Consider the following 92,797-nt stretch of genomic DNA (forward strand, 5'->3'; position numbering starts at 1 on the left):
GTCTCCGTGTTGATGGTCTTCTTCGTCGATGAACCATCTACCGGAGACCTCGCCATCTATCGATGACCGACACGCCAGCGGCCGCAACCTACGCCGGCCGATCAACGGCCTATGAAACACGGCCTAGGGCGGCCTGGTTTACCAGTGGCTGCCACTGGTAAACCAGGCCGTCACTGCGTCGAGGTGTGAGCTCAACCGCCGTGGCCGGGCACGACGTCTCCCGGTACCGGTGTGCATGGTGCAACAGGTCCGTTGGCCAGCCTGATCGCGAAGCGCTGGCTGCGACCGTGCGAGTTCGTCGACACCTGGACGGTGTAGACGAAGGTCTGGCCGGGGGCGATGTGCTGGGGGTGGACCTTGAAGTAGCGGTCCTTGCTGCCGAGCGGGGCCCAGTCGACCATCTCACGCGGCATCCGATCCGGGGGGACGTAGTCGGCGCGGGGCTCCCGGCAGGTCATCCCGGCGGGTAGGTAGTCCACGGCCGCCTTGACGCCGAATGCCTCGATTCGCTGCTGCAGGCCCTTCGGGTCGCGGTAGTCGTAGACGGAGACGCGGATCGAGCCGTCTGGGTCGCGCTCCACCGCGTAAGCCGCGGACGTGTGCAGCCCGAGCCCCGCTGGGCCGGCGACGGCGGCGCCCGCCGCCACGGCGAGCACGGCGCCTCCGGCGAGCACCAGCCGGCGACGCGACCTCCGGACGGCCCGGCCGGTGACAGGCGCCGCGCCGTCAACCGCACGAGCAGCGACGACGTTCTTGAGCTGGGCGAGCAGCTGCTCCTCGAAGGCAGCGAGCTGCTGTTGGTCAGGCGTACCCATGAGCGTTTCCTCCGGTCGATTGAAGCGGGATCGGGTCGGCGAGCAGGTCGCGCAGCTGCTTGCGGGCGCGGTGGAGCCGGACTCGGGCGGCGATCGGCGAAATGTCGAGCGCGGCGGCCGCCTCGGCGACAGGGAGGCCGTCAACGGCGACGAGCTCCAACAGCCGGCGCGTTGCCTCCGGAACGTCGGCCAGCGCGTGGTAGACCCGGCGGGCCGAACTCTCAGCGTCGATGCGCTCCTCGAGTCGGGCGATGTCGGCCGCGTCCAGCAGCCGGCGCCCGGCGATGCGGCGGGTGGCGGCGGTCTCCCGACGGGCGCGACGACGTTCGGCGGCGACCACGTTGTGGGCGACCCCGAACACCCAGCCGACGACACCGCCTCGGTCTGCCCGGTAGGTGTGCGCCGAGTCGATGATCGCCAGGAACACGTCGGCGGTGAGATCGGCTGCCGTGTACGGATCGTCGACTCGTCGCGCGATGAAGCGGCTCACGTCCGCGACGTGACGTCGGTAGAACGCCTCGAATGCGTCCGGGTCGCCCGCGATGTCGGCGAGATGATGGTCTGTCCGGTCGGCGTCCCCCACAGGCCCCTCCAGGTGCGGTGCTCGGTCGGCTTCCTTCATCCCGTACTTGGACCGGCGACGCCACGGTGTTACATCGAGCCTTTCACCGTGGTCGGCGGTCGGTGTCGATGTGGTGTAGGACGAGGATGGCCTGCACGATCATGGTGGCGCGGCGAGGGCAGCAGCGCAGCTTGGCCAGGATCTTCCAGCCTTCGAGGGTGGCCACGGCGCGCTCGCCGAGGGCGCGCAGCCTGGCGTGGGAACGGTTGACCGCCTTCTGCCGGCGGGACAGCCGCGGCCGTAAATGGTGGCGTTTGAACGGAGTACGGACCGTGCCGCCGGCGCCCTGGTATCCCTTGTCCGCCAACGTCATAACCCCGCCGTTGGCCAGGGCGTCGATCAGGCCATGGGCGCGGGCGGCGGTCAGGTCGTGGACGGCGCCGGGCAGCGCCGACGAGGCCCAGACCAGTCGGCCGGCGGGGTCGGATAAGACCTGGACGTTGACGCCGTGGCGCCGGTGCTTACCGGAGTAGTAGGGCCGCTGGTTGGCGACCCGGTCGATCGGGATCAGCGTGCCGTCGAGGATCGCGTACGCCAGCCGAGCCGCGTGGGTGGCCGCGGCGTGCAGGTCCGGGGCGCAGGTGGCGAGCAGGTGGACGACCTCGCGAACGTAGCGCCAGGCGGTGGCGGTGCCGATGGCAAACCCGGCGGCCAGCCGGGTATAGGTGTCGCCGTTACGCAGGTGCGCGAGGGCGAGCAGTGCTTGCCTGCCGGGTGGGAGGCGCCGCCACCGGGACCGATGCTGGCGACGGTGGCTACGGATGAGGTCGGCCACCTGGGCCAGGGTGCGGCTGGACAGCGGAATCGCAGCGGGATAGGACAGCAACGAGGCTCCAGGTTGGGGCATCGGGTCTTGGTCGACTGCTGTCTTACCGGGAGCCTCACCTCACGTCGATCCCTTGCTCACACCACTGCGCCGTGACCAGCATCGCCACGATGGAAAAGGCTCATTCCTTTATTTCACTGCATTTATATGGATAGCCGCTTTCCGCGATCACGAGTGGGTGGTGGGCTCAGCGACCGGGTGCCCCGACGGTGACCGCCTCCGGCGTTGCCGCCGCCGGGGCGTCCGGCCGTGCCGTACGGCCGCGCGTCGCGACGATGGCGAGCAGCGCCACCACCGCTCCCCCGGCGCCGGCGAGGACGAACCCCCAGGTCGCCCCGTACCGGTCCAGGACGAACCCGACCGCCGGCGCCCCCAGGGAGGTACCGGTGGTCAGCGCCGACCCGTGCCAGCCCATCGCCTCACCCCGTACCACGGCCGGCACCAGCCGGCTGACCGCCTCCGAGCTGGACGCGATCACCGGGGCGCACAGGAAACCGGCCGGTACCAGCAGCAGGCACAGTGACTGCCACCCGCCGGCGAGCCCCACCGGCATCGTGCACAGCCCGAGCAGAACCATGATCACGAACGGTGACCAGGGGCGTGGCAGGGCGCCGTAGACGAAACCGCCGGCCAGCGAGTACGCGCCCCAGGCTGCGAACACCAGCCCGCTCCAGCCCACCTGGTCGGCCTCCCGCAGCACGGCGATGACGCCGACGTCGGTACCGGCGAGCACGAACGTGGCCCCGGCGACCGCCACCAGCACGGCCACCAGCCGTGGGGTGAGTACCCGGTGCCGCTCGCCCGAGCTGCCGGCCGCCCGCTCCTCGTCGCTCCTCGTCGGCGGGTCGAACGCGTACAGTCCGACGCCGGCGAGGGTGAGCGCGGCGCCGACGCCCCACATGGTGGCCGTCGCCGAGGTGCTGGTCAGGATCACCACGGCCAGCGCGGGGCCGACCATGAACGACAGCTCCACCGACATCGAATCGATCGAGTACGCGGCGCGCCGGTGCTCCTCCGGGACCAGCGCGGCCAGCGACTGCCGGACCACCGAGAAGATCGGCAGGGTCAGCGCCCCGCCGGGGAACGCCACCGCCAGCAGCACCGGGTAGGGCAGCATGGGCGCGACCGCCCAGAAGACCGCCGAGCCCACGGTGGTCAGCAGCAGCATCGGTCGCAGGCCGCGCCGGTCGACCAGGCGTCCCAGCACCGGGCCGCCGAGCGCCATCCCGACCGTCGACACGGCGCCGACCAGGCCGGCCGCCCCGTACCCGCGCTTCAGGTCGTCCACCACGTGCAGGGTGAGCGTGATGCCGACCGCCGTCGCCGGCACCCGGGCCAGCAGCGCGACCAGCATCAGCGGTAGCACTCCGGGACGGGCGAGGACATGGCGGTACGGCTCGAGACGCATGGCCCCCATCCTGGGGTACCGGTCCGCCGGTTCCGACCGGATTACGCCCTGGTTTGCTCCGGATCACAGGCCGAGGAGGGCGCCGCGCGGAACGGAGGGCCCCGCACGGAGCGGAGGGCGCCGCGCCGCCCCTTCCAGCGGGGTGGCGGGGCGCCCTCCTGACAACCCGGCCCTGGAACCTGAGCAGCTCAGCTCAGCCCTGGAAACCGGCGAAGATCCTGCTGAACTCGAACGGCTGCTGCGGCACGTTGGTGCACTGGAACAGCGCGCCGTTACAGGCGTTCCGGTCGCGGTTGAGCTCCCAGAACGACAGGTACCCGACCTGGTTGGCGCGGGCGAACGCGACCACGTCACGCGCGTCGCTGGTGTTGAACACGCCCTGGTCGTCGTTGCGGCCGAGCATCGGCGTCACGCCGACCATCCGGAACGCCTGCGCCTCGGAGATCCCGAGCAGGCCCTTGAGCTGGGCCGCGGTCGACTTCGTCGCCTGGATGGCGAGGTCACCGTAATCCTGCCCGGCCCGCTGGTAGTCCATCGCCATGATGTTGACCAGGTCGAGGCTGACGCCGGCGTCCCGCGCGGACTTCACCACGTTGAGACCGTCGGCGGTGAGCCCCTCGGGCAGGACCGGGAGCGTCAGCGAGACCTTCAGGCCCGGGTTGCGCTTCTGCAGCGCGGCGAGAGCGGCGGATCGGCGGTTCACCGAGGTGGGGTCGGCGACGGCCGCGCCTTCCACGTCGAGGTCGATGAACCTCAGCTGGTACGCGTCCACGACCGCCTGGTACTCCGCGGTCAGCGCCGCCACGTCGGTGCAGGCCTGGGCCAGTTCGATCCCGGTCGCGCCGCCGAAGGAGATCTTCACGTCGCCACCGGCCCGGCGCAGCGCGTCGATCTGGTCGCCGAACGCCCGCGCCCGCGGGTCGAACGCGTTGAACCAGCTCGCCTTGCAGCCGGCACTGTTGACGAACGCCATGGTGAACGCCTTGACTCCGCTGCTGGCCGCGAGCTGGGCGAGGGTCGGGCTGCCCGGGTTCGACAGCAGGCCCATGTCCACGTACGGGGCGACGGTGATGCCGCTCGCCGCGGGCGGCGGTGCGGTCGGGGCCGGGGTGCTCTTGGACGGGGTCGGCTGCGGCGCCGGTGGCGGCGTGGTCCGCGCCGGACCGGAAGCGGTCGGCACCGGAGCGCTCGGGGCGGGCACGCCACCACCGGCGCAGGGTGCGCCGTTGATCGTGCAGGACGTCGGCGCGCCGGTACCGGTGACGACGAACCCGAAGGCGGTCGCCGCCCCGGGCGACACGGCGGCGTTGTAGCCGCGGTCGGTCGCGACGACGGTGTTACCGCTGCGGGTGACGTTGGCGTCCCAGAAGCTGCTCAGCGTGGTGTCGGTGGGAAGCGTGAACTCCAGCCGCCAGCCGGTACGGGCCGCGCCGCCGGGATTGGCGATGGTGAACCGGCCCTGGTACCCGCTTCCCCAGTCGGAGTCCTTGCTGAAGGTCGCCGTGAGACCCGCCGCCGCGGCCGGCTCCGGACCGGTGGCCGCTACCGCGACGCCGACTCCGCCGCCGGCCGCGAGCAGCGCCGAGACGGTGTAGATCGTGAGTCTGAGACGGTCACGCCGCACGGTGTTCTCCGTTCGCAGTGGGTTCGGTCGATCGAGTCTCGGTCACGTCGACTTAGGCCCTACCGCAAACTCTCTTAAATGTTGCTGAAACCTGCTCCGTGCGGGATGCGGGATGCGGGATGCGGGACAGACCTCCACCGAGGCGGGACAGGCTCTCGGCGGGCTCAGCGACTTCCGAGGGGTCGGATCGACTGCCCGCGGAACGGGCAGGCAGCAACCGGGCAGGCGGCAACCGGCAGACGGCCACCGGCAGACGGCCACCGGGCAGGCGGCCAGGGACAGGCGGTATCCGCGCGGCGGGGACGGGCGAGCCCGCCACGCTCATGCGTCGAACCCGGTCACAGCGGCTCGCGGAACCGCGGCGTCAGGTCGTCGGGGCCGACATCGGGGACCGGCAGACCGGGTACGGTCGTGTCATCCACTGCCGCCTCGAGAACGTCGGGGCGCTCTTCGATCGGGTGTACATCGGTTCGCTGCTCGTACTCGGGCAGCGGCTCAGGCTGCGTCACACCATCCGGATACCCCGCCTGGCCAGCACATACGCCGGCGAGAGCCGACGTACCCGAAACCACGTCCGGGCAGCACCATGATCGGACGCGCCGGTGGAGCGGAGCGGTACCACCACCGGTGGAGCGAAGCCACGACGGCGCCGCCGGCGGCGTGAAAGCCGCAACGACGACGCCGGCACCGTAGCAACGTTCAGACCGCGCCCGGTACCGCCTCCCGCAACCGCTCGTCGCCATGGGGGTCGGCGCAGGCCGGACAGAGGTGCCGACTCGGCGAGCCCGGCTCTCCCGCCTTCCACCCACGGGCCATCGCCGCCTCCCAGACGGCAGTCAGTACCTGCGGCGTGTTCACCCCGGGGGAAAACAGCACATCACAGGAGTCACACCACAGGTCGACACTGACACCCGCGTCACAGCTCGTCGTTTTGATCAGCACGACGCCTCCTCGGTCGTCGGGACCTCTCCAACCTCGCATGTGTAGTGTTTCCCGCGAAAGCAACAACACGCCGTTCTTTTTGCGCCAGTTGACGGGCAGTTAACAAAGACGTTTCGCAAGCGACCTCGAACTCGGACAAATCAGACTAGCGATCGTTAAGTCCGGCCCGCCGCGGGGACAGTGATGGCGGCGGGGAGCGGCGATGGGCCCGACATCCGGTGGCAGGGTGCGAGCGGCGATGGGGCCGGCGGCGCCGGACGGCCGGTCAGCTCGCCATCGCCAGCGGCTGCGACGGGTACTGCACGGCCGGCTTGGCCGGCGTCGGGTACACGGTACGGATCATCTCGAGAGCCCACGTCATACGGGGAACGGCGATCTCCGGGTGCTCGCCGAACTCGGCCGCGACCCGGGCGGCGCACCCGCGCATACCGAACCTGCGCAGGGTGGCGGCCACGGCCCGCAGGACCTCGTCCGCGGCCGGCTGGTCGGACGACTGAAGGGGCGAGGTGAACAGCGCCTCCGCCCGGACCGCCTCTACGTTGCTGATCATCTGATCCCCCTCCGGCCCATGTCTTTGTTGTGATCCAGCTAATGGCAGCGACGGTGCGGCGGGGTACTCGCCCGGGTGCCAAACGGTAGCCGGGAGGCGCGTTCACCCGCGGGAGACCGCGTTCACCGGTGCGGGATCGGCAGACACCCGGACCCAGTGCGTACAGTCGGCGGCGTGTCCCCGCTAGCCGACCAGACCGAGAGCGCCTTCGTGCGCGCACACACCCGCCTGGCCCCCGCGCCGTACGTGCCCGAGGTCCTCCTCCACCTCGCCGACGACGCGATCACCCTGTGGGAGCTGACCGAGGCGGAGTTGCGCCGTGGCGAGCAGCCGCCGCCGTTCTGGGCGTTCGCGTGGGCCGGCGGCCAGGCCCTCGCCCGGTACATCCTCGACCACCCCGACCTCGTCGGCGGCCGTACGGTCTTCGACCTGGCGGCCGGCTCGGGCCTGGTGGCGATCGCCGCCGTGAAGGCCGGCGCGGCGGTCGTGACCGCGAACGAGATCGACCCGCTCGCCGTCGCGGCCGTCGCCGCCAACGCCCAGGCCAACGGTGTCGAGGTCACCACCGTCCTGGGCGACGTGCTGTCCGGCGACGCCGGCGGGGCCGAGGTGGTGCTCGCCGGCGACGTCTTCTACAGCAGGTCCATGGCCAACCGGGTGCTGCCGTTCCTGCGGCGGGCGGCGGCGCGCGGCGCCCACGTCCTGGTCGGCGACCCCGGTCGCGCCTACCTGCCCCGTGACCGGTTCACCGCGGTGACCGTCCACGACGTGCCGGTCATCCGGTCGCTGGAGAACTCCGACGTCAAGACCACCACCGTGTGGCAGGTTCCGGCCGCACCGGACTGAGCCGCACCTCCGGCAGTGCCCGGTTGATCCGCTCCCCGATTGATCCGCTCCCCGGCCGGTCAGGGCCATCCCGGCCGGCCGGGATGGCCCGGATCGATCCCGGCCGGTCAGGGCCGGACCGCCTTGCCGTTGATCTTCACATTGGCGAAGACGACGCCGTCGACGTTGGTGAGTGTGTTCGACGTGTCGCTCACCCCGTTGAAGCTGCAGTTGCGGACGACGAAGCCCGTGATGTGATCGTCGGCAAGGCCGCTGACGTCGAAGACCCGGGGCGCCTTCATCGACGACGAGTTGGTGATCGTGAACGGCCCGAACGCCGGCGGGTAGGTGCCGGTCTGCCCGTTGTACGTCATGGTCACGTACACGTACGCCCGGTCGACCTGGCCGGAGAAGCTGTCCAGGTTGATGTTCTGGCTGAAGCCGCCGCGCTGGGTGTTCGACTTCACGTAGAGCGCGAACTTGGTGACGCCGACGAGCGTGTTCCTGAACGCGTACACGTTGCGGATCCCGCCGGTCTGCTCGCTGCCGCAGGTGATCGCGCCCCAGTTGCCGTTCATCCGGCAACCGAAGACGACGATGTTCTGGCACGGTACGTTGACCCGCCGGCCGTCGGCGTCGCGGCCGGACTTGATGGCGATGTTGTCGTCGTGCGCGCCGAGATCGCAGTTGGAGATGACCACGTGGTCGCACGACTCCGGGTCGCAACCGTCGGTGTTGGAGTGCGCGGTGCTCGGATCGGTGCTGACCCGGTCGACGGTCACGTTGCGGCACAGCGTCGGGTGGATCTGCCAGAACATCGAGTTCCGCAGCGTGACGCCCTGGATCAGCACGTTCTGGCAGTTGTACGGCTCGACGAAGGCCGAGCGCATGGTGTGTCCCGAGCCCGGTACGACACGCTCCTGCGGCGGCTTGGACAGCTGGGTCTCCAGCCACGCCCGGTCCGAACCCTTGTTCCACGACGAGGTCGCGGCGGCGTCGAGAACGCCGTTACCGGTCAGCGCGATGTTGCGCTGGCCGTACGCGTAGATCATCGGTGACCGGTTCATGCACTCGATCCCCTCGTACCGGGTGAGCACGACCGGGTACGCGCTCGCATCACCCGAGAACGCCAGCGTCGCCCCGTCGAGCCTGAGGTTGACGTTGCTCTTGAGATGGATCGCCCCGGTCAGGTACGTGCCCCCCGGCACGCGCACCGTTCCCCCACCGGCGGCGTTGCACGCGTCGATCGCGCGCTTGAATGCCGCGGTGTTGTCGGTCGACCCGTCGCCCTTGGCGCCGTACGCCGTCACGTCGAATGTCACGGCGGGAAAGGTCGGGACGGTCGTCTCCGCGACGATCGCGCGCGCCTGCGGCCAGGGCAGGTCGGCCGGCGACACGGCCGTGACGGACGGCCCGCCGGCACCCTCCGCACCGGCACTCACCGCACCGGCACCCACCGCACCGGCACCCTCCGCACCGGCCGCGAACGCCGGAACGGCCAGCGCCGGTGCCGCCACCGCGGCACCGGCCATGCCGAGACCGCCGATGAGTACGCCCCGGCGGGTCACTCGATTCGCCATCTTCCTCACTCCTCGGACCTGGGACGATCGTCGTCCGCCAGCAGAAGTCGTCGGTTTGCCGGCCCCGTCGTCCGTCGGTACTCGTCGGTCGGTACTCGTCGGTCGGCAGCCGTCGGTCGGCAGCCGTCGGTCGGCAGCCGTCCGTCGGCAGCCGTCCGTCGGTAGCCGTCCGTCGGTAGCCGTCGTCCGTCGGCGGGCGGTGGATCCGGCAGTAAATCGATTGAGATCTATCCGAATCGGCGGGCCGGGGTCAAGGATCGTGAGCTGCGCTTGCCGCGTCACGGAAACGTTTGCAACGGCCTTGCACAGGCGGCCCCGCCCGGCCACGGCGGTGTAAGCGGGCACCGAGCCGGGTAGCGGCCCCCGGTGCGTGCCCTGTACCGCGGCCTGATCGCCGGCGCCGTCGGCACGATGGCGCTCGACATCACCAGCTACCTCGACATGGCGCTGCGCGGCCGGCCGTCCAGCACGACGCCGGAGCGGACGGTGCGCCGGATGGCCACGTCGACCGGGGTCGACCTCGGCGACGGCGCACGGGCAGACAACCGGGCTGCCGGCATCGGCGCGCTGCTCGGGTACGCGACCGGGCTGACGGTCACCGTGGCCTACACCGGGGCGGTGCGCGAGCCGTTGCCGTTGCCGCGGGCAGCGGCCGTACTCACGGTGGCGGCGATGCTCGCGTCGAACGCGCCGATGACCATCCTGCGGATCACCGACCCGCGCACCTGGAGCGCCACGGACTGGGTCTCCGACGTGGTGCCACACGCGGCGTACGGGGTGGTCGCGGCGGCCGTGGACGGCGCACTGAGGCAGCCGCGATGACCGGGGCCCCGCCCACCCGCATCCTGATCGTCGGCGGTGGCCACCTCGGCCTGTACGCGGCGCGACGGCTCCAGCGGCGCCTGCACCCGGGCGAGGCCGAGCTGATGCTGGCCGACCCGCGGTCCCACATGACCTACCAGCCACTGCTGCCCGAGGTCGCCTCCGGCGACATCGAACCGCGGCAGATCGCCATCCCGCTGCACCGCGTCCTGCCCCGGGTACGCATCTTCCAGGGCGACGTCATCGCGCTGCGGCACGGCGACCGCACCGCCCGGGTACGGCTGACCGACGGCGGGGAGCACGACATCCGGTACGACCACGTGGTGGTCGCCCCCGGCTCGGTCGTCCGGACGCTGCCGGTACCCGGACTGCCCGAGCTGGCCGTCGGCTTCAAGACCCTCGGAGAGGCCGTCTACCTCCGCAACCAGGTTCTCACCCAGCTCGCGCTGGCGGCTTGCACTCCCGATCCGGGCGCCCGCCGCCGGGCCCTGACCTTCGTGTTCGCCGGCGGCGGCTACGCCGGGGTCGAGGCACTGGGCGAGCTGTCGGACATGTCGGTTACGGTCGCCGAGGCGTTCGGCCTACGCCGGGACGACCTTCGCTGGATCCTGATCGAGGCGACCGGCCGAATCATGCCCGAGGTCAACCCGGAGCTGAGCGAGTACGCCGCCGACGTGCTGCGCCAGCGCGGCGTGGAGGTCAGGCTCAACACGACCATCTCGTCGTGCGTGGGTGGCCGGCTGCGGTTCGGTGCCGGCCTCTACGCCGACGACATCGTCGAGACCAACACACTGGTGTGGACGGCCGGCGTACGCCCGAACCCGATGCTCGACTCCACCGACCTCCCCCGCGACGACCGGGGCCGGGTGATCGCCGACGCGTACCTGCGGGTACGTAGCGCGCCGGGGGCCTGGACCGGCGGGGACTGCGCGGCCGTGCCGGACCTGACCAGCCGCACGCCGGGTGCGCTGTGCACCCCGACGGCCCAGCACGCGGTCCGCCAGGCCCGCCGACTGGCCGACAACCTCCTGTCCGAGATCCGGTTCGGCCGGGGACAGGCGCCCGAACCGTACCGGCACCGCCCCGTCGGCACGGTCGCGGGTCTCGGCCGGTTCGAGGGCGTGGCGCAGATCTACGACGTCCGGCTGCGCGGCCTGCCGGCCTGGTTGCTGCACCGCGGGTACCACTGGGCACTGTTGCCCAGCGGCCCCCGGAAGGCACGGGTGCTCAGCGGCTGGCTGCTGGGGGCGCTGTTCCCGCGCGACATCAGCGCCCTCGGCGAGCTGGAGCAGCCCCGCCGGCCGTTGCAGGCAGCGGCCCGGGCGGAGCGGCAGCCACTGCCGGCCGGCCGGGCATAGACGGCCACGGCCGGCCGGCCGGGCATAGACGGCGCCGCGCCTCGGTCGGGCGGGCATAGACGGTGCCGCGCCTCGGTCGGGCGTCGCGCCGGTCGTCACCCGGCGCGGCCGGGAGCGGGCGGCTCGGCGTCGCCCGGCTCCAGCAGGGGGAACAGGCGGGCGACGACCGCCACCGGGCCCGCGCCGGCCGGGCGGGTCGCGGGCCGGTGCTCACGCTGTCGGTACCGGTCGACGAGTTCCCGGATCGTGTCGCCCAACTCGGTCAGCTCATCCGGCGTGAGGTAGAGGACCTGACTGAACGCCTCGTCACGGCGCCACAGACCGGGTGCCCGGTCACGCTGGGCGAGCCAGCGCCGATAGCTCTCGTCCTCCAGCCCCCGGGCGAGGCCGTCGAGGTCGGCCGTCGAGTCCGGAGACGGCGCCGGGTCGGTTACGTCCCGCGCCGGCTCCGGGCTGGCCAACCGCCAGGGGCGAACCCGCCCCCGCGTGGCCGGCGCCTCCTCGATCAGGCCATGGCGGGCCAGTTGGCGCAGGTGGAACGAGTACAGCCCGGAACTGCCGCCGAGTTCCCGCGCCGCGTCGGTGGAGGTGACGGTGCCGCGAGCAGTGATCAACTCCATCAGCGCCGCGCGTACGGGGTGCCGCAGCGCCGCCTGGGTCACCGTCTCCCGCTGTTCTCCCGTCACTTTGCAAAGTATCGTCCTTTGCAAAGGCACCGTCAATCAGCGGCACCGTCGATCAGCGGCACCGTCGATCGGAATCACCGTCAATCGGAATCACCGTCAATCACGCGGCCCCGCCGAGGAGCCGCAGACCGTCGAGGAGAGCCATGGCCGTCCTGCCCGTACGACTGTTCGGAGACCCGGTCCTCACCACCCCGGCCGACGAGGTCACGACGTTCGATCACGAGCTGCGAACCCTGGTCAGGGACCTGAACGACACGCTGCGCGACGAGCGGGGCGCCGGCCTCGCCGCCCCGCAACTGGGCGTCGGCCTGCGGGTCTTCGTGTTCCATGTGGACGGCGTGGACGGCCATCTGGTCAACCCGGTCCTGCGCTTCCCGGACGACGAGGAGCAGGACGGCCCAGAGGGCTGCCTGTCCATGCCGGGGCTGTACTTCGACACCAGGCGACGGATGAACGTCGTGGCCAAGGGCTACTCCATGCACGGCGACCCGGTGCAGATCGTCGGCTCCGGAGGAATGGCGCGCTGCCTCCAGCACGAGACCGACCACCTCGACGGCGTCCTCTTCATCGACCGCATGGACGCGCAACGTCGCAAGGCCGCCATGAAGGCGATCCGTAAAGCGCCATGGAACGGTGGGCCGGCACCGCGGGTGAAGGTCAGCCCACACCCGATCTTCGGTGCGATCCGGTGACCGCACCCCGTAAGCGCAACCCGGTGACCGCACTCCGGTAACCGCGGCCTCCCCCGCAGGCACCGGTACCGGCTGCTGTGCCATCGGCGCGGGGACCGGCTACGCGGTCGCGGCCACCTCGGCGACCGCCCGGACGGCGGCATCGAGCTGGTCGGGGTGTACGAAGTAGTGCGGCGACGCCCGGACCACCGCCTCCAGACCGCGGGCGTCCATGTCGACCAGCGTGGATCCGCGACGGCTGACGGTCACCGTGACGTCCCGGGCGCGCAGCCGGTCGCGTACGGTCTCCGGCGCCACGCGAGCGACCGTGAACGTGACGATCCCGCACCGGCGCCGGCCGAGGTCGCGGACGCGGACTCCGGGGATCTCGGCGAGCGCGTCACGCAGCCGCTCGGCGCCCTCGGCCACCGCCTTCTCGACCGCGTCGACGCCGAGTTCCAGCAGGTAGTCCACGGCCGCGCCGAGGCCGAGGCGGCCGGCCACGTCCGACTCCCACAGCTCGAACCGGGTCGCGTCGCCCGCCAGGTCGAAACGGTCCGGCGCCCGCCAGGTGGCGCTGTGCAGGTCGATGACGGGCGGGTCGAGGTCGCCGATCAGGCCGGGCCGCACGTACAGGAACCCGGTCCCGCGTGGGCCGCGCAGCCACTTGCGGCCGGTACCGGACAGCGCGTCCACCCCGAGCTCGTCGACGTCCACCCGGAGCTGGCCGATCGACTGACAGGCGTCGAGCAGGACGAACGCGCCGTGCGCGTGGGCCGCGTCCACCACCTCACGTACCGGGTTGACCAGGCCGCCGTTGGTGGGCACCTGAACCAGCGACACCAGCCGGACCCGCTCGTCGAGCATGCCGGCGAGGGCCTCCAGGTCGATCTGCCCGGTCGGGTCACTGGGGACGAACTCCACGACCGCGCCGGTCGCCGCCGCCCGGTGCAGCGCCGCCACCGCGTTGCTGGCGTACTCCACTCCGGACAGCAGGATGCGGTCGCCGGGGCGCAGCGCGACCGCGTAGAACGCCTGGGTCCAGGCACGGGTGGCGGAGTCCACCAGCGCCACGGCCGCGGCCGGCGCGCCCAGCAGGCGGCCGATGGACTCCTTCACCCCGGCGAGGTCGGCCGCACGCTCCTCGGCGGCGCGGTACCCGCCGATCTCGGCCTCCCGGCGCAGGTGCCCGACGACGGTCTCCAGTACGGGCGTCGGCGGCAGCGACGACCCGGCGCTGTCGAGGAACACGGCATCCGCCGCGCCTGGGGTGTCGGCCGCGATCCGGGCGAGGTCGAGAGTCATAGCCGGCTACCTCCGAACGTGAAGGGCTTTGGAGGATCTGACACCGCCCACGGTGCCAGATCCTCCACATTCCCAGACTGCGGGCGTCAGCAGCCGATCCGGCTCGACCCGACCGCGACGTCGTCGAACCACAGCGTGTCGGCACCCTCCCCGTACGCCTCCCAGCCGAGCTTGAAACTGGTCAGCGAGGGGCGCCAGGCCCGGTTGAGCCACTGGCTGTCGACGTCGTGGGTCGGGGTGCCGTCGGCGGTCAGGCCGACCACCTCCGCCCCGCCCAGCCAGGTACGCATCGTGCCGTCGCCGTTGACGTTGAACTCGACGCAGTTCCAGGTACCGGTCGGCAGCGGGGCGCTGAGCGCCACCCCGGCCGGGCTCTGCTCGGGCAGCGTCGCGTCGTCGATCTCCCGGTTCCACTGCAACGCGCTGTTCTGGCCGCCGAAGCGGAGGTTCTTTCCGCTCTGGCCGGAGTCGTTCATGGCCAGGAACGCGACGTGCGCGGCCGGCAGGGCGGTGGTGTGGCGGACATAGAACCGCACGAACCAGTTCGCGCCCACCCGGCTCAGGTCGGACGTCGACGCGACGAAGACGTGGTTGCAGTACCCGGCCGCCCCGTTGATCCGCAGCGACCGGCCGCCGCTGCGGGCGACGGCGGTGTCGACGGTCGCGGTACCGGCCCCGGAGCAGTCCGGGTACGTCACGGACCAGGCGCCGGCGGGTGCCGTGCCGGTCTGACCTTCGAAGCCGTCGCAGACGACGGCCGTACCGCACCCGCCAGGCCCTGGCGGCGGCGTGGTCGGGGAGGGCGACGGCGTCCGGGTCGGCGTGGGGCTCGCGGTCGGGCGGGGACTCGTGGTCGGCGTGGGGCTCGCGGTCGGGCGGGGACTCGTGGTCGGCGTGGGGCTCGCCGTCGGGGTGGGACCCCCGCCGTTACCGTCGCACGCCACCCCGTTGAGCGCGAAGTCCGTCGGCGCCGGGTTGGACGAGGTCCAGGTTCCCTGGAAGCCGAACTCGGTCGATCCGCCCGCCGGTACCTCCCCGTTCCACGAGACGTTGGTGGCGCGGACGGCCGTACCGCTCTGCGTGACCGTGGCATTCCAGGCGCTCGTGACCTGCTGACCGGCTGGGTAGGTCCAGGTGAGCGCCCAGCCGTGCAGTGCGTCTCCGGACGTGATGCGTACGTTCGCCGTGAAGCCGCCGGTCCACTGGTTGGGTGTGTAGGTGACACGACAGGTGCCGGCGGCGCTCGCATTGGTGGCGGCGACCGCGAACCCGGCGGTCGCCAGCAGGGTCGCGGCGGCGGCCAGCGCAGCGAAACGGCGGCGGCGACGCGATGGTGGCAGGGGCATGCTTCCTCCGATCGGTGGGGTGTGACGAGCACCGCCCGCTCATCGATGTACCCGCATCCGCCTGCCCGCTCTGGCATCGTACGCATCGACAGGAGTTTTTGGAAGCGCTCCCAACACCGCAGGAACACATGATCGCGGAAACTGTTCCGTACCCCGACCCGGAAACGTTTCCGCGATCATGGCGGGGATGACGGAGGGAGCGAAGGCGGTGAGGGAGCAGCGGGATGGCGGGAGCAGCGGGATGGACAGCATGATGGCGGCCGACAGGGTCATCCGGCGGATGCGGATGCCTGCTCTTGACGATGGACGACCTTCACTGTCCACGCGTACTCTCATGCCGCGGGAGCCAACCGCGAGGCACCGCCGTGCGTAACCACGACGGTTACCTATGTAACCAGCCTGCCGCGCTGTCCACCCTTCCGAGTCATCGACCGCCACCACCGGGAGACCGGACACCGGCACCGGGTCGGGGCCACCGTCGACCGGGCCACCGTCGACCGGACCACCGTCGACCGGACCACCGTCGACCGGGCACCGAACGTCATCGAATCGACAACGCTGCACGGGTGTAGTACGACACGGACGGGGTAGGCAGGCGCGACCCCACCCTGCGCACCGGAGGAGGACGCGACGGTGGACGTCATCCACACGCCACCCCCCGAGTCGGCAGCCGACCACTTCAACTGGCTTCTCACCCGGTTCACCGCCGAGGCCGCCGGGGTTCTGGAGGCGATCGCCGTCTCCTCGGACGGCCTACTGATCGGGATGTCGGCGCTCCGCCCGCGCGCGGAGGCGGACCGGCTCGCCGCCATCACGTCGGCGATCATCAGTCTCGCGGACGGGGCGTCCCAGGTCTTCGACCTCGGCGGAGCCAACAAAATAATCATTGATCTCGATGATGGGTACGTTCTGGTCCGCGCGATCAACCCCGGCTCGGCGATGGGCGTGCTCGCGCGCAAGGACGTCGACCTGGGTGGAACCGCGTACGAGATGACGCTGTTCGCCCGCCGTACCGGTGAGTTCCTCACCCCGCAACTGATCGAGGAGCTCAAGCGGACCATCGGCCCCTGAGCGGGTGCACCGGCCGGAGCGACAGCGTCCCGCCAGCGCACGGCGGCCGACAGCGGGACAACGACCGACAGCGGGACAGCGACTACAACGGGACAGCGACTACAACGGGACAGCGACTACAACGGGACAGCGACCGGCAGCGAAGGGGCGGCGTGGTGACGCCGCCCCTCCCCCGCCGGCAGCGGTCAGTACCGGAAGCGCCCCACGAGCTGCTGCAGCTCGGCGCTCAGCTCGGCCAGCTCGGTGGCGGCCCGGTCGGTCTCGATCACCCCGGCGCTCGTGGTGTCGGCGGCCTGCGCCACCCCACCGATCGCCGTGGCGATCTCGCTGCTGCCGCTGGCTGCCGTGCCGACGCTGCGGCTGATCTCGGCAGCAGTCGCCGCCTGCTCCTCGACCGCCGAGGCGATCGTGGTCTGGTAGTCGTTGATCCGGTCGATGATCTGACCGATCCGCCCGATGGCCTCCACCGCGCCACGGGTGTCGCCCTGGATCGTCTCGATCCGCCGGGCGATGTCCTCGGTCGCCTTCGCCGTCTCCTGGGCCAGGTCCTTGACCTCGCTCGCGACGACCGCGAAGCCCTTACCGGCCTCGCCGGCCCGCGCCGCCTCGATGGTGGCGTTGAGCGCCAGCAGGTTGGTCTGCTCGGCGATCGAAGTGATCACCTTGACCACATTGCCGATCTCCGTGGAGGACACCCCGAGCTTCTCGATCGTGCTGTTGGTCTCCTGGGCGGCCGCGACCGCCTCGGCGCCGACCTGGGACGCGTCGCTCGCGCTCTGCGCCACCTCGCGGATGGACGCACCCATCTGCTCGGCGCCCGTGGCGACGGTGTGGACGCTGTGCGACACCTGCTCGGCGGTCTCGGCGACCTCGGCGGCCCGGTTGGACGCCTCCCTCGCCGATCCGGCGATCTGCTGGCTGGTCCGGGTCAGTCCCTGCGACGCGCCCGACAGCCTGCCGGCCGACTCGGCCACCCGCGACACCACGCCGCGGATCTCGGCCAACGCGGCGCGCAACGCGTCCGCCATCCGGCCGACCTCGTCGTCACCCCGCACGGCGATGTCGCCGCTGAAGTCGCCGGTGGCTACCTTGTCCAGCGCCTCGACCATCGCGTTGATGGGGCGCCGGACGCTGCGCACGATCCAGACGCCGACGGCGACCGCCACGACGATGCCGGCGATCAGGACGACCAGGGTGACCGTGGTCGACATGCTCCGCAGGCTCGACATCTGCTTGCGCTGCGCGGCACTGTCGGCGATCAGCTTCTCGGCGTACGCCTGGATCTTCTTGCCGTTCTCGGCGCTGAGCGCGGAGGTCTCCTTGTCGAGCGCGGCCGCGCTCGGGTCGTTGGCGGCAGTGGCCGCCTGGCGCGCCGAGTGCTTGGCCACGTACGCGTCCCAGGCGGCGATCAGCCCGTCCACGTCCCCGCGGAACTCGGGCGGCGAGTCGGCCTTGAGCTTCTCCAGCGCCGGGCCGATCTGGCCCTTGGCGGTCTGCGCCCGTTCCAGCGCGGCCTTGATGCCGGCGGGTTCCTTGAGCGCCTCGGACAGCAGGTTGCCCTTGGCGTAGTTGGTCTGGAAGGTCTCCACCTGCCGCAGGTCGGCCAGCGGGGTCAGGTCGCGCACCGCCATCGCGTCCGCCCGGTCGCTCATCCGCGCCTGCTGGGCCAAGTTCACCCCGGCCAGTACCACCATCAGGGCGCCGACGGCGAGGAAGCCGGCGCCGAGCCGGATCCCCAACCCGCGCCGCCCGGCGCGACGCCCACCGACCCGATCAGACATCTCCGCTCCCTCCGGTTCCCCGGCGGATGGCCGGTGGCCGACTGGACCACTCTGGACACCACCCGGGAGATGTGTCGGCAGTCATATCGACCTGTTGAGGGTTTCGTCACCGGAGTTCCACCGGCCGGGGCGGCCACCCGTCGTGGTGGGCTGTCGCCCGGCCTCCCCGGTGCCGGCGCCCACGCCGGCGGGCTCAGCCCTCCCGGTAGTAGCGCTGGGCACCGGGGTGCAGCGGAACCGGCTGGGTGTACTGGCCGTTGGCCCGGTCGAAGTTGCCGCCCTCGGGGTGCACCTTGGCCAGTTCTGCCTGGTGTTCGAAGAGCACCTTGGTCAGCTGGTACGCCAGGTCATCGGGCATGTCGTCGGTGACCAGCAGCATGGTCGGCACCACGATCGTGGTGACGTCGGTCGGGGTCTTGTAGACGTCCTTGGGGATGGTCGCGCTCGAGTACACCGACCCGTACTTGATCGACAGCGGCTCGACCAGCTCCCCGGTCGACATCAGCACGAACCTGTCCGGCGCGCTGTCGAGCAGGTCGGTGATGCCCGGGGTGGGCAGGCCACCGGTGAAGAACAGCGCGTCGACCGTACCGGCCTTCATCCCGGCGACCGTGTCGGGCAGCGACAGCCGCAGCCGCTGCACGTCGGCGTCGGGGTTGAGGCCGGCCGCCTCCAGCATCCGGCCGGCCAGCACGTCGGTACCGGAGTTGAGGCTACTGGTGGAGACCCGCTTGCCGCGCAGGTCGGCCATCGTCTGGATCTTCTCGTCGGCGCGCACGACCACGTTCATCGTGTTGCGGTACAACCGGGCGAGCGCGCGGATCGTGTGCTGCTGGCCGCCGGCCGGCGCGCTGGTGGGGCTGGTGCCACGCGCGTTGACGATGTCGGCCGCGGTGTCGCCGTTGCACAGTGCGATCTCCATGTCGCCGCTGGTCAGCCGGGCCACGTTCTCACCGGACGCGCCGGTCGGCTCGGCGCGTACCTCGTAGCCGGGCAGGTACTTGCTGATCAGGTCGGCGTAGCCGCCACCGAGCTGGTAGAACGTGCCGGTCGTGTTACCGGTGGCGAGGAAGAGCTGACCGTCGTGCCAGGTGCGCGCACCGGTATCCGACTGCCCGCAGCCGGCCAGCCCGGACACCGCCCCGAGCAGCACGACGAGCCCGACGGCGAGCCGGCGCGGTCTCATGCCAGCCCCTCCACCCGCACCCCGGGTTCGAGCGCGTCCGCGACCCGGTGGACCAGCATCGCCGTCTCGTACCCGACCTGCCCGAGGTCGCAGCCGGGCGCGGCGAGCACGCCGATCAGCGCCCGGTCCCCGACCGTCATCACCAGCATCACGCCACCGTCCATGTCGACGATGGTCTGGCGTACGCTTCCCGCCGACATCAGGCGGGCGGTCCCGGTGCACAGGCTCGCCAGTCCACTGATCACCGCCGAGAGCTGGTCGGCCATGTCGATCGGAAGGTCGGCCGAGGTGGCCAGGCGCAGTCCGTCGTCGGAGACGGCCACGGCGTGGGCCACGTCCGGCACCTGGCGGGCGAAGCTTGCCAGTAACCAGTCGAGGTTGGCGGTCTGCTGCTGTTGTTGCATGTGGATCATCGGTCCTTAGCCAGGGGGGTGGGTTGTTTACTGTGCCGCATCGCCGCCGACACGCCCTCCGCCAGCGCGGACAGTCGGTGCCGGACGGCCTCGGGGTCGACGGACGGCGCGGCAGCCGGTGCCGCCGGAGCGGCCGGTGCACCGCCGGTGTACTGGGCACCGGGACGGCGCCGCGGTAGCCCGCCGGGAGTCTCCGGCGACGGGGTGCTGTCCACTGTGCCCTCCTGCCCGGGTGCGGGTCCGTACGGTCCAGGGTGGTGCGCGGGTTCGGCGCGGAGGTGACCGGCGGGTACCACGGCGGCGGTGCGCCCGGCCGGCCGCACGGTCCCGCCCGGCGTCGGGGTCACCGCCGGCAGCGGGGCCACGCCCGGCGTCGGGGGCACCCCCGGCAGCGGGGCCGCGCCCGGCGTCGGGGTCACCGCCGGCAGCGCCGAGAACCCCTGCGCCAGGGTCGCGGACACCGCGTCGGACAGGCGCAGGCCGACGGCGTCGCCGCCACGAACCGCACCACCGGCGCGCGGTGCTCCGCCCACCGCGGCCGGAACACCGTTGGCGCCGGCCTGGGCGGCGCCGTCCAATTCGGGACGGAACCAGACCGCCGACTGGGCCGTCGCGCCCCTACCGGGTCGGGCACCCACACCCTCGAGTACCGGCTGGGCCCGGGCGGGGTCGGACACGGGGGTGCGCACGTCCTTGACCGGAGCGAGGACCGACGGCGGCAGCAGTACGTACGCGACCGTGCCGCTGGCCGTGGTGTGCAACTGGACCCTGATGCCGTGGCGGGCAGCCAGGTGGGCCACCACGTACAGGCCCATGGTGCCGGCCGCGGCGCTGGACAGCCGCGCCGATTGCTGCGCCAACCGGGCGTTCACCTCGGCCAGCCGGGCCTCGGTGAGGCCGATCCCGCTGTCGTGCACCCGGACCACCATGCCGTCGACGGTGTGCCGGGCGTCGACCCGTACGGGCGCGTTCGGCGGCGAGAACTGCGCGGCGTTCTCCAGCAGCTCGGCGAGCAGGTGGACCAGGTCGCCGACGACCGGGCCGGCGACCGCCGCATCCATCGCCTGTGTCTCGACCCGTCCGAAGTCCTCGATCTCGGACGCCGCGGCGGCGACGACGGCCGCGAGCGGGAACGCCCCGCTGGCCGGGCGGCCGGGCTCGCCACCGGCGAGCACCAGCAGGTTCTCGCCGTTACGGCGCAGGCGCGCGGCGAGGTGGTCGAGGGCGAAGAAGCGCGACAGCGCCTCGGGGTCGGTCTCCTCCCGCTCGAACTCGTCGAGCAGCCGTAGCTGGCGGGTGATGAGGGTACGGATACGGCGGGCGAACACCTCTGCCATCCGTGCCACGTCGAGGTGCAGCTCGGCCTGGTCGCTGGCCAGCCGCAGCGCCGTGTGGTGCACCGACGAGAACGCGTCGGCGACCTCACCGACCTCGTCTTCGCTGGCCGCGATCCGCCGGGTGATGTCGGCGGCCTCCGAGTCGCGGCCGATGGTCTGCTCCACCGAGGCGCCGGCACTCACCTTGGCGATGGTGTCGGGCAGTTCGTGCCGGGCGACCGTGAGCGCCGCGACGCGCAGCCGGCGCAGCCGGCGGCTGGTGCGCACGGCCAGGAAGAGCGCCGCGGCCAGCGCGGCGAGGCCGAGACTGATGGTGCCGACGGCGGTGAGCCAGGCGCGCCGGGTCGCCGACGTGGACAGCTCCGAGGCGTGCCGGTCGAGCTGGTCGACGAGAGCCAGGCCGACCAGGTTCACCTTGCGGATCGTGCCGCTCTGCGCGACGTACCAGCTGTCGGCCTCGCCCTTGACCGGTTGGCCGGTGAGCACCGCGTTCCGCCGCTGCGCCGCGTTGTCGACGTCGGGGCCGGTCATCAGGCGCTCGTAGCGGTCCCGCGCGCCCGTGTCGGCGACGCGGACGAACTCCGCCTCACGCTGCTGCCGCGACGCGTCGATCCGGGCCAGGTCGATCAGCTCGGTGCCCTGGATCGAGGCGCGACTGTAGACGCCGCGCAGCAGGTCGCGCTCGAGCGCGTGGTAGTGCTCGACGGCGGCGAGCGCGGCGACCGCCCGCGCGGCCGACGCCAGGTTCGGGTCGCGCAACTGGGCGGGCAGCGCGTCGGCGACCGCCAGCAGGGACGTCGTGATGTCGTGGAACATCGCGTCGGTCTGTGCCTCGAAGCCGTTGCGCGACCGCGCCACGCCCAGCTTGTCCAGCTCGACGTCGGCGGCGTTCAGCTGGGCCTGGAGCGCGGGCGCCGTCCGCGCGGCGGCCGCCCGGGCGACCCGGTACCGGCTGAGCGCCAGGTCGGTGCGGCTGCGCTGGGCGGTGACCAGCCGCTCGCCGGCCTTTCCGCCGCGCTGGCGCAGCGCGGCGGTCTCGGCGAGTTCCCGTTCGAGTTCGTGGGTCAGCCGGACGGTGGCCGTCGCCGTGGACGCCACGACCTTCCCTCGCGCGGCGTCGCGGGCGCTGGCCACCGCGTCGCCGGTCTGCACCGTGCCCAGCACGCCGAGACCGAACGTGGCGACGAGGATGGGGGCGAGCAGCTGGGTACGCACCGACCACAGCCGGGGACGTCCGCCCGGTCGGCTACCGCCGGTCCGTCCGCCCGTACGTGTGCCCCTGCGGTGCCCGGCGACGGCCGGGTCGGCGGCCAGGGAGCGGCGCTGGCCGGCCGCGTTCCGCGACGTGGGGGTGGTTGCGATCGCCATTGCTCTCCTGCGCATGAGCGTCCGGGCCCGCTCGGGGCGGGCCCGGCAGCCGGGTCAACTGCTACTTGGCGCCAAGCTTGTCGAGGGCTTCCTTGGCACCCCGGTGTAGCGATACCGGGTCGGTCTTCCGGGCGGTGTCCAGGCTGATGCCCTTCGCGGCGGCGTTGGCCTTGACCAGGTCGTCACGCTTGTCGAAAAGGGTCTTCGTCAGCACGCACGCGAGGTTCGCGTCCAGGTCCTCCTTCACCAGCAGCACGTTCGGGACCACGATGGTCGGTATGTCGGCTGCGGTCTTGTAGGTCGCTGCCGGGATCTTCCCCGCCTGGTACGCCTGATTGGTCTCCTGCATCTTGGGCAACAGCGCGGTGATCTCGAGAAACTTAACCTTGTCCCCCAAGGTCGTAAAGAGATCGGTGATACCAGGGGTCGGAAGGCCGCCAGACCAAACCAAACCGTCGATACTGCCATCCTTCATACCGTCGATGCTCTTGGTGAGATCGAGACGTTGCGGCGTGATGTCCTTTTCGGGATCGACCCCGGCCGCCTTCAGAAGGCGCTGAGCGATGACCTCGGTGCCCGATTTGGGGGAGCCCGTCGAGATTCGCTTGCCTTTCATATCTGCCACGGAATTAATGCCTGAATCGGCCCGCACAACCACATGGGTGTAGTTGTCGTAAATGCGAGCAAGTGCCTGGACCGGCTGCTTCTTACCGTCGAAGGCGGCCTTTCCCTGTACCGCGTCCGTGGCGGTGTCGAACAGCGAGAAGGCGACCTGGTACTCCCCCGCCACGAGCTGCTGGATGTTCTGCACCGACGCCCCGGTCTCGGCGGCCGTCGCCTGCACCTTGCTGCCACTGTTCGCCTTGACCTGCAGCGCGTACGCGTTACCCAGCGCGTAGTACACGCCGGTGGCGTTGCCGGTCGCGATGGCCAGCCGGGTGTCCTTGTCGACGGCGCAGGTCACCTGGTTGCCGGTGTCCGCCGCGGCACCGGTCCGGCGACCGCCGCACCCGGCGGTGCCGGCGACCGCGACGGTGAGCACGGTCGTACCGACGACGAGTCGTCCTATCGTGGACCTCACTACATCTCCTCCCTCGATGCGCCCGCGGCGCCGAGCACCGCGGGGGCCGCCATCCGGCGGCGGACCAGGCATGCCACCACGGCCAGGGCCGCGAGTACGGCACCGATGGCGGTGGCGATCGGCTCCAGCCACAGCAGGGTCAGCCCGGCCGCCGCCGCGAGTACCCGCGCGGGCGTTCCGGCCGGCCCGATGCCGGGCAGCCAACCGCCGGCCGCGATGGCCAGCGTGGCGACCCCGAGCGCCGAGGCGGCCAACGCGAACGCGATCTGCCCGGTCCCGCCCCGGCCGAGCAGCCCCTCCCCGGCCGGGGTCAGCACGAACGCCAGCGGCACCAGGTACGCGGGCAGCGAGTACCGCAGGGTCTGCCACATGGTCGGGATGATCCGGCCGCCGGTGACCGCCGCCGCGGCGACCGCGGCGAGCGCCGTGGGCGGGGTCACCTCGGACAGGACCGCGAAGTAGAACACGAACATCGCCGCCGCCGGCTTGCTGACGTCGAGGTTGATCAGCGCCGGGCCGACCACGACCCAGCCGATGATGAACGACGCGGTGACCGGTATGGCGAGGCCGAGCAGGGTCAGGGCGATCCCGGCGAACACGGCGGTCAGCAACGCCACCACGGTGGCGTTGTCGGAGACCGCGCGGGCGCCGTCCACCAGCAGCGCCGCTGTCTGCGGTCCCAGGCCGGTCTTGGTGGTGATGGCGGTGATGATGCCCGCGGCGGCGCACACCGCGGCGACCGGCAGGACCCCCCGGATGCCGGCGGCGAACGCCTCGAACAGCCGGCGCGGGGTCAGCCAGAACCGCCGGTCCAGGTAGGACAGCACGGCGGCCAGCAGCGTCGCGTACACCACCGCACGGGTCGCCGACAAGCCGAACGCCAGGAAGACGACGATGACGAAGAGCGAGCTGAAGTGGTATCCGAACCGGGCCAGCAGTCGCCAGGGCGAGCGCGCCTCGATGGTGACCGGGCGTACCCCGAAGCGCCGGGCGTCGATCTCGACCGCGAGCAGGATCCCCAGGTAGTACAGCACGGTGGGCACGGTCGCCCAGGCCAGCACCCGCAGGTACGACACGTCGAGGTACTCGGCGATGATGAAAGCCGCGGCACCGAGCGTCGGCGGCGACAGGATGGCACCCACGCCGGACGCGGCGAGCATCCCGCCGGCGCGCTCCGCCGGGTACCCGGCCCGCCGCAGAATCGGCCAGGTCACCGCGCCGACGCTGACGGTGGTGGCGGCACCCGACCCGGAGACCGTGCCGAGCAGGAAGCCCGCGGCGACCGCGGTCCGCCCGGCCGCGCCGCGCGAGCGGCGGAACGCGGCCACCGACAGGTCGACGAAGAACGCCCCGGCGCCGGACAGGTCGAGCACCGCGCCGTAGATGGTGAACAGCACGATGTAGGAGGCGGCCACGTCCAGCGGCGTGCCGTAGAACCCGCTGCCGGAGTTGTAGAGCGCGTCGACGATCTGGTCGAAGTTGAGCCCGGCGTGCGCGATCGACCAACCCTGCGGCAGGTACCCGCCGTAGTAGGCGTAGCCGATGAACGCCACGCAGACCGCCGGCAGGACCCAGCCGGTGGTACGCCGGCACGCCTCCAGGATGAGCAGCAGCAGGACCGTACCCATCGCGGTGTCCACCGGGTCGAGCAGGCCCTGCCGGTTGAGGAAGTCGTCGTAGCCGCCGCCGGCGCCGCCGACCACCACCGGTAGTACCGGGTAGAGGCAGACCACCAGCGCCACGACGGCCAGCACCCAATCGGCGACGGTCGGGCGGTCGGTCCGCGGCGCCGGCCGCCGCAGTGCCGCCGAATGGCGCAGCGCCTTTGGAATACGCAGTGCCTTCGGCGCCCGCAACCCGGACGAGTAGGACAGGAACACCAGAGGCAGCACTCCGGCGAGGAAGAGGATCAGATAGTACTGGCTGCCCTGCGCCAGCGGCGCGAACAGCTGCCACAGCACGAGCAGTCCGATCACCACGGCGGCGCCGCTCACCAGCAGCGCGATGCGGCCGGTCAGTACCCGCCCCGGCTTCTCCTCCTCGAACTGCGCGGCCAGCTCCGCGGCCGCTTCCGGGCTGAGCGCCCGGTCCTGCGTGCCCACCGGCACGGACGCTTCATTGTCCTTTAAGGACAATGATAAATGTCCAGTCCCCGGCTCTGATTCGGCGAGACTGGAATCCGAAGCATCCATCGATCCACTCCGCTCCACGGCAGCGGACGATACGCGAAAAGTGAAACCCCTGGTATCCCTCGTACTGTATGTAACCGGCCGGCTGTTCTCTTTGGGGCAGACCCTGACGGGTGGGCCACCGGCCACGAAACCCACCGTCGCACAGGTGAGCTGGAAATATCCGGTACGCACCCGGTTCCGCACGGTAGACGATAAATGATCTTTAAGTTTGCCTTAATCACAGACCGCAGCGATGTCACCGGGGCGCCCAGGCTTGTCCAGTCCGGGGCCGCGATCGGGCCGATTCACACCCGCACGGTTCACTGTCCGCACGGCTCCCCTGTCCGCACGGCTCGCCTGTCGGCACGGTTCCCCTGTCCGCACGGCTCGCCTGTCGGCACGGTTCCCCTGTCGGCACGGTTCCCCTGTCCGCACGGCTCCCCTGCCGGCACGGTTGCCTGTCCTCGCCGGCACGGGGCCGCGCCGGATCAGGTGGTGATCCGCTCCCGGGCCGGCCCGGTGGCCGAACGGCCGGCGGGACCCACCGGGGCAGCGGGGGCAGCCGCGATGGCCGCCCGGGTCGGCGCGGGCCGGCGGCCCGGGCGGCGCGCCGCGCCGCTGACCATCACCGCGATCAGGCCGAGGAGCGCGGGTACGAACAGGAAGATGCCGCACGAGGCGAGGACCGCCCCGGCGAACGCGGTCGCCGCCATCGCGACCAGGCGACCGGCGCTGCGCCGGGGCAGTAGCCGGGTGGCGGCAGCGGTACCGATGACGGTGACCGCGGCCAGGCACGCCGACGTGGCGCGCATGAGGGTGTCGAGGTCGACCCGGTAGACGACGGTCGTCATGGTGACCAGGCCGGCCAGCACGGCGAGCACGGTCAGGCTGCGCCGGGGCACCTCGCCGGCGCCTCCGCCGCGGGCGAGCACCCGCGGCAGTGCGCCGTGCTGGGCCAGGGAGGCACCCAGCCGGGCCCCGCCCGCGACGTACGTGTTGATCGCCCCGAAGGACAGGAAGACCGCCGCGACGGCCGTGATCGTCCGGGCGGCGTCCCCGATACCGTGTGCGAGCAGCAGGGTGAGCGGCACCGCCGAGAAGGCTGCCCGGCCACCGAGCACCCCGATGGTGGTCACGGCCAGCCCCAGATAGAGCACCCCGACGACGATCACGGTCAGCGTGGTCGCCCAGGGCAGGTGGCGGCGCGGCTGGGCGAACTCCCCGGACAGGTGGCTCGCGGCCTCCCAGCCGGCGAAGGCGAAGAACAGCACGCCAGCCGCGTCGACGACCCCGTGCCAGCCGTGCGGGGCGAACGGCGTGAAGTTGGCGGCCTCGACGGACGGCGCGGCCGCCGCGACGGCGGCGACCAGCAGTACGACCAGGAGGATCACCAGCAACAGCTGTACCCGGCCGGACAGGCGCAGGCCGACGTAGTTGGCCGCGAACGCCGCGACCACCAGGCCGCAGGAGATGGGGGCGATCGCGGACTCACCGAGTCCGAGGGAGACGGCGACGTACTCGCCGCCGATCAACGCGCCGGCCGGGACCCCGATCGGGACGGCGAGGTAGAACCACCAGCCGACCGCCGCCGCGGTGTGCCCGCCGAAGGCGGAGCCGGCGAACCTCGCGACGCCGCCGTTGTCCGGGTACCGGGCGCCGAGGGCGGCGAACGTCAGCGAGACCGGCACGCTCAGCGCGAGCAGCGCCCCCCAGGTGATCAGTGACGCCGGACCGGCGGCGGCCGCTGCCAGCCGGGGCAACGCGAGGACGCCGGGGCCGAGCACCGCACCGACGAAGAGCGCCGTGCCCTGCAGGAGACCGAGCCGGTGGACCCGCCGGTGGCGGGCGACCTCGGCCCACCGGGGCACCATGGCCAGTTCAGCCATGACTCGACATCCGGTCCGACCTCCGCGGGACAGCGCTTACCACGGGACGACCAGGCCGACCACCCGACGACACCCTCAACGACTCCACCCGCCCATCGAGGCCCCCCACCATGCTCGCCCGGCGCGGCGGTCCGCGCACCGCGGTCCGCACGTCGCAGTCCATGGACCGCGGTCCGCACCACCGCGGTCCGGGCGACGACCACCGGTACATCGCCCCCCAGCGACCGTCCGGCAGGCGTCGCCACGCCGGTCGGGAGTACATCGGTGATCTTCGCGCTCAGCTTACCGCCTCCGGACCATCTGCACGTGCAGAAGCGTCGATGCTCTTCGCGCCCGCCCGGCGGCTGCCCGGCGGCGAGCCGGCCGTCGTCATCCGCGGCGTCGCCCACGCGCTTCTCGGCGTGACGCTGTTTCCGTGATCCTGGAGAGTTGGTGGGACCACGACCGCAAGCTCTCCAGAATCATGGGGCGGACCACTCCCCCGGCCGCACCAGCCCCGTCTCGTACGCCAGGGCCACCGTTCCCGGTCCCGTCCCTACTGATCGCGATCGGTTACCCGATCCGGCGGTCCCGTCACCCGCGGCGTCGGGCGGCCCTTCCCGCCCACTGACGACCACGGCGGTCGGGCCGACCCGCGGACCCCCGGCAGCCGGTGACCTGAGAGGTCCGGGTTTGCCCCCGGCCTGCCGGGTAGCTGACCAGCATGGTCCCGGAACCGACGAGGGAGTTGTCGGGACGGGGCGCTGGACCCGTGCGACCGGGGGTACGCCGACTTCGTCGTCGAGCCGTTCCGGATCACCGCCGGGTTCGCCCCGCGGCGTACCCGGACCAGCCGGTCGCGGGCCCGTTCACCGCCGACCTCGGCAGGTTTCCCCACCGCCTGCCGGTACGGCCTGACGGGGGGTACGGCCGGGCATGACGCCGGCCGGGCGCGCCTGACGTTCCCGGATCCGTGAGGCACGGTGATGACCGCACAGCCGACGACCGCGTTCCGGTACGGGATGAGCCAGTTCTCCACCATGCGGTGGAGCTTCGAGCAGGACGTGGAGAACTACCCGCGGCTCGGCGTGGAGGCCCTCGACCTGTGCGAGGAGAAGCTCGCCGACGACCACGCCGACGACCAGCTGGCGATGGTCGGCGCCGCCGGCCTGCCGGTCACGTCGGTCCAGCCGACGGTCCGCGCCCTCTTCGCCACCGCCACCCAGCCGCGGCCGCACGACCACGGCGAACGGCTGACGCGCTACCGGCGGTCGATCGAGCGGCTGGCCCGGTACACGCCGGATGCCGCCTTCATCGTCACCACCGGACCGGCGCCGGGCGGCGACCTGGCCGGCCTGCTCGACGTCGTCACGCTCGACCTCCGGGAGCTGGCCGACGTCGCCGCCGCGCACGGCGTGCGGATAGCGTTGGAGCCGCTCCATCCGGTCCTGGTCAACGTCGAGACCGCGATCTGGACGTTCCGCCAGGCGATGCGCCTGGTCCACGAGGCCGGCCGGGACAACCTGGGCGTCTGCGTGGACCTGTGGAACCTCTGGCAGGACCCGTACCTCATTCCGGGCCTGCGGTCGGCCGGCAACCGGATCTTCGTGTTGCAGGTGAGCGACTGGCGCACGCCGCGCTCCTTCGCCGACCGGCGCAGCATCGGCACCGGCGAACTGCCGCTCCCCGAACTGCTGTACGCCGTTCGCGCCGCCGGGTTCACCGGCCCCAGCGTCCTGGAGATCCTCTCCCGCGACGTACCGGACTCACTGTGGGAGGGCGACCCCCGCGCACTGGTCCGGCGCAACCGCACCGCCCTGGAGGAGGCATGGCGGGCCGCCACCGCCCTGTTCGCCTAGCCACGGCCGCCCGGCCCCACACCGACGCCCGGCCCCACACCGACGCCCCGGCCCCACACCGACGCCCCGGCCCCACACCGGCGCCCGGCCCCACGTCCGTGATCAGGAAGGGTCTGCGCGGCCAGGACCCACAACCAGGACCCACAACCGAGACCCACAAAGATCCCGCGAATCATTCCTGATCACGGGAAGGTTCCACTCAAAAAGGGATATAGTCCTTTTGGCCCCGTCCCCCTCCCCCTACCGTGTGGTGCTCGTCATGATTACGGCTTGCACCGATGGGGCAAACGGAGCCGACAGTCTGGACGAAGGTCCGGCCGGTGACGTCACGCAGAACGGACAGATCCGGTGGCGTCAGGCAGGAGCGGACAGATGCAGGTTTGGCCGGGGAACCGCTACCCCCTCGGTGCCAGCTACGACGGCACCGGCACCAACTTCGCCCTCTTCTCCGAGGCCGCCGAGCGGGTGGAGCTCTGCCTGTTCGACGCGCACGACAACGAGACCCGCGTGGAACTGGCCGAGGTCGACGGCTTCGTCCGGCACGCGTACGTGCCCGGCGTCGAGCCCGGCCAGCGCTACGGCTACCGGGTGCACGGGCCGTACGACCCGGCGCGCGGCCTGCGCTGCAACCCGAACAAGCTGCTGATCGACCCGTACGCCAAGGCCATCGACGGTGACGTGCGCTGGGACCCGGCGGTCTACGCGTACGAGTTCGACGACCCCGAGCGCATGTCGGAGACCGACTCGGCGCCGTTCATGCCGAAGGCCGTCGTGATCAACCCGTACTTCGACTGGGGCACCGACCGCCCGCCCCGGGTGCCCTACCACGAGTCGATGATCTACGAGGCGCATGTCAAGGGCCTGACCTACCGGCACCCGGAGATCCCTGACGAGCTGCGCGGCACGTACGCCGGGATCGCCCACCCCGCCATGATCGAGCACCTGACGAAGCTCGGCGTCACGGCGATCGAGCTGATGCCGGTGCACCAGTTCGTCAACGACCACCACCTGGCCGACCGGGACCTGTCCAACTACTGGGGTTACAACACCATCGGGTACTTCGCGCCGCACCACGCGTACTCGTCCATGGGCCACGCCGGGCAGCAGGTGCAGGAGTTCCGCGCCATGGTGAAGGCGCTGCACTCCGCCGGGATCGAGGTCATCCTCGACGTGGTCTACAACCACACCGCCGAGGGCAACCACCTGGGCCCGACGCTGAGCTTCCGCGGCATCGACAACCCCTCGTACTACCGGCTCGTCGACGACGACCCGCGGTACTACATGGACTACACCGGCTGCGGCAACAGCCTCAACATGCGCAGCCCGGCATCGCTGCAGCTGATCATGGATTCGCTCCGGTACTGGGTGCGGGAGATGCACGTCGACGGCTTCCGCTTCGACCTGGCCGCCACCCTGGCCCGCGAGTTCTACGAGGTCGACCGGCTGTCCACGTTCTTCGAGGTGGTGCAGCAGGACCCGGTCGTCGGCACGGTCAAGCTGATCGCCGAGCCGTGGGACGTCGGCCCCGGCGGGTACCAGGTCGGCAACTTCCCGCCACTGTGGACGGAGTGGAACGGCAAGTTCCGCGACACCGTGCGCGACTTCTGGCGCGGCGAGCCGGCGACCCTCGGCGAGTTCGCCAGCCGGATCTCCGGCTCCGCCGACCTGTACGCCGACGACGGGCGGCGACCAATAGCCAGCATCAACTTCGTCACCGTCCACGACGGGTTCACCCTGACCGACCTGGTCTCCTACAACGAGAAGCACAACGAGGCCAACGGCGAGGACAACCGCGACGGCGAGAGCCACAACCGGTCGTGGAACTGCGGCGCCGAGGGCCCGACCGACGACCCGGGCGTCCTCGAACTGCGCGCCCGGCAGCGACGCAACCTGCTCGCCACCGTGCTGCTGTCGCAGGGCGTGCCGCTGGTCGGGCACGGCGACGAACTGGGCCGCACCCAGCGGGGCAACAACAACGCGTACTGCCAGGACAACGAGCTGAGCTGGGTCGACTGGGACAACGTCGACGAGCAGATGCTGAAGTTCACCCGGACCCTCATCGGCTTCCGGGCCAGGCACCCGGTCTTCCGGCGGCGCCGGTTCTTCACCGGCCGCCCGGTCCGGCGGATCCACGGCACCCCCATCCGGGACATGGAGTGGTTCACCCCGGACGCCCGGGAGATGACCGAGGACGACTGGGACACCGACTTCGGACGCGCGGTGATGCTGTTCGTCAACGGCGAGGGCATCCGGGAGCGCGGTCCGCGCGGAGAACGGGTCACCGACGACTCGTTCATCCTGTGCTTCAACGCCCACCACGACTGGCTGGAGTTCGTCCTGCCGCCCGCCGAGTACGGCGGCAAGTGGGAGCTGGTGATCGACACCGGCGAGTTTCCCAGTGCCGACGTCAAGAACGGCCGGATCGCCGAGGCCGGCGGCACGGTCTTCGTCCGCGACCGGTCGTTCATCGTGCTGCAGCGGACGGCGTGAGATGCACCCCGCTTCGACGTACCGGGTACAGGTACGGCCCGGTTTCGACCTGGCCGCCACCGCCGAGCTCGCCGACTACCTCGCGGCGCTCGGTGTCAGCCACCTGTACACCGCTCCCCTGCTCACCGCGGCGCCCGGCTCCGCGCACGGGTACGACGTCGTGGACCACGCTCACGTCAACCCGCAGCTCGGCGGCGAGCAGGGACGGCAGCGGCTGGTCGCCGCCCTGCGCGCCGCCGGGCTGGGCCTGGTCGTCGACATCGTGCCCAACCACGTCGGGGTCGCCGTGCCGCCGGCCAACCCGGCGTGGTGGGACGTGCTGCGGCACGGCCGGGATTCGGCGTACGCGGACTGGTTCGACATCGACTGGTCGCGCCCGCGGATCCTGCTGCCGGTCCTGGGCGACGACCCCGCCGCCCTCGACGAGCTGAAGGTCGTGGGTGACGAGCTGCGCTACTACGACCACCGGTTCCCTCTTCGGCCGGGTACGGCCGACGGAGACCCGCGGGAAGTCCATGATCGCCAGCACTACGAGCTGGTGTCGTGGCGGCGGGGCAACAGCGAGATCAACTATCGGCGGTTCTTCGCCATCGCCGAGCTGGCCGGCCTGCGGGTGGAGGACCGGAGCGTCTTCGAGGCAACCCACCGCGAGCTGCTGCGCTGGTACGCGGCCGGGGAGCTTTCCGGCATCCGGGTCGACCACCCCGACGGGCTGCGCGACCCGGCCGGGTACCTGCGCCGGCTCTCCGCCGCCGCGCCGGACGCCTGGCTGGTGGTGGAGAAGATCCTGGAGACCGGCGAGGAGCTGCCGGACTGGCCGGTCGCCGGTACGACCGGGTACGACGCGCTGCGCGAGGTGTGCGGGGTGTTCGTCGACCGGGCCGGCGAGCCGGCGTTCACCCGGCTCGACGAGGAGCTGACCGGGGCGCCCAGCGACTGGCCCGGCCAGGTGCACCGGGGCAAGCGGGAGGCGGCCACCCGGCTGCTCGCCGCCGAGCTGACCCGGCTGGCCCGGCTCGCTCCCGACGTGGCGACCCCGGCCGACGTCGAGGACACGCTCGCCGAGATCGCCGCGTGCTTCCCGGTGTACCGCTCGTACCTGCCGGACGGGTTCGACCACCTCAGTCGAGCCCTCGCCGCGGCCGAGCGCCGCCGGCCCGAGCTGGCGGGCGTGATCGAGGCGCTGCGGCCCCGGCTGTCGCACCCCGACGACGAGCTGGCCGTGCGCTTCGAGCAGTACACCGGCGCGGTCATGGCCAAGGGGGTAGAGGACACCGCGTACTACCGGTACAGCCGGTTCACCGCCCTCAACGAGGTGGGCGGCGACCCTGGCTCCTTCGGCGTGAGCGTCCCCGACTTCCACGCCGCCGCCGCGGCCCGCCAGCGCCGCTGGCCCGCCGGGATGACCGCACTGTCCACTCACGACACGAAACGGGCCGAGGACGTCCGGGCACGGCTGGCCGTCCTGTCCGAAATCCCGGCGCTCTGGAAGGCCGCCGTCCACCGGTGGACCGCTCTCGCGCCGCTGTCTTCTGAGGCGCCGCTGTCTTGTGAGGCTCCGCTGTCTTCTGAGGCTCCGCTGTCTTCTGAGGCGCCGCCGTCTTCTGAGGCGCCCCCGTCTTCTGAGGCGCCGCCGTCTTCTGAGGCTCCGCTGTCTCATGAAGCATCGTCCGACGCGGGCCTGGCGCACCTGCTGTGGCAGGCGGTCGTCGGCGCCTGGCCGATCGAGCGGGAGCGGCTGCACGCGTATGCGGAGAAGGCCGCCCGCGAGGCCGCGACGTCGACGAGCTGGACCGACCCGGACCCCGACTTCGAGCGGGAACTGCACGGCCTGGTCGACGCGGTCTACGACGACCCGGCGCTGCGGGCGGACCTGACCGCGTTCGTGGCCGCGATCACCGCCGCGGGCTGGTCGAACTCCCTGAGCCAGAAGCTGGTGCAGCTGACCATGCCGGGCGTCCCGGACGTGTACCAGGGCACCGAGCTGTGGGACTTCTCGCTGGTCGACCCGGACAACCGGCGGCCGGTGGACTTCGCCGCCCGCCGTGACCTGCTGGCCCGCCTCGACGACGGCTGGCAACCGGCGGTCGACCGGACCGGCGCGGCGAAACTGCTGGTCACCAGCCGTGCCCTGCGGCTGCGCCGGGAGCGGCCGGAGCTGTTCACCGGCTACCGCCCGGTGACCGCCGACGGCCCGGCCGCTGCGCACGTCGTCGCGTTCGACCGCGGCGCCGACTCCGACGGCGCGATCACCGTCGCGACCCGGCTGCCGCACGCCCTGCACCGGCGCGGCGGCTGGGGCGACACCCGGCTGCCGCTGCCGCCACGCGGGTACACCGACGTCCTCACCGGCCGCCGGTTCGCCGGCCACGACCTCCCCGGCGGTGCGGTCGCGCTCGCCGATCTGCTCAACCCGTACCCCGTAGCGCTGCTTTCCCCGTAGCGCTGCCTGCCCCGTAGCGCTGCCTGCCCCCGTACCGCCGCCCGCCCCGAGGAGAGCGACATGACCGAGTTCCGAGTGTGGGCGCCGCAGGCCTCCCGGGTACGCCTGCTGGCCGCCGGCACGGAGCACGCGATGGAAGCGGCCGAATCGGGCTGGTGGCGGGTCGACGTGCCCGACGCCGGGCCGGGCACCGACTACGGGTACCTGCTCGACGACGCCGACCAGCCGCTGCCCGACCCGCGCTCGCCGTGGCAACCGCAGGGCGTGCACGGGCCGAGCCGGTGCTACGACCACACCGCGTTCGCCTGGACCGACGACGGCTGGACCGGCCGGTTCCTGCCCGGCAGCGTCCTGTACGAGCTGCACGTCGGCACCTTCACCCCGCAAGGCACGTTCGACGCCGCGATCGAGCGCCTGGACCACCTCGTCGAACTCGGCGTCGACCTGGTCGAACTGCTGCCGGTGAACGCCTTCAACGGCGAGCACAACTGGGGCTACGACGGGGTGTGCTGGTACGCCCCGCACGAGGCGTACGGCGGACCGGACGGCCTCAAGCGCTTCGTCGACGCCTGCCACGCGCGCGGCCTCGGCGTGGTCGTCGACGCCGTGTACAACCACTTCGGTCCGTCGGGCGCCTACGCCCCGGCGTTCGGTCCGTACCTCGGCCAGGGCGCGAACACCTGGGGCGCCTCGGTCAACCTCGATGGACCCGGCAGCGAGGAGGTCCGCCGGTACATCATCGACAGCGCCCTGATGTGGCTACGCGACTACCACGCCGACGCCCTGCGCCTGGACGCGGTGCACGCGCTGGTCGACCACGGTGCCGTCCACCTGCTCGAGCAGCTCGCCGCCGAGGTCGAGTCGCTGGCCACCCACCTGGGCCGGCCGCTGTCGCTGATCGCCGAGTCCGACCTCAACGACCCCCGGATGGTGACCCCGCGTGAATGCGGCGGGTACGGCATGCACGCCCAGTGGGCCGACGACGTCCACCACGCGCTGCACACGGTACTGACCGGCGAGCGGCAGGGCTACTACGCCGACTTCGGCTCCCTGGAGAGCCTCGCGACCGTACTGGAGGGCGCGTTCTTCCACGCCGGTACCTGGTCGAGCTTCCGGGGTCGCCGGCACGGCCGGCCGGTGGACCGGACGCGCACGCCCGGTCACCGGTTCGTCGCGTACCTGCAGAACCACGACCAGATCGGCAACCGCGCCCTCGGCGACCGGCTCCCGGCGACGCTGTCGGCCGGGCTGCTGCGCGTCGGGGTGACGCTGCTGATGACCGGCCCGTTCACGCCGATGCTGTTCATGGGCGAGGAGTGGGGCGCGACGACGCCATGGCAGTTCTTCACCAGCCACCCGGAGCCGGAGCTGGCGGCGGCGGTCGCGACCGGGCGGCGGCGCGAGTTCGCCGCGCACGGCTGGCCCGAGGGCGACGTACCCGATCCGCAGGCGCCCGAGACGTTCCAGCGCTCCAAGCTGAACTGGTCGGAGCTGGACAAGCCGGAGCACCGGGAGCTGATGGAGTTCTACCGCCGGTTGATCGCGCTGCGCAAGGCGGTGCCCGACCTGTCCGACCCGTGGCTGGACCGGGTGAAGGTGGCCCACGGCGACCAGTTCCTGACCGTCACGCGCGGCGGCTGCGTCGTGGTCGCCAACCTCGCCGGGCGGCGGCAGCGGATCTCGGTCCCCGGCCGGGCGGGCACCGTCCTGCTGGCGACCGAGGCCGGTGTGACGCTCAGCCCGGACGCGGTCGAACTACCGGCCGAGTCCGCGGCCGTGGTCACCGTCCGCTGACCACCCTCATGCTCCCGTGATCGTCGCAACGTCCGGACAGGGGTCTACCGGTTCACGGTGCTCATGTCGGCGTACCGGTTGCCGGCGGTGAAGCCCTTCGGCGCGACCTCCTCGATCCGGGCCAGGTCGTCGGGGGTCAGCGTGACGTCGAGGGCGCCGACGTTCTCCTCCAGGTACGTGATCCGCTTGGTGCCGGGGATCGGCACGATGTCGTCGCCCTGGGCCAGTACCCAGGCCAGCGCCAACTGGGCCGGCGTGCAGCCCTTCTCGGCGGCGATCTCGCGGATCTCGGTGACCACGTCCAGGTTGCGCTGGAAGTTCTCGCCCTGGAACCGCGGGTGGTTGTGGCGGAAGTCGTCGGCCGGGATGTCTTGAGGCCGCTGCCAGCGGCCGGTCAGGAAGCCGCGGCCGAGCGGGCTGTAGGCGACGAAGCCGATGCCCAGCTCGCGGGTCGTTGGCAGGATCCCGTCCTCCGGGTCCCGGGACCACAGGCTGTACTCGGTCTGCAGCGCGGTGATCGGGTGCACGGCGTGCGCCCGGCGGATGGTGTCCGGCGCGGCCTCCGACAGGCCCAGGTGGCGTACCTTCCCCGCCCGTACCAGTTCCGCCATGGCGCCCACGGTGTCCTCGATCGGCACGGTCGGGTCGACCCGGTGCTGGTAGTACAGGTCGATGTGGTCGGTGCCCAGCCGCTGGAGGCTGGCGTCGCAGGCGGCCCGCACGTACTCGGGCCTGCCGTTGATGCCCACCCAGGAGCCGTCCTCGCGGCGCTCGTTGCCGAACTTGGTGGCCAGCACGACCTCGTCGCGCCGGCCGGCGATCGCCCGGCCGACCAGCCGCTCGTTGGTGAACGGCCCGTACATGTCGGCGGTGTCGAGGAAGATGACCCCCAGGTCGAGGGCACGGTGGATGACGTCGACCGACTCCCGTTCGTCGCCGGTGCCGTAGAACTCGCTCATACCCATGCAGCCGAGGCCGATCGCGGAGACGGCGAGTCGGTCAGGACCGAGGTGACGGGTCTGCATGTGGATCTCCTCCGGTCACGGGTACGGGCATCCGGTCACGGGTACAGGCGTTTCGCCTACCCCGTCGTTTCGCCTACCCCGTCGTTTCGCCTACCCCGTCGTTTCGCCTACCCCGTCGTTTCGCCTACCCGGTCGGCGCGGGCGCAACCGTCGACGTCCTCACCGCGACACGCCCGGCGCAAAGACACATTATGCGATTTCTCTCAGCCCGCTCCGTGCCCCGCCGATGAGGTGCGATGAGCCGGATTGGCAGCGAGCGTGACGACGGAGGGCGCAGAAGATGGGCACAACCTCGGCGGTGGGCATCACGGCGCGCCGCAACCGCATCGCCGGCTGGTTCGCCGACCGCGGTACCAGCACGAAGTCCGCCATCCCGGTCGTGGTCATGGCGCTCGTCGCCGTCGGAGTCAGCACGCTGTCACTGGCGCGCCTGTCACAGGCGAACGCCGATCTCCGGGTTATGAAGACCAACCACGTCGACAGCATGCAGCAGTTCAACGAGCTGCGGGCCGGCTACGGCACCATGTTCCGGGGCCTGCTGCTGACGATGTACCCCGACGCGGAAACGCAGCAGCAGGCCAAAGCGGAGCTGCAACGCGCCGACGCCCAGGTCAAGCCGGCGGTCGCGAAGTACCGGACGCTCGCCGCCGGTTCGGTGGCGCGCACCGCGCAGATCGACACGTTCGAGCGCGCCTGGAACGACCACACCCTGATGCGCAACGTGTACTTCCTCGGCATGCAGCCGCCGCCCGGCTCCGACCTCCCGGCAGTCGGCGAGCGCGCCAAGGTCCTCGCGCGGTTCGTCAAGAACGAGACCGCCATGGACGAGTCCCTGAAGGCGCTGCAGCAGGCCGAGAGCGACGAGAGCGCCGCGCTGACCGCCGCCGCCACCGAGCGGTACAACACCGCCCGCGCCCTCGTCGTCGGCTCGCTCACCGTCGGGCTACTGCTCGCGCTGGCGGTGGGTGTCTGGTTCGCCCGGATCTCGCGGCGCCAGCTCGGCAGCGTCTCCGCTGCCCTGACCGCCCTGGCCGAGGGCGACCTGACGCACCGGGCCGAGGTGTACTCCCGCGACGAGTTGGGGCAGATGGCCGCGTCGGTCAACCGCGCCAACGACGGCATCCGCTTGATCGTCGAGACGCTGACCACCGGTTCCCGTACCCTCGGTGCGACCGCACAGCGGCTGGCTGGCGTGGGCGACAGCATCGGCGTCAGCGCCAAGGCGGCAGCCGACCAGGCCGACGTGGTCGCTGGCTCCGCCGGCGGGGTGTCGAGCAGCGTGCAGACCGTGGCCGCGGGCGCCGAGGAGATGGACGCCTCGATCCGGGAGATCGCCGAGAACGCCAACAGCGCGGCGAAGGTCGCATCGGACGCGGTCTCCGTGGCCGAGTCCACCAACGAGACGGTGTCCAAGCTCGGCGAGTCGTCGGCCGAGATCGGCAACGTGGTCAAGGTGATCACCTCGATCGCCGAGCAGACCAACCTGCTGGCGCTCAACGCCACCATCGAGGCCGCCCGGGCCGGTGACGCCGGCAAGGGCTTCGCGGTCGTCGCGAGCGAGGTCAAGGACCTCGCCCAGGAGACGGCGAAGGCGACCGAGGACATCTCCCGCCGGGTGGAGGCCATCCAGGGCGACACCACCGCCGCGGTCGAGGCGATCGCCGAGATCAGCCGGATCATCGCGAAGATCAACGACTACCAGCTCACCATCGCCTCCGCCGTCGAGCAGCAGACCGCGACGACCAGCGAGATGAGCCGCAGCGTCGGCGAGGCCGCCGAGGGTTCGTCCGCCATCGCCGCGTACATCGACGGCGTGGCCACGGCCACCCAGGCGACCCTCGGCTCGCTGGTCAGCGCCACCGAGGTCACGACCGAGCTGGCCAACCTGTCGGCCGAACTGGAGGCCGCCGTGGGTCGCTTCCGGCTGTGACCGGCAGTCGCTGACAGCGCGTCCACGACCGTCGCCGGCATCCACCGGCAGCCACCGGCAGCGTCACCTGGGCCGCGTCGACGCCCCCGGGGGTGCCGGGGGCGTCGACGTGCCTCAGTCCCCCGGGTACGGCGCGGTGCGCCGGGAGGCGAGCGCCCGTACGTCCTCGGGCAGCGCGTCCGCGGCGAGCAGCCGGGGCAGCAGCTCCGGCTCGCGGGTGAGCGCCCGGAACGTCACGCCAATGGTCACGTCATGGTCCGGGCGGCTGACCACGGTGACCGGGTCACCGGCGCGGATCTCTCCCGGAACGACCACCCGCAGGTACGCCCCCGGCCGCGCCCGGACCGTGAACCGCTTGACCCAGCCCTTCGCCGCCATCCAGCCCTTCTCCGCCATCCAGCGCGCGAACGTGCCGCACGGGATACGCGGGACCGCGACCTCGAGGACGACCTCGTCGCCGATGCGCCACCGCTCGCCGATCAGCGCCCCGGTAACGTCGAGGCCCGCGGTGGTGAGGTTCTCGCCGAAGGCGCCGCCGGGCAGCGACCGCCCGAGCTCGGCCGCCCAGCCGTCCAGGTCCTCCCGCGCGTACGCGTAGACCGCCTGGTCGTCACCGCCGTGGTGCCGGGTGTTGAAGATCCGATCGCCCACCAGCCCGCTGCCCAGCCCGGTGCGCTTCGGCCCCGGCGCGCGTACCCGTACGGGTGCGTCGACCGGCTGCTTGTCGATGCCGGTGAGCCCGCCGTCCGCACTTCCGCCGGCCCGCGGGACCGCCAGGTTAACCGAGATCAACCGCGCCATCACCGCAGCGTATGCGCTGAGGGTCGAGCCGGACCACCCGTTTGTCCGGCGAGCCGTGCCCGTCCCGGAGCCGCGATTGCCCCCGAAGCCGCGACGCTACCGGCATAGGGTGGGCTGGTGGGCGACCCATTGATTCAGCTCTCCCTCGTGTTGCTCGTGGACCGGTCCGGCGCGCTCCTGCTCCAGCTACGGGACGAGCACGCGCCCAGGTACCCGAACAGGTGGGGCCTGCCGGGTGGGCACCGGGAGCCGGGCGAGTCGCCCGAGCAGACGGCGCGGCGGGAACTGTGGGAGGAGGCGATGCTGTACGCCGACGAGGGGCTGCACCCGTTCGAGGTCCAGCATCTGCCGCAGGAGGGCCTGGTCACGCACTACTTCTCCGGCTCGACCTGCGCGCTGCCCGGAGACGTCGTGGTCGGCGAGGGCGCCGCCATGGTCTTCGTCCCCGCCGCCGACGTCGTCGGCGGCCGCCGGTTCACGCCCGGCACGGCGGAGGTACTGGGGCGGTTCCTGTCCTCACCCGCGTATGCCCGGCTGGCCAGCGGCGAACCGCTGCCCTACGCCGGCGACGGCGACGGCGACAGCGACCGGTACGCCGGGTGGTCCCATCTGAGCGACCGGTACGTATGCGACCTCACCGACGCCCACCGCACCTGCCATCGGCGGGCCAACCTGCTCCTGGCCCAGGGCCGCGACGACGCCCTGCGCGAAATGGCGGCGGAGGGGCACCGGTGCGCCTTCGTACGCCTGATGCGGCTGCTCATCGACACCAACCGGATCGAGGACCTGCGACAGATCGCCGTCGCCGGCGACGACCGGGCAACGGTCACCCTCTACGAGTACCTCAGCCGGAGGTACAGCGGTGACGACCTGACCGCCGCGCTACGCCGGGAGGCGACGGTCCTCCCCCGCATGAACGTGTGGCTCGCCGGCCGCCTCGCCGACGCGGGCCGGGTCGACGATGCCCTTGACCTGCTCGACCCCCTCAAGGCTCAGCCCGCGTACGCGGACGAGGCGCGGTCGGTCGCGTACCGCATCGAGGTGGCCGCCGGCCGAGTCGCGCCCCCGGCACGCAAGCCCTGACGCGGCCACCCGCCAGGCGTTTCGCCCTGCCCGTCCCGCTCCAGGCGGCCTACATCCGTTCGACCGCGGCTTTGGCCTCGGCCAGGCTCATCCCGGTGTGCTCGCGCAGTACCTTGATCGCCTCGATCTTCCGGTTCGCGTCCCTGAGCCGCCGGACCCGCTCCAGGACGTCGAGTCCCGGATCGGCCGTCGTCGCCGGCCCGCCCGGTAGTGGCCCGCCCACCTCGATGCTCTCCACAGCCCGCTTCGCCTCGACCAGCGACAGCAGCGGGCGGTGGTCCCGCAGCACCTTGACGGCCCGGATCTTCTTGCGCTGACGGAGCAGCGCCTCGATCTCCCGGCGCAGCGCGGCATCGTCGAGCCCGCCGGTCGCCGGACCGCGTACCCCGCCGAGTCGTGCCTCGGTGAGCGGTGACCCGACGAGATCGGTCGACCGGGCGGATAAACGCGCCGCGGCGATCCGCAGGACGCACCCGAGGGCTCCGACGACGAGAGCGACGAACAGCACCTTCGACACGACTGCACGCTACCGGCCGGCGGCAAGCCGTCGATCCGCTCCACCGGCCGCCACCGCCGCCACCGCCGGCCGGGCCGGTGCGGGTGCCGCGGCGTCAGCGGCCGCGCGGCGCGGCGAGCCGGTGGGTGAGCGCGGTGTACCGACGCCCGGCACCGACGGTACGCACGGCGGCGGCGAGCGCCCGCCGGGAGCCGACGAGCACGACGAGTTTCTTGGCCCTGGTCACGGCGGTGTAGAGCAGGTTTCGTTGCAGCATCATCCAGGCGCTGGTGGTCAGCGGGATCACCACGGCCGGGTACTCCGAGCCCTGCGACCGGTGGATCGTCATCGCGTACGCGTGGGCCAGCTCGTCGAGCTCGTCGAAGTCGTACGTGATGGTCTCGTCCTCATCGGTGCGCACGTCGAGGGTCTGCTCCTCGGTCGACAGCGCGGTGACCACGCCGAGGGTGCCGTTGAACACCCCCGCGGTGCCCTTGTCATAGTTGTTTCTGATCTGGGTGACCTTGTCGCCGATGCGGAAGACCCGACCACCGGCCCGGCGCTCGGGCAACCCCTCCCGGCCGGGGGTCAACCGCTGTTGCAGGAGGGTGTTGAGCGTGCCCGCACCGGCGGGACCGCGGTGCATCGGCGTGAGGACCTGGATGTCACGACGCGGGTCGAGGCCGAACTTCGCGGGCATCCGGGTGCAGGCGACGTCGACGGTCAGCTCCGCGGTGGCTTCGGTGTCGTCGCAAGGGAACAGGAAGAAGTCCGGCAGGCCGGTCGTCACCGGCGGGATGCCGGAGTTGATGCGGTGGGCGTTGGTGACCACCCCGGACTGCTGGGCCTGCCGGAAGATCCGGGTCAGCCGGACCCGTGGGATCGCGTCGGCGGCCAGCAGGTCGCGCAGCACCTCGCCGGCGCCGACCGAGGGAAGCTGGTCGACGTCACCGACGAGCAGCAGGTGCGCGCCGGGCGGTACGGCCTTGATGAGCTTGTTGGCCAGGATCAGGTCGAGCATGGACGCCTCGTCGACGACGAGCAGGTCCACGTCGAGGGGGTTGTCGCGGTCGTAGGAGGCGTCGCCGCCGGGCCGTAGCTGCAGCAGCCGGTGGACGGTGGCGGCCGGGTGGCCGGTCAGCTCGGACAGCCGCTTGGCGGCCCGCCCGGTCGGCGCGACCAGGGTGATCTTGGCCTTCTTCACGGCGGCGAGGGTGACGATGGAGCGGACGGTGAAGCTCTTGCCACACCCCGGACCTCCGGTGAGTACCGCGGCCTTGCTGGTCAGGGCCAATTTGACGGCCTGTTCCTGCTCCGGGGCGAGGTCGGCCCCGGTACGGGTGCGCAACCAGGCCAGCGCCTTGTCCCAGTCGACCTCGGCGAAGTGCGGCATCCGGTCGGCCGGGTCGTTCAGCAGCCGCAGCAGGCTGCCCGCGACGGACAGCTCGGCGCGGTGGAACGGCACCAGGTACACCGCCGGCACCGTCCCGTCGGTGCCGGGGACATCCTCCCGGACCACGCCCTCCTCGGCGACCAGCTCGTCGAGGCACGAGCCGATCAGTACGGCCGGGACGTCCAGGATCTTGGCCGCATCGGCGACCAGCTGCGGCTCGGGCAGGTAGCAGTGCCCGGAGTCGGTCGCCTCCGACAGGGTGTACTGCAGGCCGGCCTTGACCCGGTCGGGGCTGTCGTGCGGGATCCCGACCGCACGGGCGATCGTGTCGGCGGTCTTGAAGCCGATCCCCCACACGTCGGCGGCCAGCCGGTACGGCTCGTTCTTCACCACCGAGATGGATCCGTCCCCGTACTGCTTATAGATGCGCACCGCGAGGGAGGTGGAGACCCCGACCCCCTGGAGGAAGACCATCACCTCCTTGATGGCCTTCTGCTCCTCCCAGGCCGCGGTGATCTTGGCGGTGCGCTTCGGGCCCAGGCCCGGCACCTCGATCAGCCGCGCCGGCTCCTCCTCGATGATCCGCAGCGTCTCCAGGCCGAAGTGGGACACGATCCGCTCGGCGAAGACCGGGCCGATCCCCTTGACCAACCCGGATCCCAGGTACCGCTGGATGCCCTGGATGGTCGCGGGCAGGACCGTCGTGTACGACTCGACCTCGAACTGCCGCCCGAACTTGGGGTGGCTCGACCAGCGGCCCACGAGTCGCAGACTCTCCCCCGGCTGGGCACCCAGCAGCGCCCCGACGACCGTCAACAGGTCGGAACTGCGGTCGGTGGCGACCCGGGCCACCGTGTACCCGGTCTCCTCGTTGACGTAGGTCAACCGCTCCAGCACCGCCTCCAGGACGGCACCGGCCGGGCGAGCGGCACCCGTGGGGCGAGCGGCAACGGTCACGGGCCCTATCCTGCCGGTGGCAACTGACAAAATGCCAACCGCACGGCACCGACCGCACGGCACCGACAGCACGGCACCGACCGCACGGCACCGACCGAGATGGTGCGACCGGCCGTGTGACAGTGTTCATGCCCCGCGCCGCTGATCACGCGCACCGGGAGAGGCCGTATTCCCGGACAGGCTGTGACCCCGGACAGGCTGTGACCCCGGACAGGCTGTGACCCCGGAGAACATGCTGTAACCGCGGACAGGCCGCCGTCCCGGCGCCGGCAGCGTCGATCCCGTGGCCGACACCGCCACTGCCCTTCCCACCAACACTGCCTTGCCACCAACTGATACTCGTTGCCGGCGTGGTGGCTGGCGCACTTCGGCCCCGCGATCGTTACCGTTCGGTCGGCCTATTCGCGGCGGTGGTAATGGTTGCGGCGGGGGTGTCGGGCCGGGTCGAGGTGGGCGGGTGGCAGGAACTCGGGTCGTCCGTCGGCGGAGTTGATGCGGACCCGCCAGTCGCCGTGGTGGACCAGGCGGTGGTGGTATCCGCACAGCAACACGGCGTTGTGCAGGCCGGTGGTGCCGCCGTCGGCCCAGTGGATCACGTGATGGCCGTCGCACCAGCGTGGTGGCCGGTCGCAGCCGGGGAAGGCGCAGCCCCGGTCCCGCAGGATCAGCGCGCGGCGCAGCGGTCCGGTGAACAGGCGGCGTTCCCGGCCGACGTCGAGGACCTGGCCGGCGCCGCCGAGCACCGCGGGCAGGATGCCGGCGTCGCAGGCGAGGCGGCGGGCCGCGGCCGGGGTCAGCGGGCCGCCGTCGTCGAGGGTGGCGACACCGACCCGGTCCCGCAGCGCGGCGTAGTCGACGGTGACCACCACCTGCGGGCGGTCACCACCGTTGACCGGCAAGTCGGTGCAGGCGGACGCCAGCCGGCAGACCTCGACCAGCGCGTCCGCGCACCGCTGCCCCACCGTACGCACCTCACCGGCGGCGGCCGGTTCGACACCGCCGGGGCCGCCCGGGTCGTCTTGGCCGCCGGGGCTGGCCCGGTCGAGGTCGGCCCGGCCGGCCCGACGGTAGGCGCGGGGTGCACACAGCGGATCCAGCGCTGCCCGCACTACCGCCGCGCCCTCCCGATCCAACCACCCGCACAGCCGCACCCGCCCCTCACCGGGCACCTCCACCAGCCGCAACTGCCGCCCCCGCCAGGCCCTCTGCTCCGCGCGCTCCAACGCCTCCCGCGCCCGGGCATCGGCCTCATCGGGGGCGACCACCTCGAACACCCGCCGCCCCAAGACACCCAGCTCCCGCGGCCCGAACGCCGCCGCCTCACCCACCAGATGCCGGTCCGCGGCCGCCCGATGCTCCACCGGTAACCCGGCCACCGCCGATGCGATCACCCGCGCCTGCTCCACGTTCACCGCCCCGGCCGCGAGGGCCTCGGCCGTGGCCGGCAGATCCGTCTCCAACACCGCGGCCAGCCTCACCTGCCGGCCGGCCTCGGCTGGTGACATCCGGTACCGCCCGGCCAGCCATGCCCCCGTCCCCGACGCCCCCTGTGCCGCGGCCACACCCCGGGCGTCCACCTCCCGCACCAGGGCCAACTGCAACGCCGCCAACCGGGCGGCCAACACCCGCACCCGATCCAACGCACCCACCACCGTGGCGTCCGACCAGGCCCACACCGGCACCGACCGGCACTCCCGCACCGCCCGGTCCAGCACCGCCAACGCCTCCACCACGCCCCGCACGCTACCGTCCACCCCCGACAATTTTCGAACACGCGTTCTATGTCGTTTACCGTTGATATGCGAGCGCCGGACAGAAGGGGCCAAATCATTCAGGGCGTTTTCGGCTCAGTCGCGGGCGCGATGCGCCGACGACATCCGGACAGCGGCAGAGCCGACGACGTCCGGACAGCGGCAGAGCCGACGACGTCCGGACGGCGGCAGAACAGTGCGCCCGTGCGGCGACGGATCGCGGATACCACTGGCAGGGACACGTGACTGGCCGTTGTGCCAGGAAATACCTACCAGTACTATGCATCGTACTTCTAGGGGTAGGAACGGGGTGAGGTCCGTGAAGGTCGCTAAGGATTTGGTGGCCGCCTCGGCGACACCGATGGTGCTCGGCATCCTGGCTGAGGACGCGAGCTACGGCTATGCCATCCTCAGGCGGATCAACGAGCTGTCCGGTGGCGAGCTGGCCTGGACCGAGGGCCTGCTGTACCCACTGCTGCACCGGCTTGAGCGCCTCGGTTATGTGGAGTCGAGCTGGCAGTCGGTTACGGGCGAGCGGCGGCGCAAGTACTACCGCATCACCGACAAGGGCCTGGCTGAGCTGGCCGAGCAGCGCCGCCAGTGGGACACGGTGGTGGACGCGCTCAAGGAGATCTGGCTCGGCCTCGGCGACCGCGGGCCGCTGACTGCGCCCCCGCTGGAGGGCCGGGCATGACGGCGCGGGAGGGCCAGGACGAACTGGAGGCGCAGTTCGCGCAGTGGCGTCAGTACGTGCAGCGCCGCCGGGAACTGCTGCCGTCCGACGCCGACGAGCTCGAAGACCATCTCCGTGGTTCGGTCGACGAGCTCGTCGCGGCCGGCCTGAGCCCGGATGAGGCGTTCCTGGTCGCGGTCAAGCGGATGGGCAGCCTCGACGAGCTGTCTCGCGAGTTCGCCCGAGAGCATTCGGAACGGCTCTGGAAGCAGCTGGTGCTGACCGGCGAGACCGGCAGCCCGGTCGCGGACACGCGGTCGCGGCGGGACCTGTGGGCCATGGTCATCTGCGCGGTGGGTGCGGTGGCATCCGTCAAGGCGCCAGCACTGTTCGGGCTGAGCTTCGAGGACGACAGCTCGTTCTACGCGCGGAACTTCACCCTGTTCGCGCTGCCCTGGCTGGCGGCATTCCTGGCCTGGCGCCGTCAGGCCCGACGCCCGCTGATCGGAACACTGGTGACGCTGTTCGCTCTCGGCGCCGTGGCGGCCAACGCCTACCCTCTGGCGGACAAGTCGCAGTCCGTGGTCGTCACCAGCATCCATCTCCCCATCGCACTGTGGCTCGTGGTGGGTCTGGCCTATGTCGCCGACGACTGGCGGTCGTCCCGTCGACGCATGGACTTTATTCGCTTCACCGGCGAGTGGTTCATCTACTTCGTACTCATGGCCCTCGGCGGCGGCGTACTCTCCGCGTTCCTGTTCAACACCTTCAAGGCCATCGGGATCGTCCCGGAGGAGTTCATCTCGCATTGGCTCCTTCCCTGCGGCGCCACGGCCGCGGTCGTCGTGGCCGGGTGGCTCGTCGAGGCCAAGCAGAGTGTCGTCGAGAACATCGCGCCGGTCCTCACGCGGCTGTTCACCCCGCTCTTCACGGCCGCCCTTCTCGCCTTCCTCGTCGCCGTCGTCTGGACCAGCCACGGCATCGACGTCGAGCGCGAAGCGCTGATCCTGTTCGACCTCCTGCTGGTCGTGGTGCTGGGGCTGCTGCTCTACTCGCTCTCGGCCCGCGATCCGCTGGCCCCGCCCGGCCTGTTCGACAAGCTCCAGCTCGCGCTCGTGGTAAGCGCGTTGGCCATCGACGTGCTGGTGCTGATGGAGATCGCCGGGCGCATCACCGACGAATACGGCAGTACGCCAAACAGGGCGGCCGCGCTCGGCGAGAACGTCATCCTGCTGGTCAACCTCGCGTGGTCGGCGTGGCTCCTGCTGACCTTCATCCGTCGGCGCACGCCGTTCGCGGCGCTCGAACGTTGGCAGACCGGCTACCTGCCGGTGTACGCCACGTGGGCCTGGATCGTGGTCCTCGTCTTTCCTCCGTTGTTCAGCTACGTCTGACCGAGAAGGTCCACCCCAATGACACCAATGTCGCCCGCCCGCCCGGCGGTGTGACGGGCCTGTCGCAACGCTCGCGCGCCAAGCACGGTACGAGTCGGGCGACAGGGTGGGCCCCGAAGACCGGCGGTGTGGTTGCGTTCGCTGTCATCCGGAGTCATCGACGTTCAGCGCGTGTCTGCGCGCGGGTGCCGACCGTAATCATGGCGATGCCGGCCAAGCACAAGGGCCGTGCGCCTAAACATTCGCTATTCGGCAGAACAGGATGCTTCGGGCACGAAGCTGGTACCGGCGGCAGAGGGTCGTCGAGCACTCGGTACACACGTGCCCAGGCGCGCCCAGCAGCGTTCGCGGCAACGCCTCCGCGAACCGGTGCCCGTCGTTCTTGGTCTTGCCGTCCAGGTAGCACCACCACAGCTGCTGCCGCCACCCCGCACGTACGAGAAATTCCGACTGGTGGTCCGTTGAGCAGAGACACCTTGACCGATCTGTCCGGACACAACCGCGTAGCCGTCCGACCGTCGCACCGCCCCACCCGTCGATCATCGGCGCTCCGTGGATGCGTCTAGGATCCGGCGGGACATCGATCAATGGAGGCGGCGATGGGGGCGATGGGTGGGTGGCGCGTACGCCGGGCGGGCGGTCTGGCGGCTCTGTGCCTCCTCACGCTGGTCGCGTGCGCCCGCCCCGACGGCATAGACGGCGACCTCACCGACGACTGGTCCGCGCTACCCGTGCCGCGCTCCACGGTCCCGGCGGTGGGCCAGTGCCTGCAGGGAACCGTCAATTCGTGGACCTTCGTCGAGCCGCCGCTGTCATCTGCGGACTGCTCAGCGCCACATACCCTCGAGGTCGTCCACGTCGGGCGGTTCAGCACCGCCACCGAAGAGGCCAGCGCGCCGCCGCCGCATGACAGCGACGAGACGCGTACCGCGTACGCCCAGTGCGACAAGGCCGCCCGCGAGTACGTCGGTGGTGACTGGCACGACGGCCAGATGTTCCTGCACTACTCCCCGCCGACCGGGCCGAAGTGGCAGGACGGCGCCCGTTCGTTCTTCTGCTCACTGATCGAGACGGGCGGCATGCGGGGCAACGGGCGGAGCCGGACCGGCAGCCTCAAGGGCGCGCTGGGCGGCGACCGGCCGCTGGCCAAACGCTGCTACAACGAGAAGGGCACGGTCGACGCGGACGGGTTCTACGAACCGGTGGAGGATTCCCTGCCGGTCGACTGCGGCACCGCGCACAACGCCGAGTACGCCGGTACATACGTCCCGCCGGACCTGGTCTACCCCTCCAGCGCCGAGGCCCTGAGCCGGATGCAACTCGACGGGTGTGAACAGGTCGTGGCCGGGTTCCTCGGCCTGTCATCGAGCGCGCTCAACGACCGGGCGGAGGTCGGCTGGCGGGCCTGGGGCCAGGACAAGTACTGGTGGCCTGTCGGCGAACGCGGCATCACCTGCTTCGTACTGGTACCCGCGAACCTGCCCGTACGTGGTTCGCTGCGCCAGCTCGGCACCCGCCCACTGCCCCGTTAGCGGCACCGGTACGGGGATCCGGCAGCAGGGATCGGCAGCGGGGATCGGCAGCGGGGATCGACAGCCCCGGCGCGGAACCCCTACCGGGTCACTCCGGGTAGGACTCTGCGTGGACCCACCCGGGTCAGCCCGTGGGGCCGGGGGTCGGCCGGGCGGTCGGGCGCAACGGTTCGCACGCCTTCAGCGCCGCCGCGACCGTCGGATCGTTGGCATCCAGGGCGTCCGGCCCCCTCGACGCCGTGACGCCGTGGTCGGCGAGACAGTTGCGGTAGGCGGTGGCGGCGCCGTTACGTCCGTTGCGCGGTCCGGCGCTCGGCCGCAACGAAGCACACGCCTGCTGTGCCTGCTGCCAGGTCGCCGCATCGACCCCGGCCGGCGGTTGGTTGCCGAAGCCACCGGGGCCGCCCGGTCGCCGGGATCCGTCGGGCTCCGCCGAGGGTCGGGCGGTGGGAAAGCCGCTCGGCCGACCGCTGGGCCGGTTGCCCCGGGGGAAAGCCGATGGCAGGGTCACGCCGTGCTTGCTCAGGCAGGCCGCGTACGCCTGCATGCCGCCCTGACCCGGCGCGGCGTCCGTAGCGCCCGTGGCCGGCGACGAGGATCCGCACGCCGCCACCGTACCCAGGGCGCCCATCATGATGAGCGACCCCACCGCGACACGTACCCGGTTTCGCACCCTGACCTCCGATCGGCCACCGGCCGCGCCGCCGCCGACGCACCCGGCTGTTACCTGCCGCGTCCGCGGCTGTGCTGTTACCTGCCGCGCCCGCGGCTGTCTAAAACCGCGCGGGGCCAGCAAAGCCGGGGCGGCTCGGTGTTGCGTCAGACCGACCTCGGAATCAGCTGGGAGCCGCCGGGTACCCAGGGCGGCAGCTTTGAGCTTTCTCCGAGGTACACCCGAGGTAACCGGGAGCCGGGACGGCCAGACTGACGCCCCATGAGATTCCGGCTACCGGCGCGCCTGCCCCGGCGCGGCCCGGCGCTGTGGTTGACGCTGGTCGCGGTGGTCGTCGGGGCGGGCGCGGTCGCCACCATCGGGTACGCCGACCGCGCGCGACCGGCGGCCAAGGCGTCGACCACGGCCCGTGTCCAGCGGGGTGCGGTCGAGGCGACGGCGTCCGCCGCCGGGACGGTACAGGTGGCGCGGAGCCGGGGCCTGAGCTTCAGCGTGGCCGGCGTCGTGACCGAGCTCGACGTGAAGGCCGGCGACACGGTGACCGGCGGGCAGGTGCTGGCCCGCATCGACGGTACGAGCGCCCAGGAAGACGTCGACGCGGCCCAGGCGGCGGTGGACTCGGCCACCGACGCCCTGGCCCGCGCCCAGCAGGCCGGCACCACCGCCGCGACCTGCCAGGTGGCACCCGCGGCATACGCCAGCCGGAACAGCGCCGGCACGGTCCGGGCGGCCGGCACGGTCCAAGCCGCCGGCACGGTCCAAGCCGCCGGCACGGTCCAAGCCGCCGGCACGGTCCAAGCCGCCGGCACGGTCAGCCCGTCGGCGTCGGCGTCGGCATCTGCGTCGGCATCTGCGTCGGCGGCGCCGAGCCGCACCGCCGATCCCACCGCTGACCCCGCCCGGTCACCTGCCCCCGGCGGAACCGCCGCGCCGGGCCGGCCGACCCAGCCGGCACAGTCCGGCAGTCCCGCGCGTGGTGGCGCGGGCACCGGCGGTAACCCGGCGCAGGGCGGCGCCGGTACCGGTGGCTGCGGCGGGACGGCCGGTGGCGCGGCCGGCGGCCGGTCGGGTGGCGGTGACAGCCTGATGTCGGCGGAGCAGCAGCTCACCAATGCCCGACTGGCGCTGCGACTCGCGCAGGACAAGCTCGCGGGGACGACCATCACGGCCCCGGTGGCCGGGAAGGTGCTCTCCGTCGCCGGTACCGTCGGCGCCGAGCAGACGCCGGGCGCCACCGCCTTCATCGTGCTCGGTGAGGTCGCCGACACCGCGGTGCGCGCGGAGTTCTCCGAGGCCGACGTCGCCCGGTTGGCGGTCGGGCAACCCGCCACGGTGACGCTCCCCAGCCGGGACTCGATGCAGGTCACCGGCAAGGTTTCGCAGATCGATCCGGCCGGCACGGCCTCGGGCCGGCTGGTGCGCTACGGCGTCCTGGTGGCCTTCGACGACGTACCCGCCGACCTGCTCCTCGGCCAGCGCGCCGACGTGGCGGTGGTGACCGCGTCCGCCCAGGACGTGCTGTACGTCCCGACCGCGGCGGTGCCGCTCGTGGTCGGCCCCGGCGCCGTGGTGACCGTACGGTCGGCCGGCCGCGACGAGCGGCGCATGGTCCAGGTGGGCCTGCGCGGCGACCGGTACGTCGAGATCCGGTCCGGTCTCAAGGAGGATGAAGAGATCCTCATCGCGGGCTCCTGACCACCGGAAGTCGCCGACACGTTCCCGGTCCCCACCGTCAGGACTTTCCCAGTTTGCTGTCAGGGATCGCCAAGGTGGGGCCAGTACAACTTCCAGGGTGTCAGCAACGAAATTGGCGACCATGACTGACCATGCCGGCCGGGTGCTGGTCGTCGACGACGAGCCCAACATCCGCGCGCTGCTGTCGGCGACGCTGCGCCTGACCGGGTACGACGTGCGCGTCGCCGGTGCCGGGCAGGAGGCGTTGATGGCCGCCGCGGAGTTCGAACCGGACCTGGTCGTGCTCGACGTGATGCTGCCCGATCTCGACGGGTTCGAAGTGGCGCAGCGACTGCGGGCCGCCCGGCAGCCGGTACCTGTGCTGTTCCTGACCGCCCGGGACGCTGTCTCCGACCGCATCGCCGGCCTCGCCGTCGGCGGCGACGACTACGTCACCAAGCCGTTCAACCTGGAGGAGGTCATCCTGCGGATCCGGGCCATCCTGCGGCGCAGCGGGGTGGGTTCGCAGGCCGCCGAGAACAGCGCGCTGTGCTACGCCGACCTTGAACTTGACGAGGAGGCGCACGAGGTACGCCGGGCCGGCAAGCTGATCGACCTGTCGCCGACCGAGTTCAACCTGCTGCGGTACCTGCTGACCAACGCCGGCCGGGTGGTCAGTAAGGCGCAGATCCTTGATCGGGTGTGGCACTACGACTTCGGCGGCGACGGGCGGATCGTGGAATCCTATGTGTACTATCTCCGCCGCAAGATCGACAAGTGTGGACCGCCGCTGATCCACACCGTGCGCGGCGTGGGATACTCGCTGCGCCTGCCCCGCGCCGATGAGGCGTAGCCCTCTGCCGCGCCTGCTGCCTCGCTGGCTACTTCCCCAACGGCTGCTTCCCCAACGGCTACTCCCCCAACAGCTGCTTCCCCGACGGCTGCCGTCCCGGCAGTCGCTCCCCCGGCGTCGCCCGCCGCTGTGGCGACGGCCGTTCCCCGGGCACCGGCTTCCGCTGTGGCGGCGGTGGACCCTGCGCCGCCGGATGGTCGTCACCACCGCCGTCCTGGCCGCGGTCGCCCTGGTCGTGGCCGATGTCGCCGGCCTGACGCTGCTGCACTCGGAGCTGATCGGCCGGGTGGACGCGCAACTGGAGGCCCAGGCGCACGGCGCGTCGAGGGTCGGCCAGGTACTGCCGCCCGGCGCGCTCCGGCCACCCCGGCCCGAGCCGTCCCGACCCGAGCCGGGCGTCGGCGGCGGGACACGGATCTACGTGTACGCGCCCGACGGCACCCTCCGGTACACCAATTCGTCCAGTACCGGTTCGTCCAGTACCGGCGGCGAACCGACCCTGGGCAGCTTCGCGACCCTGAAGGCCCGGGCCGACGGACATCCGTTCACCGTCCCCGGTACGGACGGCAGCTGGCGGGTGAAGGTCTCCTCCGTCACGGGCCGGCGTCAGTACACGGTGCACGCGGTGTCACTGCGCGCGATCGAGGTCACCGAGCAGACCCTCATCCTCGTCGATGCAGCGGTGACCGTCCTGGTACTGATCCTGATCGCGGTCGCGGCGGCATCGGTGGTCCGGATCGGCCTGCGCCCGCTGACCCGCATGGAGCACATCGCCACCGAGATCGCCGCCACCGAGATCGCCGGCGGCGACCTGTCCCGACGCGTCCCCGACACCGACCCCCACACCGAACCCGGCCGGCTCGGCACCGCCCTCAACACCATGCTCGTCCGCATCGAAGCCGCCCTGGCCGACCGCAGCGCGTCCGAACGACGCCTACGCCAGTTCCTCGCCGACGCCTCCCACGAACTACGCACCCCGCTGACCTCCATCCAGGGCTTCGCCGAGCTGTACCGCCGCGGCGGCGCCCCACCCGGACCCGCCCTCGACGAGGCCATGGGCCGCATCGAAGCCGAGGTCGGCCGGATGCGCCTGCTCGTCAACGACCTGCTGCTGCTGGCCCGCCTCGACGAGGAACGCCCCCTCGAACGGCACCCGGTCGACCTGCTCGCCGTCGCCGCCGACGCCGTCCGCGACGCCCACCTCCGGGTACCCGACCGGTTCGTCCGCCTCGCCGGCCTCGACGACGACCGCGACCACTTCGAACCGGTCACCGTCTCCGGCGACGAACCCCGCATCCGCCAGGTCGTCAACAACCTCGTCACCAACGCCCTGCAACACACCCCGGAGGACGCGGACGTGACGGTCAAGGTGGGCCGGTCCACCGATGTGGCAACGACAACGGACGCACCTCGGCCCGCCGCCGCCGTCGGCGCGGAGCTACCCGCCGGCGTACCCGCCGCGGTCATCGAGATCGTCGACACCGGCCCCGGCATGGATGCCGAGCACGCCGGGCGGGCGTTCGAACGGCTCTACCGCGCTGATCCCAGCCGGGCCCGCCGTCACGGTGGCGCCGGCCTGGGCCTGGCCATCGTCGCCGCCATCGTGCAGGCACACGGCGGCCGGGTCGAGCTGTACACCGCCGCCGGCGCGGGCGCCCGGTTCCGGGTACTCCTGCCCGGTGTGGCCGCGCCCGGCACCGACGACGTCGTGGCCGACCGCGTCTGACAACCGGGCCGCTCGGCGACCGGGCCGGCTCCTGGTAGATCTTGGAAAGTTGGGCGCCAATATTGGTGCCCTGCTTTCCAAGATTGGAGACGTGGACCCCGACTCACGGGTCGGCCGTCACCCGAAAATCGGCAACCACCCCACAAAACGGTCATGCAGGTCGCCGGCCGGAACGGCACGTAGGTCCGCCGTGGCCTCCACGAGCGCGGCACTCAAGACCAGGGACAGCGAGACCGGGGTACCGGCGTACTCGCCGAGCAGCTGACGCCGGCGACTCGGACACGGCCACGAGTACCCGCACCCCACGCACACCCAGCTCGGCCGGACCGGCTGATGCGCGGTCACCGACCGGACCGCCGAGGCAGCCGGGCCCGGATGATCGCGTCGGCCTCCAACACCTCGACCATGCCGATCACCCGGGCCCGCTCGATCCAGCTCACGTACACCCGCAGGGTCGAGTTGTCGAACCTGTCCAGCGTCCAGCGGATCATCCGCTCGTCGTACGTCCCCAGGTCCACGCCCCGCAGAGCATCCCGCAGTGCCTCCTCCCGCTGCTCCGGATCGGTGTACGGACCGACAGGTTCGGTCTCCAGCGCAGTTATGGGCGCGTAGTGCCTCGCCCTCATACTGGTCACGGGTCGGACCTCCGACGTCCGATCAAGAGCCCCGATTGGCGGTGCCTCGCTGATCGGGGCTCGCTTATGTGCTAACCTCTCTAAGTTAATTATAGAGCCTAGTGAGCACACCGATCCAATAGCGCTTACGGTGTGTAACCTGCATGATCGTGTTGTGCCAGTGCCCATGACCTCGTATCAGATAGCCGCCGACCTGACTGAAAGGATCAAGGCCGGCGAGTACGCGCCTGGCTCGCAGCTTCCGACGTACGCCACGCTGGCGAATCTCTACAGCGTCAGCCCGGCGACCATCGCCGGCGTTATGCGGATCTTGCGGGAACGCGGTGTGGTCATCGGCGTACCCGGACGCGGCACATTCGTCCCCGAGTAACGGTAGGCATCCCACCAGGTCCCCCGAGCCACGATCACCGGCACGGCCTGCGGCCCGCCGAAAGGCACCGACGATGGCCTTCCCGTCCACGAGAGGTGCGGCGGAAACACGAGAGGCGCAGAGGGGACCAGAGACGGCACGACCCCGGAACCAGAGAACCGTCCTGTGTCGACGCCTTCACGGACCAACTTCGGCCGGGCGGAGATCAACCCGCTCCCAGCAAGTTATGAGGGAAACCCGATCCCGCTCTGATCGCGCGCCGGCACCATGGCCGCCATGTCCCTCTGGCCACGCCTGCCGTCAACCCTGAGGCGGCTACGTCCGCGCCGGCCGACCATGGTCGTCAACGCCCTCCTGGCGTTGCTGCTGGCCACCGGTGCCTACCTTTCCTACCGCACGGTCGCCGTCGCGGACACCGCTCCGACGGCAGGGACGACGCCCCGCGTCGTCGCGGTCGGCCAGGGCCAGGTGACCGCGACGGTGTCGGCCAGTGGCACGGTGCAGAGCGCGTCCACGGCGGCGGCGAACTTCGTCACCGCCGGCACGGTCACCGAGATCGACGTCCAGGTCGGTGACGTGGTGAAGACGGGTCAGGTACTGGCCCGGATCAACCCCACCGCCGCGCAGGAACAGCTCACCGCCGCCCGCGCCAACCTGACCTCGGCGCAGGAGAGCCTGGCCCGGGCCCGGTCGGCGGCCACGGTCGACGCCGCCGCCGTCGCCGCCGCGCAGGCACAGGTCACCACCGCGCAGAACAACGTGAACGCGGCCCAGCGGGCGGTCGACGGTACGACGCTGACCGCCCCCATGGACGGCACGGTGGTGGCCGTCAACGGCACGGTCGGCGGATCCTCGGCGGGGAGTTCGTCGGCCGGGAATTCTGCTGGCGGCTCGTCGGGCGGCTCGTCGGCGGGGAACGGCTCGTCCGGCGGCGGAGCCCAGGGCGGCGGCTCCTCCGGCGGGTCCGCCGGCGCCTCGGGCGGCTCCGCCGGTACCGCGTCGAGCACCACCGGCGGGTTCATCCGGATCGCCGACCTGTCGAAGATGCAGGTGTCGGCGTCCTTCGCGGAGGCCGACGCCACCAGGCTGAAGGCCGACCAGGTGGCGACGGTGACCTGGGCGGCCCTGTCCGGGGCCCGGGTGAACGGCCGGATCGCCACCATCGCGCCGTCCGCGACCACCCAGAACAACGTCAACTCGTACCCGGTGACCATCAGCCTCGACTCGCTGCCCACCGGTGTCCGCATCGGGCAGACCGTGACCGTGTCGGTGACCGTGGCCCAGGTCGACGACGCGGTACGGGTACCCGCGGCGGCCGTCCGCGGTACCGGCCAGCGCCACACCGTCGACGTCGTCACCGCTGGCGGCCGGCACGAGACACGGCCGGTCGAGGTGGGCGTCCAGGGCGACCAGTTCGTGGAGATCACCTCCGGGCTCGAACCCGGCGAGCAGGTGGCGCTCAACCTCACGACCGGTACGGGTACCGGCTCCAACCGCTCCGGCGGCGGCTTCCCGGGAGGCGGGGTGCCCGGTGGCATCACCGGTGGCGGCGGCTTCACCGGTGGCGGCGGCTTCACCGGCGGCAACCGGGGCGGGGCCGGCGGCAACCGGGGCGGCGGTGCCGGATGACGACGGTGACCCGGGCGACCACACCCCTGACCCCGCACCCCGTTCTCGACGTCCGCGACGTGGCCAAGGTGTACGGCGACGGCGAGACCCGGGTACGCGCGCTGCGCGGGGTCAGCCTGACCGTGGAGCGCGGCGACTACGTGGCGATCATGGGATCGTCCGGATCGGGCAAGTCCACCCTGATGAACATCCTCGGCTGCCTGGACGTACCCACGAGCGGCCGGTACCTGCTCGACGGCGTGGACGTCTCCCGCCTCGACGACCGGCAGTTGGCCCTGGTCCGCAACCGGCGCATCGGCTTCGTGTTCCAGGCGTTCAACCTGATCCCCCGGATGAGCGCGGTGGCGAACGTGGAACTGCCGCTGGCGTACGCCGGAATCAAGGCCGCACAGCGGCGCAGCCGGGCGCTGGCCGCGCTGGCCACGGTCGGGCTGGCCGACCGGGCCGGTCACGAACCCAACCAGCTCTCCGGCGGCCAGCAGCAGCGGGTCGCGGTCGCCCGGGCGCTGGTCACCGCGCCGGCACTGGTCCTGGCCGACGAACCGACCGGCAACCTCGACACCCGCTCCACCGAGGACGTCCTCGCGGTGCTGGACCGGCTCAACCGCAGCGGCCGCACGATCGTGCTCATCACGCACGAAGACGATGTGGCCCGGCACGCCAGGCGGCTGATCCGGCTGGTGGACGGGCGGATCGTGCACGACGAGGTCATCCGCCGGGACACGACCACGGCGGTGCTCGCATGAACCCGATCGAGACGGTCCGCTTCGCCGTCCGCGGCATCCTGGCCAACAAGTTGCGCTCCGGACTGACCGTCCTCGGGATCCTGATCGGTGTCGCCGCGGTGATCCTGCTGGTGGCCGTCGGCAACGGCTCGGCCCGCGCGATCCAGCAGAGCATCGAGCGGCTCGGCACCAACACGCTGACCGTCAGCGGCGGCGGGGTCCGCCAGTCCACGAGCGCCATTCAGGACACCTCGTTGACGTTCGACCTGGTCGAGGCGTTGAGCGACCGGGACGCCGCCCCCGATGTCAAGAGCGTCTCGCCGGTCGTCACGGGCGCGCAGACGGCCACCTACGAGGGTGTGGACCACGCGGTACCGCAGTTCATCGGTACCACCCCGAGCTACCTGCCGGCCTCCAACAGCACCGTCGCCCGCGGTACGGCGTTCACCACCGACGACGTCAAGGACGCCCGCCGGGTGGTGGTTCTCGGTTCGACGGCCGCGCAGGCGCTGTTCGACCGGGTCGACCCGGTCGGCAAACAGATCACCGTGGCGGGCACGCTGTTCACGGTCGTCGGGGTACTGGCCGACAAGGGTGGTTCGGGGTTCAACGATCCCAACGACATCGCGATCGCGCCGGTCACGGCGGTGCAGGAGGCCCTGACCGGGTACGGCCCGCTCAACCAACTGCTGGTCCAGGCCACGTCGGCCGACTCCGTCGACGCCGCCCAGGCCGAGGTGACGGCGATCCTCAACCAGAAGCTGCACGTCACCAACACCGCGAGCCCGCCGTACCGGATTCTCAACCAGTCCCAGCTGCTGTCGGCCCGGCAGGACAGCGCGAAGACATTCACCGTCCTGCTGGCCGCGGTGGCGGCGATCAGCCTGCTCGTCGGGGGCATCGGGATCACCAACATCATGATGGTGACGGTCACGGAACGTACCCGCGAGATCGGCATCCGCAAGGCGCTCGGCGCGCCCCGGCGTACCGTCCTGACCCAGTTCCTGGTGGAAGCGACGGTCCTGAGCCTCATCGGCGGGCTGCTCGGGGTCGTTGCCGCCGTCGTCGGCAGCCAGTTCACCATCGTCGGCATCAAACCGGTCATCGTGCCCGCCTCGGTCGCGCTCGCGCTGGGTGTGTCGGTCGCGATCGGACTGTTCTTCGGCAGCTACCCCGCCAGCCGCGCGGCCGGGCTGCGTCCCATCGAGGCGCTTCGTTATGAGTGAGGACCTGGAGCTATGAGTACGCGTGGACGGCATGCCCAGCCCAACCCGGCGCCCCTGGACACCGCGGCCGTGAACAACGCGCCCCTGAACAACGCGCCCCTGAACAACGCGCCCCTGAACAACGCGCCCCTGAACAAGGCCGCGAACAACGCGCCCCTGAACAACGCGGGCCACGACGACACCGCGGCCCTGGACACGATGGAACTGGGCCCGGCGGAACCGGCCGTCACGGCGTACCGCCCCGGGGTGGCGGAGCCGGCCGGCGACGCCGGCCCGGACGCGTTCGGCGTGGACCTGTCCAGCGACCCGTTCTCCGAGGATCTGAGCACGGAACTGGCCGCGCGGGCGCCACGCCGCGCCACCACCAGGACCACGGTGGCGCTGGCCGGGCTGGTCCTCGTCGTCGGCGGGTTCCTCGCCGGTGCGCAGGTGCAGAAGCACTTCGGTACCCCGGCCGCGGCGGCGCAGGGCCGGGCCGGGCTGCCCGGCGGGGCCGGGTTCGCCGCCGCCGGCGGCTTCGGCGGCCAGCGCGCGAACGGCCAGAACGGCCAGAACGCGGGCGGCCAGAACGCGGGCAGCCAGAACGCGGGCGGGGCGCAGCCGGGCGGCCGGAGTACCGGCAGCGCCGCGGCCGGCGTCACCACCGGCACCGTGAAGATGGTCGACGGCACCACGGTCTACGTACAGACCCCGGACGGCGACGTCCTCACGGTACGGACCAACTCCTCCACCGCCGTACAGGTGACCCAGGGCGGTGCGCTCTCGGACCTGACCCCCGGCTCGCAGGTCAGCGTCGAGGGCGCCGCCAGCGGCGACGGGGTGCTCACCGCCACGAAGCTGACCCGCGCGAAATAGGTTTCACCGCCACGAAGCCGCCCGCGAAATAGGTCTCACCGCCACGAAGCCGCCCCGCGCGAAGCAGGGCCCGTCGACCGCCTCCCCGGCGGCGTCCGTCACCCGCCCACCCGGACGGGTGACGGACGTTCGGCCCGCCGCCGCCCGGACGAACGTATTTCGCCGCGACGGCCTTGACGGTTGATCAATCGCCGGTGATCCTGGTCTCCACGTCGGCATCGATCGGCCGACGCCGATTGGCCGACACTGATCGGTCGGCGCGACGAGCCGGCGCGGACGAGCCGGCCGCGACCTCGCCCGCGCGCAAGGCAAGGAGTACCGATGACCAGCCGCCGGCGCTTCCTCACCTACCTGGTCGCCGCGCCGACCCTGACCCTCGCCGCGGACCTGGGGGTGGACACCGTCGCCGGCCGGCCCGCCGGGGCCGCGCCGGCGCACCCGTCGGTGGTACCGAGCCTGCCGGCACCGGCCGACATCATGGACCTCGGGGACGTACTGATCCTGGCCGGCGCGCCGACCTCGCACATGCTGGTCCTGGAGGTCGCCGGCGACGGCACGGCGACGCTGGACCTGCCCCGCGCCGAGGTCGGCCAGGGCATCACGACGGCGGTCGGCATGCTGGTCGCCGAGGAGCTGGACATACCGCTGGCGAAGGTGCGGGTGACGCTCTCGGACGCCCGCTCGGAGCTGCTGATGAACCAGCTCACCGGCAGCTCCAACACGATCCGTTCGGTGTACGGTCCGGTCCGCGACACCGCGGCGCTGGCCCGGGCGCGCCTGGTCGCCGCCGCCGCGCAGGCCTGGGGCGTACCCGCGGACCGCCTGGTCACCCGCGACGGCGCGGTGGTCGCCCCGGACGGGCGCACCGCCCCGTACGGGTCGCTGTCGGCCGCCGCCGCGAAGGCGGGCCTGCCTAACCCGGTCGCCCGGCCCAAGCCGGAGTCCGCGCACCGGCTGGTCGGCACGCCCACCTCGCGGGTGGACGCCCGGGCGATGGTCACCGGCGCGATGACGTACACCCTCGACCTGGACGTGCCGGGCGCGATGCCGACCATGGTGCGCCGGCCGCCGACCATCAACGGCACCGTGAAGGCGGTGCGCAACGCCGCCGCCGTCCGCGCGATGCCGGGCGTGATCGACCTGGCCGTCGTCGAAACCGGGGTGGCGGTCATGGCCGAGACGTTCGGCCAGGCCCTGGACGCCAAGAACGCCCTCGACGTGGTCTGGAACGGCGGCACCGTCGACGACGAGTCCGACGACACCATCCGGGCGAAGCTGCGCGCGGCGGCCGCGCCGTTCGCCGTACCGCCGCTGCTGACCCAACACGTCGACGCCGAGTTCGACTTCGCGATGGTCAGCCACGCGCCGATGGAGACCAACTCCGCGATCGCGGACGTACGCGCCGACCGGGCCGAGATCTGGGCCGGCCTGAAGTCCCCGGTCGTCGCCCGGCAGACCATCGCCCGGGAGGTCGGGTTGCCCGAGGACAAGGTCACCGTCCACGTCGTACAGGGTGGCGGGTCGTTCGGCCGGCGGCTGTTCTTCGACGCCGCGCTGGAGGCGGCGCGGATCTCCAAGGCGCTTGCCCGGCCGGTCAAGCTGATGTGGAGCCGCATCGACGACATGCGCCACGGCCGGGCCCGCCCGGCGACCCACCACAAGATCCGGGCCACCTACGCGCTCGGGCAGGTGCTGACGTACGAGCACCGGGTGGCCGCCATGGAGACCGACTTCCGGCACGGCCTCGGCGAGATCCTCACCGCCACCGCCGCGCAACTCCCGGTCGCGGGCAACCTCACGTTCGCGCAGACCGTGTTCGCCACGACCGTGAAGGTGCCGTACCACTTCGGCATCGTGACCGAACTGCTCACCGAGGTGCCGCTGCGGATGCACACCGGGAGCTGGCGCTCCGTGTACTCGGCGAACACCCGCGGCGCCGAGGAGATGATGGTCGACGAGATCGCAAGGAAGCTGGGTAGGGACCCGGTGGCCTTCCGCCGGGAGTTCCTCAGGACCGACCGCCAGCGGGCGGTGCTGGACAAGGTCGCCACGGCCGGCCGGTGGGGCCGCACCATGCCGAAGGGGTTCGCGCAGGGCATCGGCTTCCACGACGAGTACCGGTCGTGCACGGCCTGCCTGGTCGAGATCGACGCGCGGGACCCGAAGAAGCCCCGGGTGGTCAAGGCCGTGATCGCCGCGGACGTCGGCCGTCCGATCAACCCCCGGGGCCTGGAGGCGCAGCTCCTCGGTGGCCTGACCGACGCGATCTCCACGACGCTGCGGGCCGGGCTGCACATCGACCGGGGCCTGCCGCTGGAGGGCAGCTACTCGCAGTTCCACTACGCCCGGCAGCGGGACACCCCGCCACAGGTGGAGATCCACATCATGCCCGCCAACGGTGAGCCCGGCGGCGCCGGGGAGCTGGGCCTGCCCGCCGCGGTCGGTGCGATCGGCAACGCGTACGCCCGCGCCACGGGTGTCCGTCCGCGCAGCTTCCCGATCAACTTCGACGTCGACTTCACCCCGTTCCCCCGGTAAGGAGCGCAGGCCGTGCCCAGCTACACGTTCACCGTGAACGGCGAGACGGTCACCGTCGACGCGCCCGCCGACCTGCCGCTGCTGTGGGTGCTCCGCGACAAGCTCGGCATCAAGGGACCCAAGTACGGCTGCGGTATCAACGTCTGCAAAGCGTGCACCAGCCACCTCGACGGCGAGGCGATCAACCCCTGCGTGGTACCGGTCTCCCAGGCCGCCGGCCGCGAGGTCACCACGATCGAGGGCCTCGCCGACGGCGACAACCTCCACCCGGTACAGGAGGCGTGGCTGGCCCAGGACGTCGCGCAGTGCGGGTACTGCCAGCCCGGCCAGATCATGGCCGCGGTCGCCCTGTTGAAGAAAACGAAGAACCCGACCGACGCCGACATCGACGCGATCGAGAACGTCTGCCGGTGCGGCACGTACTTCCGGATCCGGGAGGCGATCAAGCGGGCGGCCGCCGAGATGCCATAGAACCGCCGAGATGCGATAAATCCCGGACACCTGGCGGGATCATGGCACCGCCAGGTGCCCAGGGTCCGGGTCAGCCCGCGCGGACGGCCTGGATCTCCAGGTCGACGCGGAGGGTCGGCCCGACCAGGACGAGGCCGCCGGGCAGCCCCATGTTCCAGTTGATCTCGTAGTCCTTGCGGGCGAGCTGGGTGGTGGCGGTAAGCGCGAAGCGGGTGCCGCCCCACGGGTCCGCTCCGGTGCCCAGGTACGTGACGTCGAGGGCGACCGGCCGGGTGACGTCGCGGATGGTCAGCAGGCCGTCGACCCGCCAGCGCTCGTCGGTGTGGCGCACCACCCGCTCGCTACGGAAGGCCATCACCGGGAACCGCTCGACGTCGAGGAAGTCCGGCGAGCGCAGGTGCGTGTCCCGCTCGGCGTTCCCGGTGTCGATGCTGGTCGTGTCGATGCTGACCTCGACGCTGGACCGCTCGACCGGATCGGCGATCCGGATCTGGCCGGAGAACGCCATGAACCTGCCCTCGACGTGCGACAGCGCCAGGTGCCGGGCCTTGGCCCGGACGATCGAGTGCGCCGGGTCGATCGTCCACAGCCCGGAGGCCGGCAGCGACGTCCGCTGGGCGCTGCCGAGGACGATCGGCCCGAGGTCGGTGACGCCCTGCGCGCCGACCGAGACGATCCGGGCCGCCGGGTCGACCCCCGGCGCGGCGACGATGACCGTCGCCGCGCCGGCGGCCGACACCGGCACGGCGAACCGCCCGGCGTCGTCCGCGGCGCCCCGGCCCAGTTGCTGCCCGGTGAGCCCCACGACCGTGACGGTCGCGCCGGGCAGCGGCCAGCCGTCGCCGGTCGTCACCACTCCCCGCACCTCCGCGGTCATGGACGCCACGCCGGTCTCCTGCTTCGTCTGCGACATCTCAGCCCTGCCCCTGGTCCGGGGAGGGAACCCGCTGGTCCGGGGAGGAAATCAGCGTCGACGTCGCCGGTCCACGGTCCGCCGGTCCACGGTCCGCCGGCATCCCGGAGTCCGGGAGGGTCGAGAGGTCGTCCGGGATCGCGGGGTCGCCGAGGGTGACGTCCCGGTCGGTACGCTCACCGCTCACCTCCAGCCGGGTCGCGACCGGCGCGTACCCGCTCGCGGTCAGCGTGTACGCCCCGGGCAGCAGCCCGGCGAACTCGTACCGGCCGTCGTCACCGGTCACCACCGTGCCCGCGACGTTGCCGTAGGCGTCGACCAGCGTCACCGAGGCGTCCGGCACCGGCTGGCCCGACCGGGCCGCCCGTACCACGCCCGACACCGTCGCGTTCGAGCGCAGGACCACGTCGAAGCGGTGCGACCCGGCGCCGTCGACCGTGACCGCGCGGGCCACGGGCAGCGTGCGCTCCGCCGTCGCGGTCAACACGTACTCCCCCGGGTACAGGTCCGCCAGCACGTACGCGCCGTCCGGGCCGGTCACCGCGGCGCCCACGACCTCACCCCGGGCGTCGGTCAACGTCACCGTCGCGCCGCTGATCGGCCGGCCACCGTGCTGGAGCACCCGCCCCTCGACCACGCTGGCACCCGCCAGCGTGATGTCCCGGCGTACCTCACCCAGGCCCACCGACACCATCGCCGCCATCGGCTGGTGCTGCTCCGCCGCGCAGATCACCAGGTACGACCCGCCCGACGGGAGGTTCAGCCGGTAGCCGCCGTCGGCCCCGCTGACCGCACGCGCGACCTGGTGCCCCGGGAAGTCCGTCACCGTCAACACCGCGCCGGCCACGGCCCGCCCGTCGGCGCTCTCCACCCGGCCGGTGAGGGCGGCGCCGCTGGGCGGCACGGGCGCCGCCGCCGATTCCGGCGCGACGATGGCCGCCGAGTGAGCCGCGCGGTAGGGCGCGCCGTTGACGTGCCCGTCGGCGGCCGCCGGCGCCTGATCGGCCGCGGCGGCGTCGCCGTCAGCCGCTGGTTTGGCGAGGTCGACGCTGGAGCGCAGGGTGATGCGGGGCAGTGCCACGGCGGCCAGCACACCGACGACCGCGATCACCGCCGAGATCAGGAAGATGTGCGCGGTGGCGTCGCCGTAGACGGCGCGGACGATGTCCGCGATCGGCTTGGGCATGGCGTGCAGGTCAAGCGTGCCGGTCTTGCCACCGCCACCGGCCGGGATGCGGATGCCGGCGGCGGCCATCCGCTGCGGGATGTCGGTGGCGACCCGGTCGGCCAGCACCGCGCCGAGCACCGACACGCCGATGGTGCCGCCCAGCGACCGGAAGAACGTGATCGTGCCGCTGGCCGCGCCGAGGTCGCGCAGGGCGACGGTGTTCTGCACGGCCAGGACCAGGTTCTGCATGGTCATGCCGACGCCGACGCCGACCAGCGCCATGGCCGCGCCCACGTAGACCAGCTTGGTCTGGTGGTCGATCCGGGACAGGGCCACGAAGCCACCGACCAGGATGACCGTGCCGGCGACGATGTACGGCTTGATCCGGCCGCTCTTGGTGATCAGCAGGCCGGCGATCGTCGAGGCGATCAGCACGCCGCCCATCATCGGGATGGTCATCAGACCGGCCTTGGTCGGGCTGTAACCACGGCCGATCTGGAAGTACTGGCCGAGGAAGACCGAACCGCCGAACATGGCCATGCCGACCGCGACGCTGGCCAGGATCGCCAGGGCCGGGGTGCGCTGCACCACGATGCGCAGCGGCACGATCGGCTCGGCCACCTTCGCCTCCACGATCACCGCGAGGGCCAGCAGGACCACGCCGCCGCCGACCATCGCCGCGGTCTGCCAGGACAGCCAGGCGAAGTTGTGGTGCACGAAGGTGACCCAGATCAGCAGCACGCTCACGCCGGCGGCGATCAGCGTGGCGCCGAGGTAGTCGATCTGCGCGCCGTCCCGGCGCACGGTGGGCAGGTGCAGGGTCTTCTGCAGCACGAAGAACGCGATCACCGCGAACGGCACGCCCACGTAGAAGCACCACCGCCAGCCCAGCCACGAGGTGTCGACGATGACGCCGCCCAGCAGCGGACCGCCCACCGTGGCGAGGGCCATCACGCCGCCGAGGTAGCCGTTGTAGCGGCCGCGCTCCCGGGGTGGGATCATCGCCGCGATCACGACCTGGACCAGCGCCTGCAGGCCGCCCAGGCCCAGGCCCTGCAGGACGCGGGCGGCGATGAGCTGCGGGGTGTTCTGCGCCAACCCGCAGACCGCAGAGCCCAGTACGAAGATGACGATGGCCACCTGGACCAGCGTCTTCTTGCTGAACAGGTCGCCGAGCTTGCCCCAGATGGGCGTCGAAGCGGTCGAGGAGAGCAGGGCCGCTGTCACCACCCAGGTGTACTGGCTCTGGGTGCCGCCCAGCGCGCCGATGATCTGCGGCAGAGCGTTGGACACCACGGTGATGCTGATCATCGAGACGAACAGCACCAGCAGCAGGCCGCTGAGCGCCTCCATGATCTCGCGGTGGCTCATCGCCTCGGTACCGGGTGGCGCGGTCGTCGCCGTGGGTGGTGCGGTGGTCGCTGCGCTCACAGCGCTGCCTCCAACGTGGGTGTCTCGGGTTCAGACGGGTGGTCGTGGGACGGGCCGGACACGTGGGCGGTCGCCATGTCCGCCGCGGCTGTCCGGTCCAGGTAGGTCGTCAGGTCATCGGCGAAGCGGGTGAGCGCGGCGGCGAAGGCGTCGAGTTCCGGGCCGGTCCAGTCGCGCAGCGCCGTGGTGAGGTACTCGGCCTGGCGGCCCTGGAGGTCAGCGAGCACGGTACGGCCGGCCGGTGTCAGAGTGAGGATGCAGGCCCGGCCGTCGGCCGGGTCGGCGCTGCGCCGCACGAGGCCGCGGGCCACCAGTGTGGCGACCGCCCGGCTGATCGTGGAGGCGTCCAGTGCGCACCGCACCGCCAGCTCCTTCGGGTGGCAACCGGCGTCCTCCCCGGCGGATCCGATCGCCGACAGGATCCCGATCATGCCGGGCTGCACCGGTACGTCCTGGACAAGCAGCCGTTGCCGGGCGACCCGCAGCGCCCTCACCAGGGCGCGCAGTCGCTCGTCCAACCCCGCGTCCGGTACCGCGGTCATGGGCCGTCACCTCGCTTCGTGGACTGTCGGGAGTCGGGGCCATCCGGGCCCTCGTGGGCCGTCCCGCCCGCCGGGCCGGTCAGTTTTGGCCGGTCAGCACGGGCCGGCCAGCGTTGAACCGCTCAGCTTCTGGGCCGGTCAGGTTCCGGGCCGGCCACCCGCCGGGCCGGCTAACTGCTTGGCCCATGCAAACAAATCATACATACCCACAGAGAAACTTTTCCCATTGGGTATTTTTTCTCACTCAGCTATGGTGATCAGCGATGAACACCAGTACCGGCCTGCGGGAGCGCAAGAAGGCCGCCACCCGGCAGGCTCTCCACGAGACCGCCGTGCGGCTGGCGGTGGAGCGTGGCCTGGAGCACGTCACCGTCGAGGCCATCGCCGACGCCGTCGACCTGTCCCGCCGCACGTTCTCCAACTACTTCGACGGCAAAGAGGACGCCGTGCTCTACGGGTACGCGCAGCGCCTGCGAACGCTGCTCGACCTGCTACGGGCGCGACCCGCCGAGGAGTCCGCGTGGACCGCGCTGCGCCAGGCCTTCTCCGCGCTGTACCCGCGGCTCGGCGAGTCCTCTCCGCAGTGGCTGGCCGAGATCCAACTCATGCGCGCGCACCCGACGCTGCGGGCCCGCCAACTGACCGCGCTCGCCCAGTTCGAGCGCGACCTGGCCGGGGCCGTCGCCGAACGGCTCGGCGACCAACCGACCGACCCGATGCGGGCACGGGTGATGGCCGCCACCTTCCTGACCGGGGTACGGCTGGCCACCCAGCTCTGGCTCGACGACCTGCATCACCGGCCGCTGAGCGACCTCGCCGACGACGTGTTCGACCAGATCAGCGCACAGTTCCGGTAGCGGCCCGCCCGGTAGTTCCGGTAGCGGACCGTCCGGTAGTTCCGGTAGCTCCGGTAGCGCCCGTCCGGTAGCGGCCCGTCCGGCTGTCGGCCCGCGCCCGGGACGTCAGGGCCGCAGCAGTACCTTGATCGCCCGGCGCTCGTCCATCGCGGCGTACGCCTCGGCGACCTGGTCGAGCGGCAGCTCCAGGTTGAACACCCGGCCCGGGTCGATGGTGCCCGCGAGGACGTCGACGAGCAGCTCCGGCAGGTATGTACGGACCGGGGCGACCCCGCCGGCGACGTTGAGGTTGCCGCTGAACATCGTGCCGATCGGCAGTTCCGGCCCACCGGCGGGCACCCCGACGTACCCGACGTAGCCGCCGGGCCGGGTCGAGTCCAGCGCCTGCTCCATCGACTCCTTGGTGCCGACGCACTCCAGGACCGCGTCCGCGCCGAGGCCGCCGAGCAGGTCCTTGACCGCCGCGACGCCCTTCTCGCCGCGCTCGGCGACGATGTCGGTCGCACCGAAGGCGCGGGCCACCTCCTGCCGCTCGGCGTGCCGCGACATGGCGACGATCCGTTCGGCGCCGAGGCGCCGGGCGGCCAGCACCGCGCACAGGCCGACCGCGCCGTCGCCGACGACCACGACCGTACTGCCCTTCGTCACACCGGCCGACACGGCGGCGTGGTGGCCGGTACCCATCACGTCGGACAGGGTCAGCAGGCTCGGGACGAGCGCCGGGTCCGGCTGCTCGGGCGTGGGGACCAACGTGCCGTCGGCCAGTGGTACCCGTACCCGCTCCCCCTGCCCCCCGTCGACCGACGAACCCGGGCCGTCCTCGGAGCCCCACCATCCGCCGTTCTCGCACGAGGTCGTGATGCCGTACCCGCAGACCCGGCAGGTACCGTCGCTGATCGCGAACGGCGCGATCACGAAGTCGCCGGGCGAGACCACCCGGACGTCCGAGCCGACCTCCTCGACGACACCCACGAACTCGTGGCCGATGCGGTGCGGCTCCCCGGTGGGCCGGACGCCGCGGTAGGGCCAGAGGTCCGAGCCGCACACGCAGGACGCCACCACCCGCACGATCGCGTCGGTCGGGTATCGGATGACGGGGTCGGGCACCTCTTCCAGGCGGATGTCACGGGGGCCGTGGATCATAGTTGCTCGCATGCCGTGGTTCTCCCATCCGCACCGGCGTGGCGTCGCGGGGTGTCGAGGGAGCGCCCACGCGACGTCGGGCGATACCGGCGAATTCGCCGTAACCCGTTCGCCAGAACTCGTTCTCCGCAATTCGTCAATTCGATCATCGCATCAGCCGCCTCGGGACACACCCGGCCCCCCACCGGGACCGGCGGTACGCGCCGGCCAGCCGCCGTCTCGGGTAGGGTTCGACCACGACCGCGGGACATGATCGACCGCGGAGGACGAGTAGTGGCCGGGAAACAGCGAGCACCGGGAACCCGGGGCTCCGGAACCTTCGGCTCCGGAACCTTCGGCGCCGGAACGGACGGCGGCGCGAACAGCGCCGGAAGCCGACGCCGGCCGGAACGGGAGCGATCGGTGACGCGCAGCGGGCAGGTCAGGTGGCGGCTCCCCGCCACGCTGCTGGCGCTGCTGCTGGTGTTCGGCGCCGTCGGGTACGGCGTCGCCGGCGCCGACCGGAACGGCCCGGGAGACGTCCACCACACCGTCTCGGCCGCCATGGCCGCCGACCCTGTCGGCCTGCCGCAGACCGCCGGTGAGCGTGACCGGTCGACCCGACTGGTGGCCGGCCGCGGGCACGGCGGCGCGCTGCTGTTCATCGTCGCGCTGTCCGTGCTGCTGGCCGCGCTGCACCGGCCGTACCGCTGGGCGGTGGCGGTGGCACCGACATGGCCGGTGCCCGCCGCCGCGGGCGTGTCGGCGTCACGGGGCAGGGCCCCACCCACGCCGCACCCGGCCTGACCGCACCGCCGGTCCGCGCCACGCACGGCGCACCGCCGGGCCACGCCCGGCCCGACCGCACCGCCGGGCCACGCCCGGCCCGACCGCACCGCCGGGCCGGCGTGAATCTCGCGCCGGTCGTGGCCGCATCCGGCAACCGCAGGCCGCACCACTCCCCTTCCGGTCCCGCCCCGACGAGCGCGACCGTGGCCCCGGCGTGACCGCCGTACCCACGCGACCACGCGACTGCCGTACCCCGTACGGCCCCTCGTGGCGACCATGCGGCGGCCGCACACGGCCCTGGGTGCAGGCGATGCACCACAGCCGTGCGACGCCGCGCATGCGGGCGGTGGCCGGTGGCCGGAAGGGTGTCCGTCCTTGTCTTGTCACCACCCTCTGTGGGAGATCTCGTGTTCGTTCTTCTCGTGCTCGTACTCGCGACGGCCGCCGTCGGCATATTCCTGATGATCAGCATGTTTCGCCGGGACCAACCGATGACGGGAATGATGGGCCTCATGATCCTTCAGGCAGCCGGAGTCATGGGCACGGCGTACGGCGTATTCACCAGCGCCTGACCCGACCCCCCGGGGTGCCGGTCCGGCGGGGGTGCGCCGCGCCCGCCCGCCGCACCGGCACCGCCCGGTCGACTCACCCGAGCACCGCCCGTCCCTTTCCGAACCGCACCGCCCACCCCCGAACTGACCCATCCCCCCGAAACTGAAAGGAACCACCGTGGACGTCGAGCGCACACCGTTGCCCGGCATCGGACTGCGGCACACATTCGTCACCGAACGAGGCCGCCGCATAGGGGTCGTCTCCCACCGCGACGGCCGCCGGGATCTGGTCGTCTACCGGCGCGACGATCCCGACAGCGCGGCCGAGGCCGTGGTACTCAACCCGGAAGAGGCCAACGGACTGGCCGAACTGCTCGGCGCGGCCCGGATCGTCGAGCGCCTGGCGGAACTGCACCGGCAGGTCGAAGGGCTGGTCAGCGAGCAGATCCTGATCGTCGCCGGCTCCCCGTACGACGGCCGCAGCCTCAGCGACACCCGTACCCGGACCCGTACCGGCGCCTCGATCGTGGCCGTCGTACGGGACCGCGAGGTGGTGGCGAGCCCGCGGCCGGACTTCGTCTTCCAGGCCGGCGACGTGGTCGTGGCGGTCGGTACCGCCGAGGGCACGGCCGCGGTCGGCACAATCCTGGCTCACGGGTAGGGCAGCATATGCACGGATCAGTACTACTTGTTGAACTTGGCGCGATCATCCTCGTACTGGGCCTGCTCGCCGCAGTCTCGGTACGGTTCTCCATCTCACCCATCCCGCTGTACCTGCTCGCCGGGCTCGCGTTCGGGCAGGGCGGCATCCTTCCGCTGGCCACCAGCGACGAGTTCATCGCCGCGGGCGCGGAGATCGGCGTGATCCTGCTGCTGTTCACGCTCGGCCTCGAGTACACCGCCAGCGAACTGGTCGGCAACCTGCGCTCGTCGGCCCCCGCCGGGCTGGTCGACCTCGTCCTCAACGCCGCTCCCGGCGTGGCCGCGGCCCTGCTGCTCGGGTGGGGGCCGGTCGCGGCGGTGGCCCTGGGCGGCGTCACCTACGTCACCTCGTCCGGCATCACCGCGAAGGTCCTCGGCGACCTGGGCTGGCTCGGCAACCGGGAGATCCCGGCGGTGCTGTCCCTGCTGGTCTTCGAGGACCTCACCATGGCCGTCTACCTGCCGATCCTCACCGCCCTGCTGGCGGGCGTGGGTCTGGCGGCCGGGTCGCTGACGCTGGCCGTCTCCGCGTTGACCATCGGGCTGATCCTGCTGGTCGCACTGCGCTTCGGCTGGGTGGTCGACCGGTTCGTGAGCAGCCCCAGTGATGAGGTCGTCCTGCTCAAGGTGCTGGGCCTGACGGTACTGGTCGCCGGGGTGGCCCAGCACCTGCAGGTCTCCGCGGCCGTCGGCGCGTTCCTGGTGGGCATCGCCCTGTCCGGGCCGCTGGCGCACACCGCGCGGGAACTGCTCAGCCCGCTGCGTGACCTGTTCGCCGCGGTGTTCTTCGTCTTCTTCGGGCTGCACACCAACCCCACCGACCTGCCGCCCGTCGCGGGGATCGCGGCGCTGCTGGCGGTCGCCGGTATCGCGACCAAGCTGCTGACCGGCTGGTACGCCGCGCGCCGCGTCGGCAGCGCGACCACCGGCCGGCTACGGGCCGGGGCTGCACTGCTGCCCCGCGGCGAGTTCAACATCGTCATCGCCGGGCTGGCGGTGACCGCCGGCGTCAACCCGCGTCTCGGCCCGCTCGCCGCGGCGTACGTGCTCATCCTGGCCGTCGCCGGACCGCTGCTGGCCCGGGCCGCCGAGCCGCTCGTCCACCGGCTGCGCCGGCGACGGACGGCGTCCGGCGGCGCCGACGGTTCGCTGCCGTGACGGTACCGGTCGTGTCGTGACCGCACCGGACACCCTGTCCGGACCGGCCGCATCGTGACCGTGCCGGCGAACAGCCCTCACCTGGTGTTATGACACGGATACGCGGGCGGGGTCCCCTCGCGTGGAAGCCCCGCCCGTCGTACCGTGGTGCCACTCACACGACAGGGATGACCACATTCGGAGAGAGCGTGGATGGCGCACTGATCAATACCTCCCGGACGAGCGACGGGACGGTCGTCGTCGAGATCCGGGGTGAGGTCGACGTCAGCTCGGCCGACCGGCTGTGCCGGATCCTGGTCGATGCCGCCACCCGGCTACGTCCGACCCGCATCGTGGTCAATCTGCTGCACCTGACGTTCATCGACTCGACCGGGATCGGCGCGCTCGCCACCGGCCGCAACGCCGCCCGTAGCGTCGGCGTCAGGTTCGCCGTGCGCCACCCCAGCGCGTTCGTCTCCGCCCAGTTCCGCCAGACGGGCCTGCACGACGTGCTGAGCGCCGACCGCTGACGGGTACCGGCGGCGCGGACCTCGGTGACACCTTTCGCCCGCGCCGCACTCCGCCGGCGTTCCCACCCGCCCGCGCCGCCTTGGCCGTTCAATCGCCTTGACCGCGCGATCGCCTTGACCGCGCGATCGTCTGCGCAACGCGATCGTCTGCGCCACGCACCTGCCGCGCCGGCCGCTAGGCTCGTACGGGTGCGGCTCGATCTGGTGACCGTTGTCGTCGACGACTACGACGCGGCCGTCGCGTTCTTCGTCGGTGCCCTCGGCTTCGACCTGGTCGAGGACTCACCGTCACTGACGAACGACGGCCACCCGAAGCGGTGGGTCGTCGTCCGGCCGCCCGGCGCCGAGACGGGCATCCTGCTCGCCCGCGCGGACGGGGAGTCACAGGCGGCCGCCGTCGGCAACCAGGTCGCCGGTCGGGTCGGCTTCTTTCTCCGGGTGGACGACTTCGACGCCGCGTACGACCGGATGACCTCCGCCGGCGTGGAGTTCGTGACCCCGCCGCGCACGGAACCCTACGGGCGCGTCGCCGTGTTCGTGGACATCGCGGGCAACCGGTGGGACCTGCTCGGCAGCGCCTGATCCACCCGATCGGGCCTGCTCGGTAGCGTTGCGAATCCGCAGCCGGTAGCGGCTACCGTCGACCCGCACGAACGGCCACGGGGACACCGTCGGGCAGTCCGGTCAACTGGTGGCTGGTAACGCAATCCCCGCCAGTCCCACCTGAGCGGTCACCGTTGACCTGGCGGCTGGGAAGTCCGTGCCGGCGGGATGTTCGAACCTTCCCGCTCGACGCTTCAGCCCTTGGAATTCAGCCGTTGACGGGTTCCCGGACAGCTCGTTCTCAGCGGGCCCAACGACATCGTTTTCAGCCCCGGCCGGATCCGTTGTACCGCAACGTTTTCTTTTGCCCGAAATTTCTTGTATCCCGGCAAACGGAACCGATGTTGTGCGCAGATCGACTCGCACAGAGTCCACTACAGGAGGAAATCGTGAACAAAGCCGAGCTCATCGATGCGCTCTCGGCCCGCCTCGGTGACAAGCGTACGGCGACGCAGGCGCTCGACGCCGTGCTGACCGAGATCCAGCACGCCGTCACCAAGGGCGACAAGGTTGCCATTACCGGCTTTGGTGTCTTCGAAAAGAAGGCTCGTGCCGCTAGAACGGCGCGCAACCCGCGCACCGGCGAAGCCGTGAAGGTCAAGAAGACCAATGTTCCGGCTTTCCGGCCGGGCACGGGCTTCCGTGAGCTGGTGGCCAGCGGCAAGCTGCCGAAGCCGGCCGCCGCCAAGAAGACCGCGGTCAAGGCCGCCCCCGCTGCGAAGACGGTCGCCAAGGCGACCGCGACCAAGCCGACCACCGCCAAGACCACCACCGCAAAGGCCAGCGCGACCAAGCCGGCCGCCGCCAAGCCGGCCGCCGCCAAGGCGACCGCGACCAAGCCGACCGCCGCCAAGGCGACCGCGACCAAGCCGACCACCGCCAAGACCACCAAGGCGACCGCGACCAAGGCCGCGACGGCGACGCCGGTCCGCAAGACGGCGACCGTCAAGGCGGCGCCGGCCAAGACGGCGACCGTGAAGCGCGCGACGAAGGCTGCTGCCAAGACGGCGCCGGCCAAGTCGGTTACCAAGGCCGCGCCGGCGAAGAAGGCCGCGCCGGCGAAGAAGGCCGCGCCGGCGAAGTCCGCCGCCAAGGCCGCGCCGGCCAAGAAGGCCCCGGCCAAGTCGGTTACCAAGGCCGCGCCGACCAAGAAGGCCGCGCCGGCGAAGTCCGCCGCCAAGGCCGCGCCGGCCAAGAAGGCCCCGGCCAAGGTCACCAGGGCTGCGGCGACGCCGGCCCGCAAGACGGCGACCGTCCGGGCCACCACGGCCAAGGCGACGCCGGCCACGAAGAGCGCAGCGGCGAAGAAGCGCTGACCGCTACCGCGAGAAGAGGGCCGGGCATTGACCCGGCCCTCTTTCTTTCCGTTTCGACGAGGGCCGCCGGCCCGGCGTTGACCGTCCCCCACCGGTCGGTGTGCCGGTACCCGGCCAGCAGGATGTCCAGCCCGGAGGCGCGCGCTGCACGTGGTTGGCGACAGCGTCACCGAACGGGCCGCAGTCGACATGGACCGGGAACCGCAGGGTGCGGCCGTCCTCCAGCCGGACACCGAAGCCTGGGCTGGGTGGCATGAACACCGCCGAGCGGGAGCTACGTAGCGGGGCTTATGTGTGAACGTCCCACCCGTACTCTTTCCGGCCCTTGGCGAAGTCGGCCGACGCTGCTGCTTGAGTGGATCGGCAACGACGTGGCCAATGGCAGCATCGCGGTCGGTTTCACCTTCGCGGAAGCACAGATAACGGTCTTCAACGCTCTCGACGAGAACGGCCCCGAACACACCCCGCCTGGGTCCGAATACCGCCGTCACCCAATCGCCAGTCGAGCCTCATGGTCGGGCCCCCGTGCCTGCCGCTGCTACCGCCCATCCATCCCGTCACCGTCGGCCCACCGTCCCGGGAGCGGGCCGGTGCCGAGGTCGCCAGGCTCGCCGTAGGCGACCGCGAAGCGGCTTGGCCCGGTTGCCCCGGTGACGGTCTGCTCGGCTTGCCTGGGTCGATGGTGGTGCGATGGATTTCTCTCCCAGCCACCCACCAACCTGGTGCCCGTCCCGCCATCCCGGAGCTTAAGGCCCCTGCTTTTGGCTCTTCACGCGTCGTGTGACTGGAGCTGTCCACGTGCTTCAGTCGAGCTGCGGCTTGGTTTCGTAGAGCCCTGCTTCGTAGAGCAGTCGGCGCGCCTGGCGGTTGTTGAGTCGCCGAAGCCCGCTGGCTGCCCACGACCGCAGTGACTCATCCGGGCTGTGCAGCTGCTCGGCAAGCAATGGCAGTGCACGTTCATCGCGGGCGGCGCCGATGAGTTCGAGCAGCCAGCAGCGCAAGCCTTGGTCGTGCTCCTGGTGGAATTCGGCGATGAGTTGGTCGAGGTGTTCACCAGCGTGGGTCCGGAGCAGCGCGAAGCCGTCTTCTTGCGACTGCGGGTCGTGGCGTCGCATGAGCCGCATCGCGTGACGGAAGCGGTCGGTCACGCCGGAGACGGTACTGCGTTGCCGCTCCCCGACTGGGCCAAGGCGTCACGCGGCGCGGGCGCGGGCACCGGGTCGCCACCGGTGGATCGGCCCGTTGCTGCGCCAAACGTCCCCGTCAGTGCTGCGAGTCGTTCCCCTCCGACGGCACGGTGCGGCACCTGCACCGGATGATCCGGGCAGCGCTACCGGACGCGGTGGTGGACGGGCTCCTGGCGGAGGACCCGCCCCATAACCTCAAGTTGGCACACCGGTACCGGCCGCGGTTCGCTCCCCCTGACCGGTGAGGAGGCCAAACGGCTGCTGAAGACGGCGCGGGACGACCGGCTCTACGCGCTGTATGCGGTCGCGCTGGCGCCCGGGTTGCGTCGGGGCGAAGCGCTCGAGCTGCGGTGGCAGGACGTGGACCTGGTCGACGGTGTCATTTCTGTTCGGCAAACGCTGCAACGTCTCGGCGGCCAGCTCGTGTTCGGCCCGGTCAAGTCCGACGAGTCGGAACGCGCCATCGGTCTGCCCGCTCCCTGCCTGGCCGCGCTTCGTCAGCACCGGGCCGCGCAGGACGCCGAACGAAAGACGGCAGGGAAGGACTGGAAAGAGTCCGGGCTGGTGTTCACCACGACCATTGGTACGCCGATCGAGCCGCGCAACCTCAACCGGCATTTATACCGGCTACTCGGCCGGGCCAGCTTGCGGCACGTCCGCTTCCACGATCTGCGGCGCTCCTTCGCCACGCTGCTTTACGAGCAGGGCGTGCCGATCGAGAAGATCCAGGACGTGCTCGGTCACAGCTCCCCCACCATCACCAAGCAGATCTACGTGGAGGCGGCGCCACCACCAGCCTCGTGCCCCGGACGCAGCCGCATCGTCACCGAGCGCCTCAGCCACCTGTTCCGGGTCGCCGACCTCCCGCGTGTTTGCCAGGAAGGCAGCGCGGACGGCCCCGCCCGTGCCCTTCCGGAGATGGAGAGGGCACGGGCGGTGGAGATCAGAGCGCGGCGCGAATGGCGTCGGCGAGCGAGGTCGGCTTGCGGCCGATGAGCTGCTCCAGGTCGTTGTCCTCCACGTACAGTTCGCCCTGGGCGAGGCCGCGGTCGCCGTCGGCGAGGACAGCCGCGAACTGCTCGGGCAGACCGAGGCCGACCAGCACCTCGGTGTACTTCTCGACCGGCAGGTCGGTGTAGGTGACCTGCTTGCCGCTCTGCTTCGACACTTCGGCGGCCAGGTCGGCCATGGTGAACGGCGCGCCGCCCAGCTCGTACACCTTGTTGGCGTGGCCGTCGGTGGTGAGCGCCGCGGCAGCGGCCTCGGCGTAGTCGGCACGGGTGGCGGCGCTGACCTTGCCATCGCCGGCCGCCCCGACGATTCCGTGCTCGAGGTAGGTCGGCAGCTGCGGGGTGTAGTTCTCGATGTACCAGCTGTTGCGCAGGAACACGTACGGCAGACCGGAGGCGATGATCTCCTGCTCGGTCGCCTTGTGCTCGCCGGCGAGGATCAGGCTCGAGGTTTCGGCGTTGGCGATGCTGGTGTAGGCCACCAGCCCGACGCCGGCGTCCTTGGCCGCGGCGACGACGTTGCGGTGCTGCGGCACCCGCTGCCCGGCCTCACTGCCGGAGACGAACGCCAGCTTGTCGGCGCCGGCGAACGCGGCCCGCAGCGAGTCGATGTCGTTGTAGTCGGCCTGCTTCACGACCACGCCGCGCTCGGCGAGGTCGGAAATCTTGGCCACGTCCCGGCCGGTGGCCACGATTTGATCGGCCGGGACGCCGCGGCGCGACAGCGACTCCACGATGAGGCGGCCGAGGTGACCGGTCGCGCCGGTGACGACGATGGGCATGGGGAACTCCCTCACGGACTACCGAAATGATCTGTCGCCGGTCAGCAACCAGGAGCGGCGACGAATACTTCCCGTTGGAGAGTAGGCACCTTGAAGTTTGTTACTTTCTGATGGAAAGTAAACAGGTGGAACCCAGTCCGTACGCCAAGAATTGTGGAAGCCGGCAGGTCCTCGACCGGATCGGCGACCGGTGGAGCGTCCTCGTCGTCATCATGCTCGCCGACGGGTTGAAGCGGTACAGCGAGCTCGCGCAGCGCATCGAAGGGGTGAGCCAGAAGATGCTCACCCAGACACTGCGCGGGCTGGAGCGCGACGGGCTGGTGACGCGTACCGTGCACGCCTCGGTGCCGCCGAGGGTCGACTACGCCCTGACCGACCTGGGCCGCAGCGTGCTCGACCTGGTCGCCGGACTCGAAGCGTGGGCGACCGACCACCTCGGCGATGTGCTCGCCGCCCGGTCCCGCTACGACGCCCAGCAGGAGCGCCGCGGCTCGGCCGCCTGACCCTCGGGCGGCCCGGCAGGTCAGCCGCCTCCCTCGGCATGTTCGCCGTCCAGTCGGGCGGGTAGTGCCGAGCCACCCGCTGGTCCAACCGCTCCCGAGCACCCACCTGCAGCCGGCACATACAAAACAGGCCCCGATCTGGCACGTATCGCCAGATCAGGGCCTGTTTCCTGTGGTGCGCCGCCAGGGACTCGAACCCCGAACCCGCGGATTAAGAGTCCGCTGCTCTGCCAGTTGAGCTAGCGGCGCTCACCGGAACGGAGAGAACCATAGCACGCCCTCTCCAGCACCTCCCAATCAGTTCCCCTCATCCCGCCGCGTGCCCCGCCGACGGGCACGGACGGAGCCCACGGGCGGGCACGGACGGGAGCCCACGGGAGTGCGCGACTGGGGCACCATTACTCCCGAGTACGGGACCGGGGAGATGAACATGGGGCAGTCGGCAATCCGAGGGCAACGGTGGATCGCGACGGTGGTGGCGTTGGTCGCGCTCCTGACCGTCGGCGCGTGCGGCTCCGACCGGGCCTCGCCGGGCGCCAAGGGCACACCGCGCCCCGGTGGTTCGTCACCCAGTACCCCACCGGCGCCGACCGCCGCCGTCAGCTTCCCCGCCGACGGCGCCACGGACGTGCCCACCTCGGCGGAGATCGCCTTCACCACCCAGAACGCGCAGTCGGCCGCCGTCACCCTCACCGACGCCGCCGGTGCGGCGGTCGAAGGCGCGTTGCGGGCTGACGGTTCGTCGTGGGTACCGGGCACCCAACTGAAGTACTCCACCCGGTACACGGCCGCGGTCTCGGCCGTCGGCGCCGACGGCAAACAGGCCACCAAGACGGTGGCGTTCACCACGATGGACCGGCCCGGCAGCTTCGTGTCGGTACGCAGCCAACTCGGCGACGACATGATCTACGGCGTCGGCATGCCGGTGGTGATCAACTTTGACAGCGACGTACCCGCGGACCAGCGGGCCAACGTCGAGAAGCGACTTTTCGTCTCCAGCGAGCCGGCCCAGGAGGGTGCCTGGAACTGGTTCAACGCCCACGAGGTGCACTACCGGCCCCGGGAGTACTGGAAGGCGGGCACGAAACTGTCGATCCGGCTCGCCACCGGCGGCCTGCCGTTCGGCGGCGGCGCATACGGCGCGGCCGACATCACCGTACGCGCCTCCATCGGCGACAAGTTCGTGATGACGATCGACAACGCGACCAAGATGATGTCGGTCACCCGCAACGACCAGGAAGTCAAGACGATGCCGGTGAGCCTGGGCAAGCCGAGCGCCCCCTCGTCCAGCGGCAACATGATCGTCATGGTCAAGAACGAGTGGGAGTGGTTCGACTCGTCCACCTACGGCGTACCGGTCGGCTCGGCTGACGGATACCGCACGAAGGTCTTCTGGCCGCAGCGGCTGACCTGGGGCGGACAGTACATCCACGCGGCTCCGTGGTCGGTCGCCGACCAGGGCCAGCGCAACGTCTCGCATGGCTGCACCAACGTGTCCACGGAGAACGCCGACTGGCTGTGGCACCAGACGCACATCGGCGACCCGGTGATCGTCAAGGGCACCGAGCGCGGCCTGGACTGGGGTGACGGCTGGACGGACTGGAACGTCAGCTGGGAGGAGTACCTCAAGGGCAGTGCTCTCCCCCGACCCATGAGCCCGGGCGGACCGGATGCCGCCGCGAGCGGGTCGACCTCGGCACAACCCTCGGCGCAGCCCTCTGCGTCCTGAGCCGCTACCGGCCCGTGAACCAGAGCGGGCCGGTGACGGGCCGGCGACGGGGCCCGGAGCAGGCCCAGCCCGACGGCCGCCCAGGGCAGGCCCAGCCCGACGGCGGCCGCCGTTTTGGCCCGCCGCCGCCGCACCTGATAGCCTGGCTTTTCGCGCGCTGTGAGGCGCTGCCTCAATGTGCGCGTTTGATTCCAACCCGAACTACCTTGACGAGGCTGTCGCGTGGCGAACATCAAGTCCCAGATCAAGCGCAACCGGCAGAACGAGAAGCGCCGGCTGCGTAACAAGTCGGTCAAGTCTGCGCTGAAGACGTCTGTCCGCAAGTTCAATGAAGCCGCCGCCGCCGGTGACACCGAGCAGGCGGCCGCGCTGATGCGCGACGCCGCGCGCCGGCTGGACAAGGCCGCGAGCAAGGGCGTCATCCACAAGAACCAGGCGGCCAACCGCAAGTCCGCTATCGCCAAGCGGCTGTCGTCGCTGGCTGCCTGAGCTACCCACCGTTCGACGCCTCGCAACGCCGCCCGGCCCTCTGGGCCCGGCGGCGTTTTGGCGTACCTGCAATCGGCCGATCAGAGCCACCCACTTGGCGGTGCTGCCAACCGGCGGATCGTCATGCGGCAGGCCAGGCAGACCGCTCATCTGGGAGCCGCTAACCTGGCGGGCCGGTGACCTACCGGTGACCTGGTGCGCCGATGACCTGCCGGGGACGCCGGTGACCTGGTGAGCCGGTGAGCCGGTGAGCCGGTGGGCTGCTGACCTGGTGGCCGCTCGTCGTGCGGCCACCCGTGCTCACCGCGCCGCGGCGCCGTTCCGGGCCGCCGCGACCGCGAAGACCGCACGCTCCAGGGCGTACCCGCGGTCCTCGGATCCGCCCTTGACGGCGGCGTTGCACTCGGCGGCCACCCGCATCGCGTCGACGAGCGCGTCGGGAGTCCAGCCACGCGCTTGGCGCTGGGCACGTTCGATCTTCCAGGCCGGCATGCCGAGCGCGCTGGCCAACTGGTAGGCGTTGCCGCGCCCGGCCGAGGCCACCCGGGCGACCGTCCGCACGCCGTCGGCCAGCGCGTCCGCGATCGGTACCGGATCGACCCCCACGTGCAGCGCCCAGCGCAGCGCCTCCAGCGCGGCGGGTACGTCACCGACCATGGCCGCGTCCGCCACGGTGAAGCCGCTGACCTCGGCCCGTCCCCGGTAGTAGCGGGCGACGGTGCCGGCGTCGATCCGCCCGTCGGTGTCGGCCACCAACTGGGAGCAGGCGGCTACCAGTTCCCGCAGGTCGTTGCCGACCGCAGCGATCAGGGCCTCGGCCGCGTCCTCCGCACACTTTCCGCCGAGTCGGCGCACCTCGGCCCGGACGAAGTCGACCCGCTCCCGATGCTTTGTGATCTTCCCAGCGGGGATGACCTTGGCGCCGCCTGCCTTCAGCCCGTCGGCGAGGGCCTTGCCCTTGGCCCCGCCGGCATGCGTGATCACCAGGGACACGTCCGGGTCCGGGTCGCGGGCGTATGCGAGCAGCGCGGCAGCCAGGTCCTTCTTGGCGTCCTGACCGCCGCGGACGACCAGGATCCGCCGGCCGCCGAACAGCGACGGGCTGGTCATCTCGGCCAACTCGCCGGGCACGAGATCGCTGGCGGCGTACTGGCGTACCTCCGCGTCGGGTTCGGCGGCGCGGGCGACGGCGATCGCCTCGCTCACCGCCCGGGCCACGAGGAGTTCCTCGTCACCGAGGACGAGACGTACGTCGGCGGACAGTTGTGGCGGCACGGCAGCCATCGTCGCACGGCAGCCATCGTCGCACGGCCGCCCGGTCCGTTGCACTGAGCGGCGACGGCACCCGCGCCGGGCGGTGATGACCGCCGTACCCCGGCCGCGAGGACGACTAGCGGCGTTGGCCGGTGCCGCCCGGCGCGCCGCGGACCGCCACGGCCAGCCGGCCGCCGGCGTCGACGGCGGCCAGGTCGCCCGACCGGTCGGTACGCAGTACCCGCGCCCCACCCCGGGCCAGCCGGTCGAGTACGCCCGGGTTGGGATGGCCGTAGACGTTGCCCACGCCGACCGAGACGAATGCGATCGCTGGCCGGGCCGCGTCGAGGAACGCGGGACTCTGGAAGGCCGACCCGTGGTGGCTCACTTTGAGCACGTCGACGCGTACCTGGGCGCCCAGCAGGCTCTGCTGCTCGTCCTCCTCCGCGTCGCCGGCCAGCAGCAGCGAGTGCCGGCCGATCGTGACGCGCAGGACCAGGGAGTTGTTGTTGGGGTCTGACCTGGTGTTGACCAGCGTCCGGTCGGGGCCGACGACAACCAGTCGCAGGTCCCCGCCGGCATATCGTTCACCGGGCATCGCCTGCCGTACCGGCGTCCGATGCGCCGCGGCGGCGGCCAGCACCTGGCGGCGACCGGTAGCCGGTTCCGGGTGGGCGGTGGTGACCACGGCACCTACCCGACGGCCCCGGAACACGCCGTCCACGCCTCCGACGTGGTCGGCGTGGAAGTGGCTGACCACCAGCAGGGGTACCTCACGGATGCCGAGCCGGCGCAGGCAACCGTCCACGGCGGCCGGCTCGGGGCCGGCGTCGACGACGACCGCCCGGCCGGGCGCGACCGGCAGCACCGCCGCGTCGCCCTGCCCCACGTCACACACCACGAGCAGCCACCCCGGCGGCGGCCAGCCGGGGGCGGCGAGCCGGATCGGCACGGTACCGATGACGGCCGCGACCGTCACCACGGCGGCCAACCGGCGCACCGGCCGGTACCGGCCGGCTACCAGCAGCGCCGCGAGGACGGCCGCGAGCAGCAGGCCACCCACCGCCCCGGCGGGCCACGGCGCCACCCCGGCGGGGGTCTGCGCGCCGTAGTGGCCGACGAGGATGATCCAGCGGGCCGGCCAGGATGCCAGCCACACGGCCAAACCGGCGCCGGCCGGCCAGACCGGTGACAGCAGTGCGGCGGCGACCCCGAGCACGGTGGCCGGCGGGACAGCCGGTACCGCGAGCAGGTTGGCCGGTACGGCCGCGAGCCCGACACCGCCCGACAGTGCGGCAATCACCGGGGCGCAGGCCAACTGGGCGGAGGCGGGTACGGCGACCGCTTCCGCCAGCCCGGCCGGTACCCGCTGGCGGCGCAGCGCGTCCCGCCACCCCGGCGCGAGCAGCAGCAGACCCGCCGTGGCGAGCACCGAGAGAGCGAAGCCCGGCTCGCCGGCCAGTTGGGGGTCGACGAGAACCAGCACGATCACGACGGCGGCCAGCCCGGGTACCGCCGAACGCGGTCGTCCGCTCGCCAGGGCCAGTAGTGCGAGGGCGCCGAGGGCCGCCGCACGCAGGACGCTCGGCGACGGCCGGACCAGGATCACGAAGCCGACCAGGGCGACGGCGCAGATGGCAGCGGCCAACCGGGGACCGGCCCGGCACCAACGGGCCAGCCCGAGCACGACGCCGAGCACGATCGCCACGTTCGACCCGCTGACCGCGAGCAGATGCGTCATGCCGGTGGTACGGAAGTCCTCCGCGACCGCCGGCTCCAGGCGGGTGGTGTCGCCGACGACCAGGCCGGGCAGGAGCCCACCCGGCTCGTCCGGAAGCGGGGCGCAGGCCCGTTGCAGGCCGCTGCGCAGCGTACCGGCCGCCCGCTGCGCCCAGGACGGCCGGCCGACGAGCCGCGGTGCGGCCGGTACCGACAGGACAGCCGCGCGCAGGTCCCCGCCGCGCGCCGAACCGATCCGGCCCTCGGCCACGACCCGCTGACCGGGCAGCACTCCCTGCCATGCGGGGTCTCCGCCGAGCACGAGTACCCGCACCGACAGGCGCAGGGCCGGCCGGCCGGTCACCTCCAGCCGGGTGAGGTCGGCGGCGACCACGTACTGACCGGGCCGGCCGGCGACACCCCGGGCGAGGCGCGGATCGTCGGTGACGACCAGGTCGGCTCGGACCTCGGCACGTTCGCGGGCCAGCGCGGTGACCGGGTCCGCGTCCCGCAGCGCCACCCGGCACGCGGTCACCCCGGCGCCCGCGACGACACCGATCAGGACACCGATCAGCACACCGGTCAGGGCACCGGGGACGGCGTCGGAGCCCGCACCGGGGACGGCCTCGGAGCCCGCACCGGAGCCGGCGGACACGGGGCGGGTGCCGACCGACACGGTGGCGAGGGCCGCGACGAGGGCCGCCAGCCCGACCACCGCTCCGGCCCGCCAGGACAGGTGCAGCCCGGCGAACGCGGCCAGCCAGGTACCCACGGCCGCGCCGGCCAGCCGCAGATCCGGGTACTCCCCCGCGCTCACACCGTCACCAGCGGCTTGATCTGGTTGAACCGGGCATTGCCGAGGCCGTCGACCTGCCGTAGTTCGTCGACCGAACGGAACTGTCCGTGCGCGGTTCGGTAGTCGATGATGTGTTGCGCCAGTACCGGGCCGATTCCCGGCAGCGCCTCGAGCTGGGCCGCGGTTGCGGTGTTGAGGTTGAGCGGGCCGGTTCCCTGCCCGGGCGATCCGCCACCGGCCGGGCCGGCGGCAGCGGCCGGCCCGGCGGCAGCGGGCGGCGGGGTGATCCCGATCGCGACGAGTTCCCCGTCGGCCAGCTTGCGGGCGAGGTTCACCAGCGACAGGTCGGTATCGGGAAGTGCCCCACCGGCCGCGTCGATCGCGTCGGCGACCCGCGCCCCCGCGGGCAGGCGGATCAGGCCGGGCTGCCGTACCCGACCGGTCACCGCGACCACGACGACACCGGAGGGCCCGACAGACCCCGCGGCCGGTGACGACGGCTCGAGCCGGGTGGCGACCGGTTCCACATGGGGCCTGGCCCGCCAGGCCAGAACGCCCGCCACGGCCACCGCGACCAGCGCGACGACGGCGAGTGCGCGGACGCCTCGGCGGCCAGGGTCGAACGCGCCCAGCACCCCGCGCAGGCCGCCGGCCGGGACCGGCGGTATCGGCTGCCCGTCCTCGGCCGGCCACGCCGACACGGCCGGGACCGGTCCTGCCCCACCCGACAGCGGCGCCGCGTGCCCCGCGTCGCCAGGCCGGAACACCGGGCCGGCCACCGACGGCGCCGGGCCGGTCGCGGGCGGGCCGGCGGGCGGTGACTCGTCGGCGTCGTCGCCCTCCGGCAGGCCGACGACCCGGATGAACCGCTCCCGTACGTCGTCAATGCTGTCTCGGTGCGATGCGAACATGCGCCGGAACCTAGGACGGACGGGGCCATCGCCGCCGTCCCCGGCAGGGAACCTGTGGACAGCGAGGGTGCCTGTGGACAACCCAAGGCGTCCCGGCCGGATGTGCTACAGGCGTCTGACGACCACGCATATCAGGCCGGGACCGGTGTGGGCGGCGACGGCCGCGCCCACCTCGGTCGCGTACACCCGGCGGACCCGCTCGCCCAGCCGTGTGGTGAGCGACCGCTGCAACTCCTCGGCCCGTTGCGTGGCCGCGAGATGGTGCACGGCGATGTCGACGTCGGCGTCCGCCGTGGACTCGACCGCCAGGTCGGCGAGCCGGCTCAGGGCACGGCTGGCGGTGCGGACCTTGTCGCTGACGACGATCCCGCCATCGGCGAGGCGCAGGATCGGCTTGACCGACAACGCCGTACCGAGCAGCGCCGAGGTGGCTCCGATACGCCCACCGCGCCGCAGGTACTCCAGCGTGTCGACGTAGAACAGGGCGCCGGTGCGGTCGATCACGGCGAGGGCGGCATCGCGTACCTCCGCGAGGGTCCCGCCCGCGGCGGCGGTCTCGGCGGCGGCCAGGGCCGGGAAGCCCAGCCCCATCCCGGCGGAGCAGGAGTCGATCACCTCGACACGGCCGTCGAACTCGTCCGCGGCCAGGCGGGCGGCCTCGCAGGTACCCGACAGCTGCGCGGACAGGTGAATGGACACGACACCGGCCGCACCGGCGTCGAACAGTTGCCGGTAGGTCTCGGCGAACGCGCCCGGCGCCGGCCGGGACGTCGTCACATGGGTACGCCGGGTCTCGAGCGCCTTCGCGACGTCGGCCGGGGTGATGTCGATGCCTTCCAGGCCCGGTACGCCGTCGATGACGACGGTGAGCGGTACGACGGTGAGGCCGGCCTCCACCGCGAGCGTGTCCGGCAGGTAGGTGGTGCTGTCGGTGACCACAGCGATGTGCTCTGACGTACCGGCCATGTCGGCACGTTAACCGATCGCGGGCGAATCAGAAACGCGTCGCGCTCACGCCGGTCGGGCCTCGTCGACCCAAAACGGCCGGCCCTGCATGCAGTGGCTCATGACGTCATCGGCGATGTGGCCACGGACGACGAGGTTGTTGCCGGCCTTCACCACGGTCCGGTCGCCGCCGATGAGCAGGTAACTCTGCCCGCCGCTGCGCAGCAGCAGGCATCCGGGCTCGACACCGGCCTCCACCTGTCCGGAGAGGGTCAACTCAGCCCCGGCCGACGGGCCGGCGCCTGCGGACGGAGCGCCGGACGGGCCGGTGGACGGGGTTGCCGTCGGGGGTACCGAGCCGGGGGCGGACACGGATCCGCTGGACTCTCCGCTGGCGGCGGTGCCCGGTGTCCCGGTGCCCGAGGCGCATCCGGTCATCAGACCGGCGGCGAACAGCGGGACGAGCAGGCTGGTGGCGAAGCGGCGACGGACTCCCATGCCTGTTCGGACGCCACCGGCCGGCTGCCGGTTCCGGGGAACAAGGCTCCGGGGAACAAGGCCCGGGGGAACAAGGCCCCGGGGAACAAGGCCCCGGGGAACAAGGCCCCGGGGAACAAGGCCCCGGGGAACAAGGCCCCGGGGAACAAGGCCCCGGGGAACGGCGGCGGGCCGGAGAGGTCAGCCCGCGTTGTACGACCGCAGCTGCCAGCCTCGCCGAGGGTCCAGGCGCAGTTCGGCCCAGTGGCAGTTGGTGAGGATGCCGAGGGTACGCAGCACCGGGTCCGGCCAGTCGAGCATCGCGACCACGGCACGCCGGATGGCGCCGCCATGGCTGGCCACGACGATCGTGCTGCCCGGGGCGGCGGCACTCACGTCGTGCAACGCGTCGGCCATCCGCTTGCCGACCTCGTCGAGGTCCTCGATGCCGAACTCGCGTATCGGCTGCCCGGCGCGCCACCGCGCGTGCTCCTCGGGCCACCGCGCGGCGATCTCCGCGTTGGTCAGGCCCTGCCAGCTGCCGTAGTGACGCTCCCGCAGCCGGGGGTCGTAGGAGACGCTGAGACCGGTGACGGCGGCGAGTGCCGCGGCGGTGTCGGCCGCCCGGCGCAGGTCACTGGCGACGATCAGGTCGGGGTGCAGGTCGACGAGCCGGACCGCGGCGGCCTCGGCCTGCGCCCGCCCCACCTCGCTGAGATCGACGTCGGACTGCCCCTGTATCCGGTCGGCGGCGTTCCACTCGGTCTGCCCGTGCCGCCACAGCAGGAGCCGGGTCACGCCGTCCCGTTCGCTTCTCCGGCGGTGTCGCCGCGACCTCCCTCGGCGGCAGCGCCGCCACGGCCGCTTTCGGCGGAGACCAGGTCCCGGTCGACGAACGGGATGGTCGGGCAGTCCTTCCACAGCCGGTCGAGCGCGTAGAACTCCCGCTCCTCGGTGTGCTGGACGTGCACCACGATGTCGACGTAGTCCAGCAGCACCCAGCGGCCGGCGCGCTCCCCCTCACGGCGTACCGGCTTGGCCTTCTCGGGCAGTTCGAGCAGCCTCTCCTCGATCGCGTCCACGATCGCGAGAACCTGACGTTCGTTCGGCGCCGACGCGAGCAGGAACGCATCGGTGATCACGAGTTGGTCGCCCACGTCCAGGATCACGATGTCCTGTGCCTTCTTGTCGGCGGCCGCTTGTGCGGCGGCCAGGGCCAGTTCGCGGGCGCGCTCGTTTGCGGGCACCGGACTCCTCTCGTCGTAACGTTCGCGCCGTTCAGCGCAGTGCGGGCGGTGGGTGGTCGGCCCCCATCGGCGGCCACCAGCACCGCCCGAGGTTCAAGCCTCTCACGTGTACGCCTGAAGTGCCGCTTCGATATCTGGGACCTACCGGTACAAATGGCGCTTTGCGATGTATTGCACCACTCCGTCGGGGACCAAATACCACACCGGCTTACCCGCAGCGACCCGCTCCCGGCAGTCGGTCGACGAGATCGCCATCGCCGGCACCTGGACCAGGCTCACCGTGTCGGCGGGCAGATGCGCGTCGCTCAGCTCGAACCCCGGTCGGGTGACCCCCACGAAGTGGGCCAGCGAGAAGATCTGGTCGGCGTCCTTCCACGACAGGATCTTCTCCAGGGCGTCGGCGCCCGTGATGAAGTACAGCTCGGTGTCCGGCCCGTACGACTCGCGCAGGTCGCGCAGCGTGTCGACGGTGTACGTCGGCCCGTGGCGCTCAATGTCGACCCGGCTGACGTGAAACCGCGGGTTGGACGCCGTCGCGATCACGGTCATCAGGTACCGGTCCTCGGCCGGGCTGACCTTCGCGTCGGACTTCTGCCACGGCTGGCCGGTGGGCACGAAGACGACCTCGTCGAGGTCGAACAGGTCGGCGACCTCACTCGCGGCGACCAGGTGACCGTTGTGGATCGGGTCGAAGGTGCCGCCCATGATCCCGACTCGACGAGGCTTTTCCATCCGGCGCATGGTAGCCGGCCGCTCCGACGCCGCCGGCCGGCCACCGGTCACGCATCAGCCACCGGCCGCCGCGCGGGCCGCGATGGCGCGCCGCAGGTCGTCGGTGCGGTCCAGCAGTACCCGGCGCAGGACCGCGGGCAGGTCCGCCCGGTCGAGCAGGCGCTGGGCGGCCTCGACCGTGGCGGGCGCCACCGCATACCTCGGGTAGGCCGCACCCGCCACCTGGTTGACCATCTGCGCGTCGCGCCGGGCGGCCAGTGCCGGCATGTCCGCGAAGTACCGCGCCACGTACGGCCCGGTCAGGCTCTCCTGCTCCGGCTGCCAGAACCCCTCGGCGTACGCCAACCGCAGCCGGTTGGAGAGCGCGTCGTCGGCGACGATCGCGTCCCAGGCCCGCGCCTTGGCCTCGGCGTCCGGCAGGGCCGCCCGGCAGCACGCCGCGTGCTGGACGCCGTGCGCGCTGCGGTCGGACTCGGCTTCGGCGTCGATCTCGGACACGTCCGCCGCACCGAGCACGACGAGCCGCCGCAGCAGCGCCCACCGCAGCTCCGCGTCGACCGCGAGGCCGTCGGGCACGTTCTTGCCGGCCAGCCAGTCGCGTAGCGTGCCGGCGCCGTCGGTGTCGGCGCACTGGGCGTACCCGCGGGCGGCGGCGAGCTGCCGGTCGCTGCCGGGCGGCGCGACGGCGAGGACCCGTTCACACATCGTCGCGAGTGCCGCGAGCGCCGCCGGTTGCTGCGCCCGCGGGAGGTACTGGCCGACCGCCACCTCCGCCGCGAAGCTCATCACCTGGGCGAACACCGCCATGTCCGGCTCGGACGGCAGCCCGGCGACGGCCAGGTCCAGGAACGCCGCCGGGGGCGTCTCGGCGTCCCGCGTGGCCTCCCACGCGGCGCTCCACAGCAGCGCCCGGGGCGCCGGGTCGGTGACCCGCGGCAGCAGGTCGGGCAGCGCGGCCAGCTCGGTGTCGGTCAGGCGCACCTTCGCGTACGTGAGGTCCTCGTCGTTGGCCAGCAGCAGCGCCGCGGCAGGCCGGCCGACCAGCGCCGGCACCGGAGTCTGTCCGTGGTCGGACACCGGGTCGACGTCGACCTCGACCCGTTCGCGGCGAGTGACCCGGCCGTCGGCGTCGCGGTCGTACAGGCCGAGGACGAGCCGGTGCGGCCGCAGGACCGGCTGCGCCGGCGGCGCGGACTGCACCACGGTGACGGCGGTGTACCGCCCGTCCGGACCGACCGTCGCGACCGGGCGAAGCGTGGTGACCCCGCTCTCGCGCCACCACCGCGCCGCCCACTCCGACAGGTCCCGGCCGCTGGCCACACCGAACACGGCGAGCAGGTCGGCCAGGGTCGCGTTGCCGTACGCGTGGTCGGCGAAGTACCGCCGCAGGCCGGCGAAGAAGGCCTCATCGCCCAGGTACGCACCGAGCTGGCGCAACGTGGCGGCGCCCTTGGCGTACGAGATGCCGTCGAAGTTGAGCAGCGCGGCGGCGACGTCGTCGACCCGCTCGGGCGCGACCGGATGCGTGGAGGGTCGCTGGTCCGCCGCGTACCCCCAGGTCTTGCGGTTGATCGCGAAGTCGGTCCAGACATCGGTGAAGCGGGTCGCCTCACCGGCCACCCGTACCCCCAGGTACTCCGCGAACGACTCGTTCAGCCACAGGTCGTCCCACCAGCGCATGGTCACCAGGTCGCCGAACCACATGTGCGCCATCTCGTGCGCGACCACGATCGCCCGGGTGGCGCGCTGCGCGCGGGTGACGGCCGACCGGAACACGAACTCGTCCCGGAACGTCACGCAGCCCGGGTTCTCCATCGCGCCCCAGTTGAACTCGGGCACGAACGCCTGGTCGTACTTGCCGAACGGGTACCGGTAGGCGAACAGCTCGTGGTAGCGGTCCAGGCATCGGGCCGTCATCTCGAACAGTTCCTCGGCGTCCCGGTCGAGGTGCTCGGCGAGCGCCGGCCGGCAGTGCAGGCCCAGCGGGATGCCGTCGTGCTCGGTGTACCGGGAGTGCAGCGGCCCGGCGACGAGGGTCACCAGGTACGTCGACAGCGGCGGCATCGGGGCGAACCGCCACCGGCCCGGCGCCACCCGGTCGCCCGCGCCGTTGGCCAGCACGGTCCAGCCGGGCGGCGCGGTGACGCTCAGCGTGACCGCCGCCTTCAGGTCGGGCTGGTCGAAGCAGGCGAAGATGCGCTGCGCGTTGTCCAGACCCGCGCTGGCGTACAGGTAGACCTCGCCGTCGGCCGGGTCGACGAAGCGGTGCAGCCCCTCACCGCTGTTGGAGTACGTCATCGTGGCGCGCACCACGAGTTCGTTGTCGGCGGCGAGGTCGGTCAGCCGCAGCCGGTTGTCGTCGAGGGCCGCCGGGTCGAGCGCCCGGCCGTTGAGCGTCACCGAGTGCAGCGCGGCCGGCCGGATCTCCACGAAGGTCTCCGCGCCGGGCCGCGCGCAGCGGAACCGCACCACCGTCGTCGCCTCGAACTCCTCGTTCGGGGTCGTCAGATCCAGATCGATCGCGTACGCGTCGACCGACAGCAGCGCGGCCCGCTCGGCCGCCTCGGCTCGGGTGAGGCTAGGCATGGCGCCCATCCTGCCGTGTCCGTGCCAGCATTCCAGCCTGCCCCCTCGTCACGCCGCCAGTAGCGCCCGGATCGCGTCCATCCGGGCCACCCGCGGCGCCAGTGCCCGCAGCCGCAGCGCGAGGTCGAGCGCGGCCAGGGCGGCCTCCGTGTCGGGCACCGGGACGCCGAGCCGCTGCCGCAGCCAGGGCGCCGCCTCGGTCCACCGGTAGTGGGCGGTACCGACCCGCACGTCGGCGGGCGGCGGGAAGGCACCCGGGCCGGTGCGCCCGGCCGCCCACCGCCGTACCGCCTCCCGCGAGCGGCCGATCCGGTCGGCTATCTCCGCCAGGGTCACCAGGTCGTCGTCGCGTACGCCGAGGGCCTGGACGCCGACGGCGTCGAGGTCGCGTACGGCCGACACCACGGCGTCGACGAGCGTCGGCGCGTCCCGCTCGAAGCCGACCAGCGCGCCCGGCCCGTCCGGGTCGGGAGTGACCGTCACGTCCGGGCAGCGCTCGGCCAGCGCCTCACGGGCGGAGCCGTCCACCGGCAGGGCGGTCACGAGGCTGAACCGCTGGGGTCTCATCGCGTCCATGGCGGGGAGCCAACCAGCCGGAGCGGCGATCGGGAGGGGCCAGAAGCGAACTCAGAGGGCGGCCACTCGCGCGGCCCCGGGGCCAGAAGAGGGGCCAGGAGAGGACTGACACGGGGCCAGCCGGACAGGGACCACGCGGACCAGTGGCCGCGCGGGACCGCGTGGGCCGACGCCGACCCGCGCACAGCGGTGGCGGCCCGTCGGTCTCAGGAGCTGACGACGATGCGGTCGATGTCCGGGGCGCGCGACGCCGGGTTGCTGAACTCGATGCTGTTGAGACCGGTGTCGAGCCGGACCCGCAGGACCAGCGCGCCGACCCGGTCGCCGGCCTGCGTACCGGGGACGTCCAGCCGGATGAACGGCCCGTCGTTGACGCTGATGATCACGCTGCGGTCGACGTCGGACACGTAGTGGACGACCACCACGTACACGCCGTCGAAGGGCACGCTGATCCGGCCGAACCGCAACGAGTTCGCCGCGGCGCCGCCGACCGAGGTGATGACCTGACCGCCGGAGGCGCCGGCCACAGCCCGGACCCGGGCGTCCCCACCGAGTACGTTCGCCGCCGCCTCGGCCTCGAAGCTGATCGGGGCCACCGGCGGCAGGGACGGCGCGGGCAGCCACGGCGACGACGTACGGCGCGGCGGGGTCCCCGACGGGGTGGTGGGGGCCGGTTCGACGGTCGGTGTCGGGGCGGCCGGGCCACGCGATGGCGGAGGCTGGCGGGGCACCGGCACCAGCGGCAACGGGCTCACCCGCGCGGGCAGAGCCGGCAGACCGGCGTCGTCGCCCCGCAGCGGGGACAGGATGGCGGCGGTCAGGACCAGACCGAGCCCACCGATGGCGACGGTGAGGAGGATGGTCCGGGTGCGCTCGCCGACCGCCTGCTCGTCGATCTCGTCCACGTGCTGGCCACGGTAGACCGGCCGGGCCGGCCGGGCCGGCGGCTGCCTGTCGACGGCCATTGCGCTCCCCCTCTGTGAGCGGGTGCCCAGCCGGCGCAGCGAAGATCCGCCGCGCCTCATCCGAACGGATCGAGACCGGCACCGACCCCCGCCCCACGATCGGCCATGACCGCCGGTTCTGACAAGGCCTCGGGGATCGATAAAAAATTGCACGACGGCGAATTAAGGATTGCCAAAGGAATGGGCGAAGAAACACGCACCGAACGGTCAGAAAAGTCGCACCACCGCCACCCTCCTACCGCCTGGCAGAATGGATATCAGCGCGCGTCACATTGGCGTCATTGACAGTTACCGTCCCTATTCGCGACACCGGGACGCGAGGGACCGCCGGCGGGCACGGACGACGACCAGCGGGCACGGACGACGACCAGCGGGCACGGACGACCGGCGGGCGCCCCCGCCGGAAACCCTCCGACCCGGGTACGGCACCGGGGCCGATCGGAACCGGGCCACCGGTGCGGGGTCGCCCGTACCGGTGGGTGGGCCCGCGCGGTCGGCTGACCGGGGATCGACCGGGGACATCGACCTTCCGGCGGCACTATCGTCGTGGTACCGGGCCGGCCGGAGCCGGCCCGGTAC

79 protein-coding genes, 1 tRNA gene and 1 pseudogene are annotated in these 92,797 nt (G+C 71.9%); 36 read left to right on the top strand and 45 right to left on the bottom strand.

Annotated elements, in window-relative coordinates; genetic code table 11:
* Positions 1-191: 191 nt before the first annotated feature.
* From ACNTMW_RS28345 to ACNTMW_RS28380, 8 genes are all read right to left on the bottom strand, one after another.
* Positions 192-815, bottom strand: a complete 624-nt coding sequence (locus tag ACNTMW_RS28345; protein WP_426636944.1) for a hypothetical protein — start codon at positions 813-815, stop codon at positions 192-194.
* Positions 802-1,398: an RNA polymerase sigma factor gene (locus tag ACNTMW_RS28350; protein WP_426636945.1), complete on the bottom strand. Its 597-nt coding sequence runs from the start codon at positions 1,396-1,398 to the stop codon at positions 802-804. The genes ACNTMW_RS28345 and ACNTMW_RS28350 overlap by 14 nt, the downstream gene beginning before the upstream one ends.
* Before the next feature lie 82 nt (positions 1,399-1,480).
* Positions 1,481-2,263 carry a transposase family protein gene (locus ACNTMW_RS28355; protein WP_426637030.1) on the bottom strand — a complete coding sequence of 261 codons (783 nt, stop codon included), beginning with the start codon at positions 2,261-2,263 and terminating at the stop codon, positions 1,481-1,483.
* 187 nt (positions 2,264-2,450) lie between these two features.
* Positions 2,451-3,671: an MFS transporter gene (locus ACNTMW_RS28360; protein WP_426636946.1), complete on the bottom strand. Its 1,221-nt coding sequence runs from the start codon at positions 3,669-3,671 to the stop codon at positions 2,451-2,453.
* A gap of 193 nt (positions 3,672-3,864) precedes the next feature.
* Positions 3,865-5,295: a cellulose binding domain-containing protein gene (locus ACNTMW_RS28365; RefSeq protein WP_426636948.1), complete on the bottom strand. Its 1,431-nt coding sequence runs from the start codon at positions 5,293-5,295 to the stop codon at positions 3,865-3,867.
* A gap of 338 nt (positions 5,296-5,633) precedes the next feature.
* A complete protein-coding gene (locus ACNTMW_RS28370; RefSeq protein ID WP_426636949.1) occupies positions 5,634-5,804 on the bottom strand; it encodes a hypothetical protein in 171 nt (56 codons plus the stop codon).
* Positions 5,805-5,994: 190 nt separating this feature from the next.
* Entirely contained in the window at positions 5,995-6,237 is a 243-nt protein-coding gene (locus ACNTMW_RS28375; protein ID WP_426636950.1) for a hypothetical protein, read from the bottom strand.
* A gap of 265 nt (positions 6,238-6,502) precedes the next feature.
* Positions 6,503-6,787: a hypothetical protein gene (locus tag ACNTMW_RS28380; protein ID WP_426636951.1), complete on the bottom strand. Its 285-nt coding sequence runs from the start codon at positions 6,785-6,787 to the stop codon at positions 6,503-6,505.
* Positions 6,788-6,961: 174 nt separating this feature from the next.
* On the opposite strand from ACNTMW_RS28380, the gene ACNTMW_RS28385 reads away from it, so the two are divergent.
* Positions 6,962-7,633, top strand: coding sequence for a class I SAM-dependent methyltransferase (locus ACNTMW_RS28385; RefSeq protein ID WP_426636953.1), 672 nt, complete (start codon positions 6,962-6,964; stop codon positions 7,631-7,633).
* Between the two features lie 107 nt (positions 7,634-7,740).
* Here ACNTMW_RS28385 and ACNTMW_RS28390 read toward each other — a convergent pair whose 3' ends face one another.
* Positions 7,741-9,192, bottom strand: coding sequence for a glycoside hydrolase family 28 protein (locus ACNTMW_RS28390; RefSeq protein WP_426636954.1), 1,452 nt, complete (start codon positions 9,190-9,192; stop codon positions 7,741-7,743).
* Positions 9,193-9,558: 366 nt separating this feature from the next.
* Between ACNTMW_RS28390 and ACNTMW_RS28395 the strand changes: the two genes are divergently transcribed.
* A complete protein-coding gene (locus ACNTMW_RS28395) occupies positions 9,559-10,014 on the top strand; it encodes a hypothetical protein (RefSeq protein ID WP_426636955.1) in 456 nt (151 codons plus the stop codon).
* Complete coding sequence (locus tag ACNTMW_RS28400) at positions 10,011-11,372, top strand: NAD(P)/FAD-dependent oxidoreductase (RefSeq protein WP_426636956.1); 1,362 nt, start codon at positions 10,011-10,013, stop codon at positions 11,370-11,372. Before ACNTMW_RS28395 ends, ACNTMW_RS28400 begins: the two co-directional genes overlap by 4 nt.
* A 95-nt stretch (positions 11,373-11,467) precedes the next feature.
* Here ACNTMW_RS28400 and ACNTMW_RS28405 read toward each other — a convergent pair whose 3' ends face one another.
* The gene (locus ACNTMW_RS28405; protein ID WP_426636957.1) at positions 11,468-12,058 is read right to left on the bottom strand and encodes a helix-turn-helix domain-containing protein; all 591 of its coding nucleotides are present in this window, start codon (positions 12,056-12,058) and stop codon (positions 11,468-11,470) included.
* Between the two features lie 143 nt (positions 12,059-12,201).
* Between ACNTMW_RS28405 and def the strand changes: the two genes are divergently transcribed.
* On the top strand, positions 12,202-12,750 hold the full coding sequence (gene def / locus ACNTMW_RS28410) for a peptide deformylase (protein WP_426636958.1): 549 nt from the start codon (positions 12,202-12,204) through the stop codon (positions 12,748-12,750).
* A gap of 99 nt (positions 12,751-12,849) precedes the next feature.
* Here def and ACNTMW_RS28415 read toward each other — a convergent pair whose 3' ends face one another.
* The gene (locus tag ACNTMW_RS28415) at positions 12,850-14,034 is read right to left on the bottom strand and encodes an aminotransferase class V-fold PLP-dependent enzyme (protein ID WP_426636959.1); all 1,185 of its coding nucleotides are present in this window, start codon (positions 14,032-14,034) and stop codon (positions 12,850-12,852) included.
* A gap of 86 nt (positions 14,035-14,120) precedes the next feature.
* Positions 14,121-15,380, bottom strand: coding sequence for a cellulose-binding domain-containing protein (locus ACNTMW_RS28420; protein ID WP_426636961.1), 1,260 nt, complete (start codon positions 15,378-15,380; stop codon positions 14,121-14,123).
* Positions 15,381-16,013: 633 nt separating this feature from the next.
* Between ACNTMW_RS28420 and ACNTMW_RS28425 the strand changes: the two genes are divergently transcribed.
* On the top strand, positions 16,014-16,451 hold the full coding sequence (locus ACNTMW_RS28425) for a roadblock/LC7 domain-containing protein (protein ID WP_426636962.1): 438 nt from the start codon (positions 16,014-16,016) through the stop codon (positions 16,449-16,451).
* A gap of 185 nt (positions 16,452-16,636) precedes the next feature.
* On the opposite strand, the gene ACNTMW_RS28430 is transcribed toward ACNTMW_RS28425, so the two are convergent.
* The 7 genes from ACNTMW_RS28430 to ACNTMW_RS28460 all read right to left on the bottom strand — a co-directional run bounded on the left by ACNTMW_RS28430 (position 16,637) and on the right by ACNTMW_RS28460 (position 27,674).
* Complete coding sequence (locus tag ACNTMW_RS28430) at positions 16,637-18,232, bottom strand: methyl-accepting chemotaxis protein (protein WP_426636963.1); 1,596 nt, start codon at positions 18,230-18,232, stop codon at positions 16,637-16,639.
* 193 nt (positions 18,233-18,425) lie between these two features.
* A complete protein-coding gene (locus tag ACNTMW_RS28435) occupies positions 18,426-19,418 on the bottom strand; it encodes a TAXI family TRAP transporter solute-binding subunit (protein ID WP_426636964.1) in 993 nt (330 codons plus the stop codon).
* A complete protein-coding gene (locus ACNTMW_RS28440) occupies positions 19,415-19,822 on the bottom strand; it encodes a roadblock/LC7 domain-containing protein (protein ID WP_426636965.1) in 408 nt (135 codons plus the stop codon). Before ACNTMW_RS28440 ends, ACNTMW_RS28435 begins: the two co-directional genes overlap by 4 nt.
* 5 nt (positions 19,823-19,827) lie before the next feature.
* On the bottom strand, positions 19,828-22,536 hold the full coding sequence (locus ACNTMW_RS28445; protein WP_426636966.1) for a sensor histidine kinase: 2,709 nt from the start codon (positions 22,534-22,536) through the stop codon (positions 19,828-19,830).
* Positions 22,537-22,597: 61 nt separating this feature from the next.
* Positions 22,598-23,578, bottom strand: coding sequence for a TAXI family TRAP transporter solute-binding subunit (locus ACNTMW_RS28450; RefSeq protein WP_426636967.1), 981 nt, complete (start codon positions 23,576-23,578; stop codon positions 22,598-22,600).
* 38 nt (positions 23,579-23,616) lie between these two features.
* Positions 23,617-25,809 carry a TRAP transporter permease gene (locus ACNTMW_RS28455; protein WP_426636968.1) on the bottom strand — a complete coding sequence of 731 codons (2,193 nt, stop codon included), beginning with the start codon at positions 25,807-25,809 and terminating at the stop codon, positions 23,617-23,619.
* 467 nt (positions 25,810-26,276) lie between these two features.
* Complete coding sequence (locus ACNTMW_RS28460; RefSeq protein WP_426636969.1) at positions 26,277-27,674, bottom strand: APC family permease; 1,398 nt, start codon at positions 27,672-27,674, stop codon at positions 26,277-26,279.
* A gap of 965 nt (positions 27,675-28,639) precedes the next feature.
* Between ACNTMW_RS28460 and ACNTMW_RS28465 the strand changes: the two genes are divergently transcribed.
* From ACNTMW_RS28465 to treZ, 4 genes are all read left to right on the top strand, one after another.
* Positions 28,640-29,512, top strand: coding sequence for a sugar phosphate isomerase/epimerase family protein (locus ACNTMW_RS28465; RefSeq protein ID WP_426636971.1), 873 nt, complete (start codon positions 28,640-28,642; stop codon positions 29,510-29,512).
* Positions 29,513-29,884: 372 nt separating this feature from the next.
* Positions 29,885-32,002, top strand: a complete 2,118-nt coding sequence (glgX, locus tag ACNTMW_RS28470; RefSeq protein WP_426636972.1) for a glycogen debranching protein GlgX — start codon at positions 29,885-29,887, stop codon at positions 32,000-32,002.
* Between the two features lies 1 nt (position 32,003).
* The gene (treY, locus tag ACNTMW_RS28475; protein ID WP_426636973.1) at positions 32,004-34,445 is read left to right on the top strand and encodes a malto-oligosyltrehalose synthase; all 2,442 of its coding nucleotides are present in this window, start codon (positions 32,004-32,006) and stop codon (positions 34,443-34,445) included.
* A 60-nt stretch (positions 34,446-34,505) separates the two neighbouring features.
* Positions 34,506-36,239, top strand: a complete 1,734-nt coding sequence (gene treZ / locus ACNTMW_RS28480) for a malto-oligosyltrehalose trehalohydrolase (protein WP_426636974.1) — start codon at positions 34,506-34,508, stop codon at positions 36,237-36,239.
* 44 nt (positions 36,240-36,283) lie between these two features.
* Here treZ and ACNTMW_RS28485 read toward each other — a convergent pair whose 3' ends face one another.
* Positions 36,284-37,264, bottom strand: coding sequence for an aldo/keto reductase (locus ACNTMW_RS28485; RefSeq protein WP_426636975.1), 981 nt, complete (start codon positions 37,262-37,264; stop codon positions 36,284-36,286).
* A 280-nt stretch (positions 37,265-37,544) separates the two neighbouring features.
* Here ACNTMW_RS28485 and ACNTMW_RS28490 point away from each other — a divergent pair, with 280 nt between their 5' ends.
* The gene (locus ACNTMW_RS28490) at positions 37,545-39,194 is read left to right on the top strand and encodes a methyl-accepting chemotaxis protein (RefSeq protein WP_426636977.1); all 1,650 of its coding nucleotides are present in this window, start codon (positions 37,545-37,547) and stop codon (positions 39,192-39,194) included.
* A gap of 114 nt (positions 39,195-39,308) precedes the next feature.
* On the opposite strand, the gene ACNTMW_RS28495 is transcribed toward ACNTMW_RS28490, so the two are convergent.
* Positions 39,309-39,995 (bottom strand): MOSC domain-containing protein, encoded by a 687-nt coding sequence (locus ACNTMW_RS28495; protein ID WP_426636978.1) that lies wholly within the window; start codon positions 39,993-39,995, stop codon positions 39,309-39,311.
* 117 nt (positions 39,996-40,112) lie between these two features.
* On the opposite strand from ACNTMW_RS28495, the gene ACNTMW_RS28500 reads away from it, so the two are divergent.
* Entirely contained in the window at positions 40,113-41,078 is a 966-nt protein-coding gene (locus ACNTMW_RS28500; RefSeq protein ID WP_426636979.1) for an NUDIX domain-containing protein, read from the top strand.
* A 49-nt stretch (positions 41,079-41,127) separates the two neighbouring features.
* Here the strand turns inward: ACNTMW_RS28500 and ACNTMW_RS28505 are convergent, their stop codons facing one another.
* The 3 genes from ACNTMW_RS28505 to ACNTMW_RS28515 form a co-directional block, all read right to left on the bottom strand.
* Positions 41,128-41,595 (bottom strand): ribosomal protein L7/L12, encoded by a 468-nt coding sequence (locus ACNTMW_RS28505; RefSeq protein ID WP_426636980.1) that lies wholly within the window; start codon positions 41,593-41,595, stop codon positions 41,128-41,130.
* Positions 41,596-41,689: 94 nt separating this feature from the next.
* Positions 41,690-43,924 carry an SF1B family DNA helicase RecD2 gene (gene recD2 / locus ACNTMW_RS28510; protein ID WP_426636981.1) on the bottom strand — a complete coding sequence of 745 codons (2,235 nt, stop codon included), beginning with the start codon at positions 43,922-43,924 and terminating at the stop codon, positions 41,690-41,692.
* Between the two features lie 398 nt (positions 43,925-44,322).
* Complete coding sequence (locus tag ACNTMW_RS28515; protein ID WP_426636983.1) at positions 44,323-45,678, bottom strand: HNH endonuclease signature motif containing protein; 1,356 nt, start codon at positions 45,676-45,678, stop codon at positions 44,323-44,325.
* Positions 45,679-45,994: 316 nt separating this feature from the next.
* On the opposite strand from ACNTMW_RS28515, the gene ACNTMW_RS28520 reads away from it, so the two are divergent.
* The 3 genes from ACNTMW_RS28520 (at position 45,995) to ACNTMW_RS28530 (ending at position 49,274) form a co-directional block, all read left to right on the top strand.
* On the top strand, positions 45,995-46,369 hold the full coding sequence (locus tag ACNTMW_RS28520) for a PadR family transcriptional regulator (protein WP_426636985.1): 375 nt from the start codon (positions 45,995-45,997) through the stop codon (positions 46,367-46,369).
* Complete coding sequence (locus ACNTMW_RS28525) at positions 46,366-47,742, top strand: permease prefix domain 1-containing protein (RefSeq protein WP_426636986.1); 1,377 nt, start codon at positions 46,366-46,368, stop codon at positions 47,740-47,742. The genes ACNTMW_RS28520 and ACNTMW_RS28525 overlap by 4 nt, the downstream gene beginning before the upstream one ends.
* 599 nt (positions 47,743-48,341) lie before the next feature.
* Positions 48,342-49,274, top strand: a complete 933-nt coding sequence (locus tag ACNTMW_RS28530; protein ID WP_426636987.1) for a septum formation family protein — start codon at positions 48,342-48,344, stop codon at positions 49,272-49,274.
* 124 nt (positions 49,275-49,398) lie between these two features.
* Here ACNTMW_RS28530 and ACNTMW_RS28535 read toward each other — a convergent pair whose 3' ends face one another.
* On the bottom strand, positions 49,399-49,947 hold the full coding sequence (locus tag ACNTMW_RS28535; protein WP_426636988.1) for a hypothetical protein: 549 nt from the start codon (positions 49,945-49,947) through the stop codon (positions 49,399-49,401).
* Between the two features lie 261 nt (positions 49,948-50,208).
* Here ACNTMW_RS28535 and ACNTMW_RS28540 point away from each other — a divergent pair, with 261 nt between their 5' ends.
* The 3 genes from ACNTMW_RS28540 (at position 50,209) to ACNTMW_RS28550 (ending at position 54,200) form a co-directional block, all read left to right on the top strand.
* Positions 50,209-51,642 carry an efflux RND transporter periplasmic adaptor subunit gene (locus ACNTMW_RS28540; RefSeq protein ID WP_426636989.1) on the top strand — a complete coding sequence of 478 codons (1,434 nt, stop codon included), beginning with the start codon at positions 50,209-50,211 and terminating at the stop codon, positions 51,640-51,642.
* Between the two features lie 121 nt (positions 51,643-51,763).
* A complete protein-coding gene (locus tag ACNTMW_RS28545) occupies positions 51,764-52,474 on the top strand; it encodes a response regulator transcription factor (RefSeq protein WP_426636990.1) in 711 nt (236 codons plus the stop codon).
* Positions 52,464-54,200, top strand: coding sequence for a sensor histidine kinase (locus ACNTMW_RS28550; RefSeq protein ID WP_426636992.1), 1,737 nt, complete (start codon positions 52,464-52,466; stop codon positions 54,198-54,200). The genes ACNTMW_RS28545 and ACNTMW_RS28550 overlap by 11 nt, the downstream gene beginning before the upstream one ends.
* Before the next feature lie 341 nt (positions 54,201-54,541).
* On the opposite strand, the gene ACNTMW_RS28555 is transcribed toward ACNTMW_RS28550, so the two are convergent.
* Positions 54,542-54,835, bottom strand: coding sequence for a hypothetical protein (locus tag ACNTMW_RS28555; protein ID WP_426636993.1), 294 nt, complete (start codon positions 54,833-54,835; stop codon positions 54,542-54,544).
* Between the two features lie 154 nt (positions 54,836-54,989).
* Here ACNTMW_RS28555 and ACNTMW_RS28560 point away from each other — a divergent pair, with 154 nt between their 5' ends.
* From ACNTMW_RS28560 to ACNTMW_RS28590, 7 genes are all read left to right on the top strand, one after another.
* On the top strand, positions 54,990-55,205 hold the full coding sequence (locus tag ACNTMW_RS28560; RefSeq protein WP_426636994.1) for a winged helix-turn-helix domain-containing protein: 216 nt from the start codon (positions 54,990-54,992) through the stop codon (positions 55,203-55,205).
* Positions 55,206-55,481: 276 nt separating this feature from the next.
* Positions 55,482-56,834 carry an efflux RND transporter periplasmic adaptor subunit gene (locus ACNTMW_RS28565; RefSeq protein WP_426636995.1) on the top strand — a complete coding sequence of 451 codons (1,353 nt, stop codon included), beginning with the start codon at positions 55,482-55,484 and terminating at the stop codon, positions 56,832-56,834.
* Positions 56,831-57,580 carry an ABC transporter ATP-binding protein gene (locus tag ACNTMW_RS28570; RefSeq protein WP_426636996.1) on the top strand — a complete coding sequence of 250 codons (750 nt, stop codon included), beginning with the start codon at positions 56,831-56,833 and terminating at the stop codon, positions 57,578-57,580. The genes ACNTMW_RS28565 and ACNTMW_RS28570 overlap by 4 nt, the downstream gene beginning before the upstream one ends.
* Positions 57,577-58,785 (top strand): ABC transporter permease, encoded by a 1,209-nt coding sequence (locus ACNTMW_RS28575; protein ID WP_426636997.1) that lies wholly within the window; start codon positions 57,577-57,579, stop codon positions 58,783-58,785. The genes ACNTMW_RS28570 and ACNTMW_RS28575 overlap by 4 nt, the downstream gene beginning before the upstream one ends.
* Before the next feature lie 12 nt (positions 58,786-58,797).
* The gene (locus tag ACNTMW_RS28580; RefSeq protein ID WP_426636998.1) at positions 58,798-59,640 is read left to right on the top strand and encodes a hypothetical protein; all 843 of its coding nucleotides are present in this window, start codon (positions 58,798-58,800) and stop codon (positions 59,638-59,640) included.
* A 321-nt stretch (positions 59,641-59,961) separates the two neighbouring features.
* Complete coding sequence (locus tag ACNTMW_RS28585) at positions 59,962-62,178, top strand: xanthine dehydrogenase family protein molybdopterin-binding subunit (protein ID WP_426636999.1); 2,217 nt, start codon at positions 59,962-59,964, stop codon at positions 62,176-62,178.
* A 12-nt stretch (positions 62,179-62,190) separates the two neighbouring features.
* A complete protein-coding gene (locus ACNTMW_RS28590; RefSeq protein ID WP_426637000.1) occupies positions 62,191-62,649 on the top strand; it encodes a (2Fe-2S)-binding protein in 459 nt (152 codons plus the stop codon).
* A 70-nt stretch (positions 62,650-62,719) separates the two neighbouring features.
* Here the strand turns inward: ACNTMW_RS28590 and ACNTMW_RS28595 are convergent, their stop codons facing one another.
* From ACNTMW_RS28595 to ACNTMW_RS28610, 4 genes and pseudogenes are all read right to left on the bottom strand, one after another.
* Entirely contained in the window at positions 62,720-63,562 is an 843-nt protein-coding gene (locus ACNTMW_RS28595; RefSeq protein WP_426637001.1) for a YceI family protein, read from the bottom strand.
* 1 nt (position 63,563) lies between these two features.
* The gene (locus ACNTMW_RS28600; RefSeq protein ID WP_426637031.1) at positions 63,564-64,466 is read right to left on the bottom strand and encodes a carboxypeptidase regulatory-like domain-containing protein; all 903 of its coding nucleotides are present in this window, start codon (positions 64,464-64,466) and stop codon (positions 63,564-63,566) included.
* Between the two features lie 57 nt (positions 64,467-64,523).
* Positions 64,524-66,101 (bottom strand): annotated as a pseudogene (locus tag ACNTMW_RS28605) (MDR family MFS transporter); the annotation flags it as partial.
* A 56-nt stretch (positions 66,102-66,157) separates the two neighbouring features.
* Complete coding sequence (locus tag ACNTMW_RS28610) at positions 66,158-66,703, bottom strand: MarR family winged helix-turn-helix transcriptional regulator (protein ID WP_426637002.1); 546 nt, start codon at positions 66,701-66,703, stop codon at positions 66,158-66,160.
* Between the two features lie 263 nt (positions 66,704-66,966).
* Between ACNTMW_RS28610 and ACNTMW_RS28615 the strand changes: the two genes are divergently transcribed.
* Positions 66,967-67,560 (top strand): TetR/AcrR family transcriptional regulator, encoded by a 594-nt coding sequence (locus tag ACNTMW_RS28615; RefSeq protein ID WP_426637003.1) that lies wholly within the window; start codon positions 66,967-66,969, stop codon positions 67,558-67,560.
* A gap of 105 nt (positions 67,561-67,665) precedes the next feature.
* Here ACNTMW_RS28615 and ACNTMW_RS28620 read toward each other — a convergent pair whose 3' ends face one another.
* Positions 67,666-68,715, bottom strand: a complete 1,050-nt coding sequence (locus tag ACNTMW_RS28620; RefSeq protein WP_426637004.1) for a zinc-dependent alcohol dehydrogenase family protein — start codon at positions 68,713-68,715, stop codon at positions 67,666-67,668.
* A gap of 390 nt (positions 68,716-69,105) precedes the next feature.
* Here ACNTMW_RS28620 and ACNTMW_RS28625 point away from each other — a divergent pair, with 390 nt between their 5' ends.
* The 7 genes from ACNTMW_RS28625 to ACNTMW_RS28655 all read left to right on the top strand — a co-directional run bounded on the left by ACNTMW_RS28625 (position 69,106) and on the right by ACNTMW_RS28655 (position 74,310).
* Positions 69,106-69,489: a hypothetical protein gene (locus ACNTMW_RS28625; RefSeq protein ID WP_426637005.1), complete on the top strand. Its 384-nt coding sequence runs from the start codon at positions 69,106-69,108 to the stop codon at positions 69,487-69,489.
* A 389-nt stretch (positions 69,490-69,878) separates the two neighbouring features.
* The gene (locus ACNTMW_RS28630) at positions 69,879-70,043 is read left to right on the top strand and encodes a hypothetical protein (protein ID WP_426637006.1); all 165 of its coding nucleotides are present in this window, start codon (positions 69,879-69,881) and stop codon (positions 70,041-70,043) included.
* Between the two features lie 157 nt (positions 70,044-70,200).
* The gene (locus ACNTMW_RS28635) at positions 70,201-70,683 is read left to right on the top strand and encodes a cation:proton antiporter regulatory subunit (protein WP_426637007.1); all 483 of its coding nucleotides are present in this window, start codon (positions 70,201-70,203) and stop codon (positions 70,681-70,683) included.
* Positions 70,684-70,691: 8 nt separating this feature from the next.
* Complete coding sequence (locus ACNTMW_RS28640; protein WP_426637008.1) at positions 70,692-71,882, top strand: cation:proton antiporter; 1,191 nt, start codon at positions 70,692-70,694, stop codon at positions 71,880-71,882.
* Between the two features lie 188 nt (positions 71,883-72,070).
* Positions 72,071-72,391: an STAS domain-containing protein gene (locus ACNTMW_RS28645; protein ID WP_426637009.1), complete on the top strand. Its 321-nt coding sequence runs from the start codon at positions 72,071-72,073 to the stop codon at positions 72,389-72,391.
* Positions 72,392-72,580: 189 nt separating this feature from the next.
* Positions 72,581-72,973, top strand: coding sequence for a VOC family protein (locus tag ACNTMW_RS28650; protein ID WP_426637010.1), 393 nt, complete (start codon positions 72,581-72,583; stop codon positions 72,971-72,973).
* A gap of 305 nt (positions 72,974-73,278) precedes the next feature.
* Positions 73,279-74,310 carry an HU family DNA-binding protein gene (locus tag ACNTMW_RS28655; protein WP_426637011.1) on the top strand — a complete coding sequence of 344 codons (1,032 nt, stop codon included), beginning with the start codon at positions 73,279-73,281 and terminating at the stop codon, positions 74,308-74,310.
* 803 nt (positions 74,311-75,113) lie between these two features.
* On the opposite strand, the gene ACNTMW_RS28660 is transcribed toward ACNTMW_RS28655, so the two are convergent.
* The gene (locus ACNTMW_RS28660; protein WP_426637012.1) at positions 75,114-75,458 is read right to left on the bottom strand and encodes a HEAT repeat domain-containing protein; all 345 of its coding nucleotides are present in this window, start codon (positions 75,456-75,458) and stop codon (positions 75,114-75,116) included.
* Positions 75,459-75,731: 273 nt separating this feature from the next.
* Between ACNTMW_RS28660 and ACNTMW_RS28665 the strand changes: the two genes are divergently transcribed.
* Positions 75,732-76,493, top strand: coding sequence for a site-specific integrase (locus tag ACNTMW_RS28665; protein WP_426637032.1), 762 nt, complete (start codon positions 75,732-75,734; stop codon positions 76,491-76,493).
* Here the strand turns inward: ACNTMW_RS28665 and ACNTMW_RS28670 are convergent.
* Complete coding sequence (locus ACNTMW_RS28670; protein ID WP_426637013.1) at positions 76,441-77,289, bottom strand: SDR family oxidoreductase; 849 nt, start codon at positions 77,287-77,289, stop codon at positions 76,441-76,443. The two genes, ACNTMW_RS28665 and ACNTMW_RS28670, sit on opposite strands and share 53 nt — an antisense overlap.
* Before the next feature lie 125 nt (positions 77,290-77,414).
* Here ACNTMW_RS28670 and ACNTMW_RS28675 point away from each other — a divergent pair, with 125 nt between their 5' ends.
* Entirely contained in the window at positions 77,415-77,792 is a 378-nt protein-coding gene (locus ACNTMW_RS28675) for a winged helix-turn-helix transcriptional regulator (RefSeq protein ID WP_426637014.1), read from the top strand.
* 173 nt (positions 77,793-77,965) lie between these two features.
* On the opposite strand, the gene ACNTMW_RS28680 is transcribed toward ACNTMW_RS28675, so the two are convergent.
* Positions 77,966-78,041 (bottom strand) — tRNA-Lys (locus ACNTMW_RS28680).
* 181 nt (positions 78,042-78,222) lie between these two features.
* Here ACNTMW_RS28680 and ACNTMW_RS28685 point away from each other — a divergent pair.
* Entirely contained in the window at positions 78,223-79,521 is a 1,299-nt protein-coding gene (locus tag ACNTMW_RS28685) for a L,D-transpeptidase (protein WP_426637015.1), read from the top strand.
* A gap of 222 nt (positions 79,522-79,743) precedes the next feature.
* Positions 79,744-80,010, top strand: a complete 267-nt coding sequence (rpsT, locus tag ACNTMW_RS28690) for a 30S ribosomal protein S20 (RefSeq protein WP_426637016.1) — start codon at positions 79,744-79,746, stop codon at positions 80,008-80,010.
* A gap of 300 nt (positions 80,011-80,310) precedes the next feature.
* Here the strand turns inward: rpsT and holA are convergent, their stop codons facing one another.
* The 11 genes from holA to ACNTMW_RS28745 all read right to left on the bottom strand — a co-directional run bounded on the left by holA (position 80,311) and on the right by ACNTMW_RS28745 (position 92,218).
* Entirely contained in the window at positions 80,311-81,294 is a 984-nt protein-coding gene (holA, locus tag ACNTMW_RS28695) for a DNA polymerase III subunit delta (protein WP_426637017.1), read from the bottom strand.
* A gap of 106 nt (positions 81,295-81,400) precedes the next feature.
* A complete protein-coding gene (locus tag ACNTMW_RS28700; protein ID WP_426637018.1) occupies positions 81,401-83,800 on the bottom strand; it encodes a ComEC/Rec2 family competence protein in 2,400 nt (799 codons plus the stop codon).
* Entirely contained in the window at positions 83,797-84,690 is an 894-nt protein-coding gene (locus ACNTMW_RS28705) for a ComEA family DNA-binding protein (protein ID WP_426637019.1), read from the bottom strand. Before ACNTMW_RS28705 ends, ACNTMW_RS28700 begins: the two co-directional genes overlap by 4 nt.
* A gap of 105 nt (positions 84,691-84,795) precedes the next feature.
* Positions 84,796-85,656, bottom strand: a complete 861-nt coding sequence (locus tag ACNTMW_RS28710; RefSeq protein ID WP_426637020.1) for a DegV family protein — start codon at positions 85,654-85,656, stop codon at positions 84,796-84,798.
* A gap of 45 nt (positions 85,657-85,701) precedes the next feature.
* Positions 85,702-86,133, bottom strand: coding sequence for a hypothetical protein (locus tag ACNTMW_RS28715; protein WP_426637021.1), 432 nt, complete (start codon positions 86,131-86,133; stop codon positions 85,702-85,704).
* A gap of 180 nt (positions 86,134-86,313) precedes the next feature.
* Positions 86,314-86,910 (bottom strand): histidine phosphatase family protein, encoded by a 597-nt coding sequence (locus ACNTMW_RS28720; RefSeq protein WP_426637023.1) that lies wholly within the window; start codon positions 86,908-86,910, stop codon positions 86,314-86,316.
* Positions 86,907-87,359, bottom strand: coding sequence for a ribosome silencing factor (gene rsfS / locus ACNTMW_RS28725; RefSeq protein WP_426637025.1), 453 nt, complete (start codon positions 87,357-87,359; stop codon positions 86,907-86,909). Before rsfS ends, ACNTMW_RS28720 begins: the two co-directional genes overlap by 4 nt.
* Positions 87,360-87,500: 141 nt before the next feature.
* A complete protein-coding gene (gene nadD / locus ACNTMW_RS28730; RefSeq protein ID WP_426637026.1) occupies positions 87,501-88,091 on the bottom strand; it encodes a nicotinate-nucleotide adenylyltransferase in 591 nt (196 codons plus the stop codon).
* A gap of 54 nt (positions 88,092-88,145) precedes the next feature.
* Positions 88,146-90,677 carry an aminopeptidase N gene (gene pepN, locus ACNTMW_RS28735; RefSeq protein WP_426637027.1) on the bottom strand — a complete coding sequence of 844 codons (2,532 nt, stop codon included), beginning with the start codon at positions 90,675-90,677 and terminating at the stop codon, positions 88,146-88,148.
* Between the two features lie 48 nt (positions 90,678-90,725).
* Positions 90,726-91,244, bottom strand: coding sequence for a helix-turn-helix transcriptional regulator (locus ACNTMW_RS28740; RefSeq protein ID WP_426637028.1), 519 nt, complete (start codon positions 91,242-91,244; stop codon positions 90,726-90,728).
* Between the two features lie 215 nt (positions 91,245-91,459).
* Entirely contained in the window at positions 91,460-92,218 is a 759-nt protein-coding gene (locus ACNTMW_RS28745; protein ID WP_426637029.1) for a carbohydrate-binding protein, read from the bottom strand.
* Positions 92,219-92,797 lie beyond the last annotated feature (579 nt).

The sequence above is a fragment of the Planosporangium spinosum genome, from assembly GCF_049999945.1.
In the GTDB taxonomy this organism is placed as follows: domain Bacteria; phylum Actinomycetota; class Actinomycetes; order Mycobacteriales; family Micromonosporaceae; genus Planosporangium; species Planosporangium spinosum.

Coding starts and splice junctions, on each gene's coding strand:
- ACNTMW_RS28345 (WP_426636944.1), bottom strand. CDS start 815: ATGGGTACGCCTGACCAACAGCAGCTCGCTGCCTTCGAGGAGCAGCTG.
- ACNTMW_RS28360 (WP_426636946.1), bottom strand. CDS start 3,671: ATGCGTCTCGAGCCGTACCGCCATGTCCTCGCCCGTCCCGGAGTGCTA.
- ACNTMW_RS28380 (WP_426636951.1), bottom strand. CDS start 6,787: ATGATCAGCAACGTAGAGGCGGTCCGGGCGGAGGCGCTGTTCACCTCG.
- ACNTMW_RS28390 (WP_426636954.1), bottom strand. CDS start 9,192: ATGGCGAATCGAGTGACCCGCCGGGGCGTACTCATCGGCGGTCTCGGC.
- ACNTMW_RS28400 (WP_426636956.1), top strand. CDS start 10,011: ATGACCGGGGCCCCGCCCACCCGCATCCTGATCGTCGGCGGTGGCCAC.
- def (WP_426636958.1), top strand. CDS start 12,202: ATGGCCGTCCTGCCCGTACGACTGTTCGGAGACCCGGTCCTCACCACC.
- ACNTMW_RS28415 (WP_426636959.1), bottom strand. CDS start 14,034: ATGACTCTCGACCTCGCCCGGATCGCGGCCGACACCCCAGGCGCGGCG.
- ACNTMW_RS28420 (WP_426636961.1), bottom strand. CDS start 15,380: ATGCCCCTGCCACCATCGCGTCGCCGCCGCCGTTTCGCTGCGCTGGCC.
- ACNTMW_RS28430 (WP_426636963.1), bottom strand. CDS start 18,232: ATGTCTGATCGGGTCGGTGGGCGTCGCGCCGGGCGGCGCGGGTTGGGG.
- ACNTMW_RS28435 (WP_426636964.1), bottom strand. CDS start 19,418: ATGAGACCGCGCCGGCTCGCCGTCGGGCTCGTCGTGCTGCTCGGGGCG.
- ACNTMW_RS28440 (WP_426636965.1), bottom strand. CDS start 19,822: ATGCAACAACAGCAGCAGACCGCCAACCTCGACTGGTTACTGGCAAGC.
- ACNTMW_RS28445 (WP_426636966.1), bottom strand. CDS start 22,536: ATGGCGATCGCAACCACCCCCACGTCGCGGAACGCGGCCGGCCAGCGC.
- ACNTMW_RS28455 (WP_426636968.1), bottom strand. CDS start 25,809: ATGGATGCTTCGGATTCCAGTCTCGCCGAATCAGAGCCGGGGACTGGA.
- ACNTMW_RS28460 (WP_426636969.1), bottom strand. CDS start 27,674: ATGGCTGAACTGGCCATGGTGCCCCGGTGGGCCGAGGTCGCCCGCCAC.
- ACNTMW_RS28465 (WP_426636971.1), top strand. CDS start 28,640: ATGACCGCACAGCCGACGACCGCGTTCCGGTACGGGATGAGCCAGTTC.
- glgX (WP_426636972.1), top strand. CDS start 29,885: ATGCAGGTTTGGCCGGGGAACCGCTACCCCCTCGGTGCCAGCTACGAC.
- treY (WP_426636973.1), top strand. CDS start 32,004: ATGCACCCCGCTTCGACGTACCGGGTACAGGTACGGCCCGGTTTCGAC.
- treZ (WP_426636974.1), top strand. CDS start 34,506: ATGACCGAGTTCCGAGTGTGGGCGCCGCAGGCCTCCCGGGTACGCCTG.
- ACNTMW_RS28485 (WP_426636975.1), bottom strand. CDS start 37,264: ATGCAGACCCGTCACCTCGGTCCTGACCGACTCGCCGTCTCCGCGATC.
- ACNTMW_RS28490 (WP_426636977.1), top strand. CDS start 37,545: ATGGGCACAACCTCGGCGGTGGGCATCACGGCGCGCCGCAACCGCATC.
- ACNTMW_RS28495 (WP_426636978.1), bottom strand. CDS start 39,995: ATGGCGCGGTTGATCTCGGTTAACCTGGCGGTCCCGCGGGCCGGCGGA.
- ACNTMW_RS28525 (WP_426636986.1), top strand. CDS start 46,366: ATGACGGCGCGGGAGGGCCAGGACGAACTGGAGGCGCAGTTCGCGCAG.
- ACNTMW_RS28530 (WP_426636987.1), top strand. CDS start 48,342: ATGGGGGCGATGGGTGGGTGGCGCGTACGCCGGGCGGGCGGTCTGGCG.
- ACNTMW_RS28540 (WP_426636989.1), top strand. CDS start 50,209: ATGAGATTCCGGCTACCGGCGCGCCTGCCCCGGCGCGGCCCGGCGCTG.
- ACNTMW_RS28545 (WP_426636990.1), top strand. CDS start 51,764: ATGACTGACCATGCCGGCCGGGTGCTGGTCGTCGACGACGAGCCCAAC.
- ACNTMW_RS28550 (WP_426636992.1), top strand. CDS start 52,464: ATGAGGCGTAGCCCTCTGCCGCGCCTGCTGCCTCGCTGGCTACTTCCC.
- ACNTMW_RS28565 (WP_426636995.1), top strand. CDS start 55,482: ATGTCCCTCTGGCCACGCCTGCCGTCAACCCTGAGGCGGCTACGTCCG.
- ACNTMW_RS28570 (WP_426636996.1), top strand. CDS start 56,831: ATGACGACGGTGACCCGGGCGACCACACCCCTGACCCCGCACCCCGTT.
- ACNTMW_RS28575 (WP_426636997.1), top strand. CDS start 57,577: ATGAACCCGATCGAGACGGTCCGCTTCGCCGTCCGCGGCATCCTGGCC.
- ACNTMW_RS28580 (WP_426636998.1), top strand. CDS start 58,798: ATGAGTACGCGTGGACGGCATGCCCAGCCCAACCCGGCGCCCCTGGAC.
- ACNTMW_RS28585 (WP_426636999.1), top strand. CDS start 59,962: ATGACCAGCCGCCGGCGCTTCCTCACCTACCTGGTCGCCGCGCCGACC.
- ACNTMW_RS28595 (WP_426637001.1), bottom strand. CDS start 63,562: ATGTCGCAGACGAAGCAGGAGACCGGCGTGGCGTCCATGACCGCGGAG.
- ACNTMW_RS28610 (WP_426637002.1), bottom strand. CDS start 66,703: ATGACCGCGGTACCGGACGCGGGGTTGGACGAGCGACTGCGCGCCCTG.
- ACNTMW_RS28615 (WP_426637003.1), top strand. CDS start 66,967: ATGAACACCAGTACCGGCCTGCGGGAGCGCAAGAAGGCCGCCACCCGG.
- ACNTMW_RS28620 (WP_426637004.1), bottom strand. CDS start 68,715: ATGCGAGCAACTATGATCCACGGCCCCCGTGACATCCGCCTGGAAGAG.
- ACNTMW_RS28640 (WP_426637008.1), top strand. CDS start 70,692: ATGCACGGATCAGTACTACTTGTTGAACTTGGCGCGATCATCCTCGTA.
- ACNTMW_RS28670 (WP_426637013.1), bottom strand. CDS start 77,289: ATGCCCATCGTCGTCACCGGCGCGACCGGTCACCTCGGCCGCCTCATC.
- ACNTMW_RS28685 (WP_426637015.1), top strand. CDS start 78,223: ATGGGGCAGTCGGCAATCCGAGGGCAACGGTGGATCGCGACGGTGGTG.
- holA (WP_426637017.1), bottom strand. CDS start 81,294: ATGGCTGCCGTGCCGCCACAACTGTCCGCCGACGTACGTCTCGTCCTC.
- ACNTMW_RS28705 (WP_426637019.1), bottom strand. CDS start 84,690: ATGTTCGCATCGCACCGAGACAGCATTGACGACGTACGGGAGCGGTTC.
- ACNTMW_RS28710 (WP_426637020.1), bottom strand. CDS start 85,656: ATGGCCGGTACGTCAGAGCACATCGCTGTGGTCACCGACAGCACCACC.
- ACNTMW_RS28715 (WP_426637021.1), bottom strand. CDS start 86,133: ATGGGAGTCCGTCGCCGCTTCGCCACCAGCCTGCTCGTCCCGCTGTTC.
- nadD (WP_426637026.1), bottom strand. CDS start 88,091: ATGGAAAAGCCTCGTCGAGTCGGGATCATGGGCGGCACCTTCGACCCG.
- pepN (WP_426637027.1), bottom strand. CDS start 90,677: ATGCCTAGCCTCACCCGAGCCGAGGCGGCCGAGCGGGCCGCGCTGCTG.
- ACNTMW_RS28740 (WP_426637028.1), bottom strand. CDS start 91,244: ATGAGACCCCAGCGGTTCAGCCTCGTGACCGCCCTGCCGGTGGACGGC.
- ACNTMW_RS28745 (WP_426637029.1), bottom strand. CDS start 92,218: ATGGCCGTCGACAGGCAGCCGCCGGCCCGGCCGGCCCGGCCGGTCTAC.